Raw genomic sequence first — 115,343 nt, 5'->3', positions numbered from 1 at the left:
ATACGCCGGAGCAGGAGGAGACGATTCTCGAGACCGTGTTGAGCCGCCGTCCCGACGGGATCGTGCTCACCGGCTGCCGTCATTCGGCCTTGACCCGCCAGCGGCTCAAGGCGGCCGAGGTTCCGCTGGTCGAGATCTGGGACATGACCGATGATCCGCTGGACATGCTGGTCGGCTTCTCCCATGAAGCGGTGGGGCGCGCCGTGGCCGAGCATCTGCTGTCACGGGGCTATCGGCGCTTCGGCATCATCAGCGCCGACGATTCTCGCGCGAAGCTGCGGGTCGCCGGCTTCGTGTCGGGGCTCGAGAGCGCCGGCATCGGGGAGTATCAGCTGCGGGAAGTCGGTACGCCTTCGAGCATGCCCTGGGGGCGGGAGAAGAGCGCCGAACTGCTCGATCGCCACGCGCTGGATGCCATCGTCTGCAGCTCCGATATCCTCGCGCTGGGGGTGTTGTCGGAGGCGCAGAGTCGCGGGCTGACGGTGCCGGGACAACTGGCGATCATGGGGTTCGGCGACAGCAGTTATGCTGCCGCCAGCTTTCCGGCGTTGAGCACCGTACGTATCGACGGTGCCGCCATCGGGCTGCGGGCGGCCGAGCATCTGCTACAGCGCATGGCGCAGCCGACATTCGAGCGGGCCGGGCAGGTGCTGGATGTCGGCTTCGAGATCATCGATCGGGATACCACTTGAGCCGTTTCGGCGTACGGCGCGGTGTCGTCACGAATCGTCATCCTTTGGTCGTAATCGCAGGGCGGCCTCTTTGTCATACAAATTGATTGCGCTAACATCCTCTCCGTTCGCAGCTCGACGCCTTGAATGATTGCGCTATCATCCAGGGCGTCGAGCAGATCGGGGAGAGTCTCTCAGCCACATTCATGAGGTAGTCCGATGTCCAACGATGCCATTAGCTGGATCCGTTTTTCCCACGTCCTGTTGCCGCTGGCGACGCCCATCAGCGATGCGAAGGTGCTCACCGGTCGTCAGAAGCCGATGACCGAAGTGTCGTTTTTGTTCACCGAGATCGAGACGCGTGATGGCCATCAGGGGATCGGCTTCAGCTACTCCAAGCGTGCCGGGGGATATGGTCAGTTCGCCCATGCCCAGGAAATCGCGCCGGCCATTCTGGGCGAAGATCCCAACGACACCGGCAAGCTGTGGCAGAAGCTGGTGTGGGCCGGGGCATCGGTAGGGCGCAGCGGCCTCTCGACCCAGGCGATCGCTTCGGTCGATGTCGGCCTGTGGGATCTCAAGGCCAAGCGCGCCGGGCTGCCGCTGGCCAAGCTGCTGGGGGCGCATCGCGACTCCGTGCAGTGCTACAACACCTCCGGCGGCTTTCTGCATACGCCGATCGAAGAGGTCAAGGAGAACGCGACGCGGTCTCTCGAGAACGGCATCAAGGGCGTCAAGATCAAGGTGGGGCAGCCCGACATGCGGATCGACCTTCAGCGCGTCGAGGCCGTGCGCAAGCATCTGGGCGATGACGTTCCGCTGATGATCGATGCCAACCAGCAGTGGGATCGCGCCACGGCCCTGCGCTTCGGTCGTGCCATGGAGCAGTACAATCTGGTATGGATCGAGGAGCCGCTGGACGCCTACGACGTGGAAGGTCACGCGGCCCTGGCCAGTGCTCTCGATACGCCGATCGCCACCGGCGAGATGCTGGCCAGCGTGGGCGAGCACATGGAGCTGATCAAGCACCGCAGCGCCGACATCATCCAGCCGGATGCCCCGCGGATCGGCGGGATCACCCAGTTCCTGAAACTGGCGACGCTGGCGGACGCTGCCGGCCTGCAACTGGCGCCTCACTTCGCGATGGAGATTCACCTTCACCTGGCCGCCGCCTATCCCGCCGAGCCCTGGGTCGAGCACTTCGACTGGCTGGAGCCGCTGTTCAACGAGCGCCTGGAAACCCGCAACGGCCGCATGCTGGTGCCGGATCGCCCGGGCCTGGGGATCACCCTGACCGAGCAGGCGCGGAAGTGGACGGTCAACAGCGCCGAATTCGGCAAACGCGGCTGAAAAAGTGCCTGCGCTCGGTCATACGGCGTTAAAAATCGACGCGAAAGTACTCATTTACACCCACGTAAACTGGTGCGCCAGCCCGGTCCGTCTTTCGCGTCGATTTTTGCCTTGGCTACGCGTCCCGGTATGACCATCGCTCGGCAACTTTTTAAGAAATCGGCCGGGTAATTCCCGATAGTTTGTTGTACGAGGAGTGCGATATGAGTTTCCCTAAAGTGACCAGGATGACGGTGATGCCGGTCGCCGGGTATGACAGCTTTTTGCTCAACCTGAGCGGCGGCCATGCGCCGTGGTTCATTCGCTGCCTGCTGATCCTCGAGGACGATGCCGGCAACCAGGGCGTCGGCGAGATCCCATCCAGCGAGGGGATTCTCAAGGGGCTGGAGCAGTGCCGTTCTCTGGTCGAAGGCTCCAGAGTCAACGAAGTCAAGCAGACGCTCAACCGCTCGCGCCTGCTGCTGGCGAGCAACGGGCGGGAGGAGCGGGGACGCCAGACGTTCGATCTGCGCGTGGCGGTGCACGTGCTGACTGCCATCGAATCGGCGCTGTTCGATCTCTACGGCCAGGCGTTGGGTCAGCCGGTGGCGGACCTGTTGGGCCGTTTCGGCCGCCAGCGCGATGAAGTCGAAGCGCTGGGCTATCTGTTCCTGCTGGGTGATCCGGACAAGACCGACTTGCCGTATCCCAAGCCCGAAAACCCGGTCGATGCGTGGGACGAAGTCCGCCGTCGGGAGGCGCTGACGCCGGATGCCGTGGCCAATCTGGCCAAGGCGGCCTATGAGCGTTACGGCTTCAAGGACTTCAAGCTCAAGGGCGGCGTGCTGCGGGGCGAAGAGGAAGCCGACTGCATTCGTGCGCTGCACGAAGCCTTCCCCGAAGCCCGGCTGACGCTGGACCCCAACGGGGCCTGGAAGCTCGACGAGGCGGTTCGGGTCCTCGATCCGATCAAGCACATCCTCAGCTATGCCGAAGATCCCTGCGGGCAGGAAGAGAGCTGGTCCGGGCGCGAGGTGATGGCCGAGTTCAAGAAGCGCACCGGTTTGCCCACCGCCACCAACATGATCGCGACCGACTTCAAGCAGCTGCAGTATGCGGTAGCGCTCAATGCCGTCGACATTCCACTGGCGGACTGCCATTTCTGGACCATGCAGGGCGCGGTCATGGTCGGCGAGCTGTGTGACGAGTGGGGGATGACCTGGGGCTCGCACTCCAACAACCACTTCGATGTCTCACTGGCGATGATGACCCACGTAGCGGCAGCTTGTCCGGGCAATATCACGGCCATCGATACGCACTGGATCTGGCAGGACGGCCAGCGCCTGACCGAGGTACCCTTCGCGATCCGCGAGGGCAAGCTGAGTGTGCCGAAGACGCCGGGGCTCGGGGTCAGGCTCGACATGGCTCAGGTCGAAAAGGCCCACGCCCTCTACAAGTCGCTCGACGTGCGTCAACGCAACGATGCAATGGCGATGCAGTATCTGATCAATGGCTGGTCGTTCGATCCCAAGCGGCCAGCGCTGGTGCGCTGACATGTCAGCCGGCCTCCGTCGATAGATATCGAAGGATCGGGCAGCATTTCGGATGCTGCCTTTTTTACGTTCGATGACGGTCAGAGCCGACCCATTCCCGGGGAAACGATCGTATCCGGTTGGATCCATTGCTATGAAAGTGGCGATTTATCAATAGTTTACAAAGACAACTAATGCCGTATCTCGTTGATAATTCGCCATTATCTGCCAATTCCAAAGTCTAATATTACTTCAAGTATGATGTATGGCATTCTGCGTTTCGACAATCACAATTCGCTTCGAGTCGAGCGAAGGAGCCATATGATGACATCACGTTTCTGGAACAACCTATCCGCTTCGCTGCCTGCGGTTGCCGTTGCTGGCGCGTTATCCGTCGCTGCTTTCCCCGCTCATGCGGAAAACTGGCGAGGGTGGAACGTTCATCCGGATGGTTATCCAAACTCGGTGGCGTTGAAATTCTTCGACGAGGAAGTTTCCAAGAACACGGACGGCAGAATCAATCCGCGGGTCTATAACAATGCGGTTCTCGGTGACCAGCCGGACGCGATCGATCAGACCCGTAGCGGCGCCCTGGACTTCGGTAATTTCAATATGGGTCCGATGGGGCCGATCGTCCCTGAAACCGACGTGCTGTCTCTGCCATTCCTGTTCGATAGCGTCGATCAAATGTATCGCGTCATGGATGGGGATATCGGCAAGCGTTTCGCCGATGCCCTGGCGGAAAAGGATCTGATCGCCCTGTCCTGGTTCGGCTCCGGTGCTCGCAGTTTCTACAACACGGATCATCCCATAGAAGGTCCCGATGATGTGAAGGGGCTCAAGCTTCGCGTCATGAACAATGATCTCTATGTGGACATGGTCGATGCTTTGGGCGGCAACGCGACGCCAATGTCCTACGGCGAAGTGTTCCAGTCATTGAAGACGGGTGTCATCGATGGTGCCGAGAACAACTTCCCGTCATTCGAATCCAGTAATCATTACGAAGTCGCCAAGTACTTCTCCGAAACCGGTCACCTGATCATTCCCGAATGTCTGTGTGTCGCGAAGTCCAGCTGGAACGAACTTTCCGACGAAGACAAGTCGATCGTGCGCAAGGCGGCAGAAGATGCAGCCCAAAAGCAGCGTGAGCTGTGGAAAGAAGGTGCAGAGAAAAGCCGCGAGAAAGTCGAAGCGGCTGGCGTGAAGGTCAATGAAGTGAAGGACAAGGCGGCATTCCAGAAGCGTATGGAGCCGATCTATCAGGCCTTCATCAAGGAGCATCCCGATCTGGAATCGTTGATCGACGATATTCGCAATACCCAGTAAGCCTTCAAGAGTGACGGGCCCCTGATCACAGGGGCTCGTTTTTTGTCTTCGATATCAACTAGGGAAAACCATCGTGGATAACGTCCCGGATTCGGCCACCAATCCTGACACGACGTCAGACAGGGTGCTGGACGGTTTGGCGCGTTTATGCCTGATCGTTGCTGGCGTGCTGCTGGTGTTCCTGATTTTTTCGTTCGGCTGGCTGGTTTTCGGCCGTTACGTGCTCAATGACACGCCGACCTGGATCGAACAGTCTTCGCTGTTGATCGTGGTCTATATCACCTGCCTGGGTGCGGGTGCGGGTGTACGCTTCAATTCCCATCTGAGCATCGACTTTCTGCGTGAGGGCGCACCGCGGATTCCGCGGGTGGTCATGCACGCCATTTCCGACGGATTCGTGCTGCTTTTCGGTGGTTTCATGGCATGGCAGGGCTGGTTGATGATGATGAGCAACGCCGGCCGTCCGATCCCGATGATCGGGCTCTCCGAAAGTTGGCGAGCCGCGCCTCTAGTCGCTTGTGGCGTGCTCATGGTGATTTTCACCTGCGCCAATCTCATTCAACGCATCACACGTACCGGCCGGGCAGGGAGCTGACACTATGGGGCTTGCGATTCTTTTCGGCGTCTTTCTCCTCGGGTTGATCGTGGGAGCGCCGATCGCGTTCGCGGTGGGGCTGGCCTCGATCGTGACGTTTCTCTACGAGGGGCTGCCGCTGTTCGTGGGATTCCAGCGAATCGTCTCGGGGATCTCGGTATTCTCGCTGCTGGCGATTCCGTTTTTCATCTTTGCGGGTGAGCTGATGCTGCACGGCGGCATCTCGAGCCGCCTGGTACGTTTCGCTTCGGCAGCGGTCGGTCGCGTCCGCGGCGGCCTGGGGATGGTCAACGTGACCTCTTCCATGCTGTTCGGCGGCATCTCCGGTTCTGCCGTCGCCGATACTTCGGCACTGGGCTCCATTCTGATTCCGGTAATGAAAGAGAAGGGCTACGACACCGACTATGCGGTCAACGTGACGGTGACCTCCTCGATTGCCGGTGTGGTGATTCCGCCCAGCCACAACATGATTCTCTACGCGGTGGCGGCCGGTGGCGGGATCTCGGTTACCCAGCTTTTCGTGGCGGGCGTCGTTCCCGGTATTCTGATGTGCCTGGCGCTGGCGGTGGCGGCCTATGTGGTGGCGGTCAAGCGCGGCTACGGCGGCGAACCCTTTCCGGGCTGGTATGCGCTGCTGATCAGCTTCGTCGCGTCGCTGCCCGGGCTGCTGACGGCGGTGATCATCGTCGGCGGCGTGCTGTCCGGCATCCTGACTGTGACCGAATCCGGCGCGTTCGGTGCGATCTACGCCATCGTCATCACCGGGCTCGTCTATCGCGAACTTCGCTGGGAGTCGTTCAAGAAGGCGGTCTACCAGGCCGTCAAGACGACGGCGCTGGTGATGATTCTGGTCGGGTGCGCCTCGGCATTTTCCTACCTGCTGGCGCTCTACAACGTGCCGGAAATGCTCGCCAATGCACTGACATCCTTCTCCGATAATCCCATCGTCGTGTTGCTGATGCTCAACCTGCTGTTGCTGGCGCTCGGCATGATCATGGACATGGCGCCGCTCATTCTGATCTGTACGCCGATTTTCCTGCCGGTGGCGCAGCAGTTCGGCATGGACCCTATCCAGTTCGGCATCCTGATGATGATGAATCTGGGCATTGGTCTGTGTACGCCGCCGGTCGGTGGGTGTCTGTTCGTCGGCAGCGCGATCGGCGGGATCAAGATCGAGCAGACCGTCAAGACCATCTGGCCATTCTACCTGGCGTTGTTCGTGGTGCTGATGCTGGTGACCTACGTACCGGCGATTTCCTTGACGTTGCCCAACCTGCTGCAGTGACGCGACAGCGAGAGCTCGGCTTCGAACCATTCGACACCCCACTGGACGGTCATTGGCATCCGACCGTCCAACCCAACGAGGAGAGATCAACATGCTGAATCGATTACTGGTGACTGGCGCCGCCGGTGGCGTCGGGCAAGCCATCCGTCCGCATCTGGCGAAGCTCGCCCGGCACGTGCGTCTGTCGGACATCGAGACAATCGGCAACGCCGAGCAGCACGAGGAGATTGTCGCTTGCGATCTGGCCGACGCGGCGGCGGTGGCAAAGCTCGTCAGCGATTGCGACGGTATCGTCCACCTGGGCGGCATCTCGGTCGAGAAGCCGTGGGAAGGGATCCTGCAGGCCAACATCATCGGAACCTACAACCTCTACGAGGCGGCCCGAAAACAGGGCAAGCCGCGCATCGTCTTTGCCAGCTCGAACCATACCATCGGTTTCTACGAGCGCTCGACGCGGATCGATAGCCAGGTCCCGCGCCGGCCGGACTCGCTCTATGGGGTTTCCAAATGCTTTGGCGAGGACCTGGCGAGTCTCTATTTCGACAAGTTCGCGATCGAGACGCTGAGCGTGCGCATCGGCTCCTGCTTTCCCAAGCCCAAGGACACTCGCATGCTGGCGACGTGGCTAGGCGTCGAGGATTTCGTGGCCCTGCTGGAGCGGGCGTTCGTCGCCCCCAAGCTGGGTTATACGGTGGTCTATGGCGCTTCCGACAATGCCGAGCAGTGGTGGGACAACCGCCATGCGCAGTTCCTCGGCTGGGTGCCGCAGGAAAGCTCGGCGCCATGGCGGGCCGAAGTCGAGGCCGAAGCGGCCAAAGCGCCTCAGGATCCGACGGACCCGGCGGTCGTCCATCAAGGCGGCAAGTTCGTCACGCTGGGTCATCCCGACGACGAAACGTGATCCGGGCCGGGGTCGGTCGAACTGGTATGCTATTCACCTCGAACGTCATACAGCACCGACCGCCCCGAGCGATTACGGACGCCGGCGTCGGCCAAGAAAATCGATAAGGTAGGCAGCACGATGGAGCAGACCAAGGCTTGGGAGATAAAGCGCATCTCTTCTCAGGAGAGTCTATCGCGCCAGATCGCCCGGCAGCTGGAAGCCCTGATCACTCAGGGACATATCGAGGTGGGCGAAAAATTGCCGACCGAGAGCCAGCTGTGCGACATGTTCGGTGTCAGTCGAACGGCGGTGCGCGAGGCTATCGCTCATCTCAAATCGATGGGTCTGGTCGAAACGCGTCGAGGCATCGGCACGCGCGTCCTGCGCTCCGTGCCGGATCACCAGTTTCCGGCAAGACGCATCAACGCCACCACGGTGGAAGACATTCTGCACGTGCTGGAGATGCGCATGACACTGGACGCCCAGGCGGCGGCGCTGGCGGCCGAACGGCGCACGCCGCTGGATATCGCGGCGATGCAGAGTGCTCACGAGCAGTTCCTGGCGGCCTGCGAGACGGGTAGCCAGGCTCGCCACGAGGACTACGTCTTCCATCGGGCGATCGTCGAAGCCACGCACAACCCGTTCTTCGTCTCGTTGTACGATCAGCTCAACGAAGGCGCTATCCCCAGGACCAAGCTTCTGTCCGTCGAGCTCGACCCTCAGGCCATATCTTACTATCTTGAAAGGGTGGCTCGGGAGCATGGCGAGATCCTGCAGGCGATCGTCTCGGGGCAGGCGGAAGCCGCCCGGGACGCCATGCACCGCCATCTCCAACGGGCGTACGACAATTACGCCGCGTATCAGGATCGCTCCGAAGCGTAATCTCTTGCCGGCCCGGGTGGTAAAGGCGGGCCGATCGATTCGAGACATCGTTCGACTGCACTGCCGTCCCAAGGGGCGGCGGTGTCTTCCTGTTGGCATTGGCGTCCCGGCATTCGGGTGTTTTCGATATCCCAGCTTTCTCTAACATCCCAGCTTTTCTAGGAGGCAATGTGAATCTGACTGGCGAACTACTGATTGGACAGCAAACCGTCAAGGGAGCCCGCGATCCGATCGTTGCGATCAATCCGGCGACGGGCGAGCGTCTGCCGACCGAGTTTTTCGGCGGTACTGCCGAAGACGTGACGCGAGCCTGCAATCTCGCCTGGTCGGCATTCGATACCTACCGAGAAACCTCGCTCGAAGAACGTGCCCGGTTTCTCGAGACGATCGCCGACGAGATCGAGGCGATCGGTGACGACCTGATCGAACGGGCCGTGGCCGAATCCGGTCTGCCCCAGGGGCGCATCCAGGGCGAGCGGGGCCGTACCTGCGGCCAGCTGCGCTTGTTTGCCGATACCGTGCGGGCGGGAGAGTGGCTCGATGTTCGCGTCGATCCGGCCTTGCCGGATCGCCAACCGATGCCGCGGGTCGATCTGCGCCAGCGTCATATCGCCCTGGGGCCGGTGGCCGTGTTCGGCGCCAGCAATTTCCCGCTGGCGTTCTCCGTCGCCGGTGGCGATACCGCGTCGGGACTGGCTGCAGGTTGCCCGGTGATCGTCAAGGGGCACCCGGCGCATCCCGGCACCTGCGAGCTGGTGGGTCGTGCCGTGCAGGCCGCCGTCAAGAAGTGCGGTCTGCCCGAAGGCGTGTTCTCGATGCTGCACGATTCCAGCTTCGAGGTGGGGCAGGCGCTGGTCGCCGATCCGCGGATCAAGGCAGCGGGCTTCACCGGGTCGCGCAAGGGCGGTCTGGCGCTGCTGGAGATTGCCCAGCGTCGTCCGGAGCCGATCCCGTTCTATGCGGAAATGAGCAGCATCAACCCCGTGTTCCTGTTGCCGGCGGCGTTGAAGGCGCGCGCCAAGGCGCTGGGCGAGGCGTTCGTGGGCTCTCTCAACATGGGCGCCGGTCAGTTCTGCACCAATCCGGGCCTGGTGATCGCGGTCGAAGGGCCGGATCTCGACGCGTTCATCGAGTCCGCCAGCGAAACGCTCAAGAGCAGCACGGCGCAGACGATGCTGACGCCGGGGATTCACGAAGCGTATGGCCAGGGCGTCCGCGCGCTGGCGGCGAACAGCAAGGTTCGCGAAGTGGCGCGTGGACTGGAGGGCGAAGGCGCCAACCAGTGCCTGGGCGGACTGTTCGTGGCTGCCGGCGAGGACGTGATCGCCGATACTTCGCTGCAGGCAGAAGTCTTCGGCGCCTCTTCGTTGATCGTGGCCTGCCGCGATGCGGCGGAAGTCAAGCGTGTCGCCGAGAGCCTGGAAGGCCAGCTGACGGCAACGCTGCAGATGGATGACGCCGATTACGAGGCCGTCAAGGCACTGCTACCGACGCTCGAACGCAAGGCGGGCCGTATCATGGCCAACGGCTGGCCGACCGGGGTGGAAGTGTGCGATGCCATGGTTCACGGCGGCCCGTTTCCGGCGACTTCCGACTCGCGCACCACGTCCGTGGGCACCGCAGCGATCTTCCGCTTCCTGCGTCCGGTCTGTTACCAGGATTTGCCGGATGCGCTGCTGCCGGAAGCCGTGCGCGAGAGCAACCCGCTGAAGCTGCGTCGCCTCGTCGATGGCGAACGCGAAAGCTGATCTCGTCAGCTTGTGTGCCAGTCCTAGGCATGATGACAGGGTGATAAGATAGAGTGATAAGATGAGTGATGAGACAGGGCCGCTCGAGAGAGCGGCCCTTTTTTGTCCGATGTCCGTCCGGCGTTCGCCCGATGTCCGTCCGGCAGCGACAGCGTTCGGGCTATACCAGCCCCAGCCATTTCAGCAGGAACAGCCCCAGGCTGAGGGTGAACATCGACGCGAAGGTCGTGATGACGATGATATTGGCAGCCAGCTTGTCGTTGCTCTTGAACGCCTTGGCCATGACGAAACTGGCCGCTGCGCCCGGGCAGCCCAGGTAGAGGAAGATGATCCCCAGTGCCGGGCCGTGAATTCCCACGGCGAGAGCGCCCAGCACCCCGAGCAGGGGAACCCACACCAGCTTCCACAGGCTGGCGTCGAGGGCGATCGTGCTGCTGCGCTTGAACGCGCTGACGGAAAGCGTGCCGCCGATGCAGATCAGTCCCAATGGCAGGGACATGCCGGCGAGATAGCCGCCCGACGTCATGACCCAGCCGGGGAGTTCGATATCCGCCAGCGCCACCGGGATCGCGAAGACGACGCTCAGGATGAGCGGGTTCTTGGCCAGATTCTTGATCAGGTTGCGGAAGTCCGTGGCGACCTCGTCGCTGTAGAGCGACAGGATGAAGACCGAGAAGATGTTGTAGATGACGATGACCGCGCCGGCCAGCACCCCGCCTACGGAAAGGCCGTAGTCGCCGTACTGGCCGGCCGCCAGGGCGAGCCCGACGATGCCGTTGTTGGCGCGGAATGCCCCCTGGGTGAAGATGCCTCTCTCCACGCGGGGGTGCCGCCAGATCGCCCAGGCCCAGGCGAGAAAGAAGCTGATGATGGTGTAGCCGATGAAATAGCCGATCAGCTCCGGCTGCAGGGCGCGACTCAGATCCGCCTTGATGATGCTCAGAAACAGCAGCGCCGGCATGGTGACCTTGAACACCAGCATCGATGCTGTGGTGATGAAGTGGGAGTCGATCCAGCCGAGCCGCTTGAGACCAAGCCCCAGGAAGACCATCAGAAAGACCGGCAGCGTGATTTCCAGCGTATGGGTAAAAGCGGCCAACAGCCCCATGATTCACTCTCCGCCGCGGACTAACCAGAAGCCGACCACGAGCGCCGCGATCAGCAGCGCCCAAAACAAGCGGTTACGCAGACGGGTATCGCGGTGGGATCCTTTGCGAGACACAGTACAATCCTTGCTGGGTAAAAGGGTCGAATGCCGCCGGGACGCGAGCCCGTTTCATGATCGTGACCATCGAAGCCTGTCAGCGGCGATCATGGCCGATGCCACCCGAATGTCGAGCGACGATATCGTGAGGCATGGGCGTTGGGGGCGTTCGACCGGGTCGTGAATTTGAAGCCATGCATTTATAGCCGATTAGCCGATAGTCTAAGGGAATTCAGATGTCGATGCTGCGTTATCCACTGGTCTTTGCCCACGCCAACGGGTTTACCGGTGCCAGTTACCGGACGCTGTTGTCGCCGTTGGCGACGCATTTCGAACTGCATCCGCTGGACCGCCTGGCGCATGATCCCCAGTTCCCGGTAGGGCGGAACTGGCTGGCATTGCGCGAAGAGTACCTGTCGGCCACCGAGTCGTTGTCGACGCCGATCGTCGCCGTGGGGCACTCCATGGGTGGCGTGCTTTCGATCATGGCCGCCTCCAAGGCGCCGGATCGCTTTCGCGCCGTGGTGGCGCTGGATCCGCCGCTGCTGCTCGGGCGGGACGCCTGGATGTTGAAGTTTGCCAAGCTAGCCGGCTTCGTCGACCGGGTGACGCCGGCCGGCAAGACGCTGCGCCGTCGCGAGGTCTGGCCCAGCCGGGAAGCCATGGCCGCTTCGCTGCGTCGCCGTTCGCTGTTCCAGGGCTTTACCGAAACCGCGATGGAGGATTACGTCACCGGGGCGACGACCATCGTCGACGATAGCGGCGCGGCGAAGCTGCGCTATGCACCGCGTACCGAGGCCGCCGTGTTTCGCCACCTGCCGGATCATCTCACCTCGGTGCTACGCAAGATCGAGGTGCCGCTGACCGTGATCGCCGGTAAAGACTCCGATCTGCTGACGCCCGAGCGGCGACGCACGCTATCGCGGCTGGGCATTCGGTTGCGCTGTGTGCCCGGTGGTCACATGTTTCCGTTCGAGCATCCGCAAGCGACCCGTCAGGCGATTCTGGAAGCCATCGACGACATGCTGGGAGAAGAGTCTTGAGGGCACGAGAAATGATTCTGGGTGAAGGGCGTCTGGCCGCGTTGAGCTGGGGCGACGATGCCGCGCCCACCTGGGTCGCCCTGCACGGCTGGCTCGATAACGCCGCGACGTTTTCCCGCCTGGCGCCCGCGCTGGCCACTGCGCTGGGGATTCGCCTGGTGGCGCTGGACCTGCCGGGGCACGGCCATTCACCGCATCGTGGCGCGGGGGCCGAGTATCCTTTGTGGGGTTACGTGCCGGACGTGCTCGACGCCGTGGACGCCCTAGAGCTGAACTCGGCGACATTCGTCGGCCACTCGATGGGCGCCGGCATTGCCAGTCTGATCGCTGCCGCCGCGCCGGAACGGGTCGACGGACTGGTGTTGATCGATGGGCTCGCCTCGACCACCAATGAACCCGGCGAGACGGTGACGCAGCTGCAAGCGGCGTTGCGGGCGCGGCGGCGTTCACGCAGTGCTGCCGGCAGTTATGCGAGCATCGACGAGGCGGTCGCGGCGAGGGTTCGTGGCGGCGTCACCCGGATCGATGCCGATACCGCGCGGCCCATCGTCGAGCGTAATCTCGGCCGGCAGGAGAACGGGCGCTACTACTGGCGAACCGACCGCCGTCTGGTCCATCCGTCGCTGCTGCGCTGGACGCCGGACCAGATGCTGGCAACGGTGGCCGCCATTCGCGCCCGGGTGCTGCTATTGCAGGCCACCGCCGGGGTGTTGACGCAGCGGCCGCACCTTGGCGAGGCCTGTCGCCGGATCGACAGGCTCGAGCGGCGCATTGTCTCCGGCGGACATCATCTGCATCTGGAGGGCATCAGAGTGGCGCAGGTCACCTCGGAAATCGTACGCTGGCATCAATCGACGGTCGTGGAGTCCATGTCATGAAACCTCGCGTCTCGTTGGTACTGGGGAGCGGCGGCGCGCGGGGCTACGCCCATATCGGTGTGATCGAGGAGCTCGAAGCGCGCGGCTACGAGATCGCGTCGATCTCCGGCTGCTCCATGGGTGCCTTGATCGGCGGTATCTACGCCGCTGGCAAGCTCGACGGCTATCGCGACTGGGTCTGCCAGCTCGACTATTTCGACGTGCTGCGTCTGGTCGACATTACCTGGAGCGCCATGGGGGCCATGCGCGCCGGCAAGGTGATGACCAAGCTGGAGGCGCTGGTCGGGGATATCCGTATCGAGGACCTGCCGATGCCGTTCACGGCGGTGGCAACGGATCTGAGCCGCCAGCGGGAAGTGTGGTTCCAGAGTGGCCCGCTGCTACGCGCGATCCGCGCCTCGATCGCGGTACCCGGCATCATTACTCCGGTCCAGGAGAACGGGCACGTGCTGGTCGACGGAGGGCTGCTGAACCCGCTGCCGATCATTCCCACGGTCTCCGTCGACGCGGAAATCGTGCTGGCGGTCAATGCTACCGCCCAGACGCCGACGCCCGTGACTCTGGAAGAGCTGCTGCCTGCCGACCAGGCGGCCCAGGAGCATGCCCGTGAAATCGAACGCGAAGCCGAAGGCCAGAGCTTCAGCGGCTGGCTGAAGAACGTGCGCACGCGGGTGCAGGGAATGGTCTCGTCGTTCAGCGACGAAGAGGAAGCCTCGGAAAGCGCCAGCTGGTCGAGCCAGACCGAACGCGCCTGGAGCAAGCTCGACATGATGCTGGCCTCGTTCGATATCACTCAGGCCGCGCTGGCCAAGTACAAGATCGCTGGTTATCCGCCCGACATTCTGATCGAGGTGCCCAAGAGCGTGTGCGGTGCCTACGAGTTCCATCGCGCCGAGGCGCTGATCGAGCTGGGACGTTATCTCGCCGCCCAGGCCCTAGATCGCCACGAGCGTCAGCGGGACCGGACTTCCGTCGCCGCCGAACCGGTCGATGGCCGCCGCCACCCGGCCAGCAGTGCCGACCCGCAGGCACGTCTACCGCTGCCGCTATCCTCGCCCAAGCGCCACGGTTGACGCCGCTCGTCAGTCGCCGCGCGTGCGCAGCAGCACGTAGAGGGCGCCGGTGCCGCCATCGATCTCGCTCGCCGAGCAGAACGCCAGCACCCGCGACCAGTTCTTGAGCCAGGTGTTGACGTGGCTCTTGATCACCGGGTAATCCGCGCCGCTACCGCGATAACCGCGTGCCTTGCCATGTACCACCAGCACGCAGCGAACCCGACTGGCGATGGCGTCGTCGATGAACGATTCGAGCTCGACACGGGCTTCGTCGAGGGTGTAGCCGTGAAGATCGAGCCCGCCTTCCCAGGCGATGTGACCGCGCTTGAGCTGGGCAAAGGTTCGCGGTGGCAGGTCCGGAATCGAGAATTCCAGGCGCTGATGCGGCGTGACCGCCTCGACGCCGCCGTCCGATAGCCGGGATTGCACCACCGGCGGCGCCTGCTCGGCGGCTTCACGCCGCGCGTCGGCGTTGAGCGCGTTGCGCCGCGGACGACCCGTGGCCGCGCGGTTGAGCTTGAGCCGCTGAACGCCGGCCGCTTCCAGTGCCTGGCGGAAGGCGTTGTGATCGTCGTCGTCGCTCGAGGAGTGGGTCATTGCCATTGTGCCTTTGCTGACCGCTGTCTTTGGCTTGAGTGATTCAGCGGGCGGAAGGGTAACCGATTCCGCGCGTCATGACATGGCCGGCTGTGAACGCGCGAGCCTTGCGCGTACAATCGTCGTCCGTTTTCCAGCCAGATGCGAGTTCCTTCCATGTCGCCACCGCAGTCGACCCTGACGCTAGCGGACGATGCCATCGTCGAAGACCTGTTCAGCGTGCGGGACTGCCTGCGCTGGGCCACCTCCGAATTCCATGCCCATCGGCTGCATTTCGGCCATGGCACCGACAGCGCCTGGGACGAAGCGGTTGCCCTGGTGCTGGGCGCGCTGCATCTGCCGTGGGACATCGACCCGGCCGTGCTCGACGCGCGTCTGCTGGGCATCGAGCGGCGCCGGATCGTCGCGCTGGTGAGAAGTCGCATCGAGTCGCGTCGGCCGTTGCCGTACCTGCTCGGCGAGGCGTTTTTCGCCGGCTTCCCGTTCGAGGTCGACGAGCGCGTGCTGATCCCCCGTTCGCCCATCGCCGAGCTGATCGAACAGGGTTTCTCGGCCTGGTTCGAAGAGTTTCCGCCGTCGCATGTGCTCGACCTTTGCACCGGCTCCGGCTGTATCGGCATTGCCACGGCCCTCTACCTGCCCACCTGCGAAGTGGATCTGGTCGATATCAGCGTGGAAGCGCTCGAGGTCGCCAAGGCGAATATCGTGCGTCATGATGTCGGGCGGCGCGTTCGCGCGGTGGCGTCCGACCTGTTCGAAGGCGTCGCGGGGCAGCATTACGATCTGATCGTGAGCAATCCGCCCTATGTCGACACTCGCGATCTGGCGGCCATGCCGGCGGAGTATCGGCACGAGCCCGATCTGGCGCTGGGCGCCGGTCGCGATGGTCTCGACATCGTCCGACGCATCCTGCGTGAAGCCCGCGCCTACCTGAACGACGGCGGCATGCTGATCGTCGAAGTGGGCAACTCCCAGCGTCATCTGGAGGCGGCTTTCCCGGAAGTGCCGTTCCTGTGGCTGGAGTTCGAACGCGGCGGGGAAGGGATCTTTGCGCTGAGCGCCGAGGATCTCGATACCTACGCGGATCACTTCGCCGCGTCTCATCCGGCCTGAACCTGAATCTTTCTTCCCTTTCCTGAGGATCGCGCATGTCCGGCAACACCTTCGGCAAACTGTTCACCGTCACCACCTTCGGTGAGAGTCACGGCCCCGCGCTGGGTGCCATCGTCGACGGCTGCCCGCCGGGGCTCGAACTCAGCGAGGCGGATCTGCAGCGCGACCTGGACCGCCGCCGGCCGGGCTCGTCGCGCCATACCACCCAGCGCCGCGAGCCGGATCAGGTCCGGATCCTCTCCGGGGTGTTCGAAGGCCGCACCACGGGCACGCCGATCGGACTGATGATCGAGAATACCGATCAGCGCTCCAAGGACTATTCCAAGATCGCCGAGCAGTTCCGCCCGGCCCACGCCGATTACACCTATCACCACAAGTACGGCATTCGCGACTATCGCGGCGGTGGCCGCTCCAGCGCCCGCGAGACCGCCATGCGCGTTGCTGCTGGCGCCATCGCCAAGACGTGGCTCGCCCGGCAGGGCATTCGGGTGCGCGGCTACATGAGCCAGCTCGGCCCCATCGCGATCGACTTCAAGGGATGGGAGGGTGTCGACGACAATCCGTTCTTCTGCCCGGACCCGGACAAGCTGCCGGAACTCGAGGCCTACATGGATCAGCTACGCCGCGACCAGGATTCGGTGGGCGCCAGGATCACGGTCGTCGCCGAAGGCGTGCCGGTGGGGCTGGGCGAGCCGGTCTTCGATCGTCTGGATGCCGACCTGGCCCACGGGCTGATGAGCATCAACGCGGTGAAGGGCGTCGAGATCGGCGACGGTTTCGATGTCGTGACCCAGCGCGGCACCGAGCATCGCGATGAAATGACGCCGGAAGGATTCCTGTCCAATCACGCCGGCGGCGTGCTCGGCGGCATCTCCAGCGGCCAGCCGATCGTCGCGCATCTGGCGCTCAAGCCGACCTCCAGCATCACCCAGCCGGGGCGTTCGATCGACATTCACGGCGAGCCGGTGGAGGTCGTCACCAAGGGGCGTCACGATCCCTGCGTCGGTATCCGCGCCACGCCGATCGCCGAGGCGATGATGGCGTTGACGCTGATGGATCATCTGCTGCGCCACCGTGCCCAGAACGGCGACGTTCACGTCGATACGCCGCGCCTTGGTCAGGTCTGATAGCCCGCCTCGGTCAGACCTGGTGGATAGCATCACTCTGAATAGATAGCGCTCCTCTGATGGATAGCGTCCCTCTGATAGATAGCGCCCCTCTGATGGATAGCGTTCCTAGGCATCGGGAGTGAGGCGCGCGCCCTCCAGCTCCGCGATCATCGCGCGTCCGGCGTTGGAGAGCGTGCGCTGCTTGTGCACCAGGTAGCCCAGCCGGCGCTCGATCGGGGGGTGCGTCACCGGTAGTACCGCGATGTCGTCGTCGACCATGCTTTCCGGCAGCACGCTCCAGCCCAGCCCGATACCCGCCATCATCTTCAGCGTCTCCAGGTAATTGGTGGAAAGCGCCACATCGACGGTCAACCCCGCGCGACTGAACGATCCCACCACGATGTCCCGAGTAAACGTTAGCGGCCCCGGCAGTACCGCCGAATAGTCCACCAGCGCTGACAGCGGCAGCTCGCCGTGTGCCGCCAGAGGATGGTCGGGCGCGGCGACGAAGCGCAGTCGATCGATCCACACCGGCACCGATTCCACCTGCGGATTGGGCCGGGGCGACAGCGTCACCACGGCCAGTTCGATCTCCCCGGCGACGACGCCGTGATAGGCCTGTTCGGAATCGAGAAAGCGCAGATCCAGATCGACGTGCGGGTAGCGCTGGGTGAACGCCTTGAGTACTGGAGGAAGCCGGTGCAGGCCGACATGGTGGCTGGTGGCGAGCGTCAGGCTGCCTTCGACGCTGCCGCTCAGGTTGCTCAAGGTGCGCCGGCTGTCCTCCACCAGTTGCAGGATCTGGCGGGCGCGGGGCAGCAGCAGCCGGCCCGCTTCGGTTAGGCTGACGCGGCGATTGATGCGGTCGAAGAGCTTGGCGCCGGTCTGATGTTCCAGCGTGGCGATGCGCTTGCTGATGGCCGGCTGGGTGAGGTGCAGTTGCTCGCCGGCCAGCGAGAACGACGTCGTATCGGCGACCGCGATGAAGGCTTGCAGGCTCTGGGTGTCCATGGCGTCGTTGGCTTTCCGTACGTGGCATTGATGAACCAGAATCAGTGAATTCTGTTATGGAATCCAAAGCATAATCAAGATGAATTGATTTTATGCATGACGGCGCCGTATCTTGGTCGCCACACCATTCGCGAGGCGCTGTCACGGCGTCGCGATTCGCAAGCGTTACGTCACCAAGCTGCTTCAGACAGCGTGACGGAGGAGATAAAACACATGGCAAGCCAGACGCTCTACGACAAACTCTGGGCGCAGCACCTGGTGACTCAGCGCGACGACGGTTCGGCGCTGATCTACATCGATCGTCATCTGCTGCACGAAGTCACCTCGCCGCAGGCGTTCGAAGGGCTGCGTCTGGCCGGACGCAAGCCTTGGCGCCGCGATGCCAACCTGGCGACGCCGGACCACAACGTGCCGACCACGCTCAAGGAGCGCAGCGCCGGTAACGCCGGGATTCTCGACGACGTCTCGCGCATTCAGGTCGAAACCCTGGATGCCAACTGCGAGAGCTTCGACATCGAGGAGTTCCGGATCAACGACGAGCGCCAGGGCATCGTCCACGTGGTCGGACCGGAGCAGGGCGCCACGCTGCCGGGGATGACCGTGGTCTGCGGCGATTCCCATACCGCGACCCACGGCGCCTTCGCTGCGCTTTCCCACGGCATCGGCACGTCCGAGGTCGAGCACGTGCTCGCCACCCAGTGCCTGATCGCCCAGAAGATGAAGAACATGCAGGTGCGTGTCGAGGGCAAGCTGGGCCTCGGCATCACCGCCAAGGACATCGTGCTGGCGATCATCGGCCGTATCGGTACCGCTGGCGGCACCGGATATGCCATTGAGTTTGCCGGCAGCGCGATCCGCGAGCTTTCCATGGAAGGCCGCATGACGATCTGCAACATGGCGATCGAAGCCGGCGCCCGCGTGGGGCTGGTGGCGGTGGATGACACCACGATCGATTACCTGAAGGGCCGTCCGTACGCGCCCTCGGCCGAGCAGTGGCCGGCGGCGGTCGAAGCCTGGCGTGATCTGGTCTCCGACGAGGGCGCGCACTTCGACAAGGTCGTCGAACTCGACGCCGCCGAGATCGAGCCGCAGGTGACCTGGGGCACCAGTCCGGAAATGGTCGCCAACGTCTCCGCCGCGGTGCCCGATCCGGCCAGTGCCGGTGACGAGACCGTCACGCAGGGCATGACGCGTGCGCTGGAGTACATGGGGCTCAGCGCCGGGCAGAAGATCACCGATATCCGGCTCGACAAGGTGTTCATCGGCTCCTGCACCAACTCGCGGATCGAGGATCTGCGCGAAGCCGCCAAGGTCGCCCGAGGGCGCAAGGTCGCCGACAACATCCAGCTGGCGATGGTAGTGCCGGGCTCCGGACTGGTGAAGCGGCTGGCCGAAGCCGAAGGGCTCGACAAGGTCTTCATCGAGGCGGGCTTCGAGTGGCGTGAACCGGGCTGCTCGATGTGTCTGGCGATGAATGCCGACAAGCTGGGCGCCGGCGAGCGCTGCGCGTCGACCTCCAACCGCAACTTCGAGGGGCGCCAGGGCTACGGTGGACGTACCCATCTGGTGAGCCCAGCGATGGCCGCGGCGGCCGCCATCGAAGGCCACTTCGTGGATGTCCGAAGCTATGACTATGACCGCGCCGATGCGATGAGTGCCTAAGGAGACCAGACGATGAAAAAGTTCGAACGCCTGCAGGGTCTGGTCGCGCCGCTGGATCGCGCCAATGTCGATACCGACCTGATCATTCCCAAACAGTTTCTGAAGTCGATCAAGCGTACCGGCTTCGGCCCCAACCTGTTCGACGAGCTGCGCTATCTCGACGAGGGCTATCCGGGCCAGGATGCGGCCAGCCGTCCACTCAATCCGGACTTCGTGCTCAACCAGCCGCGCTATCGCGACGCACAGGTGCTGCTGGCACGGCGCAATTTCGGCTGCGGCAGCTCGCGCGAGCACGCCCCCTGGGCGCTGGACGATTTCGGCTTCCGCGTGGTGATCGCGCCGAGCTTCGCCGATATCTTCTACAACAACTCGTTCAAGAACGGCATCCTGCTGATCACGCTCGACGAGGCGACGGTGGACCGGCTGTTCCAGGAAACGGAAGCCAGCGAAGGCTATCGTCTCGATATCGATCTCGAAGGACAGCAGGTGATCACGCCGAGCGGCGAGGCGATTCCGTTCGAGGTCGATGCGTTCCGCAAGCACTGTCTGCTGGAAGGCCTCGATGATATCGGCCTGACGCTCGAGCAGGCCGGCGCCATTCGCGACTATGAAAGCCGTCATCGTGCGGCGAATCCGTGGCTGTTCCGCGATGCGTGATTCGGGCAAGCGTGGTGGCCACAGCGATGTGGTCGAACGCCAGTTCGGTGGCCAGGCAGGCGCCTATCTGTCGAGCCAGGTGCATGCCCAGGGCGCTGAGTTCGCCCAGTTGCGGGAGCGTGTCGCAGGACTCGACGCGCCCCGCGTGCTGGATCTCGGCTGCGGCGCTGGGCATGTCAGCTTTCAGGTCGCCGATCTGGCAGCGGAGGTCGTGGCCTATGATCTCTCGCCGCGAATGCTCGAGGTGGTCGGCGAGGCGGCCCGCGAACGCGGCTTCGGCAATATCCGTACGGTTCAGGGCGTTGCGGAGTCGCTGCCGTTTGCCGACGACAGTTTCGATGTCGTCTGCAGCCGTTTCTCCGCACACCACTGGCGCGATGTGGGACTGGCGCTGCGCGAGGCGAGGCGCGTCCTCAAACCCGGCGGGCTGGCGGCGTTCATCGATGTCGCCGCTTCCGAGCAGCCGCTGTTCGACAGCTTCCTGCAGACCGTCGAGATGCTGCGGGATACCAGCCACGTTCGCGATTACGCACCGAGCGAGTGGGCGCAGATGGTCGGTGAGGCCGGGCTCGTGGTGACGGCCAGTTCGCGCCAGCGGTTGCGGCTGGATTTCGATACCTGGATTGCGCGAATGCGCACGCCCGATGTCATGCGCGACGCGATCCGTCATCTGCAGCAGCAGGTGGGTCAGGAAGTCCGCGATGCCTTCGAGATCGGTGATGACGGCTCCTTCACCACGGACATGCTGGTGCTGTGGGCGACCAAAGAACACGTTTGAGGAAAATGCATGAGCAAGAAGATTCTGGTGTTGCCCGGCGATGGCATCGGCCCGGAAATCACCGCCGAGGCGGTCAAGATCCTGAATGCCTGCCGTGAGGCGGGGCTGGACGCGGAGCTTGAAGAGGCGCTGGTCGGCGGCGCCGGCTACGACGCCGAGGGGCATCCGCTGCCCGAGTCCACGCTGGAGAAGGCCAAGGCCGCCGATGCGATCCTGCTCGGCGCCGTGGGCGGTCCCAAGTGGGATACGCTGGAAGATCTGAGCAAGCGTCCCGAAAAGGGGCTGCTGGGGCTGCGCAAGAATCTCAACCTGTTCGGCAACCTGCGCCCGGCGCTGCTCTATCCGCAGCTGGCCGAGGCGTCGACGCTGAAGCCGGAAGTCGTCTCCGGGCTCGACATCATGATCGTGCGCGAGCTGACCGGCGGTATCTATTTCGGCCAGCCGCGCGGTATCGAGGAGCGCGACGGTGAGCGGGTCGGGTTCAATACCTACGTCTATTCCGAATCCGAGATCGAACGCATCGGTCGCGTCGCCTTCGAGATGGCGCAGAAGCGGGGCAAGAAGCTCTGCTCGGTGGACAAGGCCAATGTGCTGGAAGTCACCATCCTGTGGCGCGAGGTGATGAACCGGCTGGCGCCGGAGTATCCGGACGTCGAACTGTCGCACATGTACGTCGACAACGCCGCGATGCAGCTGGTGCGCGCGCCCAAGCAGTTCGACGTGGTGGTGACCGGCAACATGTTCGGCGACATTCTTTCCGATGCCGCCGCCATGCTCACCGGCTCGATCGGCATGCTGCCGTCCGCGTCGCTCAACGAGAAGCAGCAGGGCATGTACGAGCCGTGTCACGGCAGTGCGCCGGATATTGCAGGCCAAGGTCTCGCCAACCCGCTGGCGACGATTCTGTCGGTGGCGATGATGCTGCGCTACTCGCTGAGCGAGCCGGCGCTGGCCGATCGTATCGAGCGCGCCGTGGGCAAGGTGCTGGATCAGGGCCTGCGCACCGCGGACATCGCCTATCCGGGCACCCGCCAGGTTTCCACTAGCGAAATGGGCGACGCGGTGCTGGCGGCTTTTGCCGAGGCCTGAGCCGAATGCGCTAAACTGATATCATTCACGTCTTCACTTGCTGATGATGCGACGACCGAAATGGGTCGTCGCATCGATTCACGACATTCAAAATATTTCGGGGTACGCCACTATGTTGAAAGTCGGATTCGTCGGCTGGCGCGGTATGGTCGGTTCCGTGCTGATGCAGCGCATGCTGGACGACAATGATTTCACCGGGCTCGAGCCGGTCTTCTTCTCCACCTCCCAGGCGGGGCAGGCCGGGCCGGATATCGGTGTCGACGTGCCGGCGCTGAAGGATGCCAACGACATCGAGTCGCTCAAGGCGATGGACGTGATCGTGACGTGCCAGGGCGGCGACTACACCAGTGCCGTCTATAAGCCGCTGCGTGAGTCCGGCTGGAAAGGCTACTGGATCGACGCGGCCAGCACCCTGCGCATGGCGGACGAGGCGACCATTGTGCTCGATCCGGTCAACCGTCACGTGATCGATGCCCAACTGGCCAAGGGCGCCAGGACCTTCGTCGGCGGCAACTGCACCGTGAGCCTGATGCTGATGGGCCTGGGCGGGCTGTTCGAGGCCAACCTGGTCGAGTGGATGACTTCCATGACCTATCAGGCCGCTTCCGGTTCCGGCGCCAAGCACATGCGCGAACTGCTGTCCCAGATGGGCTCGCTGCACTCGGCCGTCGCCACCGATCTTGCCACGCCTTCCAGCGCCATTCTCGACATCGACCGCGACGTCATCACCCGTATGCGTGCTAGCGAGTTCCCGGTCGACAACTTCGGCGCACCGCTGGCCGGCAGCCTGCTGCCGTGGATCGACAAGGCGATGGAGAGCGGCCAGAGCAAGGAGGAGTGGAAAGGCGGCGTCGAGACCAACAAGATTCTCGCCACCGGCGACAACCCGATTCCCATCGACGGCCTCTGCGTGCGCATCGGCGCGATGCGTTCGCACAGCCAGGCGTTCACCATCAAGCTGAAGCAGAACGTGCCGCTCGACGAGATCGAGGATCGTCTGGCCAGGCACAACGACTGGGTCCAGGTCGTGCCCAATGACAAGGACGAGACGTTGAAGCATCTGACGCCGGCGGCCGTCAGCGGCACCCTGACGATCCCGGTGGGCCGCTTGCGCAAGCTGGCCATGGGCGGCGAATATCTCACCGCGTTCAGCGTCGGCGACCAGCTGCTGTGGGGCGCCGCCGAGCCACTGAAGCGCATGCTCAAGATCCTCCGCGACCAAGCCTGAGCATCACGCCGGCATGAGTTGCCCGAGCCCTGCCTGTGTCCACTGGCAGGGCTCTTTGCCATTCGTGCCATGATCTCGTCCTCAAGTTTATTCAGTCCTTGCCGATGAGTGAGTCGAGGCTTACTCCAATTCGTCGGCGAGGAAACCATGCGGCAACGGCTTACAACGATCACCGGCGGGCTCTGCCTGGTGCTGGCCTCTTCAGCCCACGCTCTCGGCATTGGCGATCCGCAGCAGGTATCCCCCCTCCATCGGCCGCTTCACGTGGTGCTGCCGCTGACCGATGGCAGCGGCCTCGAGGCCTCGCAGATATCGGTAGCCGTTGCCGACGACGCGGCTTACCGGCAATCAGGATTGTCTCGCAGCTCGCTGCTGGACACGCTATCGGTCAAAGTCGTGCGCCGTGAGGGTGATCTGGCACTGATTCTCGATAGCTCGCGCCGAGTGCGGGAGCCGTTTCTCGATCTGCTGCTGGTGGTGACCTGGCCGGGTGGGCAATGGCAGCGGGACGTGTCGCTGCTGTTCGATCCCGTCGGCTATGCCAGCTCGCAGCCATTGCTGAATGGCGATCGCGGCCTCGCGCCGGGATATCCGGTAACGAAGAGCGTGGTGACGCAGGCCACGGCAATGCGGAACCCGGCCGCTGGATCTGCCGACGACGCTGCATCGGCAACGAGCGGGTCGCCCGCCTGGCCCGGGCAAATCACCGTTCGGCCCGGCGACTCGCTATCCACCTTGGCAGCTTCGCTGTTGCCTCGATCCGGACTTGATCGCCAGCCGCTGATGCTGGCCCTGTACCAATCCAACCCCGACGCCTTCATCGATGGAGACATCGACCGGCTGCGGGCTGGCGTCAGGCTGGCGGTGCCTGCGATCGCGGCCGTGACCGATATCTCGCCAGAGGCGGCGGCATCCCGGCTCGGTGAGCTCGTTCATCGGACCGACGACGGACGCCCGATGATCGACATCGTGGGGCGCCGTGAGGCATCGGGGGCATCCGATCCCGACCAGCTCGCCGCACTGACCCGGCAGATAGCCGACCTGACCGCGATGACCGAACGCCAACGCGCGACGATTGCTGCGTTGCAATCCGAGCGCGACGCGCTGCAGGGCGCGCTCGCGGCCGTCGCTGAGCCATCCACGACGGCAACAGACACAAACGCGAGCGACGGTGCCTCTGGACAGGAAGGCGTGCAGGGAGGCACGCCGGTCGTCAGTGCTGCCGCCATCGCGGCGGCTCAGGCTGCAACACTGTCGCCTTCCCGCGTGCAGTCGCCCGCCGGGACCCCCTCCGGTGAAAAGCCCGTAACGGCATCAACCGGACCGGCGCCCGCCTCGTCGCCTTCGTTATGGCAGCGGCTGCTGGGGCATCTCGACTGGATTGGCGGCGGAGTACTGATCGTCCTGCTGTTGCTGTGGACCTGGGAGCGACGCCGCCGTCGTGAAGTTCACGAAGTTGTCGAACCTGTCGATGAGCAGAGGGCGGAGGCCGCCGAGCCGTCCCCGCTCGAGGCCAGTCGCCAGGCCGCGGCATCGATGGCACCGCGCCGGCCGCTGCCGGAAGTGGATGTCGACTCGGTCTCGATCAGCCAGGCGGATATCTTCATGGCTTATGGACGCCATGCCGAGGCGCGCGACTGGCTGCGCCAGCAACTGGCCCAAAAAGAGAATGCGCAATTTCGCCTGGGGCTGTTGAGAGCGTTGGGCGAGTTGCGTGACATGGACGCGCTGGAAGAGGCGCTCGCCGGCTTTGGTGACGACGCCACGCCCGAACAGCGCCGGGAAGGACAGGCTCTGGTCGACGACTATCGCGCCCGCTACGTCGAGGAGAGCTGGCAGGAGGCGACCGGCGAAACGGAAGCGGAGGGCGAGACGGCCGCGCAGGATACGGTGGAGGATGTCGACGCGCTGTTCGAGTCGCAGGCCGGCCGGGTCGAGTCCGGCGCGGTGCGTGCCGTGGCCGATAAGGTTCGTCCCGAGACCGATGAGGCTCGGCCCGATACCGGAGTTGCCGATGAACCCACCGTGCGGTCGGAAGCCTCGTCTCCGGCTGAATCCGCTTCCCGGACCGATTCCATGTCGGTGCTGTTCGATGACGATATGACACCGTCCGCCGAGCCTTCGGCAACGTCGTCGGCCCTCGCTCATATCGACTACGAAGCCCCAAAGCTGGAACTGGACGCCGAGCGGAGCGTGATCGCATCGCCGGCGGATTCGGTATCCGCCTCGCTGGAGAGCGGGAACGAGGCGTCGTCGCTGACGATGCCGGACATCGATTTTTCCGCTCTGCCGTTGGAGCCGAAGAGCGAGATGGCACCCGACGACGGGGCCCGGGCGGGCATCCGCAGCGCTCGTCCCGAGGTGCCGGATGTCGTGTCGCCAGCGCGTGGCGGCGAGAGGCGTGGCACGCTGCGGGAAGTTCCTGCGGGATGGGATGTCGAGGAGGTGGAATTCGAACCGTCGCATCGGGATAATGGGCGCCCCTAACGACTTTGGGCTGCACAGGTTTCGATGGCGTTTTTCTCCCGGCAGGATGACAACCAGCCGCTCAGCGGTCGCTTGGCCCTCGGCGTCGAATATGACGGTACGCATTACTGCGGCTGGCAGCGGTTGCGCCATGCCGACTCGGTGCAGGGCGCGCTCGAGGCGGCACTGAGCAAGATCGCCGCCACGCCCGTGCGTGTGCTCTGCAGCGGCCGCACCGACAGTGGCGTCCATGCCACGCGCCAGATCGTTCACTTCGATGCGCCGGTAGTGCGTACCCAGAAAGCCTGGCTGTTCGGCGCCAATGCCCAGTTGCCGCGTGATATCGCGGTACGCTGGCTGACGCCGGTTTCCGGCGAGTTCCACGCTCGATTTTCGGCCCTGGCAAGACGTTACCGCTATATCATCCTCAACCAGCCGACGCGCCCCGTGATGGAGCGTCACAACGTGACCTGGTGTCGCGAGCCGCTGGACGCGGAGCGCATGCATCGTGCCGCCCAGGCGCTGGTCGGGGAACATGATTTTTCCAGCTACCGCGCCGCCGGCTGTCAGTCGAAGGTGCCGATTCGCCATCTGCATTTCATCGATGTGCGCCGTTTCGGGCCGATCGTGATGATCGATGTGCAGGCCAACGCCTTTCTTCATCACATGATTCGCAACATCGCCGGTGTACTGATGGCGGTCGGCCGGGGAGACGAGGACGAAGCGTACCCCGAGCGACTGCTGGCGCTCAGGGATCGCAGGTCGGGCAACGTGACGGCGCCGGCCAGCGGTCTGCATTTCGTCGATGTGCGCTTCGACGAGCGCTTTGCGCTGCCGGAAGAACCGGTGGGGCCGCACCTGCTATCCTTTCTCGGTGAATGGACCGGTGAACGTGGCGAAATTCCGGATACGCTGCTGATGCGCCGCCGTCGCGTGTGGCCGAAATGGATCGATGATCAGGGCCGGGTAGTCGATCAGCCTCCCCAGGCCCGCTTGGAGACCACGTCATGAATCCCGTCAGAATCAAGATCTGCGGTTTGACCCGTCGTGAAGACATCGCGGCGGCCGTTGCCAGCGGGGCCGATGCGCTCGGCTTCGTGATGTGGCCGGGAAGCGCGCGCGCGCTTGATCTCGACACGCTCGCGTCGCTCAGCGCTTCGGTGTCGCCGTTCGTGACACGTGTGGGGCTGTTCGTCGACCCGAGCGTGGCCGATGTCGAGATGTGTCTGCCTTATCTCGACCTGCTACAGTTCCACGGTGACGAGTCGCCCGAGTTCTGCGCGCGTTTCGGCAAGCCCTGGATCAAGGCGCTGCGCATGCACGACGATATCGATCTGCAGGCGGCAGTCGATACCTACGCCGGTGCCGGCGCGCTGCTGCTCGATGCCTATCGCCCCGGCGTTCCCGGCGGCACGGGCGAAACCTTCGACTGGCAGCGTATCCCGGCGGACCTGGCGAAACCCGTCATTCTCGCCGGCGGCCTGACGCCGGATAACGTCGCCGATGCCGTGGCGCGGGTACGGCCCTATGCGGTCGATGTCTCCGGCGGCGTCGAAGCGATGCACGCTGCCGACGCACCTTCCGCGGCGTTGGCGTCTGCGGTGGGCACGCGAAAGGGGATCAAGGATCCCTCTCGCATCCGCGCCTTCTGCGAACGCGTACAGACGGCGAACGTCTCGCTCGCGCCGGTACCGTCCAGTGCCGATCCAGTCACGCCCCATTCATCCACCGCCACATCATGAGGGTCCCTTCGTGAGCCGATTCCACGATTTGACGCAACTGCCGGATGCTCGCGGCCACTTCGGTCCTTACGGTGGCCGCTTCGTTTCCGAGACCTTGAGTTTCGCGCTCGAGGAGCTCGAGAACATCTATGCGAGTCTCAAGAACGATCCCGAATTCCAGGCGGAGTTCGACAATGACCTGAAGCATTATGTCGGCCGGCCGTCGCCGCTCTACCACGCCGAGCGCTGGTCGCGCGAGATCGGTGGTGCGCAGATATGGCTCAAGCGCGAGGATCTGAACCACACTGGCGCGCACAAGGTGAACAACACCATCGGGCAGGCGCTGCTGGCCAAGAAGGCCGGCAAGCCGCGCGTGATCGCCGAGACCGGTGCCGGTCAGCACGGTGTCGCCACGGCGACGGTTGCCGCGCGGCTGGGTCTGAAATGCGAGATCTACATGGGCGCCGAGGATGTCGAGCGCCAGAAGCTGAACGTCTACCGCATGCATCTGCTGGGCGCCAAGGTGGTGCCGGTGGAGTCCGGCTCGCGCACGCTCAAGGATGCCATGAACGAGGCGCTGCGCGACTGGGTCACCAACGTCGACGACACCTTCTACATCATCGGTACGGTGGCGGGTCCGCACCCTTATCCGATGCTGGTACGCGATTTCAGTGCGGTGGTCGGCCGCGAGGCGCGTCGCCAGTCGCTCGAGCAGATCGGCCGGTTGCCGGACGCGCTGGTCGCCTGCGTCGGCGGCGGCTCCAACGCCATGGGCCTGTTCTATCCGTTCGTCGAGGATGACGATGTCGCCATGTATGGCGTCGAGGCTGGCGGCGAAGGCGTCGCCACCGGCCGCCACGCCGCGCCGCTGACCGCCAATGCGCCTCGCGGCGTGCTGCACGGCAACCGGACCTACCTGATGTCCGACGAGGGCGGGCAGGTCGCCGACACCCAGTCGATCTCTGCCGGTCTCGATTATCCCGGCGTCGGCCCCGAGCACGCGCTGTGGAAGGATGTCGGTCGCGTGCGCTACGTGGCGGCGGACGACAACGAGGTGCTGGCGGCCTTCCGTGAGCTGACGCTCGTCGAAGGCATCATGCCGGCGCTGGAGTCGTCGCATGCCCTGGCTCACGCCAAGAAGCTGGCGGGGGAGATGTCTCCGGAGCAGCATATCGTCGTCAACCTGTCCGGGCGTGGTGACAAGGATATCCATACCGTCGCCAAACTCGACGGAATCGAATTTTGATGGCCGGCGCCGGCAGAACGACGGCTGGCGACATGACTCGAGGGCGACATGAATCGTATTGAACACAACCGTATCGACCAGCGCTTTGCCGCACTGAAGGCTCAGGGCCGTACGGCGCTCATTCCCTATATCACCGCTGGCGACCCGGCCCCTGCGCACACGGTCGACTTCATGCATGCCTGCGTGGAAGCCGGCGCCGACGTGATCGAGCTGGGCGTGCCGTTCTCGGATCCGATGGCCGATGGTCCGGTCATCCAGAAGGCCTGCGAGCGGGCGCTGGTACACGGCACGCGATTGCAGCATGTGCTGGAGATGGTGGCGGAATTCCGCCAGCGGGACAGCGAAACTCCCGTGGTGCTGATGGGGTATCTCAATCCCATCGAGCGGATGGGGTACGAGGTCTTCACGCGCCAGGCCCAGGCTTCCGGGGTCGATGGCGTGCTGGTGGTCGACATGCCCCCGGAGGAGGCGGGCGACAACGCCGCGCTGTTCGCGGAGCACGGCCTGCAGTCGATTTTCCTGCTGGCGCCGACGACCTCCGAGGCGCGCGCTCGCGCGATCTGCGAACACGGCGAGGGCTACCTCTACTACGTCTCTCTCAAGGGGGTGACCGGGGCCGCCACGCTGGACGCCGACGCCGTCGGCGAGCAGTTGAACAAGTTGCGCCGTATCACCGAGCTGCCGCTGTGCGTGGGCTTCGGCATCCGCGACGGGGCCACCGCAGCGGCCATCGGCCGTGTCGCCGATGGCGTGATCGTCGGCAGCGCCCTGGTCGGTCGCATCGCCGAGCATGCCGATGATCCGGCGTCCGTTCCCGCCGCGCTGAAATCGATTCTCGGCGAGATGCGCGAAGCGCTCGACCGGGAAGCGGTCGGCTGAGTCGTTGTCGTCGATTTGGTATCATTCAGCGTTTGCGGTTGTCGCGACAGCCGTTCGTCGCGGCTGGCGCCATTGTTTTCTATGTCGTCATTACTTTCTATTTAGGCAAATAGGGAATCGTTCCTGACATGAGCTGGCTAGACAAGATCGTCCCGTCGATGAGCCGCATCCAGCGCAACGACCGCCGCGCCAGCGTGCCGGACGGCCTGTGGCGCAAGTGCCCGAATTGTGAATCGGTGCTCTATCTTCCCGAGCTGGAGAAGCACCAGAACGTTTGTCCCAAATGTCAGCATCATCTGCGGCTGACCGCGCGCAAGCGTCTCAACTGGTTTCTCGATGCTGAAGGGCGTGAAGAGATCGCGGGCGACCTTCAGCCGAGCGATCGTCTCAAGTTCCGGGACTCCAAGAAGTACAAGGATCGCCTGGCATCGGCCCAGAAAGCGACCGACGAGAACGATGCGCTGATCGCCATGCGCGGCACGCTGGATGGTTTGCCCGTCGTCGCGGTGGCGTTCGAGTTCTCCTTCATGGGCGGCTCCATGGGCGCGGTGGTCGGCGAGAAATTCGTCCGTGCCGCCACGCTGGCGCTGGAAGAAGAGATTCCGCTGATCTGCTTCGCTGCCTCCGGCGGCGCCCGCATGCAGGAAGCGCTGTTCTCGCTGATGCAGATGGCCAAGACCTCCGCGGCGCTGGAAAAGCTCAAGCTGGCCGGCGTGCCCTACATCTCCGTGCTCACCGATCCGGTCTTCGGCGGGGTTTCGGCATCGCTGGCGATGCTGGGCGACCTCAACGTGGCTGAGCCCAATGCGCTGATCGGTTTTGCCGGCCCGCGCGTCATCGAGCAGACGGTGCGAGAGACACTGCCGGAAGGCTTCCAGCGCAGCGAGTTCCTGCTCGAACACGGCACCGTGGACATGATCATCCCGCGGCCTGAGATGCGTGAACGGTTGGGCAGCATTCTGCGCAAGCTGACGCATCAGCCGCCGGCCGGTCAGGTCGCGGACGAGAGTGCGGACTTCTCGCCGCTGGCCGACGAACCGGACGCGACCCAGGCACCCCGTTGAGGAACCGCTGATCCATGAGTGCCACCCTCAACGACTGGCTGGCGCGTCTCGAGCGCCAGCATCCGGTCGCCATCGACATGGGGCTCGAACGGGTGGCGGTCGTTGCCGCACGGCTGGGGTTGACGCAGGGTCCGATCGCGCAGCGGGTCGTGACCGTCGCCGGCACCAACGGCAAGGGCTCCACCGTGGCCATGCTCGAGCGCCTCGCTCGGGCTCATGGCCTGTCCACGGCCAGCTACACTTCGCCTCATCTGCTGCGCTACAACGAGCGGCTCTGCTTCGATGGTATCGCGGCCGACGACGCCACCCTGATCGCCGGATTCGAGCGCGTCGAATCGGCCCGCTTGGCCGGCGACCCCGTCAGTCTTACCTACTTCGAGGCCGGAACTCTGGCGGCACTGGTTGCGATCGCCGAGGTGCGCCCCCATCTGGCCATTCTCGAAGTCGGGCTCGGCGGTCGTCTGGATGCGGTCAACGTGATCGACAGCGATATTGCCGTCATCACCACCATCGCCCAGGATCATGCGGACTTTCTCGGCACCGACCTCGAAGTCATCGGATTCGAGAAGGCCGGCATTCTCCGCCAGGGGCGGCCGGCGGTGCTCGGCAGCCGCGCATTGCCGGTCAGTGTCTCGCAGCGCATCGGTGCCCTGGAGGTGCCCGCTTACTGGCTGGGGCGCGATTTCGATCATGAAGACGTCGATGGCGACCAGTGGCGCTGGCGGGGCCAAGGGGCGGAGGGGCTTCGCTATCAGCTCGATAGCTTGCCCGATCCGGGGTTGCCGCTCGACAATGCCGCCGTCGCGCTCCAGGTGCTCGGGCTGTGCGGCGTCGTGCCTCAACATGCGCAATCCCTCCAGGCGATGTCCACCGTCGCGCTGGCGGGCCGACTGCAGTGGTTGGGGAACTGGTGTTTCGATGTGGCGCACAATCCCCATGCCGCGCATTATGTGGCAGCGAGACTGGCGCAGCGATCACCGGCGCCGCGTCGCCGTATCGGCCTGCTCGGCGTCCTGCAGGACAAGGATGCCGAGGCGCTGATCGAGGCGCTGGCCCCGGTGATCGATGTCTGGCTGCCGGTAGGGCTGGCAGGCCCGCGCGGTCGCTCGGGCGAGGCACTGGCCGAATCCATGATTGGCCGAGGCGGTGAGGTGCTGGCGACCGCTTCGTCGCCGGCCGCCGGCGTCGACTGGCTGGCATCACGCCTTGCGCCCGATGAAGAAGTGTTAGTATGCGGCTCGTTTCTGACCGTGGCCGGCGCGCTGGAAGCGCTGACGGCGCTGGCGGGCGACGAAGTGTAGTGAAGGCGATTGCCGGGATGATCGATCGGATGCCGGATCGTGCTCAAGGAAATCAAGGTGCTATCAAGGAGGTCAAGGTCCCATGAAGTACGGATGGCGTGAACGTATCAGCGGTGCGGTCATTCTCGTCGCATTGGGGGCCATTTTCCTGCCGATGCTTTTCGATGATCCCGAACCGCGTCAGCAGGAGCCGGGCCCGGTCATGGTCATCGAGCAACCGATCGGCGGTGGCGAAACCCGTCAGCGCATCATCGAATCACCCGAACCGCCGGCATCGGTCGCCGCCAACGGCAATCAGGGTGCCGGCAGCATGAACATGAACGGGAGCAGCGCGGGTGACAACGCCGTGCCGGAGCCGGATACCCGTAGCCAGCTCGGCGCCGGCAGCGAGGATTCCTTCGGCCAGGGCGGCACGACCTCCGGCGACGACGGAGCCTCTGGCGGCGGCAGCGATCCGATCGCCGAGATCGCGCAGACGGAGCAGAGCCAGCCGCAGCCGCGTCCGGCCGAACCGGAACCCTCGGCGCCGGTGCAATCCTCGTCGCAGCCGTCCTCCACGCAGCAGGCATCGGCACCCGAGCGCACTGCCGCCAGCAGCGATGGCGGCTGGGTCGTGCAGGTCGGCAGCTTCGGTCAGGCGGACAACGCGTCGCGCCTGACCGCCAAGCTCAAGGAGCAGGGCTTCGCAGCCTATTCGAAGCCGCGGGACAACAACCTGACCACGGTCTACGTTGGCCCGTTCTCGTCGTCGGATGCGGGCGAGAAGGCGCGATCCGAGCTCAAGCAGGCCGCCAATATCCAGGGACTGCTGATCCGCAAACCGGGTAGCTGATGACTTTGACCTGGCTCGACTACGCTTTCCTGCTGGTATTGACGATATCGATGCTGGCAGGTTTCATGCGTGGCCTGGTGCGGGAGGCGCTGGGGCTCGGCGCCTGGATCGTGGCGCTGCTGGCGGCACGGATATTCGCCAAGCCGATCGCCGATCTGCTGGAACCCTACATCTCGCATCCCGATGCGCGGCTGGTACTGGGGTTCGTGCTGATCATCTTCGTGGTGGTGATGATCTGCGGATTCATCATCCGCCTGCTCAATGCGGCGATCGAGTGGGTCGGCATGGGATTCTTCAACCGCGTGGCCGGAGCGATCTTCGGTCTGGCCCGTGGCGGGGCGATCCTGGTGATCGTCACGGTCGTCATCGGCTTGACGCCGTTGGCCCAGCTGCAGGCCTGGCAGCAGGCGCAGCTGAGACCGTCGTTCGAGTCGTTGCGGACATGGGCGGTGGTTCAGCTGCAGAGCTGGGACGTCGACCCGTCCGCCGCCGAGGAGGCGATGCGGCACCTGCCGATGACGCTACCGGGGCGCGACGCTTCATCCAGCTCTTCATACAGTCAGGACGGGCAGGGGGTGACGATTCCCGCCCCTGTTCCGGCCGAAAAACCGGCGCCCTGAATGGGTGCGACCAAGCGAGGTAAGTCGGCATGTGCGGTATCGTAGGCCTCATGGCCAATGAAGCGGTCAATCAGTTGATCTATGACGCATTGACGGTCTTGCAGCACCGCGGACAGGATGCCGCCGGCATGATGACCTGGGATGAAGGTCGCTTTCTGCTGCGCAAGAACAACGGTCTGGTCCGGGACGTGTTCCATACGCGTCACATGAAGCGACTGAAGGGCAACCTGGGTATCGGCCATGTCCGCTACCCGACCGCCGGTACGGCGAGCGAGGCCGAATCCCAGCCGTTCTACGTCAATTCGCCCTACGGCATCACCCTGGCCCACAACGGCAACCTGACCAACTCCGATCAGCTCAAGCAGGAGCTGTTCTCCTCCGATCTGCGCCATATCAATACCAGCTCGGACTCCGAGGTGCTGCTCAACGTGTTCGCGCACGAACTGGGCAAGCAGGGGCTGTATCTGACGCCGGAGGATATCTTCGACGCGCTGCGCCGCGTTCACCGGCGCTGCAGCGGGGGGTACGCTGCCGTGTCGATCATCAACGGCTTCGGGCTGGTGGCGTTTCGCGACCCCCACGGCATTCGTCCGGTCGTCTATGGTACGCGCCAGACGCCCGAAGGCCAGGAAGTGATGATCGCCTCCGAGTCGGTGGCGCTCGATGTGGCCGGCTTCGAACTGGTGCGGGACCTGGCGCCGGGCGAGGCGATCTTCGTCGACATGGACAAGAACATCCATACGCAGATGTGCGCCGACAAGCCGCGGCTGACCCCGTGCATCTTCGAGCACGTCTATCTGGCGCGGCCCGACTCCATGCTCGACGGTGCCTATGTCTACGGCACCCGGATGCAGATGGGCCGCAAGCTGGGCGACCGCATCCAGCGCGAGTGGCCGGACCACGACATCGACGTGGTGATCCCGATTCCCGATACCTCCCGGACCACGGCGCTGGAACTGGCCCAGCACATCGGCGTGACGTTCCGCGAAGGCTTCATGAAGAACCGCTACATCGGCCGGACGTTCATCATGCCCGGGCAGACCCAGCGCAAGAAGTCGGTCCGCCAGAAGCTCAACGCCATCGCCAGCGAGTTCGAAGGCAAGAACGTGATGCTGGTGGACGACTCGATCGTGCGCGGGACGACCTGCAAGCAGATCATCCAGATGGCCCGCGATGCCGGCGCCAACAAGGTCTACTTCGCCTCCGCCGCGCCGGCCGTGCGCTATCCCAACGTCTACGGTATCGACATGCCGGTCGCCACCGAACTGGTCGCTCATGGCCGCACCGATGCCGAAGTGGGCGAGCTGATTGGCGCCGACCGGCTGATCTATCAGGATCTCGAGGATCTCAAGGCGGCCTGTCGCGAGGTCAACCCGGCGCTGGACGATTTCGACTGTTCGGTATTCGACGGCAACTACGTCACGGGCGATGTCGACGAGGAGTATTTCACGGCGCTGGAAGCGGCGCGTAACGATGCTGCCAAGTCCGGTCGCGAGAGCCTCAACGCCGTCGTCGATCTGCACAACGACAGTGAGGACGATTGATCGCCAGGGCGATCGAACCTGAGTCCGGCCGCATGTGCCGGGCTCTCACGGGATCTTGGAAACCTCTGATTAACTATTCCGCTGGGCAATACGGTGTCAAAAATCAACTCAAAATGCTCATTTACACCTTCGTAAACTCCGCTGTTTCGTTGATTTTTGCCTTGTCTTGCCTGCGCTCATGACGTTAATCGGAGGCTCCCTTGTTTTTCAGGAGCTGAAGGATGAGTTTTGACGACGCCCCCACGCCGGGGTTGGAAACACCGGGTCTGGAAGCATCGGGCCTGGAAACGTTAGGCCTGGAGACGCTGGCGATTCGTGCGGGGCATGAGCGCACCCACGAGCAGGAACACGGCGAGCCGATTTTCCCGACCTCCAGCTTCGTCTACGGCAGTGCGGCGGAAGCGGCGCGCAAGTTCAAGGGCGAGGAGCCGGGCAACGTCTACTCCCGCTTCACCAACCCGACGGTGCGCAATTTCGAGCGGCGTCTGGCGGCGCTCGAGGGCGGCGAGCGCTGCGTCGCCACCAGCTCCGGCATGGCAGCGATTCTCTCCACCGTGCTGGCGTTGCTCAAAGCCGGCGACGAGGTGATCGTCTCGCGTTCGGTGTTCGGCTCGACCATCGCGCTGTTCGACAAGTACCTCGCCAAGTTCGGCGTCGTCCCGCGCTATGTCGAGCTCAACGACCTGGCGCAGTGGGAAGCGGCCATCACGCCGAAGACCAGGCTGCTGTTTGCCGAAACACCGTCTAATCCGCTCAACGAGCTGGTCGATGTCGCAGCGCTGGCCGAACTGGCGCACCGTCATAGTGCTTTGCTGGCGATCGACAACTGCTTTCTGACCCCGGCGCTGCAGCGGCCGCTGGACCTGGGCGCGGATCTGGTGATTCACTCCGCCACCAAATATCTCGATGGCCAGGGCCGGGCGATCGGCGGCGCCGTGGTCGGGCGCGATGCCGAGCTCGAGCAGCTCTATGGCGTGGTGCGTACCTGCGGCCCGTGCATGAGCCCGTTCAACGCCTGGATCTTCCTCAAGGGGCTGGAAACGCTCAGCCTGCGCATGCAGGCACATAGCCGCAACGCACAGGCCATGGCGGAGTGGCTCGAAGCCCAGCCGGCCATCGAGCGCGTCTACTACAGCGGTCTCGAGAGTCACCCGCAGCATGCGTTGGCCAAACGCCAGCAGCAGGGGTTCGGTGCGGTCATGGGGGTCGAGGTGAAAGGCGGCCAGGCGGCCGCCTGGAAGGTCATCGACAATACACGCGTGATGTCGATCACTGGCAACCTGGGCGACGTCAAGACGACGATCACTCATCCCGGCACCACCACCCATGGCCGCCTCAGCGACGAACAGCGCGCTTCTGCCGGCATCCGTGATGGCTTGATTCGTATCGCCGTCGGCCTGGAAACGCTGGACGATCTCAAGGCCGATCTCGAGCGAGGTCTGACTCTGCTATAGCCAACGGCTCCCTCGCTTCGAAAAGCTCTGGCGGCATCGTCAGAGCTTTTTTTATTGGATGATCTCCCATCGGCTACCCAAGGGCTTTGAAGATATCCCGATACTCGCTATGGCATGCCATGGTGGGGGTATTGATGCATGTTCCCCGCGTATTGTTTCCTCTTCGTCACCAATCGTTTTCCGGAGACTCATCTAGCTTCCTGTCCGCCAGGCCGTATGCTGAGAGAATGACAACGAGAGAACGTGCCGTGTGGGGAAATACGCGATCGGGTTGGGGTTGGGTCAGCATCGTCATTCACTGGGCGAGCGCGCTGGCGGTTTTCGGCCTGTTCGCGCTGGGCTGGTGAATGACCGGGCTGGGCTATTACGATCACTGGTATCACCTGGCGCCGTGGTGGCATAAATCGATCGGCATCGTGGTGCTGCTGGTCAGCGTCTTCCGGGTCGTCTGGCGGCTGGCGCAGCCGACGCCGGTCGCCCATGGCAAGCCGCTGGAGCAGCGGGCGGCGCATGTCGGGCACGGGCTGATCTACGCGTTGATGTTCGTGGTGATGATCTCCGGCTATCTGATTTCCACGGCGGAAGGCGAGGGGATCAGCGTGTTCGGCTGGTTCACCGTGCCGGCGCTGGTCTCGGGGCTGCCGGATCAGGCCGTGCTGGCAGGTGACGTACACTGGTACGCGGCCTGGGCGCTGGTCATTCTGGCACTCGGTCATGGGCTGGCAGCGTTCAAGCATCACTGGGTGGATCGTCAGGATACGCTGACCCGCATGTTGACCTCCCGTGCGGCCAGACGCCGCTGAGGATTTCATTTCCGGCCTGGCCGTCGGCTGCCGTCGCCAGGACCGGACCGTTTGGCAAGATGACTCAAACCGCTTCGAGGAGCATGACGATGTTGAAGAAGACTGCACTGGCAACGCTGATCGCCGCCGCTTCGGCAATGCCGCTGGCCCAGGCACAGGCCGCCGACTACCAGATCGACACCGAGGGTCAACACGCCTTCATCCAGTTCAAGATCAGCCATCTGGGGTATTCGTACATTCTGGGCGACTTCAAGTCGTTCGACGGGGGCTTCAGCTACGATCCCGAGTCGCCGGACGACGCCAGCGTCAATGTCACCGTGGATGTGAACAGCCTGGAAACCAACCACGCCGAGCGGAACAAGCACATTCTGAGCGGTGACTTCCTCGCCGCGAGCGAATTCCCGCAGGCGACGTTCAAGTCCACCGGCTTCGATGTCGACGACGATGGTGACGAGGCCGAGATGACCGGCGACCTGACGATCCATGGCGTCACCAAGTCGGTGACGTTCGAGGTCGATCATATCGGCGGCGGCGACGACCCGTGGGGCGGCTATCGCCAGGGCTTCGAGGCAACGACGGAGCTCAACCTGGCCGACTTCGATATCGACATGAGCGCTTTCCCCGAGTCGATGCGTACACTGGAACTCTACGTGGTGCTGGAAGGCATCCGCCAGTAACGAGGCTCGGGCCGTGAGCCTCGCCTGAAAAAAGTGGTTCGATAGACGTGATCCCGGCCCTGGCGCCGGGATCGTGCGTTATGTGCTGTGGCTTTCGGGAAGGTGTTCAACAGGGTGGCGTGGGCAATGTCTCGCGGCTAGGCGTTACCCAGATAATGCGCCACTTCGCGGCGATCTCGGCGATGCTTCCAGCGCCGGACCCAGCGGCCGCGACACCATAGCGAGCCGCGCCAGGCGATGTCGCGGAGATCGCCCAGATTGAGTGCCTTCCAGCGTTCGAATTGATCGTAGCGCAGCGTCCGGGGCTCGCCGCTGAGTGTCTGATCCAGCGATTCCAGCAGCAGTGCCGCTCGTTCGCGTGTCGTCAGCGGATGATCGCGATCGGGCGGCGTCTCCCGGGCCAGGAACAGTCGCGAATCCTCACGGCTGCGTAACATGGGGCCGACGTCGAGGTGGCCCGTCTCGTCAGGCGTCAGGTCGAAGAGAGCCTGTGCCGGCGAAGGCCGCAGGTGGTCGGTGACCAGCAGCAGATCGGCATCGACGGCGCTGCCATCGTCCAGTATCAGTTGATGGCGGTCGTAGCGGGTCGCCGTCGCGACCAGTTCCAGACGCAAGCCACGGCGCAGCAGCCGCTTCATCAGCCAGCGATTGGCCCGCTGGCAGGCGCCGGGCAGCGGGCGGCGGTCGTTACCGATCAGAGTGACCGGAAGCCGGCGGCCATAGCGTTCACCCAGCGCCAGCAGGTTGGCCGCGAGTTCGACACCGGCAGGGCCGCCACCGATGACGGCGACGGAGGGAAGCGAGCCCGTAGCGCTGGCGAGACGGGTTTCCAGCTGCTGGCGCAACTGCCAGAGATCATCGGCGGTGGCGGTGAACACGCCTTTGGCGCTATAGAAGCCGGGAATGGCATGCTCGTCGAGAACGGGCGGCAGATCGAGCGACAGCCAGTCGTAATCGAGCTGACGGCCGCCACCGAGCGTGATTCGGCGCTTCTGGCGCTCGACCTGAATCACTTCGGCGCGAACATGGAAGCCGCCGTGGGCGACGATGCGGTCTGCCGGCAGGCGAATGTCTTCGCGCTGCCACTCGCCGCCCAGCATTCCGCCGAGCCAGTCCGAGAAGGCGAAGTCCTGTTGCGTCACCAGTGTGACGCGAGCGCCATGAGCGACAAGGCGCTCGGCGTGGGCGGCCACGTGAAGATGGGAATCGCCGTTACCGACGAGTACCAGATGCTGGCCCTCGGGATGGTTATCGGAGGAACTCGGCTGGGTATTGGGCATGCCTCGATCCGGGCGGGGAATCGGACTTCAGTCTAGCATGTGCATGGGGCCTGGCTGAAAACCGACGGTGCATGGCCGTGCCTGGCGTGCCCGATATTTGGACGAGCCCTCGGAAGAGGCTTGAAGACGCCGGCAGTTGTCCGCAATTGTAACTTGTTTGCACTGCTGGAGTTGCGCTTTTGGCCTCGGCTGACTTTTCATCTCAAGGAGAAGCATTCATGGCACGTCATATTTTGCCGCAACCCGGTCTGGGAACGTATCGTCTCAAGGAGCAGGCGGTGATCGATTCGGTGACGTCCGCACTCGAGCTCGGCTATCGTCATCTCGACAGTGCCCAGATGTACGAAAACGAAGCCGCGGTGGGCAAGGCGATCCATCAGAGCGGCATCGCGCGTGACGAGCTGTTCGTTACCACCAAGATCTGGTGGGACAAGCTCGAACCGAAGCAGTTGGCCGCTGCCATCGAGCAGAGCCTCGAGAACTTCGGTCTCGACCGGCTCGATCTGGTGCTGATCCATTGGCCATCCCCCAACGGCGAGGTGCCGATGGCCGATACCATCGGTGCGCTGGATGCGGCGCGTGCCCGCGGGCTCACCCGGCATATCGGCGTGTCCAATTTCACCATCGGCCAGATCGACGAGGCGCTGACACTGCCGGGCGGTGAAAACATCGTGACCAACCAGATCGAGGTGCATCCCTTCCTCGCCAATCGCAAGCTGGTCGAACACTGTCAGTCCAAGGGGCTGGAAGTGACGGCCTACATGCCGCTGGCGGTGGGCAAGGTGATGGACGACCCGGTACTCAAGCGCATCGCGCAGGCGCATGACGCCTCTCCGGCACAGATCGCGCTGGCCTGGATCGCGGCGCGCGACATCATCGTGATTCCCTCCTCGACCAAGCCGGCCAACCAGAAATCGAATCTCGAGGCGATGAACATTCGCCTGAGCGACGACGAGATCGAGCAGATCAACCGCCTCGATCGCGGCGACCGTCAAGCCAATCCCTCGTTTGCCCCTCGCTGGGACGAGTGACGTCTGCCTCTGACTGACCCCTTGGTTCCTGACTCCACAGGTCAACGAGCACAAGCGCCGGATGCCTGCCCGTCTCGGACGGGCATCCGGTCCGAACCTTGCGATACGATGCCGAAATTCGATCCCGAAATTCGATCCCGACGAATTTTTGCCGAGCCCGCGGGTCAAAAGCGTTACCGTTTCAAGAGGATCAGCAATGCGTACACGGACGATGAAAAAGGCAGTGGTATCGGGCCTGGGTGCCGGCTTGGTGGCGGGCCTGCTGGCGCTGCCGGCCTGGGCTCAGGACGCCTCGGCCATGGAAGAGGAGTCGACGCCGGCGGAAAGTTCGGGGCTGAACGTGAAACAGGATAGCGGTGAGCCGCAGGCCCCCGCCAATGCCTCTCAGGTCGATCACGAATCGATCGAGAAATCGGGCGGCGTCGGGCAGAAGAATGCCGGCTTCACCGATGGCGGCGCACAGACCCCGGTCGATCAGCGGCCCAATGCGTTGAGTTTCGACCAGCTGGATGTCGACGGTAGCGGCGTCATCGACGAGGACGAAGCGGTCAGCGCCGAGCAGCAGACGATGTTCCAGCAACTCAACGAGGCGGACGCCGGTGGCGTGACCCGGGAACGCTTCGAGCAGGCCATGGGATCGGATACGCTGTCCGAGTGATATTCAACGTCGTGTCGACCATATCGTCGTGATCGTGACGTGCCTGCTTATCCAACGAAGAAAACCTTAGATCCAACGAAAAAACCCCGGTCAGACCGGGGTTTTTCGACTGGCCACAATGCCAGGTTCAGTCGACGACGGCAGCGATCGCCTTGGCCACGTAGGGCAGGTTCTCGCTGGTGAAGCCGGCGACGTTGGCGCGGCCAGAGCCCACCATGTAGATGCTGAACTCGTCGCGCAGGCGCTTGACCTGTTCCGTGGAAAGGCCGGTGTAGGAGAACATGCCGCGCTGTTCCGCCACGTGGGCGAAGCGCTGATCCAGCCCATAGGGCTTGAGCGAATCGACCAGGTCGCGACGCAGCGAATTGATGCGATTGCACATCTCGGTCAGTTCACTCTTCCAGAGCTGGGTCAGCTCTTCGGATTCGAGAATGTCGATCACGATGGCGGCGCCGTGCGACGGGGGCGTGGAGTAGTTCTCGCGGGCGACGATCGCCATCTGAGAGCGCACGTTCTCCATCTGCTCGGCGGTTCTGGCGATCACGATCAGGCAGCCGGTACGTTCGCGATAGAGGCCGAAGTTCTTCGAGCAGGAACTGGTGATCAGCATCTCGTCGAGATTCTCGGCCAGCAGGCGCACGCCGAAGGCATCGACGTCCAGACCGTCACCGAATCCCTGGTAGGCGAAATCGACCAGCGGCAGCAGGCCGCGCTCCTGAACCACGGCCAGCACCTGGCGCCACTGATCCTGGTTCAGGTCGAAGCCAGACGGGTTGTGGCAGCACGCGTGCAGCAGCACGACATCGCCCTGCGGGATCTGCTTGAGCGCGGCCAGCATGCCGTCGAAGTCGAGACGGTTGTCGCTGTCGACGTACGGATAACGCTGAATCGGGATCTCGGCGCCTTCGAAGATGCCGATGTGGTTCGGCCAGGTCGGGTTGGAGAGCCAGATGCTCTTGCCCGGGAGTTGGGTGCGGATGAAGTCCGCTGCCAGGCGCAGCGCGCCGGTGCCGCCCGGCGACTGGGTAGCGCTGGCCCGGTTGGCGGCCAGTACCGGCGAGCCGGCACCCAGCACCAGCGGAAGAATCGCCTTGCCGTAGCGGGGATCACCGTGAGAGCCGATGTAACTCTTGGTCTTCTCGCTTTCCAGCAGACGCGCCTCGGCCTGTTTCACGGCCCGCATGATCGGCGTATTGCCATTCGGATCCCGATAGACGCCGACACCCAGGTCGACCTTCTGCGGGTTGGGATCCTGATTGTAAGCTTCGATCAGCCCGAGGATGGCATCCCCGGGGACGCGCTCGATCTTCTCAAACATTAGCGTGCACTACCTCGCTATTTCTGGGGACCATGACGATCTTTCGACAACTCATCGCATGATGCCACTGCCTATGGCGATCCGCCACTCGGGCCGGGCCGGCTCCTGCGAACGCTTACTCGAAGTTCACGACTATTCGAACCCGACGACCTCGTGCGGTACGTAGGGGGCTTCCAGCGTTTCGATTTCATCCGCCGTCAGCGTGATCTCCAGCGCGCCCAGCGCTTGGTCCAGGTGATGTGACTTGCTGGCGCCGATGATCGGCGCGGTGATGCCCGGCTTCTGCAGCACCCAGGCCAGCGCGATCTGGGCGGGCGAGACGTTTCTTGCCTCGGCGACCTGTTGCAGCGCTTCGATCACCGGTGCGTCACGATCGAGCCCCAGCTTCCAGTTGCGCATCTGCTCGTCGCTCTTGGCGCGCGTGGTGCTGCCTTCGCTGCCCACCGGCTTGCTGCCGGCGAGAATGCCGCGGGCAAGCGGGCTCCAGGGGATGACGCCCACGCCCTGATCCAGACACTGCGGGATCATCTCGCGCTCTTCCTCGCGATAGATCAGGTTGACCATCGGCTGCATGGTCGCGAATTTCGTCCAGCCGTTGCACTCGGCGACATGCTGGGCCTTGGCGAACTGCCAGGCGTGCATGCTGGAAGCGCCGATGTAGCGAGCCTTGCCCGCCTTGACGACCTCGTGAAGCGCTTCCATGGTCTCTTCGATTGGCGTGTCGTAATCCCAGCGATGGGTCTGGTAGAGATCGACGTAATCCATTTCCAGGCGCTCTAGCGAGGCATCGATGGCGTGATGAATGTGCTTGCGCGACAGCCCGCGCTCGTTGGGGGACTTGTTGCCGGTGGGGTTGTAGACCTTGGTCGCCAGCACGACCTCTTCCCGGCGCGCGAAATCCTTGAGCGCCTTGCCCACGACGCGCTCCGATTCGCCGTCGGAGTACATGTCGGCGGTATCGAAGAAATTGATGCCGGCATCCAGCGCCTGCTGGATGAAAGGGCGGCTCTGGGCATCGTCCAGCACCCAGTCCCGCCACTGCGGCGTGCCGTAGGTCATGGTGCCGAGGCACAGCGGGGAAACCTTGAGGCCGGTACGGCCGAGACGACGGTAATTCATGAAATTCTCCCGATGACGCGTAAATAAATAAAGGGCGTTCCTTACCATAGCATTCAATGACGGGATCGTTACCCGGATCGCCATGACCCGGCAGACCAACCTTGGCATAATGCGGCGCTTTCCCTCGTTGTTCCCCGTCTGGAGTCGACATGACCGCCTGGAACAAGCTGCTGGTCGCGACGACGCGGCTGCTGGATCTACATGACAGCGCCCACGAGCCGGGCTCGCCTTTCGTGCAGGTAACGCAGGAGCAGCGCCGCGGCCTGCGCGATGGCTACTGGCTCGACCTGGGCTGCCTGCTGCTGGACTACCTGCTGGAGGTGGACTTCGCCACCAACAGCGCCTTTGTCACCCAACGCCGCTGTCTGGCTCACCTGCGCGGGGATTATCCCGACCTGCCCGCGGACGACCTGAGCTTCGTGATCAACCTGCTGGCGACGCCCAGCGAGATCCACTACCGCGAATGGCAGGCGAGCCGCGACGACAGGGAGGAATCCAATGACGACGACGCAGCGCCGGGCATACGCGGCGGCCGCAGCACCAAGCGCACCGCGCTGATCGAGAAGCAGGGCCAGACCGGCCAGGTCAGGCTGACGCCCAGCGGCCGCCAGGCGGTCACCCTGGCGAGCCAGATCGAAGACCTGCTCTACTCCGAATACGATGCCGCCAAGGTCGTCGCCGCGCTGTCCCGCGGGGACTACGCCCGCGTGCCCGACATCACCCAGCAGATCCTGATGGCGATTCGCGCGCTGACCCAGGAGCTGCGTCGGGTGCGCGAGAACCCCACTCATGAAGGCAAACTGGCCGCCCTGATGGACAACGAGCGCCACTATCACAACGCCCTGAGCACGATTCAGAGCACCTTGCTCAGCGCCCGTGCGCAGCTCGCCGCGCCCGCCCTGATCGCCCAGTTCGACAACTGGGCCGAACGCCAGGAAGAGGAGTGGGACCTGCGGATGCTCTCCGGCGCCATCGGCCGCGTGCTGAACGCCATCGAAAACCTGTCGCGGCGGCTTTCCGAACTGTTGTCGGACATCGCCGAGGGCCGGATTCAGTCCATGGGCGTGATCGATTTCGCCGGGCTGGCGCACCGATTGCTGGTCTCGCCGCCGCCCAGGCGCCTGCAGGAAGCGGTCGTCGCGCGGATGATGCCGCTGGGAACGGCAGTGGTGATGCCTCGCGTCGAAACGCTGCTGCCGCTGGTCGAAACCCGCCGCGCCGAGCGCAGCGGGGCGGCGCTGGTCTTCGACGAGACGCGTGACAAGCCCAGCGCCGATCCGCTGCTGGCGCGCTACCTCAAGGCCCGCGGCCCGGCACTGCGCCAGCGCCTGCGCCAGGCGCCGCTGTCGCTACCCGACGCGCTCAGCGAAGGGTGGCACCACTTCGAGTCGGGTTCGGATTCGGCCAACGCCGAAATCCTGGACTGCCTGCCGCAGCTGCTCAACACCTTCGTCGATACCCAACTGCTCGATACCCGGCTCAGCGTCGGGATCGACGAGACCCCCTTTTCGATCGAGCTCCCCGACGGCCGGCGCATCGAAGGTGCCGTCACGCCCTCGCTGCGTCTGCTCGAGACGACGACAGAAGAACAGGAAGTTTGACCTATGAACATGATGGAAATGGGCGAAGTCGTCGCGTACCTGTTGCGCTACCGCACTGCCGAAAGCGTGCCCAGCGGCGGCCGCAAGCGCCGTGCGGCGCGCGAAGGCCAGCTCTCCGAGCGCGATGTCTGCGCGCTGATCGACGACGCCCAGGAGAACGAGCGCGAGGCGCTGCGGGACTTTCTCGCCGGACAGGGGCTGCGTCTCAAGGCGTTCGAGTCCGGCGACTATCCCGGAATCGCACCGGGCTCGCGCTTCTTCGCGCTATTGCCGGATCCGGAGCTCGAGCAGCCGCCGCTCTACACCCGCGAGCCGGTGTTCGAGGCACTCAAGCTGCGCCAGGAGAGCCGCACCGAGCTGGCGCTGTGGTATCTGCAGCTGTGGCTTTTGCTGCATACGCTGATTTACACCCGCCTGAACCGCGCGCTGTCCGACGTCAGCCGCTATCAGGAGGCGACCTTCACGCCCCGCGAGCTGGTGGAGCTGGTTCGCGATCAACTCGAGACGCTGCGGGGGCTGGGTGACCGCGCGCCGGAAAACAGTCGCGTCCTGCTCGACGAGCGGGGTGAGGACATTCCCCGGCGGGTGAAGGCCTTCATCGATCTGCTGGCCCGTGCCGGCCATCTCGATATGGTGCGCGAGGCCGGCGACGAGGATGTCTGGCAGCAGACGCTGCTCGGGGCGCTGGAAGCCGAACAGATCGGCGTGCACCACCTGACGCATCTGATCGAGCTGACCTCGGCCCAGGAGGACGCCGCTTCGATGCTTCGGGCCGACGTCGAGGACGAAGCGCCGGACGGTACGGAAGTCGACGGCGAGGCCCCCGGGACGGCCTCGCCGGCCGAGAACGAGGCGCACTCGGAAGCCGACCTGTTCGAGACGGATCGGGCCGACACCGATGCCGACGAGTCGGCCGAGGAGTCGACATCCGATGCCACAAGCCAATCCATGGACGAGCCTGGGGAGAATCGCCGGTGAGCGTCATCAACCGTATCGAAATCGCCAACCTTCTCAACAAGCACGGTGATATCGCCTCGCCCTGGGAAGCCAAGATGCGCCACCTGCTGCTCGACCTGCGCGGGCAGTCGAGCGCGGTGAGCATGGAGAACGGCTTCGGCAAGACCACCATGGCCGAAGCGCTGATCGGCATGCTCTCGCGGGATCGGCAGTTGCTGACGCGCACCCGGCGCAAGTGCTCGCCGTCGAAGGTCAACGGCGAGGGCCGCAGCTGGACCCACCTGCGCGTCGAATTCCGCGCCCAGGGGGGTGATGCCCAGCAGGAAGACATGCTCGCGGCGGCCGGAGAAGAGGTCGCCGGCGAGACCTTCGTCTTCGGCATGTACGGCTACAGCGATGGCAGCGGGCTTACGTTCTATCACTACCCGGGCAAGCTGGCCGACGTGCCGGTGCATCACGTCACCCGCGACGGCAAGCTGGCGCTCTACGCCAATGCCGATTTCCAGAGCATGCTGCGCAATCATGGCGCCACACGAGCCCACAACCGCGAAGAGTGGCTGGAAGCGGTGGGCGCGCACATCTCCCGGCGCGAGCTGGCGCAGCTGGCGGCGTTTCAGAAAGAGGGCGGCGCCGACAAGAGCCAGATCTTCAACGCGATCAAGCCGCGTGCCGGCGAGAAGGCCGATCAGGCATTCTTTTACGAAGTGCTGGCACCGCAGATTCTCTCCGGCGCCACCCGCGGCGAGACCGATGAAGAAGAAGAGCTGATCGAAGACGTCATCCTGCACTCGGGGACGCGCATCACCGAGCTGCGCCATCGCCTCGCCGAAGCCGAGAGCGATCAGCAGCGCGCCGACGAGAAGGTCGAACGGCTGGCATCGCTCGACCAGGAGGGCGAGGCCCTGCTCGAAGCGCGCAGCCAGCTCGTCATGCAGGATGCGGCACTACTGGAGGCCGAGCGTCTGCTGGGGGGCCAGGCGCTGGCGCCGCTGCCCGGCCTGCCGGGTCGTGGCGCTAACCGCGATGATAATGGTCGCGACAACAATGTTCGCAACGACAATGACCACGACGAAACGAACAAGGAGATCACCGAGGCCGTGGCAGGCCTCGCCTGGGCGATCGGCGATACCGAGCGGCCGCGGGTTTCCACCTGGCTGCTGGCGAAGCTCTCGCACCAGGCGGAGCGCAGCGTGCGTCAGGCGCTTTCCGAACGCGGGGCGCGGGTCGATACCCACCGCCGGCTCGTTCATCTGCCGACGGCCGGCTGGATCGGCGGGCGCGATATCGGTCATGTCGCGTTCGACCAGGCGCGTGCCTGGCTCGCCGACAGCCATGCCTTCAACGACGACGCCGCGCGCTATCGGGCGCTCGGCTTGCTCGACGATGCGGCCGAAGCGTTCGAAGGGCTGGACGGCAACCGCTTCCGGGAGGAGGTGATCGCCGACCGCGAGTATCGTCGGTCGCTGCGTCTCGATGCCGAACAGCTCGACGAGGAGATGGAGCGGCTGGAGCAGGAGCGCGAACAGCTCGAATCGCGCCAGCGCGACTTCATCGACAACCAGAGCGTCTATACCCAGGCGCTGGCCGAGGGGCTCTTCAGCGAGGCCGAGCTCGAATCACCTGAGACCACGCGTGAAGCGGCACAGTCGGCGCTCGCCGAAGCGCGCAAGGCGCACGCCGATCATCTCGGCCGGCTGGGCGAACTCAAGCAGCCGGCGCAGTGGCACGAGGCATTCGTTCGCGAACATCCCGACACGACCCCGGGCGAGCTGCTGGCGCTGAAGACCGAACGGCAGGAGACGCTGGAAGCCCAGCTCGCCGAGTGGAACGACGAGTGGACCGCGCTCGACGAGCAGCGCAATTCGCTGCGGGAAATCCTGCAGGCCCGCCGCGAGCAGCGCCAGCGCCTGGAAGGCGAACTGGGGCCGCTGCAGGCCGGCCGCGAAGCCTGGCAGACGTTCGTCGAAGGCTGGCCGGATGCCTCCGCGATCGGCTTCTGGAGCGAGCGCAAGAACGTGCTGGCGGAACTCGAACAGACGCTGGCCCAGGCGCGGCGGGAGAGCGACGATGCTGCCGCGCGGCTGGATCGGCTGACGCCGCTGGCGGATTCCAGCGAGCGCTACCGGCACTGGCATGGCGACGCCTCGCCGGTACATCTGCGCGATACGCTCTATCGCCAGTCCCGCGAGTGTCAGGACCAGCTGCATCGCATCGCACAGGAGTCCGCCCAGTTCGCGGCGCTGGATCAAGCCTATCGCCAGTTCCGTGAACTCGGCGGTGACGCCGCTCCCCAGGCCTGGCTGAAGGATGCCAAGGCGCGTTATCCACGTCTGCTGCGCGAGGCCGAGACGCTGGCCGAGACGATCGAGGCCCGCGAGCGCTATTTGGAGAGCCTCAGCGGCGATCCGCTGGCGCGACAGGCGGCGGAAGCCCAGGCGCATCAACTGCTGGAGGCCCGCGAGATCGGCTTCCGCGCGCTGCACGAGGTGCTCTCCGGCGGCGACGCCGACGACGAACGGCGTCGCGAGTGGCTGGCGCAGGCCGCCGGCCAGTTGTTCGCGCCGGTAGTCGAGGGCATCGATGCGGCGCGGCAAGCCTCCCAGTGCCTGATCGATGCCGGCTGCGGCGTGCCGGTGCTGGAAACCGGACGCCTGCTGGCGCTTCTGGAGCGGGGCGAGCTGCCGCTGGGGGCGGTACAGGGCGTCGAGACGCTGGCGGTGAAGGCGGCGCTGGACCCGGCCTTTCTCACGGCGCTGCGTGAAGAGACCCAGCAGCGGCTCGAGATCGACCGGCAACGCCAGCAGGCGCTGACGGAAGAGATATCCCGACTCGATCCTCACGGCGAGCGTTTCCGTCTGGCCCTGCAGGCGGCGGAAGCGCTGGAGCAAGAGGCCGAGTTGCGCCTGGCCGCGCTGGAAACGCAGCGCATGGAGACAGAAGCGGAGCAGGAGGCACTGACGCCTCGGCTGAGCGAAGCGGCGCTGAAATCGATCGATGATTACCAGCGATATCTGGAAGAGGGCGGCGAGCGGGCGCTGGACGAGGCCCGCGAGGCGCGCGAACTGGCCGTGGAAAGGCTCGAAACGCTGCAGCCGCAGCGTGAACAGGCAGCTCGCGAGCTCGAGACGCATGGCAGCAACTGGCTGGCGGCGGAACGCTTCGCCGAGGCCGGCGGGGTCGAGCGTCTGCGCGAAATCGATGCCAGCCTGGAAGCGTTGCTCGAAGAGATCGCCGAACTGGACGAGCGCGTTGTCGAGCTGACGCTGCGCAGCGAGGCGCTCGACGAGCGGCGCAGCCAATGCCGCGAGCAACTGAGCGGGCTGTTCGCCGACGGCGAGCGCGAGCGCCTGCGTCGTCTGGATCGGTTCGTTGCCGAGGGCGGCCCGGCATTCATGGATCGGGCCGAAGCGCGGGAAGCGGAGCTGACCGCGGCGCTGGCGCAGGCCAGCCGGCGTGCCGATTTCGATTTCGCCCGCATTCGCGCCTTCCTTCAGGTACGTGACGAAAAAGGCGGCAATCGCACCCTCGAGCGGGATATCGGCCGGGTGAAACAGTTGCTTAACGACACGCGCGACAAGCGCAAGCGCAACACCCGCGAACAGAGCGAGATCGACTCGCGCCTCGCTCGCCACCAGCAGGCACTCAACGTGACCGATCAGTTGGCGGTGGCTTGGCTCGAAGTGCTGCGGCAGCTGCCGGAAGGCTGGTCCGAGCGCGCACTAGCCGACGCCAACGCCGGCTGGCCGTCCGATCACGCCGAGGCCGAGCGTCTCGACGCCGCCATGGCCGAATGGCGGCGCTGGCAGGTCGCACCGCTCGATGCTTTCAGCGAAGGGGCTGGTGAAAGTTCTGGTGAAGATTCCGGCGCGGATGCGAGCGTTCAGCCGTTCGAGCTGGAAGCACTCGAAACCTGCCAGCAGACGCTGCTCGAAGGGCTCGGCAGTCTCAATCTGGGCGAGCGCGCGCGCAATCGCGAGCGCCAGGCGCGGGACGTGGCGGCCAGAGAGAAGGCGCTGGCATCGTCGCTGGAAGCGGCCAGTGCCAGCCGGTTGTTCAACGAGTCCGAGCGCGCCCGGCTGGGTACGCTGGAAGGCGTCACGCCGGAAGCGCTGGAGTCGCTGCGCGGCCTCCATCGCCAGCTCGAAGGCCAGCTCAACGAGCATCGCAGCCGGGTGACGCGGCTGCATGCCTCCCGCGAGCAGATCGAGGACACACTCGTCGAGCGTCTCAGCTCGATCATCATCGACGCCGCCGGCAACCTGGAAATTCTGCGTCGGGTAGCCCGCCGCTCCGCCGATGGCGGTGCCTACTTCGAGGTCAAGGCGGATCTGATCGCCGACGAGTCGGTGCGTGAGCTGATCCATCAACTGCTGGCCGACATCGACGCCCATCTCGCTGTGCAGCGTCGCCGGCTCGAGCAGGCGGGTGACGGGACACAGGCCAGGGGCGGTCGCGACGACGATCTGACCCGCCAGATTCGCCGGCGCATCTATCGCGGCCTGTTCCGCGACGTCACCATTCGCATCAAGCACGACGCCATTCGTCCACACGGCCGGCTGTTCTCGCTCAACGAGGATATGTCGGAAGGCCAGCGCGAGGCCGTTTCGCTGATGTGGCTGGTGAAGCTCTCCGAGTTCGCCATCGAACGGGAACTGCGCGAACTGCCGGGTAGCCACAAGCGTCGTGCCCGCGCCAGCCGCGAGAGCGTCATCCTGCTCGACGGCCTGTTCTCCAAGCTCTCGCATCGGCGCCTGATCCAGGACTCGCTGGAGTCGCTGCGCAATACCCGCGGACGCTTCCAGATGATCGGGCTGATCCACAACCCCAACTACGAGAATGACCCCAGCATCTTCCCCACCTACCTGGTCGGCAGCGTGATCGGTGGGCAACAGGGGCAGGGCGGTCACGTCATCGTGCGGGAAGGTCGGCAGGTCTCACCCGAGGAAACGGGGCGCGGCGAAGGCGAGGCGAGCCTGTTCGGGATTCATGTGACTCCGGCGGCGGTGGAGTAATCGGCAAGGCCCGCTTTGGCGGGCCTGGAGATAACGGACTTATATAACGGGCTTATGGTTAGATTCGATAGGATCGGCTTACTACTGGCCGAGCCTTTACCATCCTCTCGCTGGTGATTGCGAGGGGCAAGCCCCTCGCGCTCCCCTTTTTGACGCCACTGACGGCGAAGCCCTGAACGCCAATCGTCCGCGCTCGGGTCGGCGCGAAAGGACATCCATGCCCCACGCGCCTCTTGCGTCATCCATGACGCAAGACCCGGCACGGGCGATAGTCGTTCAGCGCCGTTCTGGAAGGCGTCGTTGGGGTGGCAAAGCCATGATAGCGGCTTAGTGTCAGCCTTAGTGACGCTTGCAGCGATGAACCAAAGAAAAGAGGCCTGCCGCTGTGGCAGACCCCATTTCTTTCACGTGGGTTGCATCCTTCAATAACCTTCGTAGCTCGTAGCTCGTAGCTCGTAGCTCGTAGCTCGTAGCTCGTAGCTCGGCTTAGCGCGGCGAGTCGTAACGTCCACCCCGGTCGTTGGAGTAAACCACCTGCCACAGCTGGATGTCTCTTGCCCGGAAGGCGCCAGCGCAGGAGCCGAGGTAGTAGAGGAACATCCGCTTGACGCGTTCGCTGTAGTTACCGGCGATCTCGTGCCAATGGGCGAGCAGGTTTTCCTGCCAAGCCATCAGCGTGGTGTCGTAGTCGGCGCCGAAATTCTGCCAGTCTTCCATGACCAGCTTGCTTTCGCTGGCATCGGCGATCTGCTGAACCGAGGGCAGGATGCCGTTGGGGAAGATGTACTTGTTGATCCAGGGGTCGATGCTGACTTCATTGGTATTGGAACCGATGGTATGCAGCACGAACAGGCCGCCCGGCTTCAGCAGGCGCTTGACGGTGTCGAAGTAGGTGGCGTAGTTGCGCTGACCCACGTGCTCGAACATACCGATCGAGACGATACGGTCGAATTCGCCGCTGAGCTCGCGATAGTCTTCGAGAATGATCTCGACCGGCAGGCCGGCACAACGCTCGCGGCCCAGCTTCGCCTGTTCTTCGGAGATGGTGATGCCGGTGACTTCGACGCCGTAATGGCGGGCCGCGTGTTCGGCGAAGCTTGCCCAGCCACAGCCGATATCGAGCACTTTCATGCCGGGTTCGAGACCAAGCTTGCGGCAGGCCAGATCGAGCTTGGCGACCTGCGCTTCGTGCAGCGTCCGGGCTTCCTTCCAGTAGCCGCAGGAGTAGCACATGGTCTCGTCGAGCATGCGGGTGAAAAGATCGTTACCGAAATCGTAATGCTCCTTGCCGACGATGTAGGCCCGCGCCTTGCTCTGCAGGTTCACGAAGCTCGACTGCAGCTTGTAGACGACGCGCTCCTTGGTGGTATGGGCGACGCCGCCAAGCCCATGACGGAGCAGTCGGTGAATCATTTCGTCGATACGGTCGCACTCCCACCAGCCGTCCATGTAGGCTTCGCCGAAGCCGATGGAACCCTGGCGGACGACCCGGGAGAACAGGTCGGGGTGGTGGACGCGAATGTCCCATGGCTGGTCGCCGTTGAGGGTGACACCGGATCCTTCCAGCATTTTCTCGATGGTGTGACGAGCGCGAGTGTCGGGCAGTGCGACTGGGGCGATTGGTGTATTACTGGTCATGGTTTTTCCTAGCAAGGGGCGCGTAACGTACCCTGGCCATCCGGCGCTATCACTCCGGTTGAACGGCGAAAAACGACCCGTTGACTTGCGGGTTCGACCGCGCTGACGCATTTGTTCGGTCATTTTCCACTCGATTGAAAACAGTCCGAAGAGTCAAGCCATGGCCTGGAAACGTGACGCTCCACTGTCCCTGTTCCCTATTGTTAGACGACTTCATCAGCGTTGATACATTGCGTGCTAACGGCTTTACCGTCAATAAGCCTAGCGCTATTGGCGCAATAGTCTAGGCTCGGTCATGCCTTTCCAGACGATTGGCGTTCGATGGCCTCTTTTGGCTCGTCTAACGACTCACAGTGAACCTTAGGCCAAAATATGCATAGTTGATGTCGATCAAGTTGAAAAATCGACACAGGAGGGAAAAATGCACGTCATCGTTGATCTATGTGTCGTTCCTTTGGGGGTCGGCGTCTCGGTGTCGCCCTATGTGGCAGAGTGCCAGCGCGTGATCGAGGCTTCCGGGCTTCATTATCGAATGCATGCTTACGGCACCAATATCGAAGGCCCTTGGGACGAGGTGATGGCCGTCGTCAAGGCCTGCCACGAGGAGGTGCATGCCATGGGCGCGCCGAGAATTACCACGACGCTGAAGATGGGAACCCGCACGGATCGGGAGCAGCGCATGGATGACAAGGTCGAGAGCGTGGAAAACCTGCGCCGAGCGTAGCGTAGAAAGCCCCGGCGGTCGTTTGACCGGCGGGGCTCGATGATCTTGTCTGGTTGGGAACTGGGTCAGAATTCAGCGACAGCGGATCGTCCAGGTGGCCTTGTAACCATCTCCTTCTTGCGTGGCGGCCTGAAGTTCGGTGTCTTCGTCGACGGTCGCGCCTTCGAGCTGGTCGTTGGCATTGGCCGCCTTGCTGGCGCCGTCTTTCGGTCCCATCATGTCCTGTTCGACGATCACGAACTCGTCACGATCCTGAGACTCGCATTGTTCCAGGGCGCGCTCCTTGGCGTTGGCCAGTGCCTCGTCCTGATCATCGCCCAAACCGGTCACGACATAATCGGTAGTGTCCTTCTCGATCGAACTGCTGTCGCTGGCGCAGCCGGCAAGGGCGCCTAGTGTAAGCAGTCCGGCCAGGGCCATCCATACCGGGGTTCTGGTGGCTGTCTGCATCATGTCACTCACTCCTTGTGTCGTGGTTTCCCGCATTCATGGTGGCATCGTCCATTTGACTTGCCATTCATTCTAGACCGTGCCTGCTGATCTTCAAGTCATTGGTTATCAAGAGGAATCCTGTCGCCATTGTGCGACGAGGGCGTTTTCAGCCAACGGCAGCCGACGACGCTTCCGGGGCTATCAGCCAATTGTCGCCAGCGGAAACGAGGTGGGCCGTGAGCGCATCGAGCAGTTCGCCGCCATGGCGCCAGAAGTGCCAGTACAGCGGCACGTCCAGCGGGCGCTGCGGATCGAGGTCGACCAGCTCGCCTCGAGCCAGTCCATCGGCTCCCTGGCACTCGGGGATCAAGGCATAGCCGATACCGGCAAGCACCATGTGGAGCACGCCTTCCGACGAGGGGCACAGGTGATGCGGGAACGGATCCTTGAAGCCATGGAAATCGAGATAGCGTTGGTGCAGACGATCGTCCGGGCCGTAGAGAATGGCGGGCGTCAGCTCCAGCGCCTGATGAGTCACACCCTCGGCGAAATGGCGATCGACAAACTGGGGGCTGGCCATGACCCGATACCGCATGGCCCCGAGCGCGCGAGCGCGGGCGCCCTGTACCGGACGTGCGGTGGCGCAGATGCAGCCGGCCACCTCGCCGTCACGCATGCGGCGTAGCGCCACTTCCTGATCGTCCACGACCAGGTCGAGCAGGACGCCGCGGCGATGGCAGAAGTCACCTAGCGTCGGCGCCCACCATGTCGCCAGGCTATCGGCATTGATCGCCAGCCGGAGGCGCTGCCTGCCTTCGCCGAGTGCCGGAATCCTGTCGAGAAGATCATGCTCCAGCAGACGCACCTGCTGAGCGTGATTCAGCAGCCGCTGGCCCAGCGGGGTAGGCATTAACCGGGGCGTACGAACCACTACCGGTTGGCCCAGTCTCGCTTCCAGCAACTTGATGCGCTGGGAGACTGCCGACTGGGTCAGATTGAGTTGCTGCGCGCCGCGGTCGAATCCACCCTGATCGACGATGGCAGCCAAGGCCTCCAGAAGTTTGTAGTCCAGCATCAAATTTTCTAATGCCTCATTAGCATGTTCATTTTTATTAATAGTCGATTTCTCGGCATGATGCGAACCGCTGCCTTTTCGAGATCACGATAGTGGGAAATTCTCTTCTTCACGGCCTGTTGATCGGCGCCAGCTTGATCGTGGCCATCGGCGCGCAGAATGCGTTCGTCCTGCGCCAGGGCCTGCGCCGCGAGCACGGCTGGCTGGTGGCGGGGATCTGTGCGGTCTGCGATCTGCTGCTGGTCGCATCCGGGGTGGCGGGGATCGGGCCGCTGATCACTTCAAGCGCCGTGGTCTTGCTGCTGGCGCGATGGGGCGGCGTGGCCTGGCTCGTATGGCAGGCGCTGGTGGCGTTCAAGCGCGTCGCCCGCCCTGAGTCCATCGCGTTGGCCATGAACCATGTGCCCGAGACCGGCGTAAGCCTGGCAAGCGCAAAGCCAGTGGTGATCGCGACGCTGGGCGTGACGCTGCTCAACCCGCATGTCTATCTGGATACGGTCGTGATGCTGGGCATCATCGGCGGCCAGCAGTCCAGTCCGGCGGGATTCGTGGCCGGGGCATCGCTGGCTTCGCTGATCTGGTTCTTCGGGCTGGTGGGGTTGGCTCACTGGCTGTCGCCGCGGCTGCAGGACCCGCGCTGGTGGCAGGGCATCGATATCACGGTCGGGGCGATCATGCTGCTGATCGCCTGGCAACTCGCCACGCGAGCGCTGTGAACGCGGTCTCGAGCGTCTGAATCCATCATTAGCCGATCTGAATTTCACCCTTGGCGTAGCGCACGCCCTTCGCCTGGCGAGTGGCGAGGAAATAGCCCACCGAGAGCGGCCCGACACGACCCAGCAGCATCGTCAGGCCCAGCAGGAATTGCCCGGGTAGCGAGATGTCGCTGGTGATGCCGCGGGACAGCCCCACGGTGCCGAAAGCGGAAACCGTCTCGAAGGCCAGATCGAGGAACGAATGGTCACCGTCGGTGATGGTAAGGCCGAACAGCGTCAGGACGACCAGCAAAACCCCGGCCAGCGCGACGGTGATCGCCTTGATCACGGTTTCCTGAGTCATCGAGCGGCCGAAGGCCGTGGGGTGTTCGGTATTGCGGTAGAACGCCCGGGCGGTCAGCAACAGCACGACGAACGTGGTGATCTTGATGCCGCTGGCGGTGGAGCTCGAACCGCCACCGATGAACATCAGCAGCATGACGAGGAGGGTGGAGGCATCAGTGAGCGAGCCGATCTCCAGCGTGTTGAAGCCGGCCGTACGCGGCGTGACGGCCTGGAACCAGGCCGCCTGCACCTTGGTGAAGAGGTCGCCCAGCCCGCCGAGGGTGGCGGGATTGGACCACTCCAGCCCGAGCAGCATCGTGGTGGCGATCACGTTGAGCCAGAACGTGGCCAGCAGCACGACCTTGGTCTGCATGGCCAGGCGCGACCAGCGGCGGTGGCGATAAAGATCGCTCACCACCACGAAGCCGAGGCCGCCGACGATGAACATCAGCGTCACCGCGCCGTTGACCAGTGGGCTGCCCGCTTCCTGAATCAGGCTATCGGTAAAGGTCGAGAAGCCGGCGTTGTTGAATGCGGAAACGGCGTGGAAGAGACTGTGCCACAGGCCTGCCTTCAGTCCGTACTCGGGGACCCAGTGCCACGCCAGCAACAGCGTGCCGACGCTCTCGGTGAGCAACGCGAAGGCGACGACCAGCTTGATCAGATCGCGGATGTCGCTGAAGGCGATCTCGCCCAGCGCCTCGCGGACGAGATTCTGCTGACTCAACGGCAGACGCGTTCCCAGCAGCAGGACCGTGAGGGCGGCGAAGGTCATGAATCCCAGGCCACCGATCTGGATCATCACCAGCACCACCAGCTGGCCGACGAACGTCAGGTCCTGGCCGATATCGATCACGCTGAGGCCGGTGACGGTGACCGCGGAGGTCGCCGTGAACAGCGCTTCGTGCCAGGCCAGGGAGTGCGTTGCACTACCGGGTAGCCAGAGCAGCAGCGCGCCGAGAGCGCAGAGCAGGGCAAAGCCGATCAGCAGGATTTCCGGCGGCGACAGCCGAATGACCCCGCCATGAGGCGAGCGGCGAAAAGGTTGTTTCAGGCGTTGCCAGCGTCTCACGAGGGCAGCTCCGAACCGGGATCGGAGTGGGTGGGCATCGGGGAATTCATATCTGCTTGCCGATCTCGCGCAGGGCCTGCAGATCGCCCATCAGGATCAGGCTGTCGCCGGTCTGCAGCGGGGTCTCGTCGGAAGGATTGCGGAGCACCTCCTGGCCACGCTTGATGGCAATCAGAAACAGCGCATCGCGATCGAGCGAGAGACTGGCGACACTGGTGGCGTTTTCGAGCAGGCGTTTGGTGGTCTCGATCTCGACGATGAACTGGCGTTCGCCCAGTCGAATGAAATCGACCATGGCATGGTAGTTGAGACTCTCCGCCACCCGCACACCGACATCGTATTCCGGATAGACCACGCGATCGGCACCGAGGCGCTTGAGCAGTTTGTAGTGGGAATCCGAGTCCGCCTTGGCCCATATCTCCTTCGCGCCCAGCTCCTTGACGTGGAGCGTGCAGATCACGCTGGTCTCGACATCGTCGTCGACAGCGATGACGACGACATCGTAGGCGTCCAGCGAGAGCTCGCCCAGCGCCTTGTCGTCGGTGAGATCGGCGATCACGGCATGATCGAGGACATCCGAGAAAGCGTCGACTCGGGTGTCGTCCGAGTCGACGCCCAGCACCTGGTTCTGGTGGCGCTTCAGTTCGCGCGCGACGGTACTGCCGAAATAGCCCAACCCCAGAATGGCGAAGTGCCGGGACATCGGAATCTCCTTGCGAAGCTCTGCCTGGAATGAAACATCCACCGAACGGGTTGGATCATCGTCGTGTGCCAAGCTTTGCACAAGCCCCGGCATCGCACCAACCATGAGGCGGTCGCGCATAGGCCTCGTCGACGCTACAATCCCCCGCCGCATTGCCCGTCATCGGGACACCTCCGCCCGTCATGGGCGACTCTTTGCGCCGGATCCGGGCTTGATAGGGCCTGACTCGATCAGGCCTTCCACTGGAACGACGAGGAAGCATGACCGCAATCGCATCACCCAAGAACCTGTGGCTGGGACGCTGGGGCTTCGTCCTGGCGGCGACCGGCTCTTCGGTAGGCCTGGGCAACATCTGGAAGTTCCCCTACATGACCGGCGAGTATGGCGGCGGGGCGTTCGTCATGGTCTATCTGCTGTGCATCGCCGCCATCGGCGTGCCGGTGATGATGACCGAGATTGCGCTGGGGCGACGCGGGCGGGGCAGCCCGATCGACGCCATCCGCCGGGTGGCGAGAGAATCCGGGCGCAGCGGCCTGTGGTCGGGGCTCGGCTGGATGGCGATGCTGTGCGGCTTCATGATCCTGTCGTTCTATGTCGTGGTCGCCGGCTGGGCGGTCTCCTATCTGTGGAAGTCGCTCAGCGGCGGCCTGAGTGCCGATAGTGTCGAAGGCATGGCGGCGATCTTCGGCGCCAACAACGCCAATCCCTGGAACCTGGGGTTCTGGAGCACGCTGGTCACGCTGGCGACGATGGCGATCGTGGGACTGGGCGTGCAGGCGGGTATCGAACGCAGCGTGCGCTGGATGATGCCGGGGCTGGTGATCATGCTGGTGATCATGATCGTCTATGCGTTCTTTTCCGGCAGCTTCGGGGCCGGGGTGCATTTCCTGTTCGCCTTCGATCCCGGCAAGCTCACCGGACAGGCGGTACTGGCCGCGATGGGGCATGCCTTCTTCACCCTGTCGCTGGCCTCCGGCGCCATTCTGACTTACGGCGCCTACCTGCCGGCCGGCCAGTCCATCGGTCGTACCACGCTGATGGTCGCCATCTGCGATACGCTGGTGGCATTGATGGCCGGGCTGGCGATCTTCCCGGTGATCTTCGCCAACGGCATGGACCCGGCTTCCGGCCCCGGCCTGATCTTCATGAGCCTGCCGCTGGCGTTCCAGCAGATGCCGCTGGGTGGCGTGATCGAGACGATCTTCTTCTTGATGCTCACCTTGGCGGCGCTGACATCCGCCATCTCGATGATCGAAGCCACGGTCGCGTGGCTGAACGAAAGCCATGGAGTATCGCGTGCCAGGGCAGCCTGGGGCGTCGGTATCCTGTTGTGGGTGGTGAGCACCCTCGCCATGCTGTCGTTCAACGTCGGCGCGGACTGGAAACTGGCGGGGCGCCACTTCTTCGACTGGCTCGACTTCCTGACCTCGCGCTTCCTGATGCCGCTGGGCGGGCTGGGAACCGCGCTACTGGCCGGATTCGTGTTGCGGCGGGAGAGCCTCGAGGAAGAGCTGGGGCTGCCTTCGGCGGTTCACGCGCTGTGGCGATTCGCGATCCGCTATGTCTGCCCGCTGGCCATCGTGGTGGTATTCCTGGACGCGCTCGGCGCCCTGGGGGCCGGGTTCGACTGGCGCTGGATCGCCGCCATTCTCGCCCTGGCGCTGGTGGGGGAGATCGTGCTCGGTCGCGCAATGCGGCGGGCATGAGTTCCGTTTAGCCGTCTGTGGCGTCAAAAAGGGGAGCGCGAGGGTTCTCCCTCGCAATGACGCGCGAAAGGTTGGTTAACACTCGGTCAGTAGTCAGCTGGCTCTGCTTGAATGTATTACTGGATAAAGGGATTTGTAACGGCTTCGGGCGGGCTTCAGCGCCCGCCCGAACGACATCAGTCGTCGATTTCCCAGATCACGCTGACGCCCGCATCGATACTGATCTCGCCACTGCGATACTCGGCCGAGCTGCCGCTGCTGTCGGCCTCGGCGGCGCGCATCATCATTTGCGGCTGATAGCGGGGCGCGGTGGTCTCCTGGATATTGACGACGTCGCCCAGATCCACGTCCAGCGTCTTCGCCATCATCCTGGCCTTCTGGCGCGCCCGCTCGAGGGCCTGCTCGAGCGCTCGGTCGTCGGCGGCGTTGCTGTCCTGCAGCCCGTAGCTGACACCGTCGAGGGAATCGACACCGGCGGCGGTCAGGGCGTCGAGCACGCGCGGCAGCCGGTCGAGCTCGTTCAGCGTCAACGACACCGAGCGTTCGACCTGGGTGCGTACCTTCGGCGGCGCATTGTCATCGCCCCGGCTGGCGGTCTGCACATAGTCGGGGCGCACGCTGAGCGAGCCGGCGCGGATCTGCTTGCTGTCGACACCGGCGTTTTCCAGCGTCCGTATCAGCTCGCCGGTGCGGGATTCGAGCCGGTCCCGCGCTTCCTTGATGGCGTCGCTGTTGCCCGATGTTTCCTCTCCCTGGACCTGGGCGGGCGTTCGCTCCCACAGCCGGGCATTCAGCGTCGCCTGGTCCGGCGCGACATCGATCGTCGCGTTGGCCTGAACCTGAATCTGACGCGGTGTCTTGTCGGCGAGTGCCGGCGTGGCGAGCGTGAGCGTCGCCAGCGCGCCGGCCAGACCCAGGCCGATGGCGCGGCCGAGCGCGCCATGGCGTTTCAACGGCCGGGCGGCAACCCGTGAGTGGTTGAGCGTGGAGAGAGACATGGCATTTCCTCTGTCGAGAAACCGGTATCGAGAAGCGTCGTTCGCGCGGAGGCGAACGTTGCATGGACGCCTGCAGCGCCATTCGGTTCCCATGCTATGCTCGCCTGCGCCATGAACCCAACCCGCCGAGTCGATGATGCGCTGTCTTTCCCTATTGCCGAGCCGCTCGAAATCCGCCGCCGGTCCTCGGTCGCCAGGTTCGTTGCTGGCGGTCTTGCTGGCTCTGGCCGGCTGGCCGCTCGTCTGCGTCGCAGCCGGTGACGCCGATGCCATCAGCGTCGAGGACGACAGCGGTCATACCGTGACGCTGGCGCAGCCGGCCGAGCGCATCATCGCGCTGGCGCCGCATCTGGTGGAATCGAGCTACGCCGTTGGCGCCGGCAACCAGCTGGTCGGCGTCATCGACGGCAGCGACTTCCCGCCGGCGGCGCGGCAGATCGATCGTGTCGGCAGCTATCGCGGCATTCCGCTCGAACTGATCGTCGCCAAACGGCCCGATCTCGTGCTCGCCTGGGGAAGCGGCACGCCAGCGTCGCTGGTCGAGCAGTTGGAGCGGCTGGATATTCCCGTCTATCGCAGCGAGCCGCGCCGGCTCGGCGAGATCGCGGATGAACTGCGGGATATCGGCCGGCTCACCGGACACGCCGCGAAAGGGGAGCGCGCCGCGCAGCGTTTCGAGGCGGCGCTGGACGAGACCGCCCAACCGCTCTCGCCGCCGCCGCGGGTGTTCTATCAGTTGGGGCAGTCTCCGCTGACCACGCTGGCGGGCGGCCAGATCGTGACTCAGGTCATTCGTCATTGCGGTGGAGTGCCACTGTTCGACGACGCTCCGGTGCTGGTCCCGCAGATCGGCTGGGAATCGCTGATCGAGGCGCAGCCGCAGGTGATTCTGGCAGCGGGCAACGACGATGGCTGGCAGGCCTTCTGGGCCAGCCACGACGAGCTGCCGGCGGTACGCGACGGCGCGCTCTACACACTGGAACCGGACGCCATCAGCCGCCCCGGGCCGCGCATGATCGAAGGCGTGCGCGAGGTATGTCGAGCACTTGCTGAGGCGAGCCGCTAGGGTCTGTTGACGTTTCAGCGCGAACCGCGTTGCTGCGCCAAATGGCGCCAGGCCAGGCGCGGGATACAGAGAAGGGTGGTTCCCTTTTCCAATCCCGCAACGCCGCATGGCGCCATTTGCCGTGCAACCCGAAGGGCCGGGCCAGTTTTTGCACGGTGCTGCGTTATTCGTCGTTCATTTGGAATGACCAAACTACGCTCCTCACGCCTTGCCCCGCACAAAAACTGGCTCCGGCGCGGCCGTGCATGAAACGTCAACAGACCCTAGCCGACGAGTCGATAGCCGAAACGGAACTATTGGCCGCGTTTCATAGCTCGTGGCCCTTGGTCCTTAGCTCTTGGCACGCGGCTCGCAGCTCGCAGCTCGCAGCTCGCAGCTCGTGGCTCGTGGCTCATGACTCGTGGCTTTAATAGTCGATGCCGCGACGCGCTTGAATTCCCGCATTGAAGGCGTGCCGGGTCTCTTGCATCTCGGTGACGGTATCCGCCATCTCGACAAGCTCGCGGTGCGCATTGCGCCCGGTGACGATGACGCTCTGCTCCGGCGGACGGTTGGCGATGGCGCGCCTGACCGTTTCGAACTCCAGATAGCCGAACTTGAGCATGTAGGTGAGCTCGTCGAGCACCACCAGATAGAGGTCGGGATCGGCGAGCATCCGCTCGGCTTCCCGCCACACTTCTAGACAGGCCGCGGTGTCGCTGTCGCGGTTCTGGGTCTCCCAGGTGAAGCCCGTGGCCATCACATGGACTTCGAGACTGGGATCGTCGATCAGCCGGTCGCGCTCGCCGCACTCCCACAATCCCTTGATGAACTGGATCACGCCGACACGGTAGCCGTAACCCAGCGCGCGGGTGACGGTGCCCCACGCCGCCGTGGTCTTGCCCTTGCCGTTGCCGGTGAAGATCAGCAGCAGGCCACGCTGCTCGGTGGCGGCGGCGATCTTCTCGTCGACGTGAGATTTGAGTTTCTGCATGGCTTGCTGGTGACGCTGCTGGCGATCACTCATGGGCGAGCTCCAAACGGTATCGAATGTCTTGCTGGATGGTGCGAAAAGGGCCGACTCAGGCCCCGGGAAGCGGATAACCCAGGGCTTCGGCGATCTCGCCGGCGTGGCGTTCCACCCAGGCCGACGAGATCGGCCCCCAGTCGCGGATCACGTAGCGCCCGATCTGGTGACGCTCGCCCTCGGACTGCTCGAATTCGCAGCGGATATCGAGCTCGCCCAGCGCCGTCAGGGTGTCCTGGGCGGTACGGCGCGGCATGCCGCTGATCTCGACGATGGCCGGCACGCTCGCGGCGAGGCCAGCGTCGATCAGGTGGGCGATGTAAAGGCGGCGGTAGAAGCTGGTACGGGTCTTGCTCAGGGGCATGCGTGGGCTCGTCGAATGGGCGGCAGTGGCCAGATGCTACGCCAATGCGGCCCGTTCGACGACCGTTGGCCGCATGCGGGTCGCCTCTCAGTCGGCCATCGCCTCCAGCATGAGCTCGCGATAGTCGAGCAGCCAGGCAACGAAGCGGTCGATGCCCCGCTCGAGCGATACCTGGGGCGTGTAGTCGATGATCGACTGCAGCTTGCGAGTATCCGCCCAGGTGCGCTCGACATCGCCAGGCTGCATCTGCTTGAAGTGCCGAGTGGCAGTGATGCCCAGACGCTTTTCCAGCGTGTCGACGAAGTCGAGCAGGGCAATCGGCTTGCCGCGGCCCAGGTTGTAGATCTCGTGCGGTGCCGAACGATCCGGGCCGGGGCTGGGCGCGTGGGGCAGCAGCCGGACGATGCATTCGACGACATCGTCGATGTAGGTGAAGTCTCTCGCCATGCGGCCGTGGTTGAAGATCGAGATCGGCTCGCCGCGCAGCAGGCTGGCGGCAAACAGGCAGGGCGCCATGTCCGGTCGCCCCCACGGGCCGTAGACGGTGAAGAAGCGCATGCCGGTGGCCGGCAAATGGTGCAGGTCGGCGTAGCTGTAGGCCATCATCTCGTTGGCGCGCTTGGTCGCGGCGTAGATCGAGGCCGGCTGGTCCACGGAGTCCGTTTCCCGGAATGGCAGCGTCTTCTGGCGGCCGTAGACCGAACTGGAGGAAGCGTAGAGCAGATGCTCGACCCCATGGCGCTTGCAGACGTCGAGCAGATTGAGGAATCCCGTCAGGTTGCTGCGGCCGTACTCGTGAGGGTGATCGACGGAATGGCGCACGCCGGCCTGCGCTGCCAGATTGACGACGTGCGTGAAACCCTCGCGCGCGAAAAGCGCGTCCAGTGACGCCAGATCCGCGATATCCAGGCGGTGAAAGGGGACGCCCGTTAGCCGATCCACGCGCGCCTGCTTGAGCGAGACGGCGTAGTAGTCATTGAGATTGTCGAGCGCGACGACCTCGTGACCATCGCGAGCGAGGCGGTTGGTCAGGTGGAAGCCGATGAATCCGGCGGCGCCGGTGACGAGTATTTTCATGCCAGTTTCTATCCTTAAACGAACCTTCACCGCTTTTATCTTGAGCGAACCTTCATTGCTTTAGGTTTTGTCTGAAAAGTCGTCGAGCGCAGGTCAGACAAGGCAAAAATCGGCGAAAACGGACCGGGCTGGCGTACCAGTTTACGCGGTGTAAATGAGTACTTTGAGCCGATTTTTAACGCCGTATGGCCGAGCGCAGGCAGTTTTCAGACAAAGCCTAGCCGCGGGTGACGATGGAATGTCATCCATCACACGCGGGTATCCGGGAATCCAGCGCTAGTGCCCTGACGGGGACGATATCCAGCTTGCCTCCACGATAATCGAAGACGTGAGCAGCGCCATCGTTGGCGATCAATGAACGAAGATCGCGGTCGCGGCCCACGATCCAGCCCGTGGGCGTCCGATGCCTGAATTCGCACAGCTCCGCAGGGTCACCGCTCAATGTGACGAGCGGCTTTTTCAAACGGCCTGCAAACTGGAAGGTCGCCTGGTAGCCGTCGCCATTGAAAGCAACGGGCACGCCATCGAGTTCCAGTCGGGCGAGTAACTGACTGGCCGCACTGACGTCGTATCGGCTCCAGAGGGGAGCCAGCATCAGCTGGGTGGCGATCAGCACGGCGATACCTGTGCCGAGGGCGAGTCCTCGAGCCGCCTCGGCACCGCCATGCCAGCGCTGGCGCCAGAGAATAACGGCGAAGGCGATCAGTACCAGAATGCCGAAGGGCGACACCATCGAACGGGCCACGGCATCGGCACCGAAAACTCCCAGCCCCAGGGCTACCACACCGAGCACGACGATGGCCGCCGCTGCCAGACGGGGGCGAAGGACTTGCCGAGGGTCGATACGGCCAAGGCCGTCCATGACGAGCAGCGCCAGCGCCGGCAATAGTGGCATCAGGTAGTGGATCTGCTTGCCGCTGATCAGCGAAAAGATCAGCAGTGGTCCGGCCAGCCAGATCCAGGCCAGGCGTTGATGCCGATATGTCGGGAGCCGCCACCAGGCGCCAGGCGACAACGACCAGGGAAACGCCAGCAGAGCAAGCCAGGGCAGATACCACCAGGTGGGTCTGGCATGAGCCATGGCGTGCTGCAGGCGATCGACGCTCTGGCCCCAGAGCAGGTCCTGGGCATAGTCGCGCCCGCCGATCCAGGCGGCAGGTAGCGCCCAGGCCGCCAGCATGGCGATGCCCAGCATCAGGACCAGGGCAAGGTGGCGCCGGCCCGACGGCCCCAGTGGGGCGGCTCGCCATAGCGGAATCGTCAGCAGGATCGGGCCGAGCGTCACGAAGGCGGCCGGACCCTTGGCGAGCAGGGCCAGCCCCAGCCAGAGCCCGCTGATCGATGCCTTGCGCAGGGTGAACTCACCCGCGATCAGAGGGGAGATGGTGCCCAGCAGGCAAGCACTCAACAGCACATCGAACATCAGGGCGCCGCTGTAGAGCTGCCACATCAGCATGGCGCTCAGCACCATGGGTGCCAGCCGTGCCTGGCTGCCGGCGTAGCCCAGACGACGGGCGATACGGTAGAGATGCATCATCGCGACCAGCGATGCCAGCGGCGAGATCAGCTTTGGCCACCAGTCGTTGACCCCGAACAGCGACCAGCCGGACTGGATCAGCCAGAACAGCAGCGGTGGCTTGTCGGCATAGGCTTCGCCGTTCATCAGCGGCAGCCAGAAGGCGTGGGCGTTCCACATCTCCCAGGCGACCGAGACGTAGCGGGTCTCGTCGATGGGTGTCAGCGGCCTGGCCAGGGCGCTGGCGAGCGCCATTGCCCAGAGCAGGGCGATGACGAAGGTATCCCGGTATCTGGCTTCCCACTGCAGGAGCGATAGAGTGTGCGAGAGTCTGCGGGTGGTGATCATCAGATCGCGCCCCAAGATGGCTGAGGGAGGCTACTTTGATGGCGTTCCCTTAACGAAACATTATCGGGAACGGAAGGCGATCGGCGGCCAGCCTGGCGCTGGGCGCCGGTGGCATGCATGAGGCGCAAGGCGCGATAAGAAACCGTTAAGGTGGGTATGTCTCAATAGGATCGAATGGGCGAGTTCCTGTCGAGCTCCCTGGTGGAAAACGAAGACGGAAACCGCAATGCGCGTATTGTTGGTGGAAGACGACCCCCTGCTGGGGGACGGTATCCGGACCGCTCTGATCCGGGAAGGTTACGTGGTGGACTGGCTGATGAAGGGGCGCGAAGCACTGGAGGCGGTGCGTGTCGAGCCATTCTCGCTGGTCGTTCTCGATCTGGGCCTGCCGGATATCGATGGTCTGGACGTACTCAGAAGCATCCGGCGCCAGCATCCGCTACCGGTATTGATCCTGACGGCGCGGGATGCGGTCGAGCAGCGGATCGCCGGGCTGGATGCCGGGGCCGACGACTACGTGCTCAAGCCCTTCGACCTGCAGGAGCTGCTGGCGCGAATGCGGGTCGTGACACGGCGTGCCGAGGGCCGCTCGACCCAGTTGCTGTCGATCGGGCAATTGACCATCGACGAATCGCAACATGAAGTCAGTTGGAAGGGCAACGCGATCACCCTGGGACGCCGGGAGTTCGCCCTGCTGCTCGAATTGGCCAGAAACAGCGACAAGGTCATGTCGCGGCCCAAACTGGAAAGCCTGCTTTACGGCTGGGGAGAAGAGGTCGGTTCCAATGCGCTGGAAGTCCATGTCCACCACCTGCGCCGCAAGCTGGACAAGCATTTGATCGCCACCGTCCGCGGGATTGGTTATCGATTGGACAGCCGCGCGGCATGACATCGATTCGCCGCTACCTCAACTATATGCTCATTGGGGTCCTGCTGGTGGTCATGGCGCTGGCGGTGACCGCCGCCTACCTGATTACGCGCCACGAGATGGAAGAGATCTTCGATGCCCAGCTCAGCCTGCAGGCACGGGTAGTCGCGGCACTGGTCGATGTCGATACGACACCACAGGAGTATCGGGCGGTCGCCGAGAAACTGTCGCAACCGGGGCATTTCGCCCACTGGTATGGCGAGACCGACAATCCCATTTCGCAGGTTGCCAAGCCGAAGCTCTACGACCACGAAGAGCGAATGCTGTCGCTGGGCTTCTGGGATGCCGACCGTCAGCCCATGTTGATGGGGGCACGCTGGGATGCCCGGGACGAGGAATTCCCCCCACCCGAGAAGGAGGGGCACCGCTGGGTCGGCTACGATGGCCATCGCTGGCGTGTGTTCAGCATGCCGATCGATGGTGGGCGCTGGATCAGCGTGGGCCTGCGCGAGTCGTTCCAGGATGAACTTTCCAACAAGGTCGCCTGGGGCAACTTCGTACCGCTGCTGCTGGCGCTGCCGATCCTGATCTGGCTGATTGCCAGGCTGATCCGGCGCGGGCTGGAGCCGATCGACCACCTTTCCCGCCAGGTTCAGACCCGAGATGAAAGAGATCTCAGCCCGATCCGCGTGGGAGTGCCGCAAGAGTTGCAGCCACTGCGCGGGGCGCTCAACGATTTCATCGAGCGGCTGGGTCAGACGCTCGAGCGCGAGCGGCGCTTTACCGCCGATGCCGCGCACGAGCTGAGAACCCCGCTGGCGGCGATGAAGATCCACCTCGACAACGCCCGCTACGGCGAGCCCAGCGCGCTGGACAAGGCCTACAACGGCATCGAGCGCCTGCAGCGAGTGGTCGAGCAACTGCTGTTGCTGGCGCGCCTGGATATCCACCAGGAGCGCCCGGCGCCGGAGACGGTTCAACTGCCGGCACTGGTCATGGACTTGGCCGCCGATCTCTGGCCGCTGGCCGAATCCCGACAGCAGACGCTGGATATCGTCGAAGGCGAGCCGGTAAACGTCGTCGGCAATGCCACCGAGCTGGGGATTCTGATCCGCAATCTGATGGACAATGCGCTGCGCTATACCCCGGCGGGGGGAGAGGTGAGTGTGGCGGTGGGTATCGAGAACCGACATCCCTGGCTGACCATCGACGATTCCGGCCCGGGGATCCCGGAACGGCTGCTCGAGGCCGTGACGCAGCGCTTCCAGCGGGCTTCCGACCAGCGCATCAGCGGCAGCGGGCTGGGGCTGTCAATCGCCTCCGAGATTGCCGAGCGGCAGCGCTTGACGATGACGCTTGCCAACCGCGAGAGCGGCGGCTTGCGGGTTCGGCTGGACTGGCTCGATCCCGTCGTTTGACCGGTGTGATCAGCTCGCTGGCGTGACCGATTCCTCCAGCGAGCTTTTTCCTGCATTCCTTTCGCTTTTCTTACACCCGTTTCTCTTATACCCGAGGCGCGCTGCCGGTCTCGTCCGGCAGGGTCGTCGGCGCCACGAAGAGCGGCGCTGCCGTTTCGTCTCCCCGGCACTCGCCGACGGCGGTGGCCGGCACCAGCCACCAGGCGTCCCCGTTCTGGATGCCCATGTCGTGAATCCGGGTTTGGTCGATACAGGCGTAGTCCTCGGCCTGGCGTTTCATCGCGAACATCCAGCGGCTATCGTCCTGCTGCAGCCACGCGAAAGCGCGCAGGAACTGATCGCGGGCCGGCGTCTTGTCGCCGAACTGGATGCTGGGCTGGCGCGACTGCAGCAGAAACTCCTCGTCGTAGTCCGGCATCGCCAGCCAGGCTCCGGCACCGGTGATCGATTCGACCTCGGCCATCATGTCGCGAGGCGAGCGGGCGTGATCCTGCAGGGCATAGCCCCAGGTCGACCAGCTGACCCAGAACACCACCAGCCAACTCGTCAGCGCCCACAGTCCACGGCGGGGCCGCATGACGACCAATAGCCCAACGGCGATGATGCCGATGACGATCCACCACGCCCAGGGCGATACGGCATGACGCTCGGCGAGCCTGGCCAGTGTGGGCAGGCCGGCGAGACCCAGGATACCGGCGATCAACAAGAGGCCACCCAGCAAGGCCAGCAGGCCGAACCCCAGCCAGTGCAGGCGCTTCCTGGAGATCAGGCCGGGCAGCAGCGGCGCCATCGCCACCACCAGCAGCGGCACGGTCGGCAGCATGTAGACGCCGCGTTTTCCGGGCGACAGCGAGAAGAAGATCACGATCAGGACGACCGAACTGAGCGGAAGCCAGATCCGTGCATCGGATCGCCGCAACCGGCGCCACCAGGCCGGGATCGCCCAGGGAAGGGCCAGCGTCAGCGGCATCCAGGCCCAGGGCAGCACCTTGACCAGATAGTAGTACCAGGGCTCGAGATGCGCCCAGGAGTCGGCATAGCGCTGGCCGGTCTGCTTGAACAGGATATTGTCCCGGTAGGCGGCCAGTGACGGGTCGTCTCCCCAGGTCGCCATGATGACCATCGGCACGGCCCAGGCGGCCACGCACAGCAGCATGATGCCGATGCCCTGAATGGCATCCTTGAGCGTGATGCGTGTGATGTGTCCGCGAGCGTTCTTGCGAAAATCGCCGAGATAGCTCATCCATAGCCAGGCCGGCAGCAGCGTCAACGGCAGGATGCCGACGCCCTTGGTGATGATGCCGAGCCCCATCGCCGCCCAGCCGATCGACCACCAGCATCGGTCCGGCCCCAGCAGCGCGTGGCGCTGCAATCCGTAGGATGCCAGCGTGGTGCAGAAGGTCAGCATCATGTCGATCTGGGCGGTCTTGGCCTGCAGCACGAACTGGAACGCCGTCAGCAGTGCCAGGCCGGACAACAGCGCGACGCGCCGGCCGTGGAGACGCCGACACAGATCGACGACCAGCAACAGCGTGCCGACGCCGGCCAGCGTCGTCGGGATCAGGAATCCCCAGCGCACGGAGCCGGTGAGCCAGATACTCAGGGCCGAAGCCCACATGAACACCGGCGGCTTGTCGGGATAGAGCTCGCCGCCGCGATGCGGGAACCAGAATTGCCCGGTGCGCAGCATTTCCAGCGCGTTCAGGGCAAAGCGCGGCTCATCGGCCGGCCACGGATCGCGCAGGCCGATGCCGATGCCCAGCAGCACCACGGTGAACAGCAGCAACAGTAGCCAGGCACGCCGATAGCGTGCCTGTGATGGATCGGTCAGGAAGCGTCGCATGGAAAGCGTTTTCCGTTCAGGAGTTCGAGACATCTTCCGGCGAGGCTGTCTGCCGCTGTTCTCGCCGGATCAACATCAGGTTGCGGATGTAGATGATCAACCCGGCACCCTGGCCGGCGATGAACACCGGGTCGCGCCGGTAGATGGCGTAGGCCAGCAGCGTTGCGCCGCCACCCAGGCTGAAAAACCAGAACGCGATCGGGACGACGCTGCGTCTGGCGCGCTCGCTGGCGAGCCATTGAATGATGAAGCGCGCCGAGAACAGCGCCTGGCCAATGAAGCCGATGGTCACCCACAGCCATTCCTGATTCATGGCGCCGGCTCCACGTCGTTCGAATCCGTGCGACTCTCGACGGGCGCCGGCTCGGACTGGGCCGACTCGACGATGGCTGCCGGCAGCCGGCTTCGTCGTCGTAGCCACATCACCCCGACCATGTCCACCAGGCCCACCCATAGGCGGTTGTTGAGGCCGTAATGCGACTCGCCTGCGCCGCGCGGGCGGTGATTGACGGGGACCGAGACGCACTCGCCGCCCTGGGCGCGTACCAGCGCCGGCAGAAAACGGTGCATATGATCGAAATAGGGGAGCAGCAGGAAGGCGTCGCGACGCACCACCTTGAGGCCGCATCCGGTATCGGGTGTCGCGTCGTTGAGCAGCGCCGAACGAACCCGGTTGGCAACCCGGGAAGAGACGCGTTTGATCCAATCATCCCGGCGGTTGGTGCGATGGCCGGCAACCAGTGTCACGTCGCCACGCTGGGCACGCTCGAACAGATTCGGCAGGTCGGCCGGATCGTTCTGACCGTCGCCATCCAGCGTGCCGAGCCAGGTGCCGCGGGCCGCCCAGGCCGCCTGCCAGACCGAGGTGCTCTGTCCGGCGCTGGTTGCATGGCGCAGCGGGCGCAGGCGGGCATCCTTTTCTGCACGCTGTCTCAGCATCTCCCAGGTGCCGTCCGTCGAGGCATCGTCGACCACGATCACCTCATGGTCGATATCGGCGAGCGCCAGGCTGATTTCATCGAGCAGGCCGGGGAGATTGCCGGCTTCATCCTTGGCCGGTATCAGGATCGAGAGCAGGGGTGGCTGAACGGATGACGGGAGGGAGGATTGGAGAGACGAGTGCATCAATGACAATTTTCCTGGCAATGGGACCGGTAAGCGCGGTCCGCCCTGTAACATTCAACGACGTTGCTGACAGAACGCTTCTTCATGCTCGATGAGCACATTCTGTCTTGATGGAAGTGTCGCTTGCAGCCTTCGTGAAAGTCTTGTCTATAAAATAAACCAGACGCGGGCCGACCGCAGCGTGCAGTGCGGGAGCCAATGTGGCGCCATGGTCGCGTTTCAGACTTAAAGAAAGCTTAAAGGGACCGAAAGCTTATCGAGATGCCGGCCATTCTGGCGCGCTGCGCGAAGCGGCCACCGCCGGGCTAACGCTGGTGGGCGACGGTGGATCTGGTCCGGCAGTGAGCGGTCTGGGAGCGTTGATAGAGGATCTCGGGCTGCAGAATGCGAAGCTCCCGACCCTCGAGCGCTATCAGGGACTGCTGCTGCAACCGGCCGAGAATGCGGCTCACCGTTTCGAGGGCGAGCCCCAGATAATTGCCGATATCGGTTGCGGGACATCGGCAAACGGAAGCGCTCGGGGGAATAACCGTAACGCTCGAAACGCCGTGCCAGATCCAGTAGAAAGCTCGCCATTCGCTCGTCGGCGCTCTTGCAGGTCAGCAACCGGATCAGTCGGTGCTCGTCGCTCATGACGCGGCTCATGCTGCGATAGAGCTGGTTGCGCAACTCCGGCATGCGCTCGGCGAGTGTGTCCAGCTGGTGAAAGGGGATCTCGCAGGCCGTCGACCGTTCCAGGGCGATGATGAATCCCGCGTGGCTCCCTTCCTCGATACTTTCCAGTCCCATCAGCTCGCCCGGCAAGTGAAAATGACTGATCTGTTCCTCGCCATCCTGATCGAGCACGACCTGCTTGAAGCTCCCGGAACGAACCGCAAAGATCTGCGTGAAAGTCTCCCCCTGACGGCAGAGCACTTCGCCACGCACCAGCGGCGCCCGGCGCTTGATGATGGCATCGAAGTCTTCCATGGCCTGCGTGTTCAGCGCCAGGGGCAAACATAACGAACTGAGGCTGCAAGTACGACAGTGAGTACCGGGACCGGGGCGGCAAGAGCCGCCAATGGGTGATACCGACATGACGCCACCCCTCGCTTCGTGACTTGTTGACGTATCGAATCTGGCCTTGTGGCAGGGAAACGCCTTGCGCGAATCTGCTGCGTAACGGCGGTAGTAGAGCGAGAAAAGGCAGGGAGTTCAACAGTGATGATGTAAGCGTGCTGTCGCCGCGGACAGGGTTTGTTTACATTCGGCAAACCGAACGGTTACGGAGCGCTCGTCGCTCGATCAGAGGCTTTGATCGTCATCGTCATTCCTTCCCCCGAGCTGTCTTTCCCGCGACCGGCAGCGCGCGGAATTGATCCCGGTCAAGCCGTGGTTTCCGGCAGCGATTTACTCTTCGATAGTGGCTATCCACACTCTCCGATGGGTGACCATCGATCCGACAATGGCGGCGTTCCGTATCGAGCATTTCGGTTGGGTAGTGAAGGAGCATGCACCGTGACATCACCGTACGAACTGCCTGGGGCGGCTATCGAGGGTTTCGATACCCTGGTCGAGCTGGCGCTGGATCTGAGCGGGACGTGGAAGCATGCCACCGACAGGATATGGCGGGAGCTGGATACCACTCTCTGGAATCTGACGCACAACCCCTGGGCGGTGCTGCAGACGGTATCGCACGAGAAACTCGCCCGGACGCTGGCCGATCCGGAGTTTCGAAACCGGCTGGATCAGTTGGCACGTCTCGGGCGCGAGCAGCATGTCGGCCCCAGTTGGTTCGAGCAGAATCACCCCGAGGCGCCTTTCACCGCCGTGGCCTACTTCAGCATGGAATTCATGGTCAGCGAGGCCCTGCCGATCTATTCCGGTGGGTTGGGCAACGTGGCCGGCGATCATCTCAAGGCAGCGAGTGATCTCGGCGTCCCGATCATCGGCATCGGGTTGCTCTACCAGCAGGGCTATTTCCGTCAACTGATCGACAGCGACGGTAATCAACACGCGCTGTATCCCTACAACGATCCCGGCCAGTTGCCCATCATGCCGCTGCGCACCGCGAATGGCGAATGGCTGCGCCTGCAGATCGTGCTGCCGGGCTACTCGGTATGGCTACGGGCCTGGCAGGCCCGCATCGGGCGGGTGACGCTCTATCTGCTGGACAGCAACGACATCGCCAATTATCCCGCCCACCGCGGCATCACCAGTGAACTCTATGGCGGCGATGCCGAGCTCCGGCTCAAGCAGGAGATGGTGCTGGGCATCGGCGGCTGGCGCTTGCTCGAAGCGCTCGATCTGCATCCGCAGGTCTGCCATCTCAATGAGGGTCATGCGGCGCTGGTCGTACTGGAACGGGCGCGCAGCTACATGCAGCGCACCGGCACCGACTTCGAGACGGCACTGACCATTACCCGTGCCGGCAATCTCTTCACCACCCATACCGCGGTCGCCGCCGGCTTCGACCGGTTTTCTCCCGCGCTGATCGCGCAGTACCTGCAGCACTACACCGAACAGCAGCTGAAGATTCCGCTGGCCGAGCTGCTGGCGCTGGGGCGCAGCCGCCCAGAGGATGATGACGAACCTTTCAACATGGCGTGGCTCGCCTGCCGGGGCAGCGGCTTCATCAACGGGGTCAGCCAGCTGCATGCCAGGGTCAGTCGTCATATCTTCCAGCCGCTGTTTCCCCGTTGGCCGACGCCGGAGCTGCCCATCGCTCACGTCACCAATGGCGTCCACATGCCGAGCTGGGATTCGGCGCCGGCCGACGCGCTCTGGACCCGCGCCTGCGGCAAGGGTCGCTGGCTGGGATGCAGCGAGCCGCTGGCGATGAGCATTCGTCACCTCGATGATGCCACCCTGTGGCAGTTTCGGGCCGCGGCCAACCGGGAACTCGTCGAGCAGCTTCGTGAGCGACTGGCACACCAGCTGGCGACGGCTGGTGCAACGCCGGAGGCCATCGAGAGCGCCCGGCAGGTGTTCGAACCGCAAATCATGATATTGGGTTTCGCCCGACGCTTTGCCACCTACAAGCGACCCAACCTGCTGCTTCACGATCCGCAGCGCCTGAAGGCGTTGCTGACCCATCCCGAACGCCCGATGCAGCTGGTACTGGCCGGCAAGGCACATCCGGCGGACAGGACAGGGCAGGCGCTGATCCAGCAGTGGGTGCGGTTCATTCGAGAGGAGAATGTCGGCCATCGGGTGGTGTTCCTGGCCGACTACAACATGCAGCTCACCGAACAGCTGGTCCAGGGCGTCGACGTGTGGCTCAATACCCCGCGGCGCCCGTGGGAAGCCTGCGGCACCAGCGGCATGAAGGTATTGGTCAACGGGGGGCTCAATCTTTCCGAGCTGGATGGCTGGTGGGCCGAAGCCTATGCCCCCGAGGTGGGATGGGCGTTGGGCGATGGTCGCGAGCACGCGGACGACCCCGGCTACGATGCCCAGGAGGCCGAAGCGCTCTATCACCTGCTCGAGCACGAGGTGCTGCCCGCCTTCTATGCCCGCAACGAAGCGGATATCCCGGTGGGCTGGGTGGCACGCATGCGCGAAAGCATGGCACGGCTGACGCCGCTGTATTCCACCAACCGATCGCTTTCCCAGTATGTGGAGCAGTACTACATTCCCCTGGCCGAAGCCTGGCATGGCCGCGTAGCCGATGACGGCGCCCGGGGACGCCGGATCGTGAATCGTCGCCGACAACTGGATCGGCACTGGTCCGAAGTCGCCTTCGAATCGGTGGAGACGGAAAGCGATGGCCATCAGCATCGATTCCGGGCGCGCGTCTCGCTGGGCAAGCTCACTCCGGAGGCGCTTCTGGTCGAGCTCTATGCCGATGGCGTCAGTGGAAGAGCCGCGATTTGTCAGCCGATGATCCAGAACGTGGACTTTTCTCGCAGCGGCGAGGCGATCTACGAAACCCGGATCACCAGTCACCGGCCGGTGACCGATTTTACCGTGCGGCTGCGCCCCGCCCCCATCGACCTGCTCAGTATTCTCGAAGACCCCCGGATTCTGTGGCAGGGCGGCTAGGCTTTGTCTGAAAACTGCCTGCGCTCGGCCATACGGCGTTAAAAATCGGCTCAAAGTACTCATTTACACCGCGTAAACTCCGTCTTTTCACCGATTTTTGCCTTGTCTGACCTTCGCTCGACGACTCTTCAGACAAAACCTAGGGAATTCGGGTAGAAAAGAAGCGATGAAATGCCCGGCTCATCGCTTGATGGCGTTGCGATAGAGCCGGGCCTTCGCGGACGATCGTCTGCCGCTGCACGTCACGGAGTGATGGCGACCTTCAACACGCCGTCACGCTGGTGCGCGAACAGGTCGTAGGCCTCGACGATATCGTCCAGGGCATAGCGGTGCGTGACCAGCGAGGCCGTATCGATCCGGCCGGCCTTGACGATGTCGAGCAGCCGGCGCATGCGCTCCTTCCCGCCCGGGCACAGGGACGTGACGATGCGATGATCGCCGAGACCGGCGCAGAAGGCGTCGAGCGGTATGGTCAGATCCCCGGAATAGACGCCGAGACTGGAGAGCGTGCCGCCGGGCTTGAGCACCCGCAGGGCAGCCTCGAAGGTGGTCTGGGTGCCCAGCGCCTCGATGGCGGCATCGACGCCACGACCGCCGGTCAGGCGAAGGATTTCGCTGACGACATCGACCTGATGGAAATTCAAGGTGATGTCGGCGCCCATGTGGCGAGAGATATCCAGCCGCTGATCGATACCGTCGACGACGATGATGCAGCTGGCGCCGCGCAGCCGGGCGCCGGCAGTGGCGCAGAGTCCGATCGGGCCCTGGGCGAAGATCGCGACGGTATCACCGATGCCGATATTGGCGCTTTCGGCCCCGACGAAGCCGGTCGACATGATGTCGGGACACATCAGCACCTGTTCGTCGCTGAGCCCATCCGGGATCGGGGCCAAGTTGGCCTGGGCATCGGGCACCAGCGCGTATTCGGCCTGCACCCCGTCGATGGTGTTGCCGAAACGCCAGCCGCCCATCGGCTTGTAGCCATGGCCCTGGCAGCCACCATCCTGGGCCGGATGGCCGTCCTGGCAGGCGTAGGAGGTAAAGCCGGGGCAGATCGCGCCGGCAATCACCCGCTGCCCCACGTGATAGCCGCGCACGTTGTCGCCCAGCTCCACGATGGTGCCTACCGGCTCATGGCCGATGGTCAGTCCGGGTTTGACCGGATATTCGCCCTTCATGATGTGCACGTCGGTACCGCAGATGGTGGTGGTCGTGATGCGCAGTAAGGCGTCATTGGGGCCGATGGGGGGTATCGGCTTTTCGGTCAGCTCGATGCGACCGGGCTCGACATAGATGGCAGCTTTCATCGTGGACATGGGTATCTCCTTCGTCTGGTGGACGCTATCGGTAATGACCATGGTGACGAAGTCAGTATCCGCCGGATTGCAGACAGCGGCTTGATTCAGATCAAGCTTGAGCAGGTCGAAAGGAAACGATGGGATCGAAGCGATCTTTACCGATGGATATCAACTATTTGCGGATTCATCGGCCGCGGAAGATGTTACAGGCGAAGCGATCGGCTCGCTTTCTTCAGGAACCTTGACCCAGGTCAAGCTTGGATTCGTGCGGCGGTACACACTGATACCCGGCTTCGGCCATTGTCATCGTCTTGAACAGGGAGCGCACAGGCCATGGAACTCACCACCTGGAATCCTTTCCACGAAATGGAAGCCTTCTTCGATCGCTACAACCGCAACCGTCCGGCGACATCTCGCGATGTCTGGGCGCCGACGGTGAATATCAGCGAGACGGAAAAGGAATACCTCATTACGGCGGAACTGGCGGGAATCGACAGCAAGCATGTCGAGATCACCGTACAGAATAATGTGCTAACGCTCAGGGGCGAACGGCACGACACGAAAGAGAGTAAGGACACCAAACGCCATCTGATCGAAACCAGCTTTGGTCGCTTTTCGCGGAGTTTCTCGCTGCCATCCGATGTCATCGAGGAGCGAATCAGCGCCAAGGGCAAGGACGGCATGTTGACCATTCATGTGCCGAAGGCGGAAATCGCCCCGGCCAAGAAGATCACAGTGAAGGCGGAATGAGCAGGAAGCTCTAAAGCGCAGGATTGCCGCATCGTCGAGCAGACGATGCGGCTTTTTTTATGGTTTCAGGCAAGCGAGCGCCGCAGTCGGAGCAGGGCGACGAGGAAAAAGGCCATACCGATCAGGGTCAGCGCCAGCAGTTGCGGCCAGACGGTTGCCAGGCCGGCATCACGGAACAGAATGTTCTGCCCGAACGCCACGAAGTGGGTGGTCGGCGTCAGCAGCATGAGGTTCTGCACCACCTCCGGCATGCTCTCTCGCGGGGTCATGCCGCCTGAAAGAACCCGTAGCGGAATCAGCGTCAGGATGATCAGCAGTCCCAACTGCGGCATCGAGCGGGAGACGGTACCGAAGAAGATGCCCATCGAGGTGGTGGCGAACAGGTGCAGTATCGCGCCGATCAGAAATAGCGTCATCGAGCCTTGCAGCGGTACGCCCAGCCAGCCACCGACGACGAAGCGCAGCGACAGGAGCGCGGCGACCAGCACCACCAGCCCCATCGACCATACCTTGGCCGCCATGATCTCGAACGGCGTCACCGGCATGACCAGCAAATGCTCGATAGTGCCGTGTTCGCGCTCGCGGATGAGTGCCGCGCCGGTCAGGATGATCGACAGCATGGTGATCTGGTTGATGACCTCGTTGACGGCGCCGAACCAGGATTGGATGAGGTTGGGGTTGTATCGGGTACGAATCACCGCCTGCACAGGATGTGCCGATGGCATGTCGCTGTGCTGCAGGAATGACGCGACCTCGTCGTCGATGATCTGCTGGATGTGTCCGGCGCCGGTGAAGGCCTGGCTGATCTGGGTGGCATCGACATTCAACTGGATCGAGGGCTGCCGGCCGCGCAGCAGGTCATGCTGGAAGTCGGGCGGAAAGTCGAGGGTGAAGGTATAGCGCCCCTTGTCCATGCCGATGTCCATGTCGGCATGGTCGGTCAGCACTGGCTCGAGGAAGTAGGGCAGCTGAAAGGCGTCGATGATGCGTTGCGTGATGGGCGAGCGATCCTCGTCGACCACCGCGATACTGGCCCGGTGGGGCGTTTCCGGAATGCCGTTGGCGCTGGAGTAGACGCTCAGCGTGAAGGTGTAGGCGATCAGCAGGAGCATCGCCGGATCGCGGGCCAGGGTGCGCAGCTCCTTGATGCCCAGTTGCAGGATGTTCGAGAGCGTACTCAACTCATTTTTCCTGCTTCTTCAGGCCGGCCACGCTGGCCAGCAACAGCAGCGGAGACGTGACCAGCAGCGCCAGGAAACTCGGCCATAGCTCGGCGGCGCCGAGCGCCTTGGAGAAAATGCCGCGAGTGATGATGAGGAAGTGGCTGGTCGGGTAGAGATGCCCGATCACCGCGGAAGCACCTTCCAGGGCGGAGACGGGATACAGCAGGCCCGAAAACTGGATTGCCGGAACGACGGTGCCGATGGCCGTGCCAAACACGGCGGCGATCTGGCTGTTGAACAGTGCCGAAACCAGCAACCCGAAGCCGGTGGCGCAGAACACATAGAGCAGGGCCGCCACGCTGAGCATCGCCAGGCTGCCCTTGAGCGGCACGCCGAAGACGAAGACCGAGAGCAATACCAGCAGGAAGAAGTTGAGCATTCCCATGACCACGTAAGGCAGCTGCTTGCCGAGCAGGAACTCCAGGCGGGTGACCGGGGTGACGTAGAAGTTGGTGATCGAACCCAGCTCCTTCTCCCTGACGACGCCAAGGGCGGTGAGCATGGCCGGAATCATCATCAATAGCAGCGGAATCATCGCCGGCACCATCGCCGGCAGGCTTCGCACGTCCGGGTTGTAACGGTAGCGCAGGGCGACCCCGACCGGCCGGCTGTCGTCGCTGCCGGAGGCCTGGGCCAGTTGCTGCAGATAGGTGGCATGGATCCCCTGCACATAACCGATGATGGTCTGGGCCCGGCTCGGCATCGCGCCATCGACCCAGAATGCGACCTGTGGCGAGGCGCCACGCTTGAGATCACGTCCGAACCCGGGCGGAATCTCCACCGCGAGACTGATCTCGCCTCGGCGCAGGCGCTCGTCCATCTCTTCGTAGCTCTGCAGGGGCGCCTTCTCCTTGAAATAGCGCGAGCCCGAAAGGTTGAGGACGTAGTCGTCACTGGTGGTGGTCCGGTCGCGATCGAGCACCGCGAAGGAGAGGTCCTCGACATCCATGTTGATGCCGTACCCCATGATGAACATCAGAATCAGGGTGCCTGCCAGGGCCAGGGTGGCGCGGATCGGGTCGCGCCGCACTTCCATGCCCTCGCGCCGGGCGTAGCTCGACAGCCGACGCCAGCTGAAACGAGGGGGAGCGCCCTTTACCGCTGCGGCTGCGACGGCGATGCTCTCGTGTGTCGCCGGGGGAGCCGCCGCCTCGCTGGCGTCTTTGAATTCGTTGGTGCCTTTGAATTCGCTGGTGCCCTTGAGCTCGCTGGCGTCCTTGAGATAGTCGATGAAGGTCGCTTCCAGATTGTCGTGCCCGCGCCTGGCCATCAATGCCCGGGGCGTGCCGCTGTCGAGTACCTTGCCGGCGTGCATCAGCGAAATGCGGTCGCAGCGCAGCGCTTCGTTCATGAAATGGGTGGAGATGAAGATCGTGACGCCATCTTCGCGCGACATCCGCACCAGCAGCTCCCAGAAGCGATCACGGGCCACCGGATCGACTCCGGAAGTGGGCTCGTCGAGGATCAGGATTTCCGGTTCGTGCAGCATGGCCACGGCCAGGGAGAGACGCTGGCGGATACCCAGAGGCAGGCTGCCCGGCAGTTGCCCCTCGACGCCCTGCAGATCGAACTGTGCCAGCAGTTGCCGGCGACGGGTGGCGTGTCGCTGTGGCGAAAGACGAAACAGCCGCGCGTGCAGGTCGATGTTCTGGCGCACCGTCAGCTCGTTGTAGAGCGAGAACGCCTGCGACATGTAGCCGACCCGGCGCCGGGTTTCGATATGCTCGGGGGCGACCAGCTGTCCGAACAGCCGCGCCTGCCCCTCGTCGAAGGGCAGAAGGCCCGTCAGCATCTTCATGGTGGTGGTCTTGCCGCAACCGTTGGAACCCAGGAAGCCGAAGATCTCCCCGCGTTCGATACGGAAGTCGACATGATCCACGGCGGTGAAGTCGCCGAAGCGCTTGGTCAGACCGTGCGCTTCGATCGCCACCTCGTCGTGGGCCTTGCGGGGCGGGATCTCGAGATCGGTATGTCCCGACCGCTTCTCGGCGGGCAACAGCTGGACGAAGGCGGCCTCCAGCGAATCGCATCCCGTCCGTTCGAGCAGCGTCGCGGGGGCGCCCTGGTCGAGCACCTTGCCGGCATCCATCGCGATCAGCCAGTCGAAGGCCGAGGCCTCGTCCATGTACGCGGTGGCGACGATCACGCTCGTCCGGGCCTGCTGATGGCGTATCCGGGCGATCAGTTCCCAGAACTGGCTGCGTGACAGCGGATCGACCCCGGTGGTGGGCTCGTCGAGAATCAGCAGGTCAGGGTCGTGGATCAGCGCGCAGCAGAGCCCCAGCTTCTGCTTCATGCCGCCGGAGAGCTTGCCCGCCGGACGCTCGGTGAATTTCTCCAGTCCGGTACTGGTCGTCAGGTCGTGGATACGCCGCTCGCGCTCCTCGGCATCCTGGCCGAACAGCCGGGCGAAGAACTCGAGGTTCTCGCGCACGCTGAGCGTGGGATAGAGATTCCTGCCCAGACCCTGGGGCATGTAGGCGATGCGCGGGCCGGTCACGCGGCGCTGGGTGGCGCTGGCCATGTTCGCGCCAAGCACCTGGATCTGCCCCGACTGGATTCGCCTGGCGCCGGCGATCAGCGCCAGCAGGCTGGACTTGCCGACCCCGTCCGGCCCGATCAGGCCCACCATGCGGCGGGCGGGAATGTCGAGCGTCAGCTCCTGGAGGGCCGTACGCTTGCCGTAACGCAGGCTGACCCCCGACAGCGTCGCGACCGCGTCGGCGCTCATCGGGAGACGTTCACGCGCAGTGCTTCCGGCCATTCGGCAGCCGGATCCAGCTTCAGGTAGGCTTCGCCGGGCAACCCTGTCTTCACTTGGCGGATGTGCTCGCGCAGTAGATCGGCGTCGATACGGGCGCGGATGCGAAACATCAGCTTTTCCCGTTCGCTTTCGGTCTCCACCGTCTTGGGGGTGAACTGCGCTTCGCTGGAGACGAAGCTGATCCGGGCCGGCAGCACGTAGTTGGGCAGCGCATCCAGGATCAGGTGGGCGTCGTCGCCCAGCGCGACCCGCCCGGCCTGGCTGGTAGGCAGGAAGAACGTCATGTAGACGTCGGTCAGGTCGATCAGGTTGAGCACCTTGCCGCCGGCCGCCAGCACTTCGCCGGGCTCGCTCACGCGATACTGCACCCGGGCCAGCCGGTCGGAGCGCAGCAGGCTGTCCTCGATGTCCGACTGGACGCGCTCGACATTGGCCTGGGCGGCGTCGATCGCCGATTGGGCTTCGATCACCTGGGAGCGGGCCGCTGCCACGCTGGCCTGGGCCGCCGCCACCTCCGCCTGGGAGGCCGACAGCGCGGCGCGGGCGCTCTGCATCGTTGCGCGGTCGTCGTCCACTTGCTGATACGAGATCACGTGGCGCTGCAGCAGCGCACTGGAGCGCTCGAAGCGTTTCCGGGCGGCGTCGAGCTCGGCTTCACGCTGATGCACCGTCGCTTCGGCGGCTGCCTGGTGACTCTGGTTCTGGGCCACGCCGGCACGGGCGGTCTGCAAGGCGTTGCGGCTGCGCTGCAGCTCTGCCTCGGCCTGGCGTCGCTCGGCTTCCAGACTTCGCGTATCCATGCGTGCCACTACCTGACCCGGTTCGACGAAGTCGCCTTCGTTGACCAGGATTTCCGCCACCCGCCCGGCGAGCTTGGTGGCGACGTCGATCTCGGTCGCTTCGATGCGGCCGTTACCGCGAGCGAAGGCCTCGCCCAACCCCTCGGGCTGGAGCCAATACCAGAGTGTGACGCCAGCCAGGAGAAGACCGGCGCCGACGACCAGCCAGCGCAGGATGGCAAAGGGGAACGAACGTTTCATGCGCCTGCGTGTGGCTGTCCATGAACGCTGATCACCGTGCATCCGGCGACATGGCTGACCTTGTGCGAAACGCTGCCGACCAGTAGGCCTTTGATGTCACTGAGCCCGCGGCTGCCCATGACGATGGCGTCGACGCCGAGTCGTCTGGCTTCCTCGATAATGGTTCCCGCCGGAGAGCCCAGACGCAGCAGGGTCTGTACGCCGTCTTTCGGCGCGCCGTCCGGCATTAGCGCCATGGTGCGGTCGAGAATGTCGCGTCCTTCCTTTTCGGCGTTATCGTTGACGGCTTCTCGCACGATCTGCTGCACCCGGTAGTCGCCGCCGTATTGCATCGGCGCAAAGGGCTCGATCACGGTCAACAGGTGGATCGTGCACTGGCCGGGTTCGGCCAGTCGACAGGCGACTCGTAGCGCAGCCTGGGCGTAGTCGGAACCATCGACGGGGACCAGCAGTGACCTGAACATGGCTTGCACCTCGCGGTTGGCAACGGGATGTCGACTGTGTGTAGCGAGGTTATCGGGCTGGTCGGCGAGCAGATTTGACCGGCATCAAGAAAGCATCGAATGGCCGGGGATAGGCTGAGCGGCAATGATCGCACCCGCGCGATCATGCCTGAATCCCGGGTATCCGACCCGAGGGTCGGCCCTTCGGGAGATGCAGCGATGGAGCCCAGACAGTGGCATACCCTGGCCACGGACAGGGTGCTGAGCGAGCTGGATTCGGCGATGACCGGCTTGAGCAGCGATCAGGCCGGTATCCGCCTGCGCAGCGGCGGGGCAAACCGGCTGCCGGCGCCGCCGAAGCGCAGTCTGACCAGGCTGTTCCTGTCCCAGTTCCACAACGTGCTGATCTACGTGCTGCTGGGATCGGCGCTGATCACGACACTGCTCGGTCATGTCGTGGATACCGCGGTCATCCTGGCCGTCGTCGTCATCAATGCCGTCATCGGCCTGATTCAGGAGCATCGTGCCGAGCGGGCGCTGGCCGCCATCCAGGAACTGCTGGCACCGTACGCGACGGTGCTGCGCGACGGCGGGCGATGCCGGGTGAACGTCGAGACCCTGGTGCCCGGAGACATCGTGCTGCTGGAAGCCGGGGATCGGATCCCTGCCGATCTGCGACTGCTGCAAAGTCATGGGCTGAGCATTCAGGAATCGGTGCTCACCGGCGAATCGACGGCAGTGGAAAAGCACACCGATCCGGTTTCCGCGTGGGCGGAGCTGGCCGAACGCGGCTGCATGGCCTTCGGCGGCACGCTGGTGGTCGGCGGTCAGGGGCTGGGCGTCGTGGTGGCGACGGGTATCGCCACCGAGATGGGCCGGATCAGCCGGCTGCTGGCCCATGTCACGCCCAGGACCACGCCGCTGGTCAGGCAGATGAATAGCTTTGCCCGCTGGCTGACGCTGATCATTCTGGTGCTGGCGGCTGCCGTGATGGCGCTGGGCCATTTCCTCTGGGATTACCCCTTCGGCGAGCTGTTCACCGCTGTCGTGGGGCTGTCGGTGGCGGCGATTCCGGAAGGGCTGCCGGCGGTACTGACCATCACGCTGGCGCTGGGAGCCCAGGCGATGGCGCGGCGCAACGCCCTGATACGTCATCTGCCGGCGATCGAGACGCTGAGCAGTGTCTCCGTCATCTGCACGGACAAGACCGGCACGCTGACGCGCAACGAAATGGTGGCCACCGAACTGGTGACCGTGGACGAGCGCTTCACCATCGACGGCGTAGGGTATGGGCCGGATGGCGCGATCCGGGGGGCTGCGCCGATGGATCTCCGGGCCAGCCTGCGGCTGCAGGAACTGGCGTGGGTCGCGGTGCTGTGCAATGACGCCGCGCTGCAGCACAGCGACGGTATCTGGCGGGTCGAGGGCGATCCGATGGAGGGCGCACTGCTGACCCTGGCCGCGCGAATGGGGATGAGCCGCCCCGAAGCCCATCGCTGCTGGGTACGCACCGATGTATTGCCATTCGATGCCGAACACCGCTACATGGCGACCTTGCATCACGATCATGAGCGTCACGCCCGCCTGTTCATCAAGGGCGCCCCGGAGCGGGTGCTGGCGATGTGCAGTCGAGTTCGCACCGCCGATGGCGGGGAGACGATACTGGACCACGCCTGGTGGCACGCGCAGGTCGAGGCGTTGGCCGGTCGTGGCCTGCGAGTGCTGGCCCTGGCGACGCGCAGGGTGCCGGTCTCGCAGACCGTGCTTTCCCACGCCGATGTGGAAGGCGGCATCATTCTGCTGGGGCTGGTCGCCATGATGGACCCGCCGCGCCCGGAAGCCGTGGCCGCCATTGCCGAATGCCGGCGTGCGGGAATCGGTGTGCGCATGATCACCGGCGATCACGCCGCCACCGCGGCGGCCATTGGGCAGATGATCGGGCTGGAGCGCACCCGGCGAGTCATCACCGGTGCCGAACTGGAGGCGATGAGCGACGACGAGCTCGCCGCGGCGGCAATGGAAACGGACGTCTTTGCCCGCACCAGCCCCGAGCACAAGCTGCGGCTGGTCATGGCGCTGCAGGCGCGAGGCATGACCGTGGCGATGACCGGCGACGGCGTCAACGATGCCCCGGCGCTCAAGCGTGCCGATGTCGGCATCGCCATGGGGCGCAAGGGCAGCGAAGCGGCGCGGGAAGCGGCCGATATCGTGCTGGCCGACGACAACTTCGCCTCCATCGTGGCCGCGGTGCGCGAAGGCCGCAACGTCTACGACAAGATCGTGCGGGTGATCGCCTGGACCTTGCCGACCGGTGCCGGCGAGGCCGCCACCATCGTGACGGCGCTGCTGTTTGGCATGGTATTGCCGGTCACGCCGGTGCAGATTCTCTGGGTCAACCTGATCACGACCGTCACGCTGGGTCTCTCCCTGGCTTTCGAATCCGGCGAGGCGGGCGCCATGCAACGTCCGCCACGCTCGCCCGATGCGCCGCTGCTGGGGCTGGCCTGGCTATGGCATATCGGGCTGGTGACGGCGCTCTTTCTGCTGGGCACGTTCGGCATCTACGCCTGGGCCATCGAGCGGGGCCACGACATCGCGCTGGCGCGCACCATGGCGATGAATACCCTGATCGCGATGGAAATCAGCCACCTGTTCTTCATCCGCAGCATTCACGACTCGGCCTTCAGCCTGCGGATCCTGCGCGGTACCCGGGCGCTCTGGGTCGCCATCGGCATCGTCGTGGCGTCGCAGGCCGCCATGAACTGGCTGCCACCGATACAGGCGGTGTTCGGAACCCGCACCATTCCGCTCCTCGACGGGATGGCGATTCTGGCCGTGGCCGTTTTGCTGCTGCTGGCGGTGGAGACCGAAAGACAACTGCGGCGCAAATTCAAGGCGGGTCGTCGTGACGATACCCCACCATCCGACGAGCAAGAGGCAATACGCTGATGGAAACCGACCTTCGGCTGTTTCTGGCAAACGCCGGATACCGCGGACGCGGATTTCGTGTCGGCCTGCAAAACGTCGGGCTGTTGGCGTTGTCGCCGCCCGACGTCGCAGAGCAGGAAGGGGAGATGGATTTTTTACCCGGCACGGCGCTGATGGATGCTGATGACCATGCAATGGGCGACATGAGTGACCTTGTGCGACACGCTGCCGACCAGCAACCCTTTGATGTCACTGAGCCCTCGGCTACCCATGATGATGGCATCCACCTCGAGTCGCTTGGCTTCCTCGATAATCACCTCGGCTGGCGAGCCCTGCTTGACCAGGGTATCGAACTCGTTTTCGTAGCCTGGCATGGAGGTAATCTCTTTCAGCGCCTCCGCGATGATCGCTTCTCCCTCCTTTTCGGCGAGCTCCACCGAAACTGCCTTGATCGCGGCCGCGACGGTCAACATTTCTCCCTGATAGAGATCCGGATAGGGATCGCGCACGTTCAATACATGGATCTTGCCTTGAACCGGAGCCGCCAGTTGGCAGGCGATCTTGAGCGCGGCGTGGGAGTCTTCCGATCCATCGATCGGGACCAGCAGTGAGCTGAACATGGCGCGTACCTCGCAGAGGGCGATGGATTACGAACTTGGCTTGCTCGAGCCAAGTTATCCGCTCGACCACTGTCCAGCTTGACCTGTATCAAGAAAGCATCGAATAGCCCGTGGACGGCATGCCTCCTGGGCATGTCGGCCAGACAGGAGACATCAACCGAACAGATCCTGCTGGGCATGAGGCGCTCGGAATCGCGTGGTGTCCAGGCCCAGATTGGCGCGCCGTTCCAGCCCCAGGCGAGAGGCCGCCCGGCGAAAACGCTGGCCGATCATGTCCACGAACAAGCCGTCGCCGTGCATGCGGTGGCCGAAGCGGCTGTCGTTGCTTTGGCCCCCGCGGGATTGGCGGATCAGGCTCATCACCTTGCCCGCGCGCTCCGGGTAGTGCTCCTCGAGCCAGGCTTCGAACAGCGGCGCCACCTCGCGGGGCAATCGCAACAGCGTCCAGCTGGCGGTGCGGGCGCCGGCGTCGGCGGCACGAGTCAGCAGCGTCTCGATCTCGCTGTCGTTGATGGCGGGGATTACCGGCGCCACCAGCACACCCACCGGTACCCCGGCTTCATGCAGCTCCCGAATGACCTTGAGCCGTGCCGCGGGAGAGGCAGTGCGCGGCTCCAGGGTGCGTTTCAGTTCGTTGTCGAGCGACGTCAGGCTGACGAACACCCGGACCAGCCGCTCGCGCGCCATCTCGGCGAGCAGTTCCCGATCACGCAGAATCAGAGCGCTCTTGGTCACCAGCGTGACCGGATGGCGGCACGCCAGCAGCAGTTCCAGCAGCGAGCGGGTGGTGCCATATTGAGTCTCGATCGGCTGGTAGCAGTCAGTGTTGCCGGAGAGATTGATCGGCCGGCAGACGTAACCGGGTTTGCATAGCTCCTCGCGCAGGCGATCCACCATGCCAGTCTTGGCGATCAGCCGCGTTTCGAAATCGATGCCGGGAGACAGGTCCCAGTAGGCGTGGCTAGGGCGGGCATAGCAATAGATGCAGCCGTGCTCGCAGCCACGATAGGGATTGAGCGAGCGATCGAAGCCGAGATCCGGCGACTGATTCCAGGAGAGCGCCGAGCGTGGGGCTTCGAACTGGACCTGAGTGGCGATCCGGCCAGGCACTTCCTCCTGCCACCAACCGTCGTCTTCCGCGACGCTGTGAGTCGGTTGAAACCGGTTGTCTGGATTGTAGGTCGCGCCGCGACCCTTGATGGGCCGGGAAGGGCGAGAGGGAAACGACATGGCAGCGACTCCTGTGGCTGGCCACTGTTGGCTGTCTATTTATACAGTATTTTGCGCGAATCGTGCCAATTTGGCAAGTTGGGATGCTGTGCCATCCTGGTCCCTCTCGGCGCCGATACGTCTGCGACCGACCCGAAGTTAGGAAAACACTGCATAAATGTCTGCGCGGGCAAATCACTTCGTTGTGCGGTGCGCGGAATCCTCACCTATACCCCATAGGCTCCGGTTCCTGTGCTCCGTACGCCTCGTGTTTTACGCCGCTCGCCAATTTATTCAGCGCTTCCTTAGATAAAAATTTTTCCTGCCAAGCATTTTCATGACGGTTTTAAAAAACGTTATACATTTCATGTGAACTAAACCGTGCCTGTCGATCAACTCATGGAGATAACTTGCCTTCATGATTAAAGATTGGCTCTGTTATTTTTTGCTCAAGGAGCACGACGGTCTTAACCGGACCTTAAATGGGGAAGGTATTTTACTGAAGCTGGTAATTTTACCTTAAGACGTCTCCACCATTATCCGCCCTCTAGAGCCAGCCCAAGCCATGGATAGCTGGCAATCCGACTTTAGAGAGGCCAAGCCTGAGTGAAGACAACGAGCGACCACGCTGTCATTCCTGCGCACAAAGGAGTGATGAGGATTCTATACGCAGCGAAGTACTCCTTGGCAGGCCTCAAGCATGCCTGGCAACAGGAGGCGGCATTCCGGCAGGAGGTGGTTTTGTGTTTGCTCTGCCTCCCTGTGGTTTTGATGGCGGATGTCTCAGGGTTGGAAAGAGCGATGCTCTTCGGCACGGCGATAATGGTCATTATTGTCGAACTGATAAATTCAGCGCTTGAAGCCGTAGTGGATCGGATCGGATTTGAATATCACCCTCTCAGCGGCAATGCCAAAGACATGGGGTCGGCATCCGTCCTCGTGAGTCTGGTTTTGATGGTAGGAGTCTGGCTATGCATTCTCCTGTAAATTTCGAACGCCATCTTTTGAGACTGTTTTATGGGTGGCTGTTTTTTATCCCTGTTTTGATGATATTCAAACTCGTTGGCGTCGATTTTCACGTCGCCGATTATCTTTATCGCCTGGAAGGCGGGCAGTGGTTGCTCAAGGACAACGTCATCGCCAAGTCCGTTTTTCATGATGACGGTCGCCTCTTGAGCGAGTTGATGGGTGTATTGCTGATCGGATTTACCGTGGCTTCTTTCCTGAAGGAAGGCCTGAGTCACTGGCGCCGCCCTCTGCTTTATCTGATAGCGGCCGTCACGGCATCAACCGTGACGGTGAGTCTTATCAAGAACGCCATTAGCATGGACTGCCCCTGGGATCTTGCACGCTACGGGGGCGATCTGCCTTTCGTTGGTCTCTTCGAAACTCGGCCTGCCGGCATGCCCGATACGGCGTGTTTCCCCGCGGGGCACGCCAGCGCGGGCTATGCCTGGGTGGCCCTGTATTTTTGCCTCGCCGTCAGAGCGCCGCGCTGGAGGTATCTTGGCCTTGCTCTGGGGCTAGGTATGGGTTTGGCCTTTGGCGTTGATCAGCAACTCAGAGGCGCCCATTTTTTATCCCATGATCTTTTCACGCTCATGATCTGCTGGACATGCAGCACCGTCCTGGGATGGCTGATGTTGAGGAACCTCGGTATTGGCCCCAAGTCGAGTAGAACACTTGACTCAGCGACCTACCGTCACGATTCAAGCCCCGTTAATCACGCAAAAAAGGAGGGGGCATGAGCAAAATCGTTGGCTTGCTGAGACGTCGCCCTGTCGTCAGCCCTGAACTTCTGACGTTAATCGTCTCGATCTCGTTTACGCTTTTTTATAACGCCACGTTCTGGGAGAAGGTGTTTGAACTACATTCACCGGATCTGCCAGGGTCATGGTTGACGTTGATAGGGTACGGCGTATTGATGACGCTGATCCAATACGTCGTTTTTATGTTGTTTGCAACGCGTTATACCGTCAAACCGGTCATGATTGTATTGATACTGGTGGCGGCCAGTGTCAGTTATTTTACGACGACTTATCACACCTATTTCGACACGACGATGGTCGTCAATACGTTACAGACGGACACGCGTGAAGCAGGTGAATTACTGACGTTGGGCTTGTTCAATCATCTGCTCATCTTTGGCATATTACCCATCGTGGTTTTGCTCAGGCTAAAGGTATCCAGGAGTCGTTGGAAGGTTGCGCTTATCAGAAAGGTCGCTTATTTCTCGGGTGGCATAGTCCTGTTGATCGGGAGTGCGTTGTTGATCTACCAAAGCCTTTCTTCGGAGATGCGAAACAACCCGGAAATGCGCTATTTGTTGACGCCTGGAAACTACGTCGTCTCCTTGGTCAGGGTATTGACCGCCAACGAGAATAATCATCTCGAGAAAAAAATCCCGTTGAGCACTGAAGCGACCTACGTGGGTGACGCCAAGCCCAAATTGATAGTCATGGTGGTGGGTGAGACGGTCCGTGCGGCCAACTGGGGGCTCAACGGTTATGATCGGCAGACGACGCCGGAGCTTGCCAAGCGCGACCTGGTCAATTATCCCGATGTGAACTCCTGTGGTACGAGTACGGCCGTCTCGGTCCCGTGCATGTTTTCTCCGTGGGGGCGGGACAATTATGACGGCAATGCCATAGAACAGCATGAATCACTTCTGGACGTGCTGAAGCTGGCGGGATTCGATGTGCTTTGGATCGATAACCAGTCCGGATGTAAAGGCGTTTGCGATCGGGTGACGAATATCAAGACGGATTCATCAAAGCTTCAGTCAGGGTGTACACAAGGTGAATGCTTCGACGATTCGCTGCGCGAAGCGCTGGAAGAGAAAACTAAAGATCTCAAGAAGAACACCGTCGTCGTTCTGCATGAAATGGGCAACCATGGCCCCAGCTATTACAAGCGCTATCCCAAGGCGTATGAGAAGTTTACGCCAGTGTGTCGCAAAGATGATCTCAGCCAATGTGATGCGCAAAGTATCAAGAACGCCTACGATAATGCGATACTGTATAATGACCATGTCTTGTCCGGGATGATCGACTATCTGGAAAAACAGAACACCGTCGATGCGACGTTGCTTTACGCGTCTGACCATGGAGAATCGCTGGGAGAGAATGGGGTCTATCTCCATGGGTTACCCTATTTGATTGCCCCTGACGAGCAGACGCACGTGCCCATGATCTGGTGGCTTTCCAAGTCTATTCTGCGCGATGAAGGGATCGACTACGGCTGTATTCAGTCAAAGGCCAAGTCGCATCATAGTCACGCCAATCTGTTTCATACCATCCTGGGGTTGGCTCAGATAAAAACTGATGTTTACGATCCAAGTTTGGACATGGCCGCTTCCTGTCACTCTTCTTGATAATGACAGGAGCTCCAACCGGGGTCCCTGTCTAGTTTGTTCAATCGAAGCGAGTCGTCGTTTGCGTGTTTTACCGAACAGAGTCACCCGTTTCGGGGTGGACTCGCCATGAAGCCCAAGGCTTCAGTCATGCCGAGCGCCTCTTTTCAAGCTACGGAGCACTTGTCTCGTGATCGATTTCATTTTACATCTGGATCAGTATCTTGAGACTCTGATTCAGCAGTACGGTGTCTGGGTGTATGCCTTGCTGTTTGCCGTTATCTTCTGTGAGACAGGGTTCGTTGTTACTCCCTTCCTCCCCGGCGACTCGCTGTTGTTCATTGCCGGTGCTTTCGCGGGGCTGGGTAGCCTCAACCCATGGCTACTGGGGGTTATACTTTTTCTGGCTGCCGTACTTGGCGATACCGTCAATTACTGGATCGCGCGCACCTGGGGAATACGGCTGTTTGCCAATCCTGACTCTAAAGTCTTCCGGCGCGACTATCTGCTGCGTACCGAGGATTTTTTTGCTCGCCACGGGGGTAAAACGGTCACGTTGGCTCGGTTCGTGCCTATCATTCGTACCTTTGCGCCCTTCGTGGCGGGACTCGGTCATATGCGTTATTCCCCATTCCTGGGGTTCAACATGCTGGGCGCGCTACTATGGGTCAGTATTTTGCTGTCACTGGGCTATTTCTTCGGCAATATTCCGTTTCTTAAACACAACATCGACTTGCTAAGCCTTGGCGTCATTATTATCTCTTTGTTGCCGATTGCGTTTGAGATGCTGCGTCATCGTCTGTCGAAATCATCACGTTGACGATGTGCAGCGCAGCGCGATGAATAGTTCTTGGGAGTCGTAAAGTGTGAAAATTACCGGGCACAAACCATCCGAAATCCGCAAGTGGCTGACATATGCTCTCGTTGGCATCGTTGTGCTGGTGTTGGCAGGCGCATCGATCGGCGCGGTAATTCTGAAAAGGCATGGCTACTCGATCGCCGATTATCTTCCCGGTACGGTGGCGCTTCAGGTTCCGCCTTATGTGCAAAACGTGACCCGCAATTCAGCTTCCGTGCTGTGGAATACCACTAAGCCAAGCGATACGAGTGTCAGCTACGGGATAACTTCGGATCTAGGCAACACGGTTTCCGGTCAGTCGGGGCGTAGACATGAGGTCAAGCTAACCGACTTGAAGGCGGATACCCTGTATTATTATCAGGTCCAGGATAAAGGCCCGCTTGATGATATTCACACCTTCCGGACGGCCCCGGATGCCGAGGCCACTATCAGGTTCGCCGCGCTCGGCGATAGTGGCGATGCAAGCGACGGGCAGTATCAGATGGCAGCCATCATCGCCAAGAGCCTTCCGCAACTGGTGCTCCATCTCGGCGACGTGGTCTACAAGACCGGAGCCGAACGCCAGTACGACTCGCGCTTCTATCTTCCCTACGAGGGATTGCTGAGCTCGATACCCTTCTATCCGTCGCTGGGTAATCACGATGTGCGCACGGACGATGGCCAGCCCTACCTGAATGCCTTTGATCTTCCGACGAACAACCCGCAGCAGACCGAACGTTACTACTCGTTTGACTATGGTCCCGTACATTTTGTCGCGCTCGATAGCGAGCTGTATGCCGGAGACCATTCTTTATCGACGCAGGCCCAGAAGGATTGGCTAAAAAAGGACCTCGACCAACGCCAGCGTCCGTGGACGATCGTCTTCCTTCATCGGCCGCCGTTCAGTTCCTCGTTGGGCCCTCATCCGGGTGGAGATGCACGCATACGTCAGGATCTGGTACCGATATTCGAGCGCGCCAACGTCGATCTCGTGCTCACCGGTCATCAGCATAACTACGAACGACTCAAACCGATCAATGGCGTCAGCTATATCGTCTCCGGCGGGGGTGGCGCGGATCTATATCCGATCGAGCCCGGTAAACGCTCGGCCTATGCCGTGTCTCGACTCAACGTGCTCGAGCTCAAGGCATCGCCCCACGAGTTGAAGGTCGATGCCATCGGAGAAGACGGCGCCGTGTTCGATAGCATTCGGTTAACCCGATAGCGAGCGGATCGGGGTCAGTCGAGGTTTCGAAGCAGGAACGTGATTCGCGTTTTTCGCCAACGATGGGATGAGTTTCCGATAATATCAACGTTTGCGGTAACGCTGAAGGAGGGCGCGTCTTGATCGACAACGACAACGACAACGACAACGACAACGACAACGACAACGACAACGACAACGACACGTTGCGGCTACGGCAGGTCTGTGTCGGTGAGCTAAAGGATGTCTCGATCACCATCGCGCCCGGCGAAATCAATTGTCTCTCCGGTGCCTCCGGCTCTGGCAAGAGCCGGCTGATGCGCGCAATCGCGGATCTCGAGCCGCACCAAGGTCAGATTTCGCTGGGCGATCAGGATCAGTCACAGGTGGCCGCTCACCGTTGGCGGGGCTGGGTGATGCTGGTACCCGCGGAAAGTCAGTGGTGGGCGGAGACCGTGGGGGAACATTTCCCGACGCCGCCGGTAGCCGCCAGTTTGGCAGCGCTGCGACTCGATGACGATATCCTGAGCTGGCAGATCATTCGGCTATCTTCCGGGGAGAAACAGCGTCTGGCGCTGCTTCGCGCCATCGTCCATACCCCTCGTGCCTTGTTGCTGGACGAGCCCACCGCCAATCTCGACGGCGAAACGACACGTCTTGCCGAATCCTGGGTACGCGAACTGGCCCGCCAACACCGGCTACCAGTGCTATGGGTCGCTCACGATCCGGGCCAGATCGGGCGCGTGGCCGACTTTCACTACCGTATCGATGGCTCACGGCTCGAGGCAGTGATATGAAAATCATCGATCTCAATGGATGGCAGCTGGGCTTGGCCGCCTTGCTGGTAATCATGTTGTCGCTATGTACGCACCTGGCACGCCTCGGTGTTGGCAGGGCGCTGCTGATCGCCGCTGTTCGTACCGCAATCCAGCTATCGCTGATCGGGCTGGTGCTGGAGGCGTTGTTCGCCACGGCCGCCATCAAGTGGGTGGCACTGATGGCCATAGCGATGGTGTTGATCGCCGGGCGTGAGGTGATGGCGAGACAGAAGCGCCGGCTGACCGCCGGCTGGACCTTCGCCATCGGCACGCTCTCGATGTTCGTGTCGACTTTCGTGGTCACGATATTGACGCTGACGGTCATCATCGGCCCCTCTCCCTGGTATACCCCGCAGTATGCCATTCCGCTATTGGGCATGATGCTGGGCAATGCCATGACCGGGGTCGCGCTGGGGCTGGATCGGCTAACCGAGACGGTGTGGCGGCAGCGCGCGGTGATCGAGAATCGCTTGATGCTGGGCCAGCCCTGGCACGAGGCAGTGGGCGATATTCGCCGCGAAGCCATGCGTAGCGGGATGATGCCCACGATCAATTCCATGGCGGCGGCGGGTGTCGTCAGCCTGCCCGGCATGATGACGGGGCAGATTTTGGCGGGGAACTCACCGACCCTGGCGGTGAAATATCAGATACTGGTGATGTTCATCATCACCGCGGGGACCGGCTTCGGCACGCTGCTCGCCGTGGCAGCCGGCAGTCGTCGCCTGTTCGACGCCCGCCAGCGCCTGCGGATCGACCGCCTCAGTGCGCCGCGTTGAAGTCCAGCGGAACGGCACTGCAGCCAATCTTGCGTGATGCTTTATAAGTTCGAAGCTCATACTGGCTTATCGTCGCGTCGAGCAAGAGGCTGATGCTCGCGAACCGCGTTGCTGCGCCAAATGGTGCCAGGCCAGGCGCGGGATGCAGAGAAGGGTGGTTCCCTTTTCCAATCCCGCAACGCCGCATGGCGCCATTTGCCGCGCAACCCGAAGGGCCGGGCCAGTTTTTGCACGGTGCTGCGTTATTCGTCGCTCATTTGGAACGACCAAATCGCACTCCTCACGCCTTGCTCCGCACAAAAACTGGCTCCGGCGCGGCCGTGCATGAAACGTCAACAGACCCTAACGAGCTAGCCAATATGGATAGTGGCGCGTCCATGTCGGATTCGTTGCGGACGGATGTAATCAGTGACAATGGATGGTGAAGATGTTCTATGACAACAGAACCTTGTCGGACTAGAAGCTTATCGTCACGCCGCCTTCGAGATAACGGTCCTGGGTGTTGTAACCGTCTGCCAGCTGATAATCCCGGTTGAAGGCGTTCTCCAGCTTGGCCGACAGCTCGACGGTCGGCGTGACCTGCCAGGCGGTGCGCAGATCGACCACGCCGTAGCCGGTGGTGGTGGTAGGGCCGTAGGGCGCACCGAACTGCACATCGCGACGATCGCCCGCGGCTCGCAGGGTGCCACCGAAGGACCAGTCCGCCACGGCGTAGTCGGCATCCAGGCGACCAAAGACGTGGGCGCGACGCTGGAGTCGCTCTCCAGTCTCGCGGTTCTCCGGGTCCTGATAGGTGAGACTGGCGCGCAGATCGAGACCGCCACGCTCCCAGCCGCCGCTCAGCTCGACACCGCGAATCCTGGATTCGTCGACGTTATAGGGAATGAAAGTGGCGTTGTCGTAAGTGATCAGGTCGTCGATACGACTCTCGAACGCCGTCACACGGGCATTCCAGGCTCGCTGGTCCACCGCCCAGAAAGCTTCCCAGGTCCTGGACGTCTCGGCGTCCAGATCGGGATTGGTGCCATAGGGGCCGTAGAGATCGATCAGGTTCGGCGCCTTGAAGGCGGTGCCGTAGCTCAGCCCGATGCGCTGGGCAGCCGTCAGGTGGTAAGCGTAGCCGGCATTGCCGGTGGTCTTGTCGCCGAAGCGGGAGTCGTCATCGTAGCGTAGCGATCCCGTGAGTTCGTGGTCTCCGAAGCGACGCTGCATCGAGCCGTAGATGCCGTAGTTTTCCCGGCTGTCTTTCTGATAGCTCGAGCCAGCGGCATAGTCGTCATAGTCGATGCTTTCCTCTCGATAGTCGACGCCGAGGGAATCCACGCCATTGCTGCGCGTGAAGCGGTGCTGGAGGCCGAGCTCGTTGCGATGCGACTCGATACGACTGTTGCGGACGCCGTCGTAGTGCTCGTCGCGCTGTTCGTCGAAGTGGCCGCCAGTGACGATCATGTCCCAGTCGGGTTCGAGCGCGACATCGAGCTGGGCACCGAAGGTCTGGAGATAGCCTTCGGTCCGGCAGTCGGCAGAAGCCGGGTAGGAGCAGTTGTCGTAGTCGGCATCGAAGTCCTCGCGCATGGCGCTCAGGTTGAGGTCGATACGGTCGCTGAATCTGTGGGCCAGTCCCAACTGTCCGCCCGCGCGGCGGAACCCGTCGCGCTCGCCGCTAGTGTCGGAGGAAGTGGCATTGAAGCCGTCGCTGTCGCGATGGAAGACTGTCGCGTTGAGTCGCGTGTCGGTGTCTCCGGCGGAGACATGCGCACTCTGCCGGGACGTGCCGTGTTCCCCGGCCCTGAGATCGAGAGAGCCGTGAGTGCCCGCGCCGCCGTTTCGAGTGAATATCTGGATGACGCCGCCGATGGCATCCGAGCCGTAGGTCGCGGCGCGCGGGCCACGCACGACTTCGATGCGCTCGATGGCGTCGACCGGCAGGAACTCCAGGCTGGCGCCGCCACTCGTTGCCGATGTCACGCGAACACCGTCCACGAGAACCAGGGTGTGATCGGACTCGCTGCCGCGCATGAACAGGGTAGTCAGACCGCCTGGCGTTCCGGTCTGCACGACTTCGATACCGGCACGGTTCTGCAGCAGCTCGACCACGCTATTGGCCTGGCTGCGTTCGATTTCGTCGCGATCGATGATGGTGGTGCTGGCCAGGACGTCGGCCTGTGATTGCGGCAGGCGGTTGGCGGTGACCTGGACGTCGCCGAGCTGCTGCGGGTCCTCGACGTGCTGCTGGGCCTGGGCCGACAGCGTGGTCATGGCCATGGCGAGCGCGACGCCCGAGGCGACGGCATTCTTCTTATAACGCATGTAATGTGATCCCCAACTGCGTTGTGCCCCGCGATTCACTGGCGCTGCGGCCGGAGGCGATGACACGGAGTACTCGACACGAGTACCGAACGAATACGCAATGGGAGGACGGACGTGACGATGCCCGCCTCGGACGTCATGGAATCCGGGCAGGGGAGCCGCCACTGGATGAGCCCTCCGCATCAACCAGTGAAGAGAAACGCGCCGGTCTCCGGACTCTTGCGCGATGACCCAGGCGATAAACCCTGGGTCATCCGACACGCACGCCTTCCCATGTCGATGGATGTTCCCTTGAAGTTCCCTCGAAGGGCAGTCCATGCGATCACAGTGGCTGGATGGCCTGGCGGCGCATCCGGTGGTGTCTCAGGAAATGTAGTGTTCCTAACGCGATTACCGTTGCGGGGGCAGTGCGGGGTTCTCACCCGCTTCCCGAGGAAAACACTGTCTAAATGTCTGCGCAGTCAAATCGCTTCGCTATGACCGCCATCCCTGGCGGTCACCGAAGGCCGGCCTGCGGCCGTTCAAATTCGCTCCCGGCGAATTTGTGCGCGCTGCCGGAGCGCCGGTCCGATCAAAATCCTCACCTATACCCCATAGGCTCCGATTGACTCGAAACCTGCGGTTTCTCGCCCCTTCGGGGCCGCCCTTCGGACGTTCTCTCCGCTTCGCTTCGAGTCTGCGCTGCGTGCGCCTTGCGCTTTATACCGCTCGACAATTTATTCAGCGTGTTCCGTGCACACGTCTCTCGACGCGCCGGATTGTCGCAGCTTCCACGCGACAAGTGAATTCCGGATCAGGCAATCGGCGCCGGGACCTTCGTGATGGATCGGGCAGCGGCAAACCCCGCGACGGCGCGAGCCGTCACGGTGTCGGCGAGCTGGGCTCCTGCAGTACCAGCTCCACGCGGCGGTTGCTGGCACGGCCGGCCGGGGTGTGGTTGCTGGCCAGCGGGTGCGTCGAGGCATAGCCGATCGCTCGCAGCCGCTCGCCGTCGACGCCGGCCTGACGCAACACGCGCACCACCGCCGAGGCGCGCGCCGCCGACAGTTCCCAGTTGGAGGGGAAGCGGGCGGTCGAGATCGGTACGCTGTCGGTATGTCCCTCGACGGAGATGGTGCCCTTGAACGCCTGCAGCATCGGGATCAGCTTTTGGACCAGCTGCCTGCCACTATCGCTGAGCCCGACGGCGCTGCTGTCGAACAGCAGGTGATCCTGAATGCGCAGATTGAAGCCGTGGGGAATCGCGGTGACCTCGACGCCGTCGATCTGCGGCAATACGGGCGTCGGTTCGGGATCGGGCAGGTCGAACAGCGGCACGCTGAACGCCAGCGGTGGCATGGCGGATATCTCGGTGGGCGCCGGTTTCGGCGCGGGCGAGTAGAAGCCGGTATCGCTCGCCAGCGGCGCCGGCTTGAGCTGACGCGGCGGCTGATAGAACTCGCCGATGTTTGCCTGCGGCAGTCTCGGTAGCGGTGTCGATGCCGGGATGTGCAGCGGCAGTGCCGTGACGGGCGGCACCCCGGCCGCGTCCCGGTCGATGAGCTGGCCGCCATAGAGCGCCAGCATCAGCACGAAGAACGTGATCAGCAGCATGAGCATGTCGAGATAGCTCATCAGCCAGGAATCGCTTTCGCTGCTCCTTTCGCTGTCGACCAGAGGATCATCATCGAACAGCAGGTCGGCGAAGGGGCCGCCGGGGGAAATCGCGGCCTGGTTCATGCGGACTCGGCCGACGCGTCGGCGCTCTGCGGTCGGCGGATATCGCGCATCTCGTCGCGGTGCTCGGCGCGGTAGGTGTTCAGCGCCTCTTCGATGAACGCCGGCAGGCGGCGCTTGCTGACCATGATGACGCCTTCCAGAATCAGGGTCATGGTCATCAGCCGGGCCTCGGTGCGGCGTTCGAGCTTGACCGCGACCGGCTTGAACAGCAGGTTGGCGAGCAGGATGCCGTAGAAGGTGGACATCAACGCCACCGCCAGGCGCGGCCCGATCACTGCCAGATCGCCGGCCTGGATCACCTCGAGCATGTTGATCAGCCCGACCAGGGTGCCGAGCATGCCGAAGGCTGGCGCGTAGATGGCCATGGTCCGCAGGATCTGCGCTTCTGCCCGCTCCTTTGCCTTGACCCGCACCATGCGCCAGCGCAGCATCTCGCGGATCTCTTCCTCACGAGTATTACTGATCACCATCTGCATGCCGGTGCGCAGGAAAGGATTGGTGGTGCTCTCCAGCGAGCCTTCGATGGCGCGGATGTTGCCGCGGCTCCAGTGGCGCGACATGTCGATCAACTGTTCCAGATCGCTTTCCAGTTCGCTGGCCTGGGGTTCGCGGCGGAACACCACGGCGACCTGCCGGCACAGCCGCTGCATCTCCTGAAGGGGGTAGCTGATGAAACTGGCCGCCAGCGTGCCGGTGAGCACGATCGCCAGCCCCGGCAGGTTGAAGAAGCTACTCGGGGCCTGGGCAGTGAACAGCACGACGGTCGCCAGCAGCAGAGCACTGGCGATGATGCCGATGAGCGTGGAGGGATTCATGAACGGCTCGCAACCTGGTGAACGGGCATGGTGCCCATCTTAAGCCCGGGGCCCCACCGTCAAAGGCGCTAATTGGCGCGTGTATCAGGCGCTTATTGTCGACGGGATGCATCGGCGAGCGGTGATCGACGCGACCAATCTCAGGCCTCGTCGTCCGACCGGCGTGCTGCCGCCTCCCTGGCGTGGGTGACGAAACGCGTCGGATCGTCGCTGATCACGCCGTCGACACCCCAGTCCCAGAGCTTTTCGAAGGTGACCGGGTCGTTGGCGGTGTAGCAGAACAGCTTGATCTCTTCGTCGGCGATCTCCTGCGCCCGCTTGATCTTCAGCTTGCGCCAGTCGAGGTGGAGACTGTAGGCGGAGAGACGTTCGGTTTCCAGCCACCAGCGCTTGGGTGCCTTGTCGTCCAGCACGCCGAGGCGCAGGCGGTCGGGGTCGGATTCCAGCGCCCGTGCGGCGGTCAGTGCATGACGATCGAACGAGGAGACGATCAGCTTGTCGGCGGGCAACGCTTCCAGCGTCGGCGGCAGGGCGGCCTGGACGAGTTCGATGGCGTTGCGGCCGCGGCACACCTTCAGTTCCAGGTTGAGCCCCATGCCGAGTCGCTTGATCAGCTCGAGCATCGCCTCAAGCGTGGCGATCGGCTCGCCGCGATACTGGGCGCCGAACCAGCTGCCGGCGTCCAGTTTGGCGGCGCTTTCGGCATCGAGCTTGAACAGCTTGCCGCGACCGTCGGAGCAGCGCTTGAGACCGGCGTCGTGCCAGATGACCGGCGTTCCATCACCGAGCAGTTGAACGTCGAGTTCGACCCATTGGCAACCGGCATCATGGGCGGCCTGAACCGCTGCCAGGGTGTTTTCGGGGGCACGCGCGGAAAGGCCGCGATGGGCGATGTAGCGGGGCGTGTCGGTGTCGGTGTGATCGGCGCTATCGGCGGGGCGCGGCTGGGTCATGCGGTCAGGATCTCCGTCGAACGCTGGGGCGGGCGTTCATCACTGTCGAAATGGCACAGATTCAGGCGGCTGTGCGTTGGCGTCATCGCCAGGCTCAGACCTTCGACCACCGCACGCGCGCCGTCAAGGCAAATCACCCTTCATGCCGTATGGCGAACGTGGATATCCGCTGTGTGACACCCGGATTCCCAGGCTTCCAGGTTCCCGGGCAGTTTTCATACCAAGCCTAATGCCACCGCCGTCTTGCTGTGCCGATAGCGATACCGATAGGCAGTCTGCAGCGGAATCGGCCGATAGCCGAGAGATCCATGGGTATAGCCGAGCCCGGTCCTGCCGCCAGCGCCGAGTTCAACCAGCACCATGCCGGTCGAATCCCAGGCGAGCGTACCGTCGGATTCGGGTTCGTCCGTGGGTATCTCATGGGGCGCGTCCTCGATACCCTCGATCGGGACATGCGTCATTTCCAACATGGCGGCGTCTTCCTGATGTTCGTGAAGCAGACGCTCATGAATCAGTGCTTGCGGAGCTTCGGCACGACATCGCGCGAGAACTGTCGGAACGACGCCTTGATGATACCCAGCGAGTCAGGATCGCCATGCAGCAGCGCCGACATGTAGGCCTTGGCCTGTTCGCGCTTGATATGGGGTGGCAGTGGCGGCACGTCGGGGTCGGTGACCACTTCCAGTACCACCGGGCGATCGGCATTGAGCGCGCGGTCCCAGGCGCCGGCCAGTGCCTCCGGCTCATCGACCTTGATGCCCTTCAGGCCGATCATATTGGCGTAATCGGCATAGGGGAAGTCGGGCAAATCCTGCGAACCGGTGTATTTAGGGTCGCCGACCTGAACGCGCATTTCCCAGGTCACCTGATTGAGATCCTGGTTGTTGAGCACCATGATCACCAGGCGCGGATCGCTCCAGCGTTGCCAGTACTTGGCGATGGTCACCAGCTCGGAATTGCCGTTCATCTGCATCGCGCCGTCCCCGACCAGGGCGAGTACCACGCGGTCGGGATGGGCAAACTTGGCGGCGATGGCGTAAGGCACGCCATTACCCATCGTCGCCAGCCCGCCGGAAAGCGATGCCTGCATGCCCCGGCGCAACTTGAGATCGCGTGCGTACCAGTTGGCGGCCGAACCGGAATCGCTGGTGATGATGCAGTTGTCGGGCAGCTTGGGCGAAAGCTCCCAGAACACGCGTTGCGGATTGATCGGATCGGCATCGGCCAGGGCGCGCTGTTCGAGCATTTCCCACCACTGGGAGACACTTTTCTCGATCCGTTCACGCCACTTGCGCTCCGATTTGCGTTGCAGATGCGGAATCAGAGCCTGCAGCGTTGCCGCGCTGTCACCGGTCAGATTGACTTCCATCGGATAGCGCATGCTCAGCATGCGACCGTCGATATCGATCTGTACGCCGCGTGCCTGGCCTTCCTCGGGCAGAAATTCCGAATAAGGGAACGTCGAACCGATCATCAATAAAGTGTCACAGTTCGCCATCAGCTCCCAACTGGGGTTGGTGCCGAGCAAGCCGATCGAGCCGGTGACGTAGGGCAGGTCATCGGGCAGCGCCGCGCGCCCCAGCAGCGCCTTGGCGACACCGGCACCGAGAATGTCGGCGATCTCCATGACTTCATCGGTAGCCTGCAAGGCGCCGGCGCCGACCAGGATCGCGACGCGTTCGCCAGCGTTGAGCACCTCCGCGGCGCGTTCGAGATCATCCTGGTGCGGAATCGTGCGCGGCGCAGCATAGCCGACACCCGAATGCACCGTGCCATGCGCATGCGGCGGTGTCTCGACGGCGGGCTGGGTTTGCAGATCGTTGGGAATGACCAGCGCGGTGACCGTACGTTCGGACAAGGCGATACGCACGCAACGGTCGATCAGATGGCGGATCTGGCCGGGTGTGGTTGCCATGTGCACATATTCATTGGCCACGTCCTTGTACAGCGAGACCAGATCGACTTCCTGCTGATAGTCGCCGCCCAATGAACTGCGCCCCTGTTGGCCGACGATTGCCACCACCGGCGTGTGATCCTTCTTGGCGTCGTACAGGCCGTTGAGCAGATGGATCGCGCCCGGTCCTGATGTGGCGAGACAAACGCCCACTTCGCCGGTGAACTTGGCATGGGCACAGGCCATGAATGCGGCCATTTCCTCATGACGGACTTGAATGAAATCGAAGCGGTCGCCGGCGCGGTCGAGAGCTCCCATGATGTCGTTGATACCATCGCCGGCGTAGCCGAATATTCGCCGAATGTTCCATTGCGATAGACGCTTGAGAAGAAAATCGCTGACCGTTTCGCTGCTCATTTCCTGGCCTCCACGCTTGGATCGGTTACTGAGAACTTGGATCGGTTGCTTGAGAAGAATGTTGGTTTGCTGAAAGAAATAGTGACGCTATGCGGAAAACACTCTTCAAGGTGGTACATCAACGTGGCTTTGAGCAAGACGAAAGCCGGACGAGTCATAGCTATGATTAACAAACGAATAAAGAGACATCGAGTGGCTGAATCGATCGGCTGAATTTTGATTAATCTCCGTTAAAAATAATGCATATTTACCGCTTCGTGGCGGAAAGAATGCCAATGGCATCTGGGGAACGACATCTCCCTTACATGGATGAATCGAAGAAGATCGAGGATTATGGCCTTATCGGTGATATGCGTACCGCCGCATTGATCGATCGGAGTGCGCCTCGATCGAGTGGTTATGTCTGCCGCGCTTCGATTCCGATGCCTGCTGTGCGGCCGAGCCCGGCGGAGTCGCGACGGCGGCACTGACGCAGCTGGATTTCGACTTCTTTCGAATACCGGCCGGAGGCGGACGGACGGGGGCCAGCGACGTGACGATATGATAGGCTGCGCGGCTTATTACACCGGCCCGAAGCCGCCGGCAGCGCGCCACAAGGCAACAAGTCAGGAGAAGCATGATGAAGGTCGTTCACGTCAAGAACCCTGAAACCCGCGAAGCGTGTCTCGCCAAGCTGTGTGCCAGTGTCTATGGACAGGAAGCGGGCCTGGCCCCGCTGGTGACGTTCGCCGGCACCCAGGGCGTGCTGTTCGAGCAGGAGGCGGCGCGGCTGTTCGCGCTGACCGAAGACGACGGCACCATTCTTTGCCTGGCGCTGATTTCCTCCGATGTCGACGGCGGAACCATGGAAGTCGGCATGCTGTCGACGCCGGAGGGGAAAGGCAACACCCGGCATAGCCGGCAACTGGTCAGGACCCTGGCGGAGAAGGCGCCGCTGCGCGTGACGGCCAGCGACGAGGCGGGAGAAACATTCTTCCGGCGTTGCGGCATCGAGCGCTGGGTGGATGGCGAAGAGGGTCTGCGCATCGGTCTGGGGCCGCTGCATCCGGCGCCGGTGAGAGGAGCGCTGCCCAACATGGTGCGCTTCAACGGCGACGGTATCGTGCGTACCTTCAAGGAGCAGCCGAAGACCTTCGAGGAATACAAGACGCGCTTCGTTGCCGCCCTGGAACGTTACTCGAATAGTTTGTAAAGCCGGCTTCGACCAATGTCTGACGGCCGCGACGCGTGCCGCTCCTGACTTGACCCGCCTCGGGAATGGCGCTTGGATGTCAGACCGAGAGTCATCACCCAACAAGGAAACGTCATGGCCAAGCGTATTCAGTTCGCCCGTACCGGCGGCCCGGAGGTTCTCGAAACCGTCGAATTCGAACCTGCCGCCCCCAAGGCGGGAGAGGTCAGGGTCAAGAACCACGCCATCGGACTCAACTTCATCGATATCTACTTCCGCACCGGTCTCTATCCGGCGCCCTCCATGCCATCCGGTCTGGGCACCGAAGGGGCCGGGGTGGTGGATGCGGTCGGCGAAGGCGTGACCCACCTCGAAAGGGGGGATCGCGTCGCTTACGCCCAGGGGCCGCTCGGCTCCTATTCGGAATATCACGTGCTGCCGGCGGACAAGGTCGTCCAGTTGCCGGAAAGTATCTCCTTCGAGACCGCCGCGGCTGCCATGCTCAAGGGCTTGACCACCCAGTATCTGCTGCGCCAGACGTTTCCGCTGGAAGGGGGCGAAACCATCCTCTTCCACGCTGCCGCCGGTGGAGTGGGGTCGATCGCCTGCCAGTGGGCCAACGCGCTGGGTGTCAAGGTGATCGGTACCGTCGGTTCCGCCGAAAAGGCCGAACTGGCGAAGAAGAATGGCGCCTGGGCAACGATCAACTACCGCGAGGAAAATGTCGTCGAGCGCGTTCGCGAGCTGACTGGCGGCGCGATGGTGCCGGTGGTCTATGACTCCGTCGGCAAGGATACCTGGATGACCTCGCTGGACTGCCTGGCGCCGCGAGGCTTGATGGTCAGCTTCGGCAACGCTTCCGGCGCGGTCGAAGGTGTCAACGTGGGCATCCTCAACCAGAAGGGCTCGCTCTACCTGACGCGCCCCAGCCTCAACGGCTATGCCGATACGCGGGAGCGCTTCGAGGAGATGTGTCTCGACCTGTTCGACATGCTCGAGAGCGGCAAGGTCAATATCGATATCGCCCAGCGCTTCAAGCTGGAAGAGGCCGGCAAGGCGCAGGAGGCGTTGGCCTCACGCCAGACGACGGGATCCACGATTCTGATCCCCTGAGCCATCGCTACCCATGCAGAGGCCGGCGTCGTCTGAACGGGCGACGCCGGCCTTTTGGTTCCCTGATCGCGTGGCGGTCGCGACGTGGGGCGATCATTCCATCGTGTTCACTGATCATCGTACCCACTTATCGTACTCACTTATCATCGCGTTCACTTATTTGGCCGCTTTCGTGAGCGAACAGCGATTGTCGTTGTCGTAGTACGACGATGGCGCCCGCATTTCGCCAGTTTCTCCGCGGCGCGTCGAGGCCAGATGATCCATGCCAGGTCAATCACGATGACATTCGATACCACCGACGACAGGCTCTCGCCGGCAAGGCCGGCATCCTCTCGAGAGCGCCGCGTTCGCAAGACGCTGTTCGCCGCTGCCATCGCATCGGTTCTACTGGCGGGCTGTGCGTCGCCCTATCATCCGCAGGGCTGGGAAGCGACTTCGTCACCGCCGCCGGTGGCCGCGACCGGTAAGTCCGGTAGCAAGCCCGGCAAGAAGGAGTCCGCCAGGCGAGACGCCAGCATCAAGCGCAAGGCCGCCGACACGCGGGCCAGCGCATCGCCGATGGGCAAGCCGCGTCGGGGTGAGGCGACCTACTACGCCTCCTACTTCGAAGGGCGGCCGACCGCCAGTGGCGAACCCTACGACAGCCAGGCGATGACGGCGGCGCACAAGACCTTGCCGTTCGGGACCAAGGTGAAGGTGACCGCGCTGGATTCCGGCGAGACGGCCGTGGTGCGCATCAACGATCGCGGCCCGTTCGTCGACGGTCGCATCATCGATCTTTCCCGAAAGGCGGCGGAGCAGCTCGGCATGGTTCATGAGGGTGCCGCCGAAGTGCAGCTGCAGGTGTTGGGGCAGTAGATCGTAATCCGCCATCAGCACTCGTATCGGGTCGTAAAGCGAGGGCTGTTTGATAATCAGCTTTTTACCAAGGCAATTTGCCCCTTCGACGTAAGCTTACCACTGTCGAAACCTTACCTATCCTATCGCGCATGATGACGAGGGGGCTTAACGCTCGCCCCCTCGCCGCTCCCCCTCTTTTCGCGCCACAAACCGTGAAACCCTGGCCGATCAATCGCTGCGCTTAGGGTCGGCATGCAAGGGCATCCCTGTCCCGGCATGCCTCTTGCGACATCCATGTCGCAAGACCCAGCTTCGCGATTATCGTCCAGTACGGTCTTGAAAGGCGCTTGGGGTGGCTCTGGCGAAGCTCGAAGATTTTTTCATCAAGCAGAGACTCCCCTCGACAAACAGAAGCCCCGCTCGATGAGCGGGGCTTCTGTGGTCTGGCGTGTATGGTCTGGCGTGTATGGTCTGGCGGAGTCAGGCAACGGTTTCGTCGGTCTGGTGGCTGGCACTAGCGCTTTGCTGCCGCATCGCGAAGGCGTCGAAGGCGAAGTCGTCCACCGTCAGCATGTCCAGCACTTCGGCTTCATGTGCACGCATGAACGCGGCATCTTCGTCGTTCAGCAGCCCGGTTTCGTGGGCCGCGTCTATCCACTGTTCGGGGTGCAGCGCGACCTCGGGCAGGGCCTTCTTGACCCGTGCCTTGTTGAGCGTGCGATAGATCGTCTCGGCGCGCTCGGCGTTGGCCAGCAGCGCGTTGTAGCGTGCCAGCGGGTTGTCCTTCTGTCCTTCCTCCCAGGTATCCCAGGTATTGCGCGTCAGCTTGTGGCGCAGCGCGCTGTCGGTAGAGATCGCTCTGGCAATCTCGCGGGTCAGCGTATCCTGCGGCTTGTGCCAGCGACGCCCCAACGGTTGCGTGACGAACGACAACGTATTGGCCAGCGCCCGGTTGGGCAGGTTGTCGAACAGGTCGATCAGCGCCTGCTCGGCACGGTTCAGCAGCAGCCGACAGCTGTAATGGAACAGCGCGGCTTCATTGTCGACGCGGTCCGTCTCGTGCCACTGCTTGAGCACCATCGACAGCAGATAGAGGTTCGACAGCACGTCACCCAGACGCGCCGAAATCATCTCGCGCTGCTTGAGCTTGGAGCCGAGGCTGGCCATGGCCGCATCCGCGCACAGGCTGAAGGCGGAAGAGAGCCGGGCGGCGTCCTGCGCGTAGGGCGCAGCGATCGCGTCGAAGGGCACCTTGGGCCGGCCGAGACCCAGTGCCTGGGTGAAGGCACGCGCGCCGTTGCCGAAGATCAGCCCGATATGGCGGAAGAACAGGCGATCGAAGGCCGCGAAATCGTCCGCATCCTTGGCGGCCAGCTCCTTGAGGACGTAAGGATGGCAGCGGATCGCACCCTGACCGAAGATCATCAGGTTGCGGGTCATGATGTTGGCGCCTTCGACAGTGATGGAGACCGGGTTGGCGCTGTAGCCGATGCCGAGGTAGTTGCGGGGGCCGAGCGTGACCGTGCGGCCGCCGTGGACATCCATCGCGTCGGCCAGAACCTCGCGCTGGAATTCGGTCAGCTGGCTCTTGAGAATCGCTGACGGCACCGCCGGCTTGACGCCGTGGTCGATGGTGTTGGCCGTCTGCATGACGGCGGCCTGGGAGATGTAGGCCTTGGCGGCGATGCGCGCCAGCGGCTCCTGGACGCCTTCCATGTCCGCCACGGCGATGTTGAACTGGCGACGAATCCGCGTGAAGCCGCCGCTCCAGCCCACCGCGTAGCGGCCGATGCCCGCGGCACCGGAAGGCAGGGTGATGCAGCGGCCCACCGAAAGACATTCGACCAGCATGCGCCAGCCCTGGCCGGCCATGTCGAGCCCGCCGATCAGGTAGTCCAGCGGGATGAACACGTCCTTGCCGCGAATCGGGCCGTTCATGAACGGGCTGCCGATCGGATGGTGGCGGCGGCCGATCTGCAGGCCTTCCGTCTCGCGGGGAATCAGTGCGCAAGTGATGCCGATGTCGCTCTCGCCGCGCTCCAGCAGGTTGTCCGGGTCGAACATGCGAAACGCGAGACCGACTACCGTGGCGATCGGCGCCAGCGTGATCCAGCGCTTCTCGAAGGTCAGCTTCAGCCCCAGCACCTCTTCGCCGTTGTGCATGCCGCGGCAGACGATGCCGACGTCCGGGATCGAAGTGGCATCGCTGCCGGCGCGTGGCCCGGTCAGCGCGAAGCAGGGGACGTCACGGCCATCGGCGAGGCGCGGCAGGTAGTGATTCTTCTGTGCCTCGGTGCCGTATTTCAGCAGCAGCTCGCCGGGGCCGAGCGAGTTGGGTACGCCGACCGTGCTCATCAGGGTTTCGTTGAAGGCGAGCTTCTGCAGCACGGCGGATTGCGCCTTGGCCGAGAACTCGAGACCGCCGTAGGACTTGGGAATGATCATGCCGAAGAAGCGTTCTTTCTTCAGGTACTCCCACAGCGCTTCCGGCATGTCGGCGCGCTCGCGGGCGATTTCCCAGGCGTTGCACATCCCGGCGGCCACGGAGCACTGGTTGTCGATGAACGCCTGCTCCTCTTCGCTCAGGCCGGCGTTGTCGAAGTCGAGCAGCTTCTGCCAGTCGGGGCGGCCGCTGAACAGCTCGCCATCCCAGGCGACGGTGCCGGCATCCAGCGCGACGCGTTCGGTTTCGGAAACGCGCGGCGCGATCTTCTTGAACAGCGCGAACAGACGCGGCGATAGCCACAGGCGACGGATCGGCTTGAGGCCACAGGCGGCGACGCCGATCGCCGCGATCAGCAGCAGCGTGCCGATGACGCCGGCATCCAGCGCCAGCCCGACGAGACCCAGCACGACAAGAACGGCGATTGCCGCGAGCGCGCCGGCTTCGCGACGCATGACGACCAGACAGCCGATGACGGCAAGGACGATGAGCAGCAGTGTGATCATGACGAGCTCCGAGAGGAAAACGAAAATTCAGACGAGCGTTTGAATTTGGTTTTCAGACTAGCCGATCCCGTGACGGCTGACTAGAGCCGCCGGGATCATCCTTTGGGACTATTGGCTACGAGCTACGAGCTACGAGCTACGAGCTACGAGCTACGAGCTACGAGCTACGAGCTACGAGCGCTCACGCTTCGCGGGTCTGTGTCGACTCTATGTGCCGGGGTCGCAGCCGACGATGGAGCCGGTCGAGATAGAGATAGACCACCGGCGTGGTATAGAGCGTCAGTATCTGGCTGACGATCAGCCCGCCGATGATGGTGATGCCCAGCGGCGCCCGCAGGCCGGCATTCTCGTCAGTGCCGAGCAGCAGCGGCAGCGCGCCTAACAGCGCGGCCAGCGTGGTCATCATGATCGGCCGGAAACGTACCAGCGCGGCGTGGCGAATCGCGTCCTGCGGCGTCATGCCCTGATCGCGCTCGCAGACGACCGCGAAGTCGACCAGCATGATCGCGTTCTTCTTGACCACGCCGATCAACAGGATGATGCCGATCAGCGCGATCAGGGTGAAGGGCGTATCCAGCGCCATCAGCGCCAGCAGCGCGCCCACCCCGGCGGAGGGCAGCGTCGACAGGATCGTCAGCGGGTGGATGTAGCTCTCGTAGAGAATCCCCAGCACCAGATAGACGGTGACCAGTGCGGCCAGAATCAGCCACGGCATCGCCTCGATACCGCTTTGGGCTGCGCCGGCACTGCCCTCGAAATCGATCTGCACGTCGGTAGGCAGGTGGAGCGCGTCGACGGCCTGACGAATACGCGCCGTGGCGTCGCCCAGCGCAACGCCGTCCTCCAGATTGAACGAGATCGTCGAGGCGGCGAACTGGCCCTGATGGTTGACGCTGACCGGCGTGGTGCTGCGCTCGACGTGGCTGAACGCCGAAATCGGGATCATCTCGCCATCGCTGCCGCTGACGTAGAGATCGCCGATCGCGTCCGGTGCCTGACGATAGGGCGCAGCCACCTCCATCACCACGTAGCGCTGTTCGTCGGCGTCGTAGAGGCTCACCACCTTGCTCTGGGCGAAGGCGTTGCCCAGCGCGGTATCGATGGTGCGCATGTCGACGCCGAGACGCGAGGCGGTCTCCCGGTCGACGACCAGCCTGGCGGCCAAGCCCTCGCCACGATTGTCGCTGTCGATGCCGGTGATGCCGTCGACCTGCTGCATCGCCTGCTGGACCTTGCCGGCCCAGTCGCCGAGCAGATCGAGGTCGTCGCTCTTGAGCGTGATCTCGTACTGGGAAGCGCTGCTGGAACGGCCGCCAACGCGGATGTCCTGCAGCGGAAACATGAAGGTGCTGACCCCGGTCAGGCCCTGCAGGCTCGCCATCAGGCGATTGCCGATGGCCTGCGTCGAGCCCTGGCGGTCGGCTTTCAGGGTGATGAACAGCGTCGCCGAGGAGCCGCCCCGGCCCGGGCCGCCGCTACCCATGAAGCCCAGCACGCTCTCCACTGCAGGGTCAGCCTGCAGCCGCTCGCGAACCTGGCCGAGCTTGTCCGAGACGGCCTCGAACGACAGCGCCTGGTCGCCGCGCATGGTGCCGAGCAGGCGGCCGGTATCCTGATCGGGAATGAACCCCTTGTCGACGGCGGTATACAGGTAGCCGTTGAGGACGATCACGGCAACCAGCGAGAGCAGCGTCAGCCGGCGATGCTTCAGCGCAATGTCCAGCGACCTGGCGTAGCCGCGCACGAACGCATTGCCGATCGCGGTCAAGGCCCGTTCCCACCTGGGCTGGCGCTGACGTTCGGGATGCGGCTTGAGCCAGCGCGCACAGAGCATCGGCGTCAGCGTCAACGACACCAGCAGCGAGACGCCGATGGCCAGCGACAAGGTCACCGCGAACTCGTGGAACATCCGGCCGATGAAGCCGCCGAGCAGCAGCAGCGGAATGAACACCGCCACCAGCGAGACGCTCATCGCGGTCACCGTGAAGCCGACCTCCCGGGCACCCAGCAGCGCGGCCTGGAAGGGCTTCACCCCCTGCTCGATATGCCGCGCGATATTCTCGACCACGACGATGGCGTCGTCGACCAGAAAGCCGATCGACACGATCAGTGCCATCAGCGACAGCGTGTCGAGCGAGAAGCCGAACGCCCACATCATGGCGAAGGTGCCGACCAGCGACACCGGAATCGCGACGCTGGGAATGATGGTGGCGCGAGCGTTGCGAAGGAACACGAATACCACCAGCACGACCAGGATCACCGCCAGCAGCAGCGTCAGCTGGGTTTCATGCAGCGATGCCTGGATGCCCGGCGCGCGGTCGAGCTGCACGCTGAGATTGATGTTCTGCGGCAGCAGACTGCGGATCTCGTCGAGTCGCTCCCTGACGCCGGCGATGGTGTCGATGATGTTGGCCCCGCTGGCGCTGCTGATCACCAGCAGCACGGCGGGCAGATCGTTCTGGAAGCCGACGTTGTAGCGATCCTCGACACCATCGGTGATGGTGGCCACGTCGCCCAGGCGCATCTGCGAGCCGTCGTCGCGGGCGATCACGATCTGGCTGTAGTCGCTCGCTTTCAGCAACTGGGAATCGGTCTGCACTTCCCAGCGGTGTTCGACGGTCTGCACGAAGCCGGTGGGGGACTGGGTCGTCGCCGCCCGCAGTGCGCCGGCCACCGCATCGAGCGTGATGCCGGCATGATTGAGCTTGCGCGGGTCGATCGACACTCTGACCGCGGGGGAGGAGCTGCCACCGACATTGACGTCGCCGACCCCCGGCACCTGGGCGATGGGCGGCGCGATCTTGCTGTCGGCGAGACGATAGAGCTCGCTGGTGGGCAGGGCGTCCGAGGTCAGCGAGAGGATCATCACCGGCGCCGAGGCCGGGTTCAGCTTGCGATACTGGGGGCGGCTGGTCATGGCGCTGGGCAGCAGCGGCTGGGCATCGTTGATCGCGGCCTGGACCTCCTGCGCCGCCACGTTGATGTCCTTGTCGAGATCGAACTGGATGACCACGCTGGTGGAGCCGTCCGAACTCGACGAGGTCATCTGGGTAATCCCGGGGATTCGGCCCAGCGAGCGTTCCAGCGGTGTCGCTACCGTCGAGGCCATGGTTTCCGGATTGGCCCCGCTCAGGCTCGCCGAGACCAGAATGGTCGGGAACGACACATTGGGCAGCGGGGCCACCGGAAGGCGCTCGTAGGCGAGCGACCCCAGCAGCACCACGGCCAGCGCCAGCAGAATGGTCGCGACCGGTCGGCGAACGAAGGGCGATGACAGACTCACGATGTGGCCCCGATCGCGGTTTCGTCACGCTCGGCGTCGTCATCGTGTCGCCAGCGCGAGGCGAGACGATCGAAGAACAGGTAGATCACCGGCGTGGTGAACAGTGTCAGCAACTGGCTGAACAACAGCCCGCCGACCATGGTGATGCCCAGCGGCTGACGAAGCTCGGCGCCGTAGCCGCTGGCGAACATCAGCGGCAACGCACCGAGCAGTGCGGCGCAGGTGGTCATCATGATCGGCCGGAAACGCAGCAGCGCGGCGGTGTGAATCGCCTTCTCCGCCGACATGCCGCGCTCGCGCTGCGCCTCCAGGGCAAAGTCGATCATCATGATGGCGTTCTTCTTGACGATGCCGATCAGCAGAATGATGCCGATGATCGCCACCAGCCCCAGCGAGTAGCCGCTGATCTGGAGCGCCAGCAGGGCGCCGATGGCGGCGGAGGGCAGCGTCGACAGGATCGTCAGCGGGTGGATATAGCTCTCGTAGAGAATCCCCAGCACGATGTACATGGTGACGATGGCGGCCAGAATCAGCCAAAGGGTATCGCTGGTGGACTGGGTATAGGCCAGCGCCGAGCCGCGATAGTCCAGCGAGGTCTGGTCGCTCAGCGTCCCGGCCGCCGCCTGGTCGACCGCCTCGAAGGCGTCCGACAGCGAGTAGCCGTCGGCGACGGCGAACGACATCAATGCCGAGGGGAACTGGTTCTGGCGCTGCAGCGACAGCGGCGTGGTGCGCTCGGTCAGCGTGACCAGCGTCGACAGCGGCACCAGCTCATCGTCGTCGTTGGCGACGTAGAGGCGAGACAGCGCCTGCGGGCCGTCGCTGTCGGTTGCGTTGGCGGCGAGCACGACGCGATACTGGCTGGCCTGGGTGAAGATGGTCGAGATCAGGCGCTGGCCGAAGGCGTCGTAGAGCGCGTCGTCGATATCGGCGACGCTGATGCCGAGCTGGCCGGCACGAGCGCGATCGATGGTGACCTCGAGCTTGCGCCCGGCGTTCTGGACATCGCTGCTGACGTTGGCGATGGCCGGCGACTTCTCCAGCGCCGCGAGCAGTTTGGCGGCATCATCGTTGAGCACCTCGCGGTCGCCCTGGGTCAGCGCGAACTGATACGGGTAGCGGCTGATGGTGTCTTCCAGCGTCAGATCCTGCACCGGCTGCAGGGCGAGCGACAGGCCGGGGATATCGTGGCTTTCGCTGCGTAGCCTTGCCAACACGCTATCCAGGTCGTCGCGCTCGTCCAGCGGCTTGAGATTGATCGAGAGGCGCCCGCCATTGAGCGTGGTGTTGGTGCCGTCGATACCCACGCTGGAAGAGAGGCTTTCGACGGCCGGGTCCTCGAGCAGGCGGTCGACCAGTTGCTGCTGGCGGGCCGACATCGCCTCGAACGAGGTCGATTGCGTGGCGGTAGTGACGCCGCGAATGACGCCGGTGTCCTGTACCGGAAACAGCCCCTTGGGCGTGGCGACGAACAGCAGGGCGGTCACGCCCAGGGTGCCGACCGCGACCAGCAGCGTCAGCGTCTGGTGGCGCAGGATCCAGTCCAGCGCGTGCTCGTAGCCGCGCGTCACGCGACCGAACAGCCCCTGGCGGTTGCGCACCATGGCCTCGTCGTCGTTCTCTTCCTCGCCGCGGTCGGCGGCGTCGGGTCGATGTTTCAGCCAACGCGCGCAAAGCATCGGCGTCAGCGTCAGCGACACGAAGGCGGAGATCAGGATCGAGATTGCCAGGGTCAGTGCGAATTCCCGGAACAGTACGCCGACCACGCCGCTCATGAACACCAGCGGAATCAGCACGGCGAGCAGCGAGATCGTCAGCGAGACGATGGTGAAGGCGATCTGCCGGGAGCCCTTGAGCGCGGCCGCCAGCGGTTTCTCGCCTTTCTCGATGTAGCGGGTGATGTTTTCCAGCACCACGATGGCGTCGTCGATGACGAAGCCGGTGGCGATGGTCAGCGCCATCAGGGTCAGGTTGTTGAGGCTGAACCCGGCCAGGTACATCGCGCCGAAGGTGCCGACCAGCGACAGCGGTACGGCCAGACTGGGAATCAGCGTGGCCGGAATGTTGCGCAGGAACAGGAAGGTCACCATCACTACCAGCCCGATGGCGAGGATCAGCTCGAACTGCACGTCTTCCACCGCGGCGCGAATGGTCGTGGTGCGGTCGGTGAGCACCTTGACCTCGACACTGGCCGGCAGCGTGTTTTCCAGGGCCGGCAGGCTCTGCTTGATGGCATCGGCGACACCCACCACGTTGGCGCCGGGCTGACGCAGCACATCGATGAGAATTGCGCCTTCGCGGTTGGCCCAGGCCGAGAGATAGGCGTTCTCGGCGCCATCCTCGACGGTGGCCACGTCTGACAGGCGCAGCACCGATCCGTCGTCGGTCTTGAGAATCAGGTCGCGATATCCGCTCGCCGACAGCAACTGGTCGTTGGCGTCGATGCTGTAGGCGCGGTAGGGGCCGTACAGCGTGCCCTTGGCCTGGTTGACGTTGGCGGCATCGACGGCGCTGCGCACCGCCGCAAGGTCGAGCCCGTAGGCCGCGAGCTGGCGGGAGTCGACGGTAATCCGCACGGCCGGCTGGTGGCCGCCGGCCAGCTTGACCTGGCCCACGCCGCTGATCTGGGCGATCTTCTGTGCCATGCGCGTGTCGACCAGATCATAGACCTGGGTCAGCGGCAGGGTGTCCGAGCTGACGGCCAGCGTCATGATCGGCGTGTCCGCCGGGTTGACCTTGCTGTAGCTGGGCGGGCGGGGCAGGTCGTCCGGCAGCAGCGTCTCGGCCTGGCTCAACGCTGCCTGCACCTCCTGCTCGGCGACGCCCAGGTCGGAATCGAGCGAGAACCGCAGCGTGATCAGCGAGGCGCCGCCGGTACTGGTCGAACTCATGTCCTCCAGCCCCGAGATTTCGCCGAGCTCGTCCTCCAGTGGCGAGGTGACGTGGGAGAGCATCACGTCCGGGCCGGCGCCGGGATAGAGCGTGGTGACCTGGATCGTCGGGAATTCCACCTCCGGCAGCGACGAAATCGTCAGCAGCCGATAGGAGAGGGCGCCCGCGATCAGGATCGCCAGCATCACCAGCGACGTGGCGACCGGGCGCAGGATGAAGAGGCGAGACGGATTCATGACGCGCTGCCGTCACCGCCGGCCTGTTTCGCTACGTCGCTGCTGGCCGGGTCCGCAACCTCGTCGCTCGATTCTCCCGGCAGGGCATCGCTGACCACCCGTACCCTGGCCCCTTCCCGCAGGCTGTCGACGCCGTCCACCACCACCCGTTCTCCGGCCTCGATGCCGGACGAGAGCGCGCTCTGAGA

General features: G+C 63.4%; 92 protein-coding genes, 2 pseudogenes and 1 riboswitch (2 of these 95 only partly in view). Of the genes and pseudogenes, 56 read left to right on the top strand and 38 right to left on the bottom strand.

All coding sequences use genetic code 11. The features are described from left to right. From R5R73_RS12070 to R5R73_RS12030, 9 genes are all read left to right on the top strand, one after another. Positions 1–692: the 3' portion of a LacI family DNA-binding transcriptional regulator gene (locus tag R5R73_RS12070; RefSeq protein ID WP_071232122.1), read on the top strand. The gene continues 340 nt to the left of window position 1, outside the view; only the last 692 of its 1,032 coding nucleotides appear in the window; its start codon lies beyond the left edge, outside the window; the stop codon is at positions 690–692. Between the two features lie 198 nt (positions 693–890). Further along, entirely contained in the window at positions 891–2,021 is a 1,131-nt protein-coding gene (locus R5R73_RS12065; protein WP_071232123.1) for an L-talarate/galactarate dehydratase, read from the top strand. A gap of 203 nt (positions 2,022–2,224) precedes the next feature. Further along, on the top strand, positions 2,225–3,553 hold the full coding sequence (locus R5R73_RS12060) for an enolase C-terminal domain-like protein (protein WP_322527653.1): 1,329 nt from the start codon (positions 2,225–2,227) through the stop codon (positions 3,551–3,553). Between the two features lie 303 nt (positions 3,554–3,856). Beyond that, positions 3,857–4,858 (top strand): TRAP transporter substrate-binding protein, encoded by a 1,002-nt coding sequence (locus R5R73_RS12055; protein WP_416221240.1) that lies wholly within the window; start codon positions 3,857–3,859, stop codon positions 4,856–4,858. 73 nt (positions 4,859–4,931) lie between these two features. Beyond that, positions 4,932–5,453, top strand: a complete 522-nt coding sequence (locus tag R5R73_RS12050; protein WP_071232125.1) for a TRAP transporter small permease — start codon at positions 4,932–4,934, stop codon at positions 5,451–5,453. A 4-nt stretch (positions 5,454–5,457) separates the two neighbouring features. Then, positions 5,458–6,738, top strand: a complete 1,281-nt coding sequence (locus R5R73_RS12045; RefSeq protein WP_322527652.1) for a TRAP transporter large permease — start codon at positions 5,458–5,460, stop codon at positions 6,736–6,738. A 91-nt stretch (positions 6,739–6,829) separates the two neighbouring features. After that, positions 6,830–7,639: an NAD-dependent epimerase/dehydratase family protein gene (locus R5R73_RS12040; protein ID WP_110634435.1), complete on the top strand. Its 810-nt coding sequence runs from the start codon at positions 6,830–6,832 to the stop codon at positions 7,637–7,639. Positions 7,640–7,759: 120 nt separating this feature from the next. Further along, on the top strand, positions 7,760–8,503 hold the full coding sequence (locus R5R73_RS12035) for a FadR/GntR family transcriptional regulator (RefSeq protein WP_071232128.1): 744 nt from the start codon (positions 7,760–7,762) through the stop codon (positions 8,501–8,503). 170 nt (positions 8,504–8,673) lie between these two features. Beyond that, positions 8,674–10,251 carry an aldehyde dehydrogenase (NADP(+)) gene (locus tag R5R73_RS12030; RefSeq protein WP_322527651.1) on the top strand — a complete coding sequence of 526 codons (1,578 nt, stop codon included), beginning with the start codon at positions 8,674–8,676 and terminating at the stop codon, positions 10,249–10,251. Positions 10,252–10,411: 160 nt separating this feature from the next. On the opposite strand, the gene R5R73_RS12025 is transcribed toward R5R73_RS12030, so the two are convergent. Then, positions 10,412–11,359: an AEC family transporter gene (locus R5R73_RS12025; RefSeq protein ID WP_322527650.1), complete on the bottom strand. Its 948-nt coding sequence runs from the start codon at positions 11,357–11,359 to the stop codon at positions 10,412–10,414. A 332-nt stretch (positions 11,360–11,691) separates the two neighbouring features. Here R5R73_RS12025 and R5R73_RS12020 point away from each other — a divergent pair, with 332 nt between their 5' ends. Genes R5R73_RS12020 through R5R73_RS12010 form a run of 3 tightly spaced genes read left to right on the top strand, consistent with a single transcriptional unit; the run spans position 11,692 to position 14,449 of the window. Continuing rightward, complete coding sequence (locus R5R73_RS12020) at positions 11,692–12,498, top strand: alpha/beta hydrolase (protein ID WP_322527649.1); 807 nt, start codon at positions 11,692–11,694, stop codon at positions 12,496–12,498. Continuing rightward, positions 12,495–13,376 (top strand): alpha/beta hydrolase, encoded by an 882-nt coding sequence (locus tag R5R73_RS12015; protein WP_322527648.1) that lies wholly within the window; start codon positions 12,495–12,497, stop codon positions 13,374–13,376. Before R5R73_RS12020 ends, R5R73_RS12015 begins: the two co-directional genes overlap by 4 nt. After that, positions 13,373–14,449: a patatin-like phospholipase family protein gene (locus R5R73_RS12010; protein WP_322527647.1), complete on the top strand. Its 1,077-nt coding sequence runs from the start codon at positions 13,373–13,375 to the stop codon at positions 14,447–14,449. Before R5R73_RS12015 ends, R5R73_RS12010 begins: the two co-directional genes overlap by 4 nt. A gap of 9 nt (positions 14,450–14,458) precedes the next feature. On the opposite strand, the gene R5R73_RS12005 is transcribed toward R5R73_RS12010, so the two are convergent. Next, on the bottom strand, positions 14,459–15,028 hold the full coding sequence (locus tag R5R73_RS12005; protein ID WP_322527646.1) for a Smr/MutS family protein: 570 nt from the start codon (positions 15,026–15,028) through the stop codon (positions 14,459–14,461). A 156-nt stretch (positions 15,029–15,184) separates the two neighbouring features. Between R5R73_RS12005 and prmB the strand changes: the two genes are divergently transcribed. Continuing rightward, entirely contained in the window at positions 15,185–16,141 is a 957-nt protein-coding gene (gene prmB, locus R5R73_RS12000; protein ID WP_322527645.1) for a 50S ribosomal protein L3 N(5)-glutamine methyltransferase, read from the top strand. Between the two features lie 35 nt (positions 16,142–16,176). Further along, positions 16,177–17,268 (top strand): chorismate synthase, encoded by a 1,092-nt coding sequence (gene aroC / locus R5R73_RS11995; RefSeq protein ID WP_110634457.1) that lies wholly within the window; start codon positions 16,177–16,179, stop codon positions 17,266–17,268. Positions 17,269–17,376: 108 nt separating this feature from the next. Here the strand turns inward: aroC and R5R73_RS11990 are convergent, their stop codons facing one another. Then, positions 17,377–18,261, bottom strand: coding sequence for a LysR family transcriptional regulator (locus R5R73_RS11990; protein WP_110634460.1), 885 nt, complete (start codon positions 18,259–18,261; stop codon positions 17,377–17,379). A 213-nt stretch (positions 18,262–18,474) separates the two neighbouring features. Here R5R73_RS11990 and leuC point away from each other — a divergent pair, with 213 nt between their 5' ends. The 18 genes and pseudogenes from leuC to R5R73_RS11900 all read left to right on the top strand — a co-directional run bounded on the left by leuC (position 18,475) and on the right by R5R73_RS11900 (position 38,282). Continuing rightward, a complete protein-coding gene (leuC, locus tag R5R73_RS11985) occupies positions 18,475–19,923 on the top strand; it encodes a 3-isopropylmalate dehydratase large subunit (protein WP_322527644.1) in 1,449 nt (482 codons plus the stop codon). A 12-nt stretch (positions 19,924–19,935) separates the two neighbouring features. Continuing rightward, the gene (leuD, locus tag R5R73_RS11980) at positions 19,936–20,580 is read left to right on the top strand and encodes a 3-isopropylmalate dehydratase small subunit (RefSeq protein WP_071232140.1); all 645 of its coding nucleotides are present in this window, start codon (positions 19,936–19,938) and stop codon (positions 20,578–20,580) included. Beyond that, positions 20,573–21,358, top strand: coding sequence for a class I SAM-dependent methyltransferase (locus R5R73_RS11975; protein ID WP_071232141.1), 786 nt, complete (start codon positions 20,573–20,575; stop codon positions 21,356–21,358). The genes leuD and R5R73_RS11975 overlap by 8 nt, the downstream gene beginning before the upstream one ends. Before the next feature lie 9 nt (positions 21,359–21,367). Then, the gene (leuB, locus tag R5R73_RS11970) at positions 21,368–22,447 is read left to right on the top strand and encodes a 3-isopropylmalate dehydrogenase (RefSeq protein WP_071232142.1); all 1,080 of its coding nucleotides are present in this window, start codon (positions 21,368–21,370) and stop codon (positions 22,445–22,447) included. A 112-nt stretch (positions 22,448–22,559) separates the two neighbouring features. Then, on the top strand, positions 22,560–23,675 hold the full coding sequence (gene asd / locus R5R73_RS11965; protein WP_322527643.1) for an aspartate-semialdehyde dehydrogenase: 1,116 nt from the start codon (positions 22,560–22,562) through the stop codon (positions 23,673–23,675). A 147-nt stretch (positions 23,676–23,822) separates the two neighbouring features. Next, on the top strand, positions 23,823–26,162 hold the full coding sequence (locus tag R5R73_RS11960; protein ID WP_322527642.1) for a FimV/HubP family polar landmark protein: 2,340 nt from the start codon (positions 23,823–23,825) through the stop codon (positions 26,160–26,162). 24 nt (positions 26,163–26,186) lie between these two features. Next, positions 26,187–27,152 (top strand): tRNA pseudouridine(38-40) synthase TruA, encoded by a 966-nt coding sequence (truA, locus tag R5R73_RS11955; protein ID WP_322527641.1) that lies wholly within the window; start codon positions 26,187–26,189, stop codon positions 27,150–27,152. Continuing rightward, positions 27,149–27,883: a phosphoribosylanthranilate isomerase gene (locus R5R73_RS11950; protein WP_322527640.1), complete on the top strand. Its 735-nt coding sequence runs from the start codon at positions 27,149–27,151 to the stop codon at positions 27,881–27,883. Before truA ends, R5R73_RS11950 begins: the two co-directional genes overlap by 4 nt. A 10-nt stretch (positions 27,884–27,893) precedes the next feature. Next, a complete protein-coding gene (gene trpB / locus R5R73_RS11945) occupies positions 27,894–29,108 on the top strand; it encodes a tryptophan synthase subunit beta (protein WP_071232146.1) in 1,215 nt (404 codons plus the stop codon). 48 nt (positions 29,109–29,156) lie between these two features. Next, positions 29,157–29,987, top strand: coding sequence for a tryptophan synthase subunit alpha (trpA, locus tag R5R73_RS11940; protein ID WP_071232147.1), 831 nt, complete (start codon positions 29,157–29,159; stop codon positions 29,985–29,987). Between the two features lie 128 nt (positions 29,988–30,115). Further along, positions 30,116–31,051: an acetyl-CoA carboxylase, carboxyltransferase subunit beta gene (gene accD, locus R5R73_RS11935; protein ID WP_071232148.1), complete on the top strand. Its 936-nt coding sequence runs from the start codon at positions 30,116–30,118 to the stop codon at positions 31,049–31,051. A 14-nt stretch (positions 31,052–31,065) separates the two neighbouring features. Further along, positions 31,066–32,352: a folylpolyglutamate synthase/dihydrofolate synthase family protein gene (locus R5R73_RS11930; RefSeq protein ID WP_322527639.1), complete on the top strand. Its 1,287-nt coding sequence runs from the start codon at positions 31,066–31,068 to the stop codon at positions 32,350–32,352. An 82-nt stretch (positions 32,353–32,434) separates the two neighbouring features. Further along, complete coding sequence (locus R5R73_RS11925) at positions 32,435–33,184, top strand: SPOR domain-containing protein (protein ID WP_322527638.1); 750 nt, start codon at positions 32,435–32,437, stop codon at positions 33,182–33,184. After that, the gene (locus R5R73_RS11920) at positions 33,184–33,804 is read left to right on the top strand and encodes a CvpA family protein (RefSeq protein ID WP_110634480.1); all 621 of its coding nucleotides are present in this window, start codon (positions 33,184–33,186) and stop codon (positions 33,802–33,804) included. The genes R5R73_RS11925 and R5R73_RS11920 overlap by 1 nt, the downstream gene beginning before the upstream one ends. A gap of 29 nt (positions 33,805–33,833) precedes the next feature. Continuing rightward, complete coding sequence (purF, locus tag R5R73_RS11915; RefSeq protein WP_071232152.1) at positions 33,834–35,348, top strand: amidophosphoribosyltransferase; 1,515 nt, start codon at positions 33,834–33,836, stop codon at positions 35,346–35,348. Between the two features lie 221 nt (positions 35,349–35,569). Continuing rightward, a complete protein-coding gene (locus R5R73_RS11910) occupies positions 35,570–36,802 on the top strand; it encodes an O-succinylhomoserine sulfhydrylase (protein ID WP_322527637.1) in 1,233 nt (410 codons plus the stop codon). A gap of 248 nt (positions 36,803–37,050) precedes the next feature. Beyond that, positions 37,051–37,605, top strand: a pseudogene (locus R5R73_RS11905) (cytochrome b). A gap of 89 nt (positions 37,606–37,694) precedes the next feature. Further along, positions 37,695–38,282, top strand: a complete 588-nt coding sequence (locus R5R73_RS11900) for a YceI family protein (RefSeq protein ID WP_322527636.1) — start codon at positions 37,695–37,697, stop codon at positions 38,280–38,282. A gap of 137 nt (positions 38,283–38,419) precedes the next feature. On the opposite strand, the gene R5R73_RS11895 is transcribed toward R5R73_RS11900, so the two are convergent. Continuing rightward, positions 38,420–39,562, bottom strand: a complete 1,143-nt coding sequence (locus R5R73_RS11895; RefSeq protein WP_322527635.1) for an NAD(P)/FAD-dependent oxidoreductase — start codon at positions 39,560–39,562, stop codon at positions 38,420–38,422. A gap of 218 nt (positions 39,563–39,780) precedes the next feature. On the opposite strand from R5R73_RS11895, the gene dkgB reads away from it, so the two are divergent. Both dkgB and R5R73_RS11885 read left to right on the top strand, forming a co-directional pair. Further along, positions 39,781–40,593, top strand: coding sequence for a 2,5-didehydrogluconate reductase DkgB (gene dkgB, locus R5R73_RS11890; RefSeq protein WP_322527634.1), 813 nt, complete (start codon positions 39,781–39,783; stop codon positions 40,591–40,593). 196 nt (positions 40,594–40,789) lie between these two features. Then, positions 40,790–41,251 (top strand): hypothetical protein, encoded by a 462-nt coding sequence (locus R5R73_RS11885; RefSeq protein WP_322527633.1) that lies wholly within the window; start codon positions 40,790–40,792, stop codon positions 41,249–41,251. A 127-nt stretch (positions 41,252–41,378) separates the two neighbouring features. Here the strand turns inward: R5R73_RS11885 and R5R73_RS11880 are convergent, their stop codons facing one another. Further along, positions 41,379–42,569: an amino acid aminotransferase gene (locus tag R5R73_RS11880; RefSeq protein WP_322527632.1), complete on the bottom strand. Its 1,191-nt coding sequence runs from the start codon at positions 42,567–42,569 to the stop codon at positions 41,379–41,381. Between the two features lie 132 nt (positions 42,570–42,701). Further along, the gene (locus R5R73_RS11875; protein WP_322527631.1) at positions 42,702–43,688 is read right to left on the bottom strand and encodes an aldo/keto reductase; all 987 of its coding nucleotides are present in this window, start codon (positions 43,686–43,688) and stop codon (positions 42,702–42,704) included. A gap of 149 nt (positions 43,689–43,837) precedes the next feature. Between R5R73_RS11875 and R5R73_RS11870 the strand changes: the two genes are divergently transcribed. From R5R73_RS11870 to R5R73_RS11860, 3 genes are read left to right on the top strand one after another with little or no spacing between them, the layout of a single operon-like run. Continuing rightward, positions 43,838–45,289 (top strand): hypothetical protein, encoded by a 1,452-nt coding sequence (locus R5R73_RS11870; protein WP_322527630.1) that lies wholly within the window; start codon positions 43,838–43,840, stop codon positions 45,287–45,289. A 3-nt stretch (positions 45,290–45,292) separates the two neighbouring features. Beyond that, positions 45,293–46,267 (top strand): hypothetical protein, encoded by a 975-nt coding sequence (locus R5R73_RS11865; RefSeq protein WP_322527629.1) that lies wholly within the window; start codon positions 45,293–45,295, stop codon positions 46,265–46,267. After that, on the top strand, positions 46,264–51,258 hold the full coding sequence (locus R5R73_RS11860; protein WP_322527628.1) for a hypothetical protein: 4,995 nt from the start codon (positions 46,264–46,266) through the stop codon (positions 51,256–51,258). Before R5R73_RS11865 ends, R5R73_RS11860 begins: the two co-directional genes overlap by 4 nt. A gap of 486 nt (positions 51,259–51,744) precedes the next feature. On the opposite strand, the gene cfa is transcribed toward R5R73_RS11860, so the two are convergent. Further along, entirely contained in the window at positions 51,745–52,896 is a 1,152-nt protein-coding gene (gene cfa / locus R5R73_RS11855) for a cyclopropane fatty acyl phospholipid synthase (RefSeq protein WP_110634513.1), read from the bottom strand. A gap of 421 nt (positions 52,897–53,317) precedes the next feature. On the opposite strand from cfa, the gene R5R73_RS11850 reads away from it, so the two are divergent. Next, a complete protein-coding gene (locus tag R5R73_RS11850) occupies positions 53,318–53,620 on the top strand; it encodes an MTH1187 family thiamine-binding protein (protein ID WP_110634517.1) in 303 nt (100 codons plus the stop codon). Positions 53,621–53,692: 72 nt separating this feature from the next. Here R5R73_RS11850 and R5R73_RS11845 read toward each other — a convergent pair whose 3' ends face one another. Both R5R73_RS11845 and R5R73_RS11840 read right to left on the bottom strand, forming a co-directional pair. Further along, a complete protein-coding gene (locus R5R73_RS11845) occupies positions 53,693–54,073 on the bottom strand; it encodes a hypothetical protein (RefSeq protein WP_087718990.1) in 381 nt (126 codons plus the stop codon). 145 nt (positions 54,074–54,218) lie between these two features. Continuing rightward, positions 54,219–55,127 (bottom strand): LysR family transcriptional regulator ArgP, encoded by a 909-nt coding sequence (locus tag R5R73_RS11840; RefSeq protein ID WP_322527627.1) that lies wholly within the window; start codon positions 55,125–55,127, stop codon positions 54,219–54,221. A gap of 92 nt (positions 55,128–55,219) precedes the next feature. Between R5R73_RS11840 and R5R73_RS11835 the strand changes: the two genes are divergently transcribed. Further along, the gene (locus tag R5R73_RS11835; RefSeq protein WP_322527626.1) at positions 55,220–55,843 is read left to right on the top strand and encodes a LysE/ArgO family amino acid transporter; all 624 of its coding nucleotides are present in this window, start codon (positions 55,220–55,222) and stop codon (positions 55,841–55,843) included. A 28-nt stretch (positions 55,844–55,871) separates the two neighbouring features. Here R5R73_RS11835 and R5R73_RS11830 read toward each other — a convergent pair whose 3' ends face one another. Both R5R73_RS11830 and R5R73_RS11825 read right to left on the bottom strand, forming a co-directional pair. Further along, positions 55,872–57,239, bottom strand: coding sequence for a TrkH family potassium uptake protein (locus R5R73_RS11830; RefSeq protein WP_322527625.1), 1,368 nt, complete (start codon positions 57,237–57,239; stop codon positions 55,872–55,874). 46 nt (positions 57,240–57,285) lie between these two features. Next, positions 57,286–57,942 (bottom strand): TrkA family potassium uptake protein, encoded by a 657-nt coding sequence (locus R5R73_RS11825; protein ID WP_322527624.1) that lies wholly within the window; start codon positions 57,940–57,942, stop codon positions 57,286–57,288. A gap of 260 nt (positions 57,943–58,202) precedes the next feature. Here R5R73_RS11825 and R5R73_RS11820 point away from each other — a divergent pair, with 260 nt between their 5' ends. Continuing rightward, complete coding sequence (locus R5R73_RS11820) at positions 58,203–59,648, top strand: sodium-dependent transporter (protein WP_322527623.1); 1,446 nt, start codon at positions 58,203–58,205, stop codon at positions 59,646–59,648. A 176-nt stretch (positions 59,649–59,824) separates the two neighbouring features. On the opposite strand, the gene R5R73_RS11815 is transcribed toward R5R73_RS11820, so the two are convergent. Beyond that, complete coding sequence (locus R5R73_RS11815) at positions 59,825–60,646, bottom strand: SIMPL domain-containing protein (protein ID WP_071232170.1); 822 nt, start codon at positions 60,644–60,646, stop codon at positions 59,825–59,827. 136 nt (positions 60,647–60,782) lie between these two features. Between R5R73_RS11815 and R5R73_RS11810 the strand changes: the two genes are divergently transcribed. Continuing rightward, positions 60,783–61,712, top strand: a complete 930-nt coding sequence (locus R5R73_RS11810) for a cobalamin-binding protein (protein WP_322527622.1) — start codon at positions 60,783–60,785, stop codon at positions 61,710–61,712. Between the two features lie 406 nt (positions 61,713–62,118). Here the strand turns inward: R5R73_RS11810 and cobO are convergent, their stop codons facing one another. The 4 genes from cobO to R5R73_RS11790 form a co-directional block, all read right to left on the bottom strand. After that, positions 62,119–62,718 carry a cob(I)yrinic acid a,c-diamide adenosyltransferase gene (gene cobO, locus R5R73_RS11805; RefSeq protein WP_322527621.1) on the bottom strand — a complete coding sequence of 200 codons (600 nt, stop codon included), beginning with the start codon at positions 62,716–62,718 and terminating at the stop codon, positions 62,119–62,121. A gap of 55 nt (positions 62,719–62,773) precedes the next feature. After that, positions 62,774–63,082, bottom strand: coding sequence for a winged helix-turn-helix domain-containing protein (locus R5R73_RS11800; RefSeq protein ID WP_322527620.1), 309 nt, complete (start codon positions 63,080–63,082; stop codon positions 62,774–62,776). Positions 63,083–63,169: 87 nt separating this feature from the next. Beyond that, a complete protein-coding gene (locus R5R73_RS11795; RefSeq protein WP_322527619.1) occupies positions 63,170–64,159 on the bottom strand; it encodes an NAD-dependent epimerase/dehydratase family protein in 990 nt (329 codons plus the stop codon). Positions 64,160–64,400: 241 nt separating this feature from the next. Continuing rightward, the gene (locus R5R73_RS11790; protein ID WP_322527618.1) at positions 64,401–66,023 is read right to left on the bottom strand and encodes an ArnT family glycosyltransferase; all 1,623 of its coding nucleotides are present in this window, start codon (positions 66,021–66,023) and stop codon (positions 64,401–64,403) included. 226 nt (positions 66,024–66,249) lie between these two features. Here R5R73_RS11790 and R5R73_RS11785 point away from each other — a divergent pair, with 226 nt between their 5' ends. Next, positions 66,250–66,912, top strand: a complete 663-nt coding sequence (locus R5R73_RS11785; RefSeq protein WP_071232175.1) for a response regulator transcription factor — start codon at positions 66,250–66,252, stop codon at positions 66,910–66,912. Further along, positions 66,909–68,309, top strand: a complete 1,401-nt coding sequence (locus tag R5R73_RS11780; RefSeq protein WP_322527617.1) for an ATP-binding protein — start codon at positions 66,909–66,911, stop codon at positions 68,307–68,309. The genes R5R73_RS11785 and R5R73_RS11780 overlap by 4 nt, the downstream gene beginning before the upstream one ends. A gap of 85 nt (positions 68,310–68,394) precedes the next feature. On the opposite strand, the gene R5R73_RS11775 is transcribed toward R5R73_RS11780, so the two are convergent. The 5 genes and pseudogenes from R5R73_RS11775 to R5R73_RS11755 all read right to left on the bottom strand — a co-directional run. Continuing rightward, entirely contained in the window at positions 68,395–70,152 is a 1,758-nt protein-coding gene (locus R5R73_RS11775; RefSeq protein WP_322527616.1) for a glycosyltransferase family 39 protein, read from the bottom strand. Between the two features lie 16 nt (positions 70,153–70,168). Beyond that, positions 70,169–70,465: a lipid-A-disaccharide synthase N-terminal domain-containing protein gene (locus tag R5R73_RS11770; RefSeq protein ID WP_322527615.1), complete on the bottom strand. Its 297-nt coding sequence runs from the start codon at positions 70,463–70,465 to the stop codon at positions 70,169–70,171. Next, positions 70,462–71,277 (bottom strand): glycosyltransferase family 2 protein, encoded by an 816-nt coding sequence (locus R5R73_RS11765; RefSeq protein ID WP_322527614.1) that lies wholly within the window; start codon positions 71,275–71,277, stop codon positions 70,462–70,464. Before R5R73_RS11765 ends, R5R73_RS11770 begins: the two co-directional genes overlap by 4 nt. Before the next feature lie 305 nt (positions 71,278–71,582). Continuing rightward, positions 71,583–71,729 carry a hypothetical protein gene (locus R5R73_RS11760; protein ID WP_322529595.1) on the bottom strand — a complete coding sequence of 49 codons (147 nt, stop codon included), beginning with the start codon at positions 71,727–71,729 and terminating at the stop codon, positions 71,583–71,585. A 289-nt stretch (positions 71,730–72,018) separates the two neighbouring features. Further along, positions 72,019–72,246, bottom strand: a pseudogene (locus R5R73_RS11755) (cyclic nucleotide-binding domain-containing protein); the annotation flags it as partial. Between the two features lie 528 nt (positions 72,247–72,774). On the opposite strand from R5R73_RS11755, the gene glgP reads away from it, so the two are divergent. After that, positions 72,775–75,300, top strand: coding sequence for an alpha-glucan family phosphorylase (gene glgP / locus R5R73_RS11750; RefSeq protein ID WP_322527613.1), 2,526 nt, complete (start codon positions 72,775–72,777; stop codon positions 75,298–75,300). Between the two features lie 242 nt (positions 75,301–75,542). Here the strand turns inward: glgP and R5R73_RS11745 are convergent, their stop codons facing one another. Then, complete coding sequence (locus R5R73_RS11745; RefSeq protein ID WP_322527612.1) at positions 75,543–76,616, bottom strand: NAD(P)-dependent alcohol dehydrogenase; 1,074 nt, start codon at positions 76,614–76,616, stop codon at positions 75,543–75,545. Between the two features lie 315 nt (positions 76,617–76,931). Between R5R73_RS11745 and R5R73_RS11740 the strand changes: the two genes are divergently transcribed. Then, positions 76,932–77,348 (top strand): Hsp20/alpha crystallin family protein, encoded by a 417-nt coding sequence (locus R5R73_RS11740; protein WP_322527611.1) that lies wholly within the window; start codon positions 76,932–76,934, stop codon positions 77,346–77,348. A gap of 65 nt (positions 77,349–77,413) precedes the next feature. Here R5R73_RS11740 and R5R73_RS11735 read toward each other — a convergent pair whose 3' ends face one another. The 4 genes from R5R73_RS11735 to R5R73_RS11720 are packed head-to-tail and all read right to left on the bottom strand — an operon-like array spanning position 77,414 to position 82,839. Further along, positions 77,414–78,529, bottom strand: coding sequence for an ABC transporter permease (locus tag R5R73_RS11735; protein ID WP_322527610.1), 1,116 nt, complete (start codon positions 78,527–78,529; stop codon positions 77,414–77,416). A 1-nt stretch (position 78,530) separates the two neighbouring features. Then, positions 78,531–81,335 carry a ribosome-associated ATPase/putative transporter RbbA gene (gene rbbA / locus R5R73_RS11730; RefSeq protein WP_416221191.1) on the bottom strand — a complete coding sequence of 935 codons (2,805 nt, stop codon included), beginning with the start codon at positions 81,333–81,335 and terminating at the stop codon, positions 78,531–78,533. Beyond that, positions 81,299–82,375 carry an HlyD family secretion protein gene (locus tag R5R73_RS11725; protein ID WP_322527609.1) on the bottom strand — a complete coding sequence of 359 codons (1,077 nt, stop codon included), beginning with the start codon at positions 82,373–82,375 and terminating at the stop codon, positions 81,299–81,301. The genes rbbA and R5R73_RS11725 overlap by 37 nt, the downstream gene beginning before the upstream one ends. Continuing rightward, the gene (locus tag R5R73_RS11720) at positions 82,372–82,839 is read right to left on the bottom strand and encodes a universal stress protein (RefSeq protein WP_322527608.1); all 468 of its coding nucleotides are present in this window, start codon (positions 82,837–82,839) and stop codon (positions 82,372–82,374) included. The genes R5R73_RS11725 and R5R73_RS11720 overlap by 4 nt, the downstream gene beginning before the upstream one ends. Before the next feature lie 198 nt (positions 82,840–83,037). Between R5R73_RS11720 and R5R73_RS11715 the strand changes: the two genes are divergently transcribed. After that, the gene (locus R5R73_RS11715; protein ID WP_322527607.1) at positions 83,038–85,767 is read left to right on the top strand and encodes an HAD-IC family P-type ATPase; all 2,730 of its coding nucleotides are present in this window, start codon (positions 83,038–83,040) and stop codon (positions 85,765–85,767) included. Positions 85,768–85,901: 134 nt separating this feature from the next. Here R5R73_RS11715 and R5R73_RS11710 read toward each other — a convergent pair whose 3' ends face one another. After that, positions 85,902–86,366, bottom strand: a complete 465-nt coding sequence (locus tag R5R73_RS11710) for a universal stress protein (RefSeq protein WP_322527606.1) — start codon at positions 86,364–86,366, stop codon at positions 85,902–85,904. A 153-nt stretch (positions 86,367–86,519) separates the two neighbouring features. Next, a complete protein-coding gene (locus R5R73_RS11705) occupies positions 86,520–87,596 on the bottom strand; it encodes a PA0069 family radical SAM protein (protein WP_322527605.1) in 1,077 nt (358 codons plus the stop codon). Between the two features lie 663 nt (positions 87,597–88,259). On the opposite strand from R5R73_RS11705, the gene R5R73_RS11700 reads away from it, so the two are divergent. The 7 genes from R5R73_RS11700 (at position 88,260) to R5R73_RS11670 (ending at position 94,563) form a co-directional block, all read left to right on the top strand. After that, positions 88,260–88,562 carry a diacylglycerol kinase gene (locus R5R73_RS11700; protein WP_322527604.1) on the top strand — a complete coding sequence of 101 codons (303 nt, stop codon included), beginning with the start codon at positions 88,260–88,262 and terminating at the stop codon, positions 88,560–88,562. Further along, positions 88,547–89,323 (top strand): phosphatase PAP2 family protein, encoded by a 777-nt coding sequence (locus R5R73_RS11695; RefSeq protein WP_322527603.1) that lies wholly within the window; start codon positions 88,547–88,549, stop codon positions 89,321–89,323. Before R5R73_RS11700 ends, R5R73_RS11695 begins: the two co-directional genes overlap by 16 nt. Further along, complete coding sequence (locus R5R73_RS11690; protein WP_322527602.1) at positions 89,320–90,948, top strand: phosphoethanolamine--lipid A transferase; 1,629 nt, start codon at positions 89,320–89,322, stop codon at positions 90,946–90,948. The genes R5R73_RS11695 and R5R73_RS11690 overlap by 4 nt, the downstream gene beginning before the upstream one ends. 169 nt (positions 90,949–91,117) lie before the next feature. Further along, positions 91,118–91,747 carry a DedA family protein gene (locus R5R73_RS11685; RefSeq protein WP_322527601.1) on the top strand — a complete coding sequence of 210 codons (630 nt, stop codon included), beginning with the start codon at positions 91,118–91,120 and terminating at the stop codon, positions 91,745–91,747. A gap of 46 nt (positions 91,748–91,793) precedes the next feature. Beyond that, positions 91,794–92,990 (top strand): purple acid phosphatase family protein, encoded by a 1,197-nt coding sequence (locus R5R73_RS11680; RefSeq protein WP_322527600.1) that lies wholly within the window; start codon positions 91,794–91,796, stop codon positions 92,988–92,990. A 119-nt stretch (positions 92,991–93,109) separates the two neighbouring features. After that, positions 93,110–93,766, top strand: coding sequence for an ABC transporter ATP-binding protein (locus R5R73_RS11675; RefSeq protein WP_322527599.1), 657 nt, complete (start codon positions 93,110–93,112; stop codon positions 93,764–93,766). Next, positions 93,763–94,563 carry an ABC transporter permease gene (locus R5R73_RS11670; protein ID WP_322527598.1) on the top strand — a complete coding sequence of 267 codons (801 nt, stop codon included), beginning with the start codon at positions 93,763–93,765 and terminating at the stop codon, positions 94,561–94,563. Before R5R73_RS11675 ends, R5R73_RS11670 begins: the two co-directional genes overlap by 4 nt. Before the next feature lie 456 nt (positions 94,564–95,019). Here R5R73_RS11670 and R5R73_RS11665 read toward each other — a convergent pair whose 3' ends face one another. From R5R73_RS11665 to R5R73_RS11640, 6 genes are all read right to left on the bottom strand, one after another. After that, positions 95,020–96,873 (bottom strand): TonB-dependent receptor domain-containing protein, encoded by a 1,854-nt coding sequence (locus R5R73_RS11665; protein WP_322527597.1) that lies wholly within the window; start codon positions 96,871–96,873, stop codon positions 95,020–95,022. A gap of 184 nt (positions 96,874–97,057) precedes the next feature. Then, positions 97,058–97,349, bottom strand: a riboswitch (cobalamin riboswitch). A gap of 385 nt (positions 97,350–97,734) precedes the next feature. Continuing rightward, the gene (locus tag R5R73_RS11660) at positions 97,735–98,592 is read right to left on the bottom strand and encodes an OmpA family protein (RefSeq protein ID WP_322527596.1); all 858 of its coding nucleotides are present in this window, start codon (positions 98,590–98,592) and stop codon (positions 97,735–97,737) included. Then, positions 98,589–99,407: a motility protein A gene (locus tag R5R73_RS11655; protein ID WP_322527595.1), complete on the bottom strand. Its 819-nt coding sequence runs from the start codon at positions 99,405–99,407 to the stop codon at positions 98,589–98,591. Before R5R73_RS11655 ends, R5R73_RS11660 begins: the two co-directional genes overlap by 4 nt. 140 nt (positions 99,408–99,547) lie before the next feature. Further along, positions 99,548–100,360: a glycerophosphodiester phosphodiesterase family protein gene (locus R5R73_RS11650; protein WP_322527594.1), complete on the bottom strand. Its 813-nt coding sequence runs from the start codon at positions 100,358–100,360 to the stop codon at positions 99,548–99,550. Positions 100,361–100,575: 215 nt separating this feature from the next. Further along, complete coding sequence (locus tag R5R73_RS11645; protein WP_322527593.1) at positions 100,576–100,830, bottom strand: hypothetical protein; 255 nt, start codon at positions 100,828–100,830, stop codon at positions 100,576–100,578. Between the two features lie 41 nt (positions 100,831–100,871). Next, positions 100,872–102,671, bottom strand: a complete 1,800-nt coding sequence (locus R5R73_RS11640; RefSeq protein WP_322527592.1) for a thiamine pyrophosphate-requiring protein — start codon at positions 102,669–102,671, stop codon at positions 100,872–100,874. A gap of 616 nt (positions 102,672–103,287) precedes the next feature. Between R5R73_RS11640 and R5R73_RS11635 the strand changes: the two genes are divergently transcribed. The 3 genes from R5R73_RS11635 to R5R73_RS11625 all read left to right on the top strand — a co-directional run bounded on the left by R5R73_RS11635 (position 103,288) and on the right by R5R73_RS11625 (position 105,813). Further along, positions 103,288–103,863 (top strand): hypothetical protein, encoded by a 576-nt coding sequence (locus R5R73_RS11635; RefSeq protein ID WP_322527591.1) that lies wholly within the window; start codon positions 103,288–103,290, stop codon positions 103,861–103,863. A 114-nt stretch (positions 103,864–103,977) separates the two neighbouring features. Further along, positions 103,978–104,955, top strand: a complete 978-nt coding sequence (locus R5R73_RS11630) for an NADPH:quinone reductase (RefSeq protein ID WP_322527590.1) — start codon at positions 103,978–103,980, stop codon at positions 104,953–104,955. Between the two features lie 279 nt (positions 104,956–105,234). After that, positions 105,235–105,813, top strand: coding sequence for a septal ring lytic transglycosylase RlpA family protein (locus R5R73_RS11625; protein ID WP_322527589.1), 579 nt, complete (start codon positions 105,235–105,237; stop codon positions 105,811–105,813). 462 nt (positions 105,814–106,275) lie between these two features. On the opposite strand, the gene R5R73_RS11620 is transcribed toward R5R73_RS11625, so the two are convergent. The 4 genes from R5R73_RS11620 to R5R73_RS11605 all read right to left on the bottom strand — a co-directional run. Beyond that, positions 106,276–108,744: an acyl-CoA dehydrogenase gene (locus tag R5R73_RS11620; RefSeq protein ID WP_322527588.1), complete on the bottom strand. Its 2,469-nt coding sequence runs from the start codon at positions 108,742–108,744 to the stop codon at positions 106,276–106,278. 181 nt (positions 108,745–108,925) lie between these two features. Continuing rightward, on the bottom strand, positions 108,926–112,027 hold the full coding sequence (locus R5R73_RS11615) for an efflux RND transporter permease subunit (protein WP_322527587.1): 3,102 nt from the start codon (positions 112,025–112,027) through the stop codon (positions 108,926–108,928). Further along, positions 112,024–115,155 carry a multidrug efflux RND transporter permease subunit gene (locus R5R73_RS11610; protein ID WP_322527586.1) on the bottom strand — a complete coding sequence of 1,044 codons (3,132 nt, stop codon included), beginning with the start codon at positions 115,153–115,155 and terminating at the stop codon, positions 112,024–112,026. The genes R5R73_RS11615 and R5R73_RS11610 overlap by 4 nt, the downstream gene beginning before the upstream one ends. Next, positions 115,152–115,343, bottom strand: the final stretch of a protein-coding gene (locus R5R73_RS11605; RefSeq protein ID WP_276232670.1) for an efflux RND transporter periplasmic adaptor subunit. It continues 1,065 nt past the right edge of the window; only the last 192 of its 1,257 coding nucleotides appear in the window; the start codon falls outside the window, past its right edge; it ends in the stop codon at positions 115,152–115,154. The genes R5R73_RS11610 and R5R73_RS11605 overlap by 4 nt, the downstream gene beginning before the upstream one ends.

Source organism: Salinicola sp. LHM, from assembly GCF_034479735.1.
GTDB lineage: Bacteria > Pseudomonadota > Gammaproteobacteria > Pseudomonadales > Halomonadaceae > Salinicola > Salinicola salarius.
This window is presented reverse-complemented; position numbering and strand designations above follow the sequence as displayed.

What these genes read in the sequence shown, in the direction of transcription:
- R5R73_RS11850 (WP_110634517.1), top strand. Translation starts at nt 53,318, where the DNA reads ATGCACGTCATCGTTGATCTATGTGTCGTTCCTTTGGGGGTCGGCGTC.
- R5R73_RS11910 (WP_322527637.1), top strand. Translation starts at nt 35,570, where the DNA reads ATGAGTTTTGACGACGCCCCCACGCCGGGGTTGGAAACACCGGGTCTG.
- R5R73_RS11950 (WP_322527640.1), top strand. Translation starts at nt 27,149, where the DNA reads ATGAATCCCGTCAGAATCAAGATCTGCGGTTTGACCCGTCGTGAAGAC.
- R5R73_RS12055 (WP_416221240.1), top strand. Translation starts at nt 3,857, where the DNA reads ATGACATCACGTTTCTGGAACAACCTATCCGCTTCGCTGCCTGCGGTT.
- R5R73_RS11740 (WP_322527611.1), top strand. Translation starts at nt 76,932, where the DNA reads ATGGAACTCACCACCTGGAATCCTTTCCACGAAATGGAAGCCTTCTTC.
- R5R73_RS11975 (WP_071232141.1), top strand. Translation starts at nt 20,573, where the DNA reads ATGCGTGATTCGGGCAAGCGTGGTGGCCACAGCGATGTGGTCGAACGC.
- leuC (WP_322527644.1), top strand. Translation starts at nt 18,475, where the DNA reads ATGGCAAGCCAGACGCTCTACGACAAACTCTGGGCGCAGCACCTGGTG.
- R5R73_RS11920 (WP_110634480.1), top strand. Translation starts at nt 33,184, where the DNA reads ATGACTTTGACCTGGCTCGACTACGCTTTCCTGCTGGTATTGACGATA.
- R5R73_RS11720 (WP_322527608.1), bottom strand. Translation starts at nt 82,839, where the DNA reads ATGTTCAGGTCACTGCTGGTCCCCGTCGATGGTTCCGACTACGCCCAG.
- leuD (WP_071232140.1), top strand. Translation starts at nt 19,936, where the DNA reads ATGAAAAAGTTCGAACGCCTGCAGGGTCTGGTCGCGCCGCTGGATCGC.
- R5R73_RS11885 (WP_322527633.1), top strand. Translation starts at nt 40,790, where the DNA reads ATGCGTACACGGACGATGAAAAAGGCAGTGGTATCGGGCCTGGGTGCC.
- R5R73_RS11900 (WP_322527636.1), top strand. Translation starts at nt 37,695, where the DNA reads ATGTTGAAGAAGACTGCACTGGCAACGCTGATCGCCGCCGCTTCGGCA.
- R5R73_RS11620 (WP_322527588.1), bottom strand. Translation starts at nt 108,744, where the DNA reads ATGATCACACTGCTGCTCATCGTCCTTGCCGTCATCGGCTGTCTGGTC.
- R5R73_RS11665 (WP_322527597.1), bottom strand. Translation starts at nt 96,873, where the DNA reads ATGCGTTATAAGAAGAATGCCGTCGCCTCGGGCGTCGCGCTCGCCATG.
- R5R73_RS11645 (WP_322527593.1), bottom strand. Translation starts at nt 100,830, where the DNA reads ATGTTGGAAATGACGCATGTCCCGATCGAGGGTATCGAGGACGCGCCC.
- R5R73_RS11625 (WP_322527589.1), top strand. Translation starts at nt 105,235, where the DNA reads ATGACATTCGATACCACCGACGACAGGCTCTCGCCGGCAAGGCCGGCA.
- R5R73_RS11880 (WP_322527632.1), bottom strand. Translation starts at nt 42,569, where the DNA reads ATGTTTGAGAAGATCGAGCGCGTCCCCGGGGATGCCATCCTCGGGCTG.
- R5R73_RS11780 (WP_322527617.1), top strand. Translation starts at nt 66,909, where the DNA reads ATGACATCGATTCGCCGCTACCTCAACTATATGCTCATTGGGGTCCTG.
- accD (WP_071232148.1), top strand. Translation starts at nt 30,116, where the DNA reads ATGAGCTGGCTAGACAAGATCGTCCCGTCGATGAGCCGCATCCAGCGC.
- R5R73_RS11865 (WP_322527629.1), top strand. Translation starts at nt 45,293, where the DNA reads ATGAACATGATGGAAATGGGCGAAGTCGTCGCGTACCTGTTGCGCTAC.
- R5R73_RS12060 (WP_322527653.1), top strand. Translation starts at nt 2,225, where the DNA reads ATGAGTTTCCCTAAAGTGACCAGGATGACGGTGATGCCGGTCGCCGGG.
- R5R73_RS11820 (WP_322527623.1), top strand. Translation starts at nt 58,203, where the DNA reads ATGACCGCAATCGCATCACCCAAGAACCTGTGGCTGGGACGCTGGGGC.
- R5R73_RS12045 (WP_322527652.1), top strand. Translation starts at nt 5,458, where the DNA reads ATGGGGCTTGCGATTCTTTTCGGCGTCTTTCTCCTCGGGTTGATCGTG.
- R5R73_RS11785 (WP_071232175.1), top strand. Translation starts at nt 66,250, where the DNA reads ATGCGCGTATTGTTGGTGGAAGACGACCCCCTGCTGGGGGACGGTATC.
- R5R73_RS11705 (WP_322527605.1), bottom strand. Translation starts at nt 87,596, where the DNA reads ATGTCGTTTCCCTCTCGCCCTTCCCGGCCCATCAAGGGTCGCGGCGCG.
- purF (WP_071232152.1), top strand. Translation starts at nt 33,834, where the DNA reads ATGTGCGGTATCGTAGGCCTCATGGCCAATGAAGCGGTCAATCAGTTG.
- R5R73_RS11670 (WP_322527598.1), top strand. Translation starts at nt 93,763, where the DNA reads ATGAAAATCATCGATCTCAATGGATGGCAGCTGGGCTTGGCCGCCTTG.
- aroC (WP_110634457.1), top strand. Translation starts at nt 16,177, where the DNA reads ATGTCCGGCAACACCTTCGGCAAACTGTTCACCGTCACCACCTTCGGT.
- R5R73_RS11790 (WP_322527618.1), bottom strand. Translation starts at nt 66,023, where the DNA reads ATGATCACCACCCGCAGACTCTCGCACACTCTATCGCTCCTGCAGTGG.
- R5R73_RS11895 (WP_322527635.1), bottom strand. Translation starts at nt 39,562, where the DNA reads ATGCCCAATACCCAGCCGAGTTCCTCCGATAACCATCCCGAGGGCCAG.
- R5R73_RS12040 (WP_110634435.1), top strand. Translation starts at nt 6,830, where the DNA reads ATGCTGAATCGATTACTGGTGACTGGCGCCGCCGGTGGCGTCGGGCAA.
- R5R73_RS11635 (WP_322527591.1), top strand. Translation starts at nt 103,288, where the DNA reads ATGATGAAGGTCGTTCACGTCAAGAACCCTGAAACCCGCGAAGCGTGT.
- R5R73_RS11870 (WP_322527630.1), top strand. Translation starts at nt 43,838, where the DNA reads ATGACCGCCTGGAACAAGCTGCTGGTCGCGACGACGCGGCTGCTGGAT.
- R5R73_RS12065 (WP_071232123.1), top strand. Translation starts at nt 891, where the DNA reads ATGTCCAACGATGCCATTAGCTGGATCCGTTTTTCCCACGTCCTGTTG.
- dkgB (WP_322527634.1), top strand. Translation starts at nt 39,781, where the DNA reads ATGGCACGTCATATTTTGCCGCAACCCGGTCTGGGAACGTATCGTCTC.
- R5R73_RS11800 (WP_322527620.1), bottom strand. Translation starts at nt 63,082, where the DNA reads ATGCCCCTGAGCAAGACCCGTACCAGCTTCTACCGCCGCCTTTACATC.
- R5R73_RS11640 (WP_322527592.1), bottom strand. Translation starts at nt 102,671, where the DNA reads ATGAGCAGCGAAACGGTCAGCGATTTTCTTCTCAAGCGTCTATCGCAA.
- R5R73_RS11765 (WP_322527614.1), bottom strand. Translation starts at nt 71,277, where the DNA reads ATGCACTCGTCTCTCCAATCCTCCCTCCCGTCATCCGTTCAGCCACCC.
- R5R73_RS11655 (WP_322527595.1), bottom strand. Translation starts at nt 99,407, where the DNA reads ATGAATCCCTCCACGCTCATCGGCATCATCGCCAGTGCTCTGCTGCTG.
- R5R73_RS12025 (WP_322527650.1), bottom strand. Translation starts at nt 11,359, where the DNA reads ATGGGGCTGTTGGCCGCTTTTACCCATACGCTGGAAATCACGCTGCCG.
- R5R73_RS11775 (WP_322527616.1), bottom strand. Translation starts at nt 70,152, where the DNA reads ATGCGACGCTTCCTGACCGATCCATCACAGGCACGCTATCGGCGTGCC.
- R5R73_RS11770 (WP_322527615.1), bottom strand. Translation starts at nt 70,465, where the DNA reads ATGAATCAGGAATGGCTGTGGGTGACCATCGGCTTCATTGGCCAGGCG.
- R5R73_RS11840 (WP_322527627.1), bottom strand. Translation starts at nt 55,127, where the DNA reads ATGCTGGACTACAAACTTCTGGAGGCCTTGGCTGCCATCGTCGATCAG.
- R5R73_RS12020 (WP_322527649.1), top strand. Translation starts at nt 11,692, where the DNA reads ATGTCGATGCTGCGTTATCCACTGGTCTTTGCCCACGCCAACGGGTTT.
- R5R73_RS11960 (WP_322527642.1), top strand. Translation starts at nt 23,823, where the DNA reads ATGCGGCAACGGCTTACAACGATCACCGGCGGGCTCTGCCTGGTGCTG.
- R5R73_RS12010 (WP_322527647.1), top strand. Translation starts at nt 13,373, where the DNA reads ATGAAACCTCGCGTCTCGTTGGTACTGGGGAGCGGCGGCGCGCGGGGC.
- R5R73_RS11715 (WP_322527607.1), top strand. Translation starts at nt 83,038, where the DNA reads ATGGAGCCCAGACAGTGGCATACCCTGGCCACGGACAGGGTGCTGAGC.
- R5R73_RS11660 (WP_322527596.1), bottom strand. Translation starts at nt 98,592, where the DNA reads ATGAACCAGGCCGCGATTTCCCCCGGCGGCCCCTTCGCCGACCTGCTG.
- R5R73_RS11875 (WP_322527631.1), bottom strand. Translation starts at nt 43,688, where the DNA reads ATGAATTACCGTCGTCTCGGCCGTACCGGCCTCAAGGTTTCCCCGCTG.
- prmB (WP_322527645.1), top strand. Translation starts at nt 15,185, where the DNA reads ATGTCGCCACCGCAGTCGACCCTGACGCTAGCGGACGATGCCATCGTC.
- cfa (WP_110634513.1), bottom strand. Translation starts at nt 52,896, where the DNA reads ATGACCAGTAATACACCAATCGCCCCAGTCGCACTGCCCGACACTCGC.
- cobO (WP_322527621.1), bottom strand. Translation starts at nt 62,718, where the DNA reads ATGAGTGATCGCCAGCAGCGTCACCAGCAAGCCATGCAGAAACTCAAA.
- R5R73_RS11825 (WP_322527624.1), bottom strand. Translation starts at nt 57,942, where the DNA reads ATGTCCCGGCACTTCGCCATTCTGGGGTTGGGCTATTTCGGCAGTACC.
- R5R73_RS11930 (WP_322527639.1), top strand. Translation starts at nt 31,066, where the DNA reads ATGAGTGCCACCCTCAACGACTGGCTGGCGCGTCTCGAGCGCCAGCAT.
- R5R73_RS11795 (WP_322527619.1), bottom strand. Translation starts at nt 64,159, where the DNA reads ATGAAAATACTCGTCACCGGCGCCGCCGGATTCATCGGCTTCCACCTG.
- R5R73_RS11710 (WP_322527606.1), bottom strand. Translation starts at nt 86,366, where the DNA reads ATGTTCAGCTCACTGCTGGTCCCGATCGATGGATCGGAAGACTCCCAC.
- R5R73_RS12035 (WP_071232128.1), top strand. Translation starts at nt 7,760, where the DNA reads ATGGAGCAGACCAAGGCTTGGGAGATAAAGCGCATCTCTTCTCAGGAG.
- R5R73_RS11925 (WP_322527638.1), top strand. Translation starts at nt 32,435, where the DNA reads ATGAAGTACGGATGGCGTGAACGTATCAGCGGTGCGGTCATTCTCGTC.
- R5R73_RS11845 (WP_087718990.1), bottom strand. Translation starts at nt 54,073, where the DNA reads ATGATGCAGACAGCCACCAGAACCCCGGTATGGATGGCCCTGGCCGGA.
- R5R73_RS11690 (WP_322527602.1), top strand. Translation starts at nt 89,320, where the DNA reads ATGAGCAAAATCGTTGGCTTGCTGAGACGTCGCCCTGTCGTCAGCCCT.
- leuB (WP_071232142.1), top strand. Translation starts at nt 21,368, where the DNA reads ATGAGCAAGAAGATTCTGGTGTTGCCCGGCGATGGCATCGGCCCGGAA.
- R5R73_RS11815 (WP_071232170.1), bottom strand. Translation starts at nt 60,646, where the DNA reads ATGTCTCTCTCCACGCTCAACCACTCACGGGTTGCCGCCCGGCCGTTG.
- R5R73_RS11695 (WP_322527603.1), top strand. Translation starts at nt 88,547, where the DNA reads ATGCATTCTCCTGTAAATTTCGAACGCCATCTTTTGAGACTGTTTTAT.
- rbbA (WP_416221191.1), bottom strand. Translation starts at nt 81,335, where the DNA reads ATGGCCGGAAGCACTGCGCGTGAACGTCTCCCGATGAGCGCCGACGCG.
- R5R73_RS11725 (WP_322527609.1), bottom strand. Translation starts at nt 82,375, where the DNA reads ATGAAACGTTCGTTCCCCTTTGCCATCCTGCGCTGGCTGGTCGTCGGC.
- R5R73_RS11810 (WP_322527622.1), top strand. Translation starts at nt 60,783, where the DNA reads ATGCGCTGTCTTTCCCTATTGCCGAGCCGCTCGAAATCCGCCGCCGGT.
- R5R73_RS11650 (WP_322527594.1), bottom strand. Translation starts at nt 100,360, where the DNA reads ATGACCCAGCCGCGCCCCGCCGATAGCGCCGATCACACCGACACCGAC.
- R5R73_RS11745 (WP_322527612.1), bottom strand. Translation starts at nt 76,616, where the DNA reads ATGTCCACGATGAAAGCTGCCATCTATGTCGAGCCCGGTCGCATCGAG.
- trpA (WP_071232147.1), top strand. Translation starts at nt 29,157, where the DNA reads ATGAATCGTATTGAACACAACCGTATCGACCAGCGCTTTGCCGCACTG.
- R5R73_RS11630 (WP_322527590.1), top strand. Translation starts at nt 103,978, where the DNA reads ATGGCCAAGCGTATTCAGTTCGCCCGTACCGGCGGCCCGGAGGTTCTC.
- truA (WP_322527641.1), top strand. Translation starts at nt 26,187, where the DNA reads ATGGCGTTTTTCTCCCGGCAGGATGACAACCAGCCGCTCAGCGGTCGC.
- asd (WP_322527643.1), top strand. Translation starts at nt 22,560, where the DNA reads ATGTTGAAAGTCGGATTCGTCGGCTGGCGCGGTATGGTCGGTTCCGTG.
- R5R73_RS11610 (WP_322527586.1), bottom strand. Translation starts at nt 115,155, where the DNA reads ATGAATCCGTCTCGCCTCTTCATCCTGCGCCCGGTCGCCACGTCGCTG.
- R5R73_RS12005 (WP_322527646.1), bottom strand. Translation starts at nt 15,028, where the DNA reads ATGACCCACTCCTCGAGCGACGACGACGATCACAACGCCTTCCGCCAG.
- R5R73_RS11990 (WP_110634460.1), bottom strand. Translation starts at nt 18,261, where the DNA reads ATGGACACCCAGAGCCTGCAAGCCTTCATCGCGGTCGCCGATACGACG.